This window comes from Bacteroides ihuae, assembly GCF_900104585.1.
GTDB classification, from domain to species: domain Bacteria; phylum Bacteroidota; class Bacteroidia; order Bacteroidales; family Bacteroidaceae; genus Bacteroides; species Bacteroides ihuae.
In genome coordinates this window covers 865,074-980,416 of sequence record NZ_FNVX01000004.1, presented here as the reverse complement: position 1 = coordinate 980,416, position 115,343 = coordinate 865,074, and the positions used below count along the sequence as shown (strand labels likewise).

Sequence of the window (115,343 nt, the reverse complement as noted above, 5' to 3'; positions counted from 1 at the left end):
ATAGGGCTACCTTTAATAACTTTTGCATGTTCCACAACGAGCCATTTTTCAAATCTAACCATTATGGGATAAGCAAGACGTTTTCTAAGCACAACTGCATCTTCAAATGACAACTCCTGTTCCTTTATTTGTCGTTCAACCTCATAGAGAAGTTGGATTTGCTCCAAGGCACTTTCTGCTCGCTCCTTATCATTTTTGAGAGCCTCTGAAAATTTTCTTCTTGCATGTGCCCAACATGATAGTAAAATAACTCCTTTCTTTTCGTCCAACAACTCATATCGCTCATAACCGTCGGTTTGTAAGGCGCCTTGATATCCATGGAAAAGCTTGAGTACGACCTCTCCACTTCTGGAACCTTTGTCCCAATAGAAATACTGACGGCCTGACATGGGGTCTCGCACAAGCCAGATGTATCCTTTCACTGTCTTGTGTTTATCATTGCGTACTATAGGGAGTGTGGTTTCGTCACATTGTAAATAATCCGTTCCTTTCATTAATTCCCATAATCGGAAGTGTAGTGGCATGAGAAGATCGCTTACATCCTGGAACCATCCGAGTATGGTTGGCAGCGGTATTTTCATGCCTAGCCGTTCAAACTGTTTCTGCTGTCTATAGAATGGGATGTGGTCAACGTATTTATCGATCATTAGATCTGCAAGTAAGGATGCGGAAGCGTAGCTCTTTGCGATTGGTTTAACAGGGCAATCGGCTGTGACTATTGTACGGTCTGATTTGCGGATGGCTTTATGCCTATAGGTACGAAGTACGTAAAACTTAGTAGGCTCCTTCATCAACACTTCCGTATATAGTGGGTTTTCTTCATCTAATAAATCCCATTCTTCCGGATTGTATCCTTCAGGATATACGTGTTCAAACTTACGTTCCAGCTCTTCTGGGAGAGATTTGCGTACAGGAGCACCTTTTTCTTTTTCCATGCGTTTAATTCGGTGCTCTTTTGCGACTTTAATCTCCTCTTCAGCTTTTATCGCCGCCTCTTTTTCGCCGGGCAATAAAGGAAGACCTTCAAAAAGTTCCAACTGGCGTGCATCCGGATCGGGGTTGATGTATCGTTCTGCTTTGCCACCGTATAATTGGCGTTTCAAGTAAGCCACTTGCTTTTCTAACTGAGCAATACGGGTATCTTTTTTCTCAAGTAGCTCTTCTGTCTTATTGATAATGATATCTTTTGCTTCTAACTGTTCCTTATGGTCTTGTTTTACACTTTCGGGATCAGTGTTTATAGCAACTCTTAACCGAGAGTTCTCTCTAAACAATCGGTCTCTGTCTGCCATTAATTGGCGAATCAGCTCATCTTTATCAATAGTTCTGTCGGGCATTTCCTGTTCTTTATTATGATATAAATATACAAAGAATGGGTGAGATAGCCAGATTTATATAAGACTTTTTTTTATTATTTTAAACGTTGCTTTTTGTAGAAGGAATCCATCTTTTACGATGCTTTACTTGTTGTGTATCTATACCTTGCACCATTAAAACTAAATCGCTCCATAGGGTCTCATGTGAGACGGTTTTACCTTCCTGAAAATCTATTTCAGGGAGACAGAATTGTCCTTGTGATAACCTCATATGATAAATGACCAATCCACCGTATTCCATGTGGAGTATTTTCATGGCAGTACAGGGTTTGTTTATAAAAATAAAAGCATCGCCATCCTGCACATCTTTACCCATTTGGTTAGTCACGATGCCACTTAATGTATAGAAACTCTTGCGCATATCTGTAGGATATGGATATAGGTAAAACTTATCTGAAGAAGTAAGGCTAAACATGAGGCTAGGAGTTTAAGTTGATAAGTTGTCGAAGGATCTCTAAATCACCATCAGACTCTAGCTGTAATACAACTCCGTTTGGGTAAACAATCTTTATTTCCGAAGATTTTGCTCTAATAACTTTTTCTTGCTTTGGTTGGATAGCGGTAGCAAGACAGCTTACAGCTTCAGAACTTATTGGAATAAAGCTTTGGGGCTGTTCGATATTAGCAACAGCATTACATTTAAGCTTCTTGGTCCAATAATAAAATCGATTTTCACTTATACCTTGTTCCTGGCAGAAATCACGCACACTGATGTTAGCTTTTAGATATTCGCTATAGAGAATTCTAAAATAGTCTAATGTCCAATATACCATAATCTTTTTAGCCATAAAGGTACGGTACAGTTGACTGTATTAATAAACGGAGTTTACCGAAGGCTTACGTTAATCTCATAGCGAGACATCATTTGGTCGAATAGATTCATTATTTCAATAGATCATATAATAGGTTTAGTTCCTTATTCTTCTTGTGGCTCAATTCTGCACATTGTTTGATTATCTTCAGGTTCATTTTCTCTATAAGTGAGAAATCGCACCTCAAATCCTCTTCCAAATAGATTTGCATAGTCCTTCTTGATTGCAAGCGGAGCCCTTTTGCAGATAAAATCATATCGCAGAGAGCCTTTTCAGGTGTTGCGATCATGTAGGCATAAGCATTGCGAACAACTTCACTACGAACTCCAATAGAAAAGTAAGATGTGTCGGTTTGTATATATTCAAAATGGCCTAAAGAAGTTGTGTAGGTCTTACTACGTTTCATTACAGCGGATTTAATGGTATAAGCTCTTTCGGGGATGATACCATAAAAAGACAAGGCACTCTCGTAAGAGATGTACGACGGATTGTAGAGATGATTGGCTATTAACTCTAAAGAAAGAGGCATCCCTGTTGCTTTGGGAGAGCAAACGTATAAACCCTTCTTTATGCGCATTATTATTCCCGTTGCTTCCAGATATTCAATTCTGTCTTTGGGAGATTTGTAATCTGACAAAGAGGCTGTTAATGTTCCGTAGTTCACTGGAATTATACCGAATTGCTTTGCTATATCCATAAGCGTATGCTTTGCTGTAAAGTACAAACATAGTAATTTTTACGCAGATATTCGGATTGAACCCGATTTTCTATGTAATAATTGCTAGACTAACTCGTGCTAAATTAAGAAACTTAGTATTTCTTGAAGTTATATTCCTTTCTCAGTTCTGCTTGTTCTTCAGGAGAAAGCGAAGTGAAATAAGCCTTCCACCCGGGACAGAAGTTGATGTGCCAACGCCAGAACCGTCCCGATAATGATTTGCGGTTCTTATCATACTTTGCTCGTAAGGAGCATTCGTTACAAGTTTTTTGTTCCATTGTTGTTATCTATTTATTTTCCAAATACCGTTCTTATCAGCACCAACTCGAGCCAAAACCCCACGCTCTTTAAGAGTGGTAATATCCCTACGGATTGTCCTTTCATTTACATTTAAAATATTTGCGAGTTGCAGAATGGTTATGCTTTCATCACCGGCTATTAGCTCAATAATTCGGTGTTCTCTATCAGTTAAGTTTACAGGGACATTTTGGCGGACATTTACAAGGACATCCTTATCTATATTGATGTTGTCATTTGCTATTGAGGTCTGATAATTATGAATCATCTGCTCCAGATTTCTAATGTGTTCATCAAACATAAAATTTCTAAATAACTCTAGATCATCACTTTCACGAGTCGCTACAAGAACCTCTATATATTCAGCTTTACGATCTTTATTTATGTTGGTTGGCACGATGCCAAACTCAAACTGCAACTGATTCATCAACAAACGAGACATTCTGCCATTGCCATCAGCCCAAGGGTGGATGGTTACCAATTGGTAATGAGCATCAAAACTCAATTTGTAACACTCTATAATATCAGTTTCTGATAATGTTTTTCGTCTGTTATTGATTCTCTCGCAAAGTTCAGCTAATTTAGTTGGCACTTTGGAATAATTCATATAAGAACACCCTCCAGTTCCTGCCGTAACATTCAGCAGTCGCAAGTCTCCATTTGCAGACGAAAACTCTCCTAAAGCAGTTTTATATGTAGTCCCTGTATTTTTTAGAACAATAGAGGATAAGCGTTTGAGCATCTCCACTGAAATATTACTATGACTCTTAGCGAACGTAATAGATTGCTCATAAGCAGCTTTTAAATCTAAGTTCATCAGTTGCTCCCCCATAGAACGACCTTTTGCACTAATACCCTCATCAAACAGAAGTTGGTTTTCAATCTCTGTTACCGTAGAACCTTCAATAGCTGTAGAATGGGTAATGAGTGAGTAGAGATAGAATTTGTCGTAATCTATCTGCTGGCCTATGCCCAACTCTTTGAATTGGGATAGAAGGGATACTATTTTCTGTTCTGTGGTCATAATTCCTTTTATTTATTCACCAAACGCTTCATGATATTTCACTATGCTTGTTCTGTTCTTACAATGCATCTGGATTTAAATTAACTATCAAATGAAATATCTAAAATCATATGATTTTGTACCCAAGTCCTCTATTTGTTTACCCATCACGGAAAGTTTTTTTGAAAAATCAATAGTAACAGGTAATGTTTTGTATAATTCAGCACCATTCCAATTCATCTTCGTGAATTTTAGAATATCAGAGGCGACATTCTCTATCGGATCTTTACCCATATACCTTGTTATTAACAATGGTACAGGAATACCTCTTTTCCCTTGATAATAAGTTCTGGAGAACTCCATTGATTCAACAACACCATGAGTCCACAACAAAAAACTATATTCATCAAGTTGAATAATTGTTCCCCTTTCAATTGGGTAACCGTCAAAACCATGTTTGCCAGTTGCTAACTGCTTTAACTTTAGGGCTCGCCAATCGCAGAATTGCTGTATCTGTAATAGTTCAATATTATCTACGCCTGCAAGGGCATTGTTGATTCCTTCCATCTCCTCTTTAGTAAAGCGTGTGGTTTTGTGAATGATAATTTTATTTAGCCCGATAGTTGGGTCTATTCTATTATAAGTGTTCCTAATATTGCTTACCAGCCTAAAGGCATCTTCTGTGCTCATAAAAGGATTCTTATTATAGTATACAGGTTTTTCAATAGGTTGCAATAGGAACTTTAAGCCATTTCCATTGCCATCAAAAATTTGGCTACTGCCCAATACTACTTTATTTTTTGCATTTTGCTTGATTGCATAGGCAAGGCCTACAAAGGCTGTTCCTTCTTCATTTGACTCAGTCCTCCACGGCATTCCATTTGCTTTAACATAAATGCCCAATGATAGCCACCATAGAACCTTGGCTTTATCTTTGTAATTTATTGATTTATCTTCAATAAATTGCACTTTTAAGTTTTTCTTCACACAATATATTTTCAATGAATCATGTAGGTCAAAGTATATATCTAACGTTTTATTCTCTCTGAATTTTTTCCATTTATCTGGAATGTATATTATTACACAATCAAGCTCGCTGAACCTCTCGGCTAATTTATCAATCTTCTTTTTTATTACCTCATAAAATTGAATTGCATTCAAATCAGCAGTCTCCCTATTGGAAATTAATATCACATCTTCACTCTGTGGGGAATTTGGTATAACAAGCTGTTTTTTATAGATATTATCAAAGCCTGGATAATCTTTTAAGTAATCTTTCTCCCATATTGGGATTGAAGGCAACAACAACTGATTTAAGTGAGTTTTGACACATTCGAAACCAAAGTCTGGTGATATAATTCCTAATTTTATTTTAGTCATATTATTACCAAGATCATTATAACTGTTTTCAAGTGTTCCCATCATTTTTAATCCATTTATAGGATGAACCGATTTTTTCGATGAATCTTGATGATGAAAATAGATAAATGGCTCAGCCACTTTACTGCACTTTTCAAAGCAATGAAAATTATCTTGAGTTATTGAGGCGATTGAATAATATGAAGAGAGTTTTATTTCGGAATTGCCTAACTTGAAAGCTATTGGATCTGTACTCTTTTTCAATATTCCGAACCACAACTTTAGTTTCTCTCCATAGATACTATTATATCTATTTGAGTATATTATATTCGAAATATACTGCGCTGTTTCTTTGGCGGGTTCTGTTCCATTGAGATTCTGAATGTGTACGCATGGACAAAGTAAGAAGAATAATTCTTTATTGATTATTTCCACCTTATATTCAAATGCCTCATAAATCACAATTCCTTGCGGTATCTGAAATTGTTTGTATTTATCTCTGATAGAATTAATTTCTGTACTAGATAACTGATGGTTATTATCATAGATTTTTCTGACATTTTGACTTTTCTTGTATAGGGATAATTTGTGTTGGTTTATTAATGATTTTTCAATGAGGTCATAGAGCAACCCCAAAAAGAATGACTCATTAATGTAATAAAATCTTTCTGGTACATCTTGAATTTCAATAGAAGTAGAGGATATTTTCCCAAAAACGTCTCTCACTACTCCTTCTTCGCCCAATAAATATGTATTGCCTTTAGATAAAGCTCCTACTACATTTCTATTTTCAATCAATTCTCTTAATTCTTTCCAATTTGACACACTAGTTTTTGCTACGAAAAAACTAGTGGGATAAGAAACTGCCTTTATAGCATTCAGTAATATGGGAGTTTTTGCAGATGATTGAATGAGTCGGAAAGGTGTTTTTTGCTCAAATTTGATTTTTGCCAAAGAGTCAATGGCATTATTCTCTATCCCAGAAATAGAATATAATTCATATAGGAAATAATCGAATGTATCAATGTATATAAACCCTGAACAGTTGTTCTTATTATTTGCATCATTAACTATTGATATTAACTCGGATGATGGTACTTCTCCTTTGCGCAAGCACCATATTAAGCCTTTTGGAAAAGAGTTCTCCTTGTTTACGGTATCTCGCAGAGATTTTAATACCGATATATCTGACCCAGAATAACCAATAACAATTAGTCCTTTTTGTTGGCAATTGCTGACGAAATGCTTATGTAAACTACTTTCCAGATCTTGCAATTCAGAATTCGTGTTTTGTAATTTGTCATATCTAAAATCACCATGAAGTTTTACTATTTTAGGGATATCATTTCTAAAATTAGATGCAGAATTTGCATCTTTAGTTGAAACTACAGAGCAACTTAACCCATCCATAGAACTGATGGCTTTCTCGATCAAATCATCAAAATTAGTTGTCCAAACCATATGGAATCTGCATCCTTTTATTAATGCTGATATGCAAGAATGACCTATTGATGGTTTTTTGTCTTTAATAATGCAGGTTAAAAAATCTTCTCTTATTTTGGGGTCGGGGTAACATAGTTCAAAATAGTGAGAATATAAATTTTCAATTTTCTTTTCCTCATTACTGTTATAGAAACTTTGAATTAATCGTTTATTGGCTTCTATTCTTAAATCTTTGATTTTTTTACCGTCTATCTTACCTTCTACATTCAATATTTCGCGTTTGAAATACCAAATTAATTCATTTCCTGAAGGAATACCTGCGGCGATTGATGCTCCTGATCCTAGGAACAGATCAAATGAATTTGGAGGAACAACTTTAAAACTTCTTAAAAAAACATTTTTGTCTATTATCTTCATAGTAGCATAATATATTTATTGATTCTGATTTGATACTGAAGCCGTAAAACAAGTGTTAATACTCACAGAATGAATATTTCTTCAGCTACCCAATACTTCTTGTTTTTAATAATTCATTAAAAGTTATATTAATTATGAGATATTTCATTTAAGTACGATTTTTAAATCAGTTTCTGCGGATTATCCCGTATTTATTTAATAATTGTTTATTTTATTCCTCCAACGAGTAAGTTTCATCATAAATATCACGCAAGTTCTTACCATCAAAAGTCCAGTATGCAGTTGGTTGCAGTGCGTGAGTGATACCGAGCAATTGCTTTGTGACAGCAGTTAAGGACATTTCTTCACCTTGATAAGTCACTCGTTTGTCTCCTGATATAGTAATTTCAGTCGTTGGGTCTTTTACAAAGGAGAGTTTAGAACCCATTTCGATACCCATCTCCTTGTAGTTGAGAGGTGGGCGACGAGTGGATTTTATTTTTTCACTTGCTACCTTATCATCTGTGGTCAAGTCATTTTCTATCTCATCAGTTACTTCATTGGTAACGTCTTTTCTGTCGAATAATTCGAGTATTGCCGTAGCTTGTTCGGGTTTAATGCTGAAAAATTCTCTGTTATTATTGATACGATTCGGTTCGAATGCTTTGTGCAGCGCTTTTTCAATTTTGGCACAGTCAGACGCTTTGACCTCACAAGCATATCTGCAATCAAAAGGCACAGGCACACCTGTACTATATAATTCTTTCATTCGAGCATCAATGCTTTCACGGGTTGTCATACCGATTTTAACTAATCCGGGCATTGCCGAGTTGGTGAGGATATATACTATTCCTTTATTGTTTTGAGCACTCATAATTATCCATTAATTAATTCTTCCGCAATTTTCTCCGCTTGTCATTATTTTAATTACTTAGCTAAATAATAGTCGTTAAATACCATCTGTTTTTTATTTTTTTTTAGAACAAGTTAGCGAATTTGGCATGATGTTTTTCCAATTCGTCTTCAAGGTCTTTTGATAATTTATCAATGGAATAGCCGTTTGTTTCGGAATAGCTTTTGGTGTAAATAGTGTACCATTCACCTTCAATATGGTCGGTTGGCTCTGAAATCCCTTTGCCAAAGAGAGTTTGAGCTGAATCCAATGGGATTCTCACATAAATATCACTTCGTGTTATTTTATACGAAAATAATACTGATGATCTGGAATTATAATCTCTAATCAAATAGATATCCCAGCCACGAAAATAACTATCTTCAATATTCAACCATTCGTCACCAGTAAATTTGCAGCAATTTGCTGAAATGAGTTTGGATACAATTTCGTTTCTGTAAGTTGAAAGGAGAATGTTACCGTTGGTCCACCTAGTCTTGTTGAAAAGATATATATGGGATACATCATCGGATGAATAGGTTTTAATTTTTTTTGTTTCTGAGTATTCAAGTAGATTTATTTTGCTATCAACCAACGGATAAATCCATAAAAGGTTATCTATGCGTTTATAATTTGCACAAATTTCGGAAAAGAGTTGTTCGTATTGAGTATAATCTCTACCAATGCAATCTAGAAGAAGGCGGAAATATGGCATCAGAGGACCGTTAATCAAAAAACGCCAATTGTCAAATTTTCCATTGGCAAAAACAAGCCCATCGTATGAACTAACAGCATTCATTATGACATCGTCTCTCTCTGTAATTTGTGCTAATGTAGCCTTGAGCCATCCGTAATTCTTGTCATCAAAATTGGCAGGGAACACATTCTCTGCTTTCTCAAGATGTGCGTTGAAATGAGATAGTTGAGTATCGATTCCTTCGTTAAAAAGAAAGCGGATATTTCCCTTAAAGAGATGGTGAGATTCAGCATAGAGAATACGTTCTTTCCATTTTTCTTTTTTGAAGAGTTGTGCCTTTAAACTTTCTTCTTTAAGCTGAGTACTGAATCGCTCATGTTTGACTTTCTCTTCAGCGAGATTTTGTAAGATATTATCGGAAAATTGTACGGCATAGTTGATAAATTTCATGGATGTTAGCATTACCGGTATACTTCTTAATGAAGGGTCTACAATGATGTTCCATACGAATCGCATCCATTCCTTGTATGCCTCGGCATTAAATTTATCCCATTGGAGAATGAATTGAGTTAGAGCATAGAAGGCAACTCGCTGACGTTGAGTGATATCGTTGCTGTAAAAGGTCCAAATAGAATCCTTCTCCCATATAGGGCGAAGTCCCTGCTCTATTATTGCTTTATTATTGCAGATGGTGTCTAGAATGTGCTCTATATCTTCGGCCTTTTCTTCGGTGAGGATTTTGGCATGATTATCAAATGCATTATATCTGATTGTGCTGTCATTACCCTCGCGGCCATAGAAATATTTGAAAAGATTATCATTAGCGATCTCATTGCCTTCGTACTGTTGACATACTAGATTGCAGAAATAGCGATTAAAGAAGCGAATAAAAAGCGGATCTACAGCCTTGCCTAGAGGATGAACTCTACTTTTCTGCTTGTCCTTTTCCTCAGGGTCGAACGTCTTACTTGTTTCCCAGAATAGATTGGTCCAGTCAATGTCCATCTTTATGGAATATCTCATATGATATAAAAGGCTATCTCTGTTTTTATAGGTTACTTTTTTTTCAGGGAAAGTAGCCTTAAGCCAACCCGTGAAATCGGACTTGAAGTTCTCGAAGTCAGTGAGTTGCTTGCCTCGAGCATTCATTTTAATGTAGAGGTCATCGGTAAGATTGAATTTTTCTAACGGAAGCACAGAGAATTGGAGTAAAGGGAGTTTTTTGTAATAGTTCTTCTGCCCATCTTTGTTTTTTTCATTATAGAGTTCCTCGATACGGTCAAGCATATTAAGCATACCTTTAATTGTCGGATCTTGCTTATAGGCCATGAAAAACCATGACTGATCGGAAATTAAAATTGAAGTCTTAGCGGCTTTGCTAATATCAATATTTTTTTCGCATAGCATATTACAAAAGCGGCGTGAAGATATTCGTGTGGAGTAAGTGAATTTATTTAATAGATTGACAATTTGTCCAAAATGTACCTCGCGCTTTGCCACGTACCAGTGGAGCAAGAAGAGTGTTGTGAGGCGTTGCTGTCCATCGAGCGGGATGAAGATGTTGGCTTTATTAGAATCGGATAATGTAGAACCATAAACGAAGTCCATATCCATTGTTTTTTCGTTTTCGCTATCCAATGTCTCGAATATGTCTTTGATGAATTTCTCTCCATTATTATTAAGCACAGAACTTTTCTTGTCTTCGTCCCAAGCTTTGCGTCCCTGAGCATAATCTCGCTGGATGATAGGTATTTCTATCTTGTCGATCATGCCTTCTTTTGCTTTGTAATCTTCGAGTAGCTCTATGAAGCTATATTTTTGAATATTCATAGTGTAGTTATTTTTCTGTAATAAAATGTTTGAGTATCTCAACCATATGATTATGATATTTATTGATATCCTGATCGCTCCATTTTGTGCGATTAGGGCTGTCTAGATCAAAATATTTCAAAAACACATGTTTTGTGCAGATTGGGATGAACTCTCCTCCCATATCTTTATTGATTATAATTCGTCGCTTGGTTGGAAAGACAGCATTTCCATAACTACGGTTTGTTGCTGAATTGAGCAATGTAAGATTGCCGATTGAATTTTTCATTTTCTCATCATTCTCTTGCTCGCCAGCTCTTGTCCTGATAATCTCTTTAAGTCGGGGAAAAATCAAATCATTGGGCACGTTTTCTGTGTATTTTTCGAGCTTCTCCTTTTCCTCACCAGACAGCTCATCGGCAAGGTCTTTAAGTGAATCTTTAATCCACTGACATCTGTGGTCTTTCTTGATTTCGTTCTCTGTGTATGAATCCACATGCTCAATGTCCCATGATTCTTTCTTGAAAAGATCAAAAGGGAAACGTAAATAGGAGTTTCTCTCCTCTATGGTTGAATCTTTTAAAATGGATTTTCTGACGATATACTCGATGTTAAAGAGTAACAAGAAGTTGCGGATTCTCTGCTTGTTTGCGTTGCAATAAGGTAGGTTTATTTTTCCATTAGAATAATCTACAGTATGCATAGCCTCTTTGATATGGATTTTTAATTTTTTCTCAAATTCAATCTTTGTATTATTGCGGTAGAGTGAATAGATCCCTGCTACAGTTAATTCTCCACAATAGATGAGGAAACCTACATAGTGATAGTATAGCGAGTCCATGTATAGCTCTTTAAGTGTTAGAAAGTAATCCTTAATTTCATTCCAGATTTTCTGAATGCGAAGAGGATTGTCTTTCTCTGAGAATTTGAAAGCAATGAAGCGGAATGTAGCATATAAATCTGTACCATATTTCCTGTTGAATTCTTCTTCTGTAGATTCTTTCTGCGCCACTTCGTACATAATATTGAAAAGATATTCAATTCTAACTGGAGTGTCGGCAATGTCTTTGTTGAGAAAATACCATAGTTTGTCGTCTTGGAGAGCATATTCCATTTGGTCCCATTCAGAAGCAATTTCTATTTGACGGAGCTCTGCCGAAAAAGTCTCAAAATTGCGTTTTCTCAGAAAAAAGGCTTTTATAAGTTCGGCATTTGTCAATGGAATCTTTCCTAGATTGATACGGTTGAATGTTTTGATCGGATCTGTGTCAAGAGTTGAGACTTCATACCAGATCACTTGTGTATTGTACTTGAAAATGGATTGGAAATTATTGTAGTCAAGTTCTTCTTGCAATTCAACCCATTTGCCAATTTCTTTGTAAGCTTCAGATATATAGTAGAAATCGATGTTTGCATCCTTTTGAGCGGAATTCACTTCACTATCCACCAATTCAAGTGACTTGATGAAGGCAGCACTTTCTTCACGAGTTTCGTAGTCCAGTTTAGGTTCTGGAGTCTTCTTCTTGCCTACCCACATCTCATTGAAGTAATGGATGATGAGAGTAATGGTTGTAAGGCGTTGTTGACCATCAATGACCTCGTACCATATGCTGTCTTCTTCATCATATTTAAATTCTCCGTTCTCCTTATAAGGAGTCACAACAACGGGTTGAAGGCAATATAAGTCTCCTTCTTGCTTACTTCTTGAAAATTCAAGGATATCATTCAGCAAGTCGTGAACTTGTTGCTTACCCCATCGATAGCCTCTTTGATAGCAAGGTATAAGGAAGTGCTTACCCAGCAAATCGAAGACGTTCATGAGTCTAGGATTCTTTTCTTCTTCTTCTGACATATTGTTTTGATGTTGGTACATCTATTTTAAGGTGTTGTACTTTTTATCGTTTAAAAGTTTCTTTCTTCTCTAGTTATGTATTTCAATATTATATCTACAGAAGCCTATATATTGGGATATGCTTTCACGGGTTGTCATACCGATTTTAACCAATCCGGGCATTGCCGAGTTGGTGAGGATATATACTATTCCTTTATTGTTTTGAGCACTCATAATTATCCATTAATTAATTCTTCTGCAATCTTTTCTGCTTGCTTCAATACAGTTTCGGTGGCTAATAGTTGCATGTCCGGTGGATAGCCAAAACGTCTCAAGAGTCTTTTCACGGCAACTTTCATTTTGGCACGTACATTCTCTTTGATGGTCCAATCTATGGTGGTATTGTTCCTGATTGTTTCGGCCAGAACAACTGCTAACTCTCGAAGTTTATCCTTTCCAAGTATTTCTAATGCACTATTGTTGTCTGCTACAGCTGTGTAGAAAGCATATTCATAATCCGAAAGTCCTAACTCTTTGGCTACCGTGTCTTGTGCAACAATATGCTTACTTAGTTTTATAAGCTCGTCAATAACCTCTGCTGCCGATAACACTTTATTGTGATACTTCGTTATAGAGCTATCAAGCATTTCCATAAGAGAACGACTCCCTACCAGATTGAATTTTGAACGTGCTTTTATTTCATCGTTCAATAATTTGCGAAGCACTTCTAATGCAATGTTTTTATGTTCCATGCCTTTCAGTTCCAATAAGAAGTCTTCCGAAAGAATGGAGATATCGGGCTTTTTGATGCCAGCCGCATCGAATATATCAACAACTTGTTCTGAAATTAATGCTTTATCTATTACTTGTCGAATAGTCGTTTCGATCTCTTCATCTGTACGTCCGGAACCTGTAGAATCAAATTTGCACAAACGAGCTTTTATAGCTTGAAAGAACGAAACCTCATCTTTCGCATCCATCGCTTCATCGCTGGGAATGGCAATGGCAAATGCTTTGCCCAATGCGTTCACTTCATTTACAAAGCGCTTCTTGCCATCTTCGAGTCCTAATATGAAATCTTCGGCACGAAGTATCCACGAAAGTTTACCTGATATATCTGCACTGAAATAGTTCTCATATTCAAGTCCGTGAAACATTTGAGAAACCACTTCAAGTTTCTCTCGCATAATCTCCACTGCCTGTTCTTGTTGCAATGTAGGATCTCCTTTTCCACCTGAGTCAGAATAGAAAGACAATGCTTTTTTAAGATCGGAAGCGATGCCAAGATAGTCGACTATCAGTCCACCGGGCTTGTCTTTATAGACACGATTGACACGGGCAATTGCCTGCATTAAGTTGTGTCCTTGCATTGGCTTGTCTATGTAGAGTGTGTGCAAACACGGAACATCAAAGCCGGTAAGCCACATATCACGCACAATAACCAACTTCAACTCATCGTCCGGATCTTTCATTCGTTCGGCCAATACCCTTCGTTGCTGTTTAGTGGTATGATGTTTCGATATGTCTGCTCCGTCAGACGATTCCGTTGTCATCACTACTTTAATTACTCCTTTTGCCAAGTCATCGGAATGCCATTCCGGGCGAATAGCAATAATAGCATCATATAACTCCGATGCTATACGACGGCTCATCGCTACAACCATTGCTTTGCCTTCAAAGACCATTTGACGCTGTTCGAAGTGAGTGACAATATCTTTTGCGATGTTTTTTATGCGGTTAGGACTTCCTATGAGTGCTTCGAGCTGCGTCCATTTAGCTTTTGCTTTCTGCACATCATCCATGTCCTCTGTAGCCAATTCTTTGTCTAGCTCCTCTACAAGACGACGACCATCTTTGCTCAGCTCAACCTTTGCCAATCGGCTTTCGTAGAATATGCGTACCGTTGCGCCATCCTCCACAGCTTGGGCTATATCGTATACATCTATATAGTCTCCAAATACGGCAGGCGTATTTACGTCTGTCGATTCTATGGGCGTACCTGTAAATCCCAGATAAGTAGCATTCGGCAAGGCATCTCGCAGATACTTTGCGAAACCATATTTTATTTTAGAGCCAATCACCTCGTCGGCCTCATTCTTAACCTCTACCGTTTTTGCTTTAAATCCATATTGTGTGCGATGCGCTTCATCGGCAATGACTATTACGTTGCTACGCTCTGTAAGGGTATCGTATACATTTACATTACCTTTATCTTTTCCAAGTTGGAATTTCTGTATAGTGGTGAAGATTACACCGCCCGAAGCTACCGTTAAGAGCTCCTTTAGTTTTTCTCCATCACTTGCTTGTACCGGTTCTTGGCGAAGCAACTGTTTAGATCCCGTAAACGTTTCAAACAACTGATCGTCCAAGTCATTGCGATCGGTAATTACCACAACGGTAGGATTGTTAAGCTGTTGTACTATCTTCCCGGTGTAGAACACCATTGATAACGATTTGCCGCTACCTTGCGTATGCCATACCACACCTGCTTTGTGGTCGCCGACGGGTTGGCCTTTTGTCGCTTTCAGTCCATAATGAGCCGGATCTTCCGCCATGCGACTCGGATATCCAACGTTTATACCTGTTGCCCTAATGGTAGATTCCACCGCTTTGTTCACAGCGTAGTATTGGTGATAAGCAGCAATTTTCTTTATAGTCTTTATGGTTATTATGCCTGTTTTAGCATCTTCCGTTTTCGATGTTTCAAACACGGTGAAAGAACGGACTAGATCAAGCAAAGTTGCTTTGTTTAGCATCCCTTTGATTAAAACCTCCAACTGACTAACGAGATTCGATGCTTCTGCCTTGCCGTCTTCGGTTTTCCATGCCATATAGCGGCTATACCCTGCCGATAACGAACCTGCTTTTGCTTCCAATCCGTCCGAAATCACTACTATCGAGTTGTGTGTAAACAACGACGGAATTACCTGCTTGTAGGTTTCTATCTGTCGATGTGCGCTTTGTAGCGTAGCGTTCTCATCCACTGCATTTTTTAGTTCAAAGATCACTAATGGCAAGCCATTCACAAATAGAATGATGTCGGGCCGCTTGTTGTGTCCATTCTCAATAATGGAATATTGATTGGCGACAACAAAATCGTTGTTGTCCGGATGATCGAAATCTACTAACCAAACCCTCTCCCCACGTTCTGCCCCGTCTTTGTAAATTGACACAGGCACACCTTCAGTGAGTAGTCGATGAAACTCCTCGTTGTTGGCCAGTTGGTCAGGTGAAGCTATGCGCTCAACGATCTTTATCGCCTCGTCCTGCGTCTCATGCGGAATAGACGAGTTGATACGCCTTACCGCCTTCTGCAAGCGTTCACGCAATATCACCTCCTCGAAACTTTTTCGCTCAGGCTTCTCGCTGTCGGGCGCAATATCAGGCGCATAGATATATTCGTAACCAAGCCGTTGGAATAGGCTGATTGCGAATTGTTCTATTTGGGATTCGGTTAGTTTGGTCATAAACTTTGAATTTCAGTTTCAATAATGCTTATTGGATTTTTTATTTTGTTGAAATTACTCAAAACAACAGATGGGGTATCAAAAGTTCTAGTAGTACCTATTAGTGTATAAGTATGGGCTGCTCTATTTCTTATTTGGGAATAATCTCTAAGTATAGTTTGAAAATTAGTAAGAGCTAAGACTGGCAATCTATCAAGAATATTCTCCCAATTCTTTATTCCTATAACGATAGAGAACAATTTAAAGGTCTGATTTTCATAATCAAATCCATGATTTTTATTAATAGATGTTCGGATTAATCTTTGATAATTGGTACCATTAATATGATTATCGATGTATTGATATAAAACATCATCAAAGCTTTCCTCAATCCAGCCACAAAATTCTATTACAGCAAGTTTAGAGAAAAGTATAGGCATCTGAGGGTCTGATATCTGTTCACTATATTCAAAATCCAATTTTCTTAATGTGCTTTCAATGTTTGTATAATCAATCACGGCCAAATAATTCTATGGATTTATTAATCCTATCCTTAACTTTGTCTTCTGCCCCTAATCCTTCTCTTAAAGCCTCTTCAGAAAATTCCGGTTGAGTCATAAGAGCGGAATAAATTTGAGATAATCCCTCAGATGTAATATTTGATAATTTATCTTTGTTTATTGCGATTCCGACTAGTACAGCTTCTGCTATATTCTTTGAATCAGGTTTATTGCTAAGTTTGTTAGCTATGTTCAGAGTATCATTGAATAATTCTTCAAAATTGACTATTTGTTCTTCAGGTAAGTCTTTGTTTTCCTCCATATAATCATTCAGAAAGGCTGCTAATTTGCCAGCGTATTCGGAATGTTTATTGTAGAATGCGAAAAATCTTAAAATTCTTTCTTCGTTATTAAAACGCGCTTTGTTGACTTTATCTTCCGTGACATTAGCAAAGGCGTACCAACTTGGTGTTCTGGCAAGTCTTTTGAGTAGTGAATTGAGATTACCTTGAAATATACAATTTCGTATTTCTTGATTGTATAATTTATTACCTCCAGAATTGAGTCTATAAAAGATTTGGAATAGGTATTTCATATGCTCTTTATTGTTATAATCACACCTTATGACAGTAATAGGGATCGTAACATTTTCTAGAACCTCAAAAAGGGAGTTATTTTCTTTCTTTATCTCAGATACTTTTTTGCCAGAAATTCGACTATCAACATCGTCTGTTTTAGATAGTTTCCAATCTTTGTCCGTATCTAAGAATTTGATAATCGAAGTTATGCGTTGTAACCCATCAATAACTAATCTTTTTTGTGTTTTTATATCCAAACTTATGCACATACTCGGAATAGGTAATTGTTTGATTAGACTATCAATAAATAGAGTTTGTGCACGGTTTTGCCAGACTTCACCTCTTTGGAAATCTGGGTTGATGTCTATTTGCTTCTTTTCATACATTCGATATATATCTGCACAAGAACGTTGTTCATTAAATGCGACAATGTCAGGAGGAGGAACTACCGAAGAAGTTGTATCTTGATCTTCTTCGGCAGCTCTTCCTTTTAATTCGGCAAATTCATCCGATGTTGAAATGCCATCTAGCTCAAATAATGTTTGATTTTTCATCTCTATTCTACTTGTATTTCGTTATTCATTAGTTTTGATAATAGTGTATCACGCAATTTTGTGAGTATACTGATTTGTTTATTGTTTAATATTTGTTGCTCAATCATTGGTTGCATTTGCTCAGTCATTATTTTCAATTTGTCATTAGGCGGAACTAAAACCATTGCAGTATCTAAATCGCCACGTTTTATGTGTCCCATTGTGGTTGCGTGGCTATTGGCAATTGACCTAAATTCCTTTAAGTGAAACTTGCACCACATGAAATAAAACCATTTAGGATACTGGTTAGAAGTAACTTTAAACAAATGCTGATTGAGTATACAATCTTCGCCATCCCATATTTTCACTATTAATGAAGCTGACCACGCAAAAATTATATCACCATTGTGAATAAGGTATTCAGAGCCAATTTCTGTTGTAGCCCAATCTGAATATTCAGTAATACCATTGCTTAATTCTTTAATTTTAAGTACAGGCAATTTTTTTATTCCATTTTTAGGGGGAAATTTTTGACAGGCTAAGCCGTTTAAGAAAGAAGCAATTTGGCTTAAAGATTTTTCTTCCCATTCCTCCTGCGCTTCATCAATAAAGTAGTGGCGAAAAAGTGTTTCTGCCATTGACTCGAGTGTGCGGTTTTGACGATTTAATAAATCAATCTTGTGGTCAATACTTGAGAAAATTCCGGCAATAGTTCTTTGTAATGTTGGAGATGGAATTCTCAAGTTTAGCTCAAGAATATCATTTTTTGATATATTTGCTTGATTTGCACTACCAGAAGATTGGTTTGCTAAATAATTCTGAACTTCTTTGTCTTTGAATAGATAATAAATGAAGTCTAAGCAGGTATCACCTTTAGCTATTATCTTGCCAACGCGCTGATTTAGTAAGGAGGGAACATCTAATTTGTATTTTGAAATACCACCAACAACCTGTGTTAAAGCTTGTGGATGGTTACCGGTCATTGCAATAAGTATATCATTTTTTTCCAATAAAAATTTTTCTAATGAATTATCGTACTTATGAAACACAACATCGTTTAAGTTTGCATCTCCACTAGCTACATTCTTTATTTTGATTATAGGTAGAGAATTTTCAACTTGTTCATTAAGAAATTTTGATGATTTGAAAGCGAATCCACTTATTAAATCAATATAATCTCCTATTCTTACATCTTTCCATTCGCTCATCCTTACCCCTCCTCATTTAAAGATTCTATCATATTCCTTTCTTTCTCAATCTGTCGCTTCAATTCTTCTTCGGTAGGTAGATAGAGCAAGTATTTCGATGCAAAAATATTCTTGTTGTCGTTTAATATCGAGTATTTCACAATTGCCTCATTGCGTTTGGAACATAAGATTAAGCCAATAGTGGGATTGTCATCTTCTGCTCTGAATTTCTCTTCATACATGCGCACATAACTATCCATTTGTCCAACATCTTGGTGCGTGAGTTCTCCTAATTTCAAGTCAATAAGCACAAAGCATTTTAGGATATAATTATAGAAGACTAGATCGATATAGAAATCGGAATCATCAAACTGCATTCGTCTTTGCCGGGCCACAAAGGAAAAACCTTTTCCCAACTCCAAAAGGAAAGATTGCATATTGTCTATTAATCCTTGCTCAATGTCTTTTTCAAAATAGGATGAAGCTTCTTTGATGCCCATGAAGTTCAATATATAAGGTTTCCGAATGAATTCTTCTGCGGCAGGTTGTCCTAAAAGTTCAATGGCTTCATTTTTTGCTTGTGTCATTGCGAAGTCTACAGCTTGGTAGGTCGTAGCGCGAGCTGTTTGTATGATGTCTTTTATGGATTGATACAAACTATCTTCTACCTGTCGTCCTTTCTCGTCAGGGTGAATATCTTGTATGGTTTTTAGCTTATCCATTATTTCTCTATTTTAATTTTCGCCAAATTCTCTTTTATCAGTTCATTCAGCCTCATCTCTTCCTTGAGTTGTTCCTCAAATTCCGCTTTCAGTTCGGTAAAACGTTCTTCAAAGTTGAAGTCGTCTTCATCATCGGGCAGACCGACGTAACGTCCCGGAGTCAGCACATAATCTAATTCGGCAACTCGCTCCATCGGTGCAGAGGCGCAGAAGCCGGGTACATCTTCGTACTTACCACCCACATTTCGCCAATTGTGGTAAGTATCAGAGATCTGCTGTATATCTTCTTCCGTCAGTTCTCGGGTGCGACGGTTGATGAGGTGTCCTAAATTACGAGCATCAATAAAAAGGATCTCTTTGCTGCGATTGCGGAAACTACCATTTGTACGGTTTCTACTAACGAACCACAATGCAGCAGGAATTTGGGTGTTCAAGAATAATTTAGCCGGTAGGTTGACAATGCAGTCGATCAAACCTGCTTCGACAAGAGCCTTCCTGATCTCGCCTTCACCGCTCGTCTTTGATGTAAGTGCACCTTTTGACAACACAAAGCCTGCTTGTCCGGACGGCGCAAGATGGTAGATGAAGTGCTGAATCCATGCAAAGTTGGCACTTCCCGTAGGAGGTACTCCATACTGCCAACGCCCGTCTTTACGGAGTTGATCGCCGCCCCAGTCGCTATCGTTGAAAGGTGGGTTGGCGATGATATAATCGACTTTCACGTCTTGGTGCGCATCATTGAGGAAGGAACCTTCATTGTTCCATTTAACCTGAGAGGCATCAATACCTCGAATGGCAAGGTTCATCTTACAAAGTCGCCATGTGGTCTGATTGCTTTCCTGACCGTAAATTGAAATATCGTTTATGCGGCCTTGATGCTCTTTTACAAACTTTTCGCTCTGCACAAACATACCGCCAGAACCGCAACAAGGGTCTAGAACGCGACCTTTGTATGGCTCAAGCATATTGACAAGTAGCTCGACAACACTTCTCGGAGTGTAGAACTGACCGCCCTTCTTTCCTTCGGTAAGTGCAAATTCGCCCAAAAAGTATTCGAAGACGTGTCCGAGTAAGTCGGCACTATTGGTTGATGCTTGCGATAAGGTGCTATTGCCTATAAGGTCAATAAGTTCGCCCAAACTTGTAGGATCCAGATTTTGACGAGCAAATACTTTTGGAAGTACACCTTTTAATATACTATTATCTTTCTCGATGGCATCCATTGCCTCATCGATGTATTTCCCAATCTGAGGATCTTTAGCTTTTGAAACTAAATAAGACCAACGTGCGTCCATAGGGACATAAAACACGTTTTCTGCTTTGTACTCCTCTCTGTCTTCGGGATCTGCGCCTTCGGCTGCTTCAGTTTGCAGTCGGGCATACAGTTCTTCGAACGAGACAGAAATATATTTCAAGAATATCAGCCCAAGTACAACGTGTTTGTATTCGGCCGCATCTATATTTTTGCGTAGTTTGTCTGCTGCTTTCCATAATCTTTTCTCCAATGGTTCTTCTGCCACCTCTTTCTTATTTGCCATATTTTATTTTTCTTCTCTATTATCTTTATCAATTATATTAGCTATAAAACTATACATGTTGTAAAGATATGAAATAATATGTTATAGAGTGGCGAAACAAAAAGATTAATTTTTCACATTTATTTGTTGTTGTTTTACTGGTTATCTGCCTCTTCTGCACAGACAATTCTAGATGAGCAAGCCTTTGATGCATGCCTTATTTGTTTTCTTCCTACGATCTATCCTCACTCTTCGTATAATCTAACTCCTTTTCATAGGAGCAATACGTCGTCACACAGTTGTGTGATCATTGTCACACAACTGCGGGACAATGGTCACACGTATGCAGGACGATGGTCACACAGCTGTGTGACCACTAAGCTTTCCTATTATGATTGCTTAGCTTACCTGCTTTAACTGCTTAATTAAGGGGAGTTGTGGCTTTATTCTATGGTTTCTCGAGGAGATTTGTGTTTAACGCTGTGTTGATGTTGTCGGAAAGTCTCTTTCGTGTTCCTCACAGAATAATTTTCTTTCTCCTGATATAGTTTTTTTGATACAAAAGTCTTATTTTTGTTTGCACATCAAAATAACAACAAATATGCTTAGCGCGAAGTCAGATAAATTTAGCTCCTCTGTGAAATTTGCGGATACCTTAAAACTGAATACGAAGGAAGGTTTAAAGGATATAGCGAGTCTGCTGAAGATTTCAATTCCTTCAAAGTTGAGAAAAGAGGAGTATGCGATGGCTCTTGCTGAGGCTTTTCTACTCTTCCCGAAAGAGTGGTTGACTCTGTTGACGCAATATGAGTTGCTTCTGCTCCGAAAGCTTGTGGATGCGGGTCCCGAGGCTTGTGCGGAAGAATCCGGCATCTTTGCAGGGAACTCGTTGGAACCTTTGTCTATTGCAGTAGTTGTTGATTATTCGGCAGAAGAAGGGAAAGTGAGTTATATGATTTGCGATGAACTGCGCGAGGCCATAGCACCTCATATTGATGAGGTATTGTCTTCTAAAGAACAAGCTGTTCGCTTCACGGTGGAGCAGTATGCTTATGGTATTATCAATCTTTATGGTTTTATCCCTTATCTGAAAATGGTGGAGTTGCTGAATGAGTATTTGCAGGACTCGGTGACGAATGCTGAAATCATTAGGAGCATAGAGAAGTCTTCACTCATAGAACATCTTACATTTGATCTGGTAGATGTCTACAATTCAACTGTTTATGTAGCATCTCCTCTTTTGCTGGACTCCGAAGCGTTGGAAGAAAAGTTGTGCGAACGTCCTGAAATAAAGGATATGAAACACTTTTCTAAAGAGGAAGTGTTTGAAGCCGGAAGGATGCCTGCGCCTCACCTTCCTTGTGCAAGTTCGGACGAGCTGAAAAAATATATGATTGCTCGCTTGGGATATACGGCAGCGGCGGCAGATAATGAACTTCAATTTTTATGGGCCAAACTGCAGGAGGAGGGCAACACAATGTCTTTAATCTCTTCCATCATTGCTGGCAAACTCTCTTCCATGAAGGAAGTGCAAGAAGCGATGGGACTTTTTATCAACTACTGCAACGAATGTCCCCGTTGGTTCTTTAGAGGATATTCTTCTACAGAAGTTTCTGATTTGTTTGGTAAAGGCAAGATGAAGAATACTCCTCCTCGTTTGATAGCGGGCCCTAACATGAAAGCTGCGGGTATGGACATTACTCCTGAGGTACAAGCTGGCTTTGATGATATGTATCAAGATGCTTTTTCCGGACAAAAGGTGGGGCGCAATGACCCTTGTCCTTGCGGCAGTGGTAAGAAATATAAAAAGTGTTGTGGAGCGAATTAGTTCTTGTCTACTTTCTTGCAGATATAGATATGTAGTTATCCTTTTTGCATTCTAAGTTTAAGCCAATTGTAGATATTTTCTGCTTTGACAGGTAAAACTTATCTGTTTCTCAATGCGAGTGGACACAGGTATGTACGAATAAGAGTCTTAATCTTGTTGATGTTCATTTTCGCTCTTCCATCAGAAACTATTTGATTTGCCAACTCACTCTTTCTACCGGCAATATACTTGTATTGCTTTCCATCAATGGTGGCAAACAATTGGAAGTCGTGGTGAGTGGTTTCAATTAGTTTGAAGTCGGACACATGCAAACCATCTTCAGTAGTATAAGGTTGCAGAGTTGTAGGTAGATGGTGCTGCATGTTTGTGGCATAATCCTCAGGGATAAGTTGCGAAAGATACTGCTCAATTCTATCAGCCCAATATGGACTCACTTGATATTTTAAAGCGTGGTCATAAAAATGACTGATGGCAAGTGCTACCTCTGAGATTATTTTCTGTTCGTTCTTGATGCTGTTTTCTTTGGCAAACTGAGTGAGATCACTGATAGTTATATTGTTACTCTTGCCCAGGATTGTTATAGAATGTCCGTTCTCATAAGATGCGCCATCCAGATTGGTGGTGAATGTCACATCGTAAGCAGGTGTAATGTGCCAGACGGCTTTCTCGTCCATCATGAATGAGAAGTTCTTGATATGGTCATCCACATTGGCACCCATCACATTGAATACCATGCGCCGATATTCCTCTACGATTTCTGTGGCTGCGATATTTAGCCGGCGACAGGTGGCAAAGAGTTCTTCATAACTGGTGGCATCGGGACACATGGCAGCCAAAGTTTGTGTATGTATCTTCTTTCCTTCTCTGCGGTCGTAACGCTCTGTAATGAAGTGGTGCTGACCTTCTACAGAAATAAGTTTAGATGGCATCATGTTGATTCCGGCTTCAAGTGCCATCTCATAATAAACCATCTCTATATTGGTGAACGGGAAATCATCGCTTTCGGCAAATTTCAATATATAATAGGTGTATTCCTTGGGCAGTGCTACCTGTCCGGAGCGTATATCTCCTGTTTCACGGTTGATCGCAATGATCGCTTTGGGATGTTGCCCACCGGCAGATGTACCCACTTCATACAAGCTTTGCAGACTCAGTTCTTCTTCAGGGAGTACGATAGCTTCTTCTCTTTCCTCAAATAGCCTTTTTGCAAGTTGATATAGGCTGTCAATCTGAATAGAAGAAGATGTCTCGAGACCTGTAGTAGCTGGAGTAAATTCAAGTGCCCCCATACCTCTTTTGCCGATGAACGACAATTTATCTACCGGAGATAATTGCCTCAAAGGAATGTGGTTTTGTGCAGCCCATTGCTCGAACACTTTGTTACCCCATCTGTCGGGCAGGGAGTCGGCAATAAATGGAGGAAGCCCTTGAAAGAGCTTTTCTTTATTGCCAATGATTGGGAGTCCTTTAGCTGCATTTCCCTTCATAGAAGCTGTTAAAGGTGCAATCTCTATCCCTTTTTTGATAAAGGATGGATTGTAGCTGAAAACGGCTCTACGACTTTTTTCATCCCAATAGAGTTGACCGACTTCTTCTGCATTCAGCACCACGCTGACTATGTTATTTTGCATGCCTTATTCTTTTAGGCTTATTCTTGATAACTTGTTGCATGGCGTATGGTGACATAGGAATTTCCGGCAAAAGTTCCTGTACTTGACCAAGGCAGTCTATCGAACGGAGCAATCCCAAAAAACTGCCCATGGTGATATTATACATCTTTCCGTTTTCGAACTGGCGTAATGTCACCACGCTCATTCCAGCCTTGTCTGCAGCTTCTTGTTGGGTCAGCTGGCAGGACAGGCGATATTCCTTAAACCGCTTGCCTAGTTGCATAACTATCTCCGCATTTGACAACGCCAATATATTATTCTGCTCATTCATATTACAAAGGTAAACAAATTTATGATTATTATACAATAATGGCTATAAAAATCAATATATTTATGGTTATATATTGATTGGTAGTTTGCATTGGATAAAAAATAGATTGCACTATGGAGAAGGTTGCGAGAGCAGTAAAAAAAGAGTTTCTTCCTTTTTTATTGGTTTGTTTAATTCAAAATAATTACTTTTGCCTGCAATTCAAATAATTAACGGATATGCTTAGTTTAAAATCGGATTTCTCCCACCCTTCAGTGAAATTTGTTGATGTCTTAAAACTGAAGTCGAAGGAAGATTTAAAGAATGTAGCGGATTTGTTGGGGGTTTTAATACCCTCAAAATTGAGGAAAGGTGAGTATGCGATGAATCTCGCAGAGGCAATGTTGTGCTGCCCGAAAGAATGGTTGACCCAGTTGACGAGGCCAGAGTTGATGCTGCTCCAAAGGCTGGTAGATGCGGGTTCCGGTTATGTAGAAGATTCTGTTGTCTTTACAAGAAGCACGCTCGGATCTTTTTCTCTTGTAATCATTGATCACTATTCGGCGCAGGAAGGCAAAGTGCGCTATATGCTCTATGATGAGTTGCGTAAAGCGATAGCACCTCATATTAATGATGTGTTGTCTTCTAAAGAACAGATCACTCGTTTCACAGTAGAGCAGTATGCTCATGGTATTGTAAACCTTTATGGTTTTAGCCCTTATCTAAAAGTCATGGACCTGCTGAATGGGTATTTGAAAACCTCGATAACTGAAGAGGAGATTAGTGAAAGTCTGGAGAAGTCTTTACTGATAAAACGCTTTATCTTTAATAAGATAGATCCCTTTCGATCAGAGGTTTGCATTGCATCTCCTTTCTTGTGGAACCTCAAAGATCTGGATGATAAGTTGCACAAACATCCTGAAATAAAGAATTTGAAGCGCTTTTCTAAAAAGGAAGTGTTTGAAGCCGGAAGGATTTGTTCGCCTTACCTTCCTTGTGCAGCTGCAGACGAACTGAAAGAATACATGATGGCGCATTTTGGATATTCGGAAGCAGATGTAGATGATGAAATTCAAACTTTGTGGCTCAATATACAGGAAGATGAGAATGTTCTTTCTATGGTCTCATCTATTGTTAGCAGCCAAGTTTCTTCTGCGCAGGAACAGCAACAAGGTATAAAGACTTTCATGAATTATTGCGACCAATGTCCCCGTTGGTTTTTGAAAGGGTACTCTTCTACAGCAGGCTTTGAGTTGTTTGAAAAAAGAGAACTGGCAAAAAAACCTCTTCGTTTGATGAGAAGCTTCAATATGGATGCTGCTAATAATAAACATTAGTCCTAAGTTGTAGACAGATCTTGATGACTTGTTTCACAAACTTGTTTCTAAATAAAAAGCGGGAAGAAAGGATCTTTGTCTTTCTTCCCGCTTTATAATTACATATTCTCAAGAGTCAGACAGGTCGCTTTTATTTCATTCTGATCCACATCTTTTCCTTTAGTCGTTTCCCGCCAGAAATCTGATTCTATTATAAAATGATCTCATAAATTCGTGATTGCTCCTCCCACGGATGATAACCATCCCCGATATATTGGAAACCATATTTCTCGTAATATCCAATGTGATCAGTACATAGATACATGTTTGCAAATCCAAATCTTTTAGCATCTTCTTTGGCTTTCTCGATAAGCATCTGTCCATAGCCGTTACCTCTTTGGCTTTCCTCAATGAATAGCGCGCAAAGCCACGGATAGAGATCCATTCTACTGATAAAATCATTGGTAATCAACCCTGCACATCCGATAAATTCTTCCTCTTTTTCCAATACATACCACTGAGGTAAAGGGTTTGCGGCATCTATACAGTGACTTACGCAGTCATTATATATAATAGGTGAGATCTCGTTCCAGCTTTTTTGCAGATATGCAATGATCCGTTCTGCATACTGAGGTTGTTCTCTTACTGATATTATGTTCATATTGTTGTCTTCTTCAGTATAATCTCATTTCATATTTCTCGTTTCAAATAAATCATATCCTTAAGCAACACACCATCTTCAATCATAAGATGATCGTAGTTGTCAGTAAAGAAGTTTTTAATCCGATGCGAGTATTCAAATTTACAACTTTTGTAGAAGTTAACTGTACTTGGCACATCGCCTGTTCCAACTATCATTCGGGTGTATTTCCCTGAGTAGTGCGTAACTAAGTAATTTATCAGTCTTTTACCGTATCCCTGTCGTTGTGATTCGGGAGTAACTGCAATATTTTTGAGTTCGCAAACACCGTCGCCTTCATCCGTGACAACACAGATTGCCTTAACGCCATTATCATCAAGCACGAATATATCTCCACGTTCTAAGTAGCGATCGATCATAGACTCCTGTTCGTCAGCAAGTAGCAGCAAGTCTATGTGTCGTTTTTTATTGTCTATTAATTGAGTGATGTTCATTTTTCAAGATACTATAATCCCTAATAATATATTCCATTTCAGATGCTTCCCAAACGCCTGCTTCTAATGGATAGAATAAGCTGTCATATAAACCAGTCGTTATTATTTGTACGCAAATATATGTTAATCGCTGTTTACATCAACTTACTTGCCTATACAAAAATGTTGGAAGATATTCTTCAATACCATATCATTTGTCACTTCTCCGGCTATGTCGTTGAGATGGAAAATACACTCACGAATGTCTTGCGATAGAAAGTCACTTGATATGCCGCTGTCTATTCCTTGTTGCACGCGATGGATGGCTTCGAGAGCACGGGTTAATGCTTCGTAGTGGCGCACATTAGTTACGATCACATCATTTTGAGTTACTGTGGGCAGTTGTGCTGCTTTTATCAGAAGTTCCTCCAACTCGTCGGTGTGAGAGTGCTGTTTGGCCGAAATAAAGATGTGATAAATATCTTTTGTAGTGAAGGCAGAGAGGTTGGATATCAAAGCATCTTGCTGAGTACTGTCTATCAGGTCGGCTTTGTTGAGAACAAGGATAAGGCGTTTGCCTTCGCAGCGGGGAAGTATCTTGCCCGACAATTCTTCTATCTGTTTTGCAGCGTTGGCGGAGTCGATCATCCAAAGAACGATTTCAGCTTGGTCTAGCTTCTGGAAAGTACGCTCTATGCCGAGTGATTCGATGGTGTCGGTGGTATCACGAATGCCGGCAGTATCAATGAAACGGAAGGTGATGCCGTCGATGTTGGTGGTATCTTCAATCACATCGCGGGTAGTGCCGTGAATATCGCTCACGATGGCTTTGTCTTCATTGAGCAACACGTTGAGCAAGGTGGACTTTCCGGCATTGGTTTCACCGATAATAGCCACGGGCACACCGTTCTTGATGGCGTTGCCTACGCTAAAGGAGTGAACCAGGCGGGCAATGACTTTCTCTATGTTATCGGCCAGTTGATGCAATTGGTCACGGTTGGCAAACTCCACATCTTCTTCACTGAAGTCGAGTTCGAGTTCTATCATGGAGGTAAAGTTAAGCAATCGGGTGCGCAGTTCTGCCAGTTCTTTGCTGAAACCGCCCCGCATCTGACTCATGGCCAGACGGTGAGTGGCAGCGGAGGAGGAGGCGATGAGGTCAGCCACTGCTTCGGCCTGACTGAGGTCCATCTTTCCGTTGAGGAAGGCCCGTTGGGTATATTCTCCCGGTTGGGCCATGCGACAGCCTTGCTTTATGAGGAGTTGCATCACTTGTTGGAGGATGTAGGTGGAGCCGTGACAGGCTATTTCGGTGGAGTCTTCGCCCGTATAGGAGTGAGGTGAGCGGAAGAGGCTGACCAATACTTCATCTATCACTTCGCTCTCATCGACTATCCGTCCGAAGGTGAGGGTATAGGGCTTTTGTTCTGAAAGTTTTTTATTGTCTTTTGCCGGAACAAAGATGCTTTCGGTGATGCTTATGGCGTCGGGACCTGATACACGGATGGTACCGATGGCGCCTCCTTGGGCAGTGGCTATGGCACAAATGGTGTCTTGATTCATTTTTTTTTTAGTTTGAGTAGGCAAATATAGCTTTTTTATTGTTATAATTGCAATGAATAGACTTTACTGATTGTTTTACTTGTTTTGGACCCTTTGTCCCTGAGACCTTAAATTTGTGGCTATGGATAAATATACTGATTTCTTATCATCAAAGATTGATGGTGATTTGGTTCGAATCAATTATCGTAAGATGCTCTCGATACTGGGAAAGCATGAGATTGCTATGTGGGTTCTTGATTTGTCGAACTGGAAGTTTGGCTTTTCTGACGATTTTTTCTTCAATGTTGGTTTATCTGATGCTGGCATAGAATATAAGTCTTATGTAGAATTTTTGAATATTATTTATCCGGATGATTTGTCTAATTACAAAAAAGGATTGGAGAAAATTCTATTGGGTGAGGAAGAAAAAATAAAAGTTCAATTTAGATTTATTGGAGTTCAAAATGAAATACTCTGGTTTGAAGATTCTCTTTTTAGAGCTAGTGAAGAGGGGGAATTGATTGACAGCATAATAGGGTATCGAAGAAACATTACTAAAAAAGTCGCTTCCGAAGGGTATTCGACAACTCTTGAGCTACGCAAGATTATAGACGTTTTACCTCATTTCTTGACAATATATGATATACAAGGAACCATTATAGATGTTCTCTATTCAAAGTATGTGGAGATGGCTTACAGCCGTGATGAGGTATTGAATACGAATATGAAAAGTTTCTTTGATAAAGAAGTTGGACTTAAATATCAAAGGGCTATAGAGAAATGCTTGATCGATGATGAATTGAAAGAAATAGATGTTTATCTTGATATAGGTGGATTTAGATATTATTTCAATGTGCGAATGATCCCATGTGGCACGGATAAAGTTTTGGCTTTGTTAGCTGATGTTACTAATAATGTTAGACAGACAGAGGCGCTGGTGGCGGCGAAGAAAAATGCGAATAAGACCGAAGAACTTAAAAAAGCTTTTTTGTCATCTATGAGCCATGAGATACGGACTCCCCTTAATTCTATTGTAGGCTTCTCCGATTTGCTTTCGATAAATGATCTTGATGAAAAGGAGAAAAAAACGTATGTAAGCATAATACAGGATAATACGAATCTATTACTGCAATTGGTGCATGACTTGCTAGATTTCTCTCAAATGGAAACCGGGAATCTAAAAATCGATATAGCTCCTACTGAAGTTAATCATTTAATAGAGGAACTAGATGGTGCTTTTCGCTATAAAATGAAAAAGGATGTTGAGCTGATAATTGTGGATCCAAAGGATAGAACATGGACGAAAACGGATGAAAAAAGAGTGTCTCAGATATTGCATAACTTTATGTCAAATGCTATTAAGAATACGGAAAAGGGACAAATTATATTAGCGTTAGAAAAGTTGGATGGTTGGCTTAAGTTTTCAGTTTCTGATACAGGATGTGGTATACCAGAGGATAAGATACAAGTTATATTTGAAAAGTTTGAAAAGTTGGATCCTTTTTCACAAGGCTTGGGCTTGGGATTATCTATCTCTAGAATCCTTGCTGGTCTGCTTGGAGGAAGAATAGAAGTTAGCTCGATAGTAAATAGAGGAAGTACTTTTTCTTTTTACTTACCTTATCTATCTGTTGATGAATCCGAAACACCTAGTGAGTATGTTAGTCAAAGTTCTGGTAGAAGGGAGGAAAAGGTTATTTTGGTAGTGAAGAAAGATAAGAATACATTTATACGCTTAAGCAAAATGCTTAATGATAAATATGTTGTTTTATTGGCAAGAAACGGAGAAGAAGCAATGGATGCTTTTGTCCGTTTCAAGCCTGATTTAGTTTTCACCGAATTGGATCTGCTCGGCACTATGACTGGATTGGAAATTATCAAAAAGATAAAGGCATTATCGATGGAAACACCGATTGTAGGAATTACGAACCAGATAATGTATAAAGATCACAGTGATGCTTTATTAGCTGGCTGTAGCGACGTCATTGTAAAGCCATATAGCCAAATAAGATTGACCGAAGTGGTCACTAGCTTATTATAGGTATGGGATCTTAGATTCTGTCGAGTACTGTTTTTACCAGTGTATCGATGGTATTCTTGTATCCCGTATTGGCTTCTTTGATGAGGCGGTTGGCTATTACCATGCAAACAGTCATCGCTTTGTGGCCCATCAATCTACTCAATCCGGCAAGAGCCGAACTTTCCATTTCAAAGTTGGTGATCTTATAACCGTCATACTGAAAGGTTTCTATCTTATCGTTCTGCTTGGGATCGGCAAGAGGTACACGTAGTTCGCGACCTTGGGGACCGAAGAATCCTCCGGCGGCAATGGTTACTCCACGTACCATTTCTTTTTGGGCAATGCGATCGATGAGCTCTGCGTTGGCGTCTATAACATAAGGTGCCGGTGCGCAAAGATTCCCTGTCCAGCCCATATGGTTTAAGAAAGCTTTCTCAAAGGCTAAGTCGCAAACGGAGTTTCTGCCGGCATAGAAATTGAGCAGGCCGTCGAAGCCAATGGATTTCTCGGAACAAATAAATGTTCCTACGGGCGTGTTGGGTTGCAAACCGCCACATGTACCGATGCGTACGAGTTCTAACTGACGGAAGTTTTCCTTTTCTTCACGTGTGTTGAAGTCAATGTTAGATAAAGCATCCAGCTCGTTCATCACGATGTCAATGTTGTCACAACCAATACCGGTGGAGACTACTGTAATCCGCTTACCTTGGTAAGTTCCTGTGATGGTTTTGAATTCACGACTCTCTATTTCGCATTCTTTCTGTTCAAAATGTGAGGCTACGAGTGCTACACGGCCGGGATCGCCTACCAATATTACTTTATCGGCTAGTTGTTCGGGTTTTACATGTAAATGGAAAACGGAACCGTCTTCGTTGATAATCAGTTCGGATGAAGCAAAATATTTTTTCATGCGGTTGTTCTTTTTTTATGGAATAAGAAAGGCGGAGTCTAACCCCCGCCTTTACTATTATAGTAATGGAGTTAGCTATTCTGTTAAGGATTTATCGGAACTTGCGCTAGTCGGTTTCGCTATGTTTTCACGCATAGAGGTGTCGGCCACAATGTTCTTCATCTTATAATAATCCATAATACCCAGATTGCCACTTCTGAATGCATCTGCCATTGCTTTTGGCACTTCTGCTTCGGCCTGAATTACTGTGGCACGAGCTTCTTGCGCTTTGGCTTTCATCTCTTGTTCATAGGCTACAGCCATTGCACGGCGCTCTTCAGCTTTAGCCTGAGCGATGTTTTTATCGGCATTCGCCTGATCCATTTGTAAGGCTGCACCAATGTTCTTGCCAATATCGATATCGGCAATATCAATGGAAAGAATTTCAAAGGCTGTTCCGGCATCCAATCCTTTACTAAGAACGAGCTTAGAAATTGAATCGGGGTTCTCTAATACTGATTTATGGCTAGCAGAAGAACCGATAGAGGATACAATACCTTCGCCTACACGAGCCAGAATTGTATCTTCACCTGCACCACCCACTAACTGGCGGATGTTGGCACGAACAGTAACACGGGCTTTAGCTATGAGCTGGATACCATCTTTGGCAACAGCAGTAACAGGAGGGGTATCGATCACCTTAGGGTTAACCGACATCTGAACGGCTTGAAACACATCACGGCCGGCAAGGTCGATAGCAGTAGCCATTTGAAAGGGTAACTCAATGTTAGCTTTAGAAGCAGAGACGAGCGCATGTACTACCTTTTCTACATGTCCTCCGGCCAAATAATGCGCTTCTAATTCATCGCGGGTTATATCTCTGATGCCGGCTTTGTGGGCTTCAATCAGTCCTGGTACGATGATATACGGTGGAACGTTACGAATACGCATCAAAAAGAGTTGTATCAGTGACATGTTTACTCCCGAAACCTTGGCTGATAGCCATAGGAAAAAAGGGACATAGTGAAAAAACAGGATGAGGAAGATAACTCCTCCCGCAACCAGTAAGAGAGTTAAATACATAGGCTCAATCATAATTAATCATTTAATTTAGTGAGTATTATTGTTTTTGTCTTTTAACCAAGATGACTCCGTCGCTTATGCGATCTACAACGATAGGGGTTTTATCATCCATAAAACCGTCGGAAGATTTCACCTCAATGATTTCTCCGCCAATGTTGGCATAGCCAATCAATGCTAGTCGGGTAGTGCATACACCTATATCTCCAACCTTTAAATTTTCGGCGGCATGCTTGTCTATTTTAGAAGTGATATTCTTTTTTAGGGCCAACTTGTCGAGCGTATTTGAACGCATGAACCAGACTAGAGATCCTACACATGCAATGGCTGATATCACTAAGGTTATGAACCCAGCTGTTTCTCCGAGATTAGTAAAGGCATAATAGTTGGCATAGATAATGCATCCCAAGGCTGAAATGCCCGCTATGCTGATGCCGGGGATTACAAACAGTTCTATTAGGAATAGAATGACCGCTGCTACGATAAGAGCTGCTATAACAAGTATATCCATAAAGTCTTATTTTTTTAGGTATAGTATTTCTGTGCTGCGAATGCTTATTGTCTGAGCATCTAATTCTTGAGACATTTCTTGTACACGTCTCTCCAAATCAAGAATACCTCCGGTCATTTTAGTACGCTCTGCTTTATTTGCCTTTTCGTACCACTGCCGTTGTGTGTCCAATTTATCTGACTGCTGGCGATAACCTTTAGATAATAGCTGATATTTCTTAAATAAGGTCTTTGCTTCAGGCGATTTGAACTGGTCGATGCTATGATAAGTAAGCTCATCATTAATGAAGAATTCAAAATCATAGTTACTTTTTTCAATCGGTTTTTTATTAATTACTGCTTGTAGTCTTTCTTTGGCTTCGGCAACCGCTTTTTTATCTATCCAAGTCTCTTTTAATGAATGTAGTTGTGCTAAATGTTTCAATGAATCGGACTCCATCGCCTCAAAGTTATAGATCTGTTTGGAGGTATTCGGTATGAAAACATAGACACAAACTTTTCCTTCCGGTTGATAACGGTCGGAGGCAAACCAACCAAGATTATTGTATTCGTCTATGGCATACATATAGTCGTTGTATGGGGAATTAAAAGGCATCCCTACATTCTCGATTGCCAAGTACGCATCTGTATTTGTATTGTAGCGGGTTACGAAGATGTCATAACCTCCAATGGAACCTTCGCCATCAGACGCAAAATAGATCGTTGCGCCATCAGTAAGCATAAATGGATAATTGGAATTGCCGTTGGCATTGAAACTTGAGGGTAGTTGGTTGCCTTCTCCCCATTTGTCGAGCATCTTATTTTTGCTGAGGATATTTAGGGTTTTATCTTTACCTTGTTCGCTATAATAGATTTTATTCCCAAGTTCAGTTTCGTATACAGTTCCTGGATTCTTGCCTTCTTGCTTGAAATAGTCATTGTAGGTAAATAGTTTCCCTGATTCTTCGCTCAACTTATATGCGCTCAAAAAATCATCTTTGTCCACCACAAAGCTATCAATGACGCATACCTTTTCTACTCCTTTGAACATGCGGGCATTAATCTTACTCTTTTCAAGTAATTTGTTGGCCTCTTCAGCTGGTTGTTTCTTCTTGTTCAGTAGGTCAACATATTCCTGATAGTTGCTTACAGCTTCTTCAAAGCGATATAAGTCATTGTATACTTGGCCTAAATATAGAGGAGCATTTTGGATTTTTCTTTTAGCGGCAAACTCCAGATACTTCAATGCCTTCTGTGGTTCGTTTGTTTTTAGGCAGCATACGCCGTACCAATAATTGTAATTTGCATTAGTTGCTTGTGACTTAACATACTTTTCAAAAACAGGCTTTGCTTTGGCATATTCACCTTTTGTAAACATACCTTTCGCTTCCTCTAAAGTTTGAGCCGAAACGAGAGGTAATGTGCAACAGTATAGAATGAATATAACAAGTCTTTTCTTCATGTTGGTTCTGGTTTATTTTTCAGATGTTCAAAAATACAAAAAGTTTGGTAATAATACTTGTTCACAGTAATTCTATTATGTTAATTCTTCTTTAAATCATTCTTTTGGTTTACTTTTGCAGCCGATTTTATAGTTATGGTACAATTTACAGAAGAAGAGAAGGTTATTCGCCGCATTGATAAGCGTTTTACTAAAGGTGTGGTGCAATACAATTTGATAGAGGACGGAGATCGAATTCTCGTCGGTTTATCCGGAGGAAAGGATTCGTTGGCTTTGATAGAGTTACTCGGGAGAAAAATGCGCATTTTCAAGCCGAAGTTTTCTGTCGTAGCCGTCCATGTGGTAATGAAAAATATTCCTTATCAGAGCGATTTGGAGTACTTGAAGGCGTATGCTGCTTCTTTTGATATTCCATTGTTTGTTTATGAGACATCATTTGATCCTACTACAGATACCCGAAAGTCTCCTTGCTTTCTTTGTTCATGGAATAGGCGGAAGAAACTTTTTGATGCTGCCAAAGAACATCAGTGTAATAAGATAGCTTTGGGGCATCATATGGATGATATTCTCGAGACATTGTTGATGAACATTACTTATCAAGGAGCTTTCAGTACGATGCCTCCTAAGTTGGTGATGCGCAAATTCGAGATGACCATTATTCGTCCGATGTGTTTGGTTCATGAAACCGATTTGATAGAATTGGCTCGTTTGAGAGAGTATCGTAAACAAGTGAAGAATTGTCCCTACGAAGTAGAATCGAGTAGGAGTGATATGAAGAATATTCTTCATCAATTGGAGGCAATGAATCCGGAAGCTCGCTACAGTCTTTGGGGGAGTATGACGAATGTACAAACAGAATTGCTTCCGGAATAATTTCTCGGTTGGATAGAGTGGTTTGGATGCATTATACGTATTAAATAGTCAAATTATTTGTTATGTCACAAGGCTTTTATTCGATACTGTTACTAATTGTATCAAACGTGTTTATGACATTTGCTTGGTACGGTCACATAAAATTGCAAGAGGCCAAGTTAATTGATAACTGGCCTCTTTTTGGAGTGATATTATTTTCATGGTTTATCGCACTCTTTGAGTATTGTGCTCAAGTGCCTGCCAATCGTTTGGGCTTTCAAGGTAACGGCGGACCGTTTTCCTTGATGCAACTGAAAGTGATTCAAGAAGTGATTACTCTACTTATTTTCACTGTTTTTTCTACAATCTTCTTTAAAGGAGAGGCTCTTCATTGGAACCATTTGGCTGCTTTTGTTTGCTTGGTGCTAGCTGTTTATTTTGTATTTATGAAGTAGAAATGTTATTTTACAACATACTTCTTCATATTTTTGGTGAAATAATTCTTTAGTTCGCCATTCTTGTCGCTGTAAATAAAACAGGCTTCTATTTCCGGATGTGCATTGGCGAAAGCTTCTGCTTTCTCTAGCCCCATAACCATAAAGGCCGTAGCCAATGCGTCTGCTGTCATACAATCTTGTGCAACCACTGTAGTTGACAATAGGCTGTGTTGTACAGGATAACCGGTTTTAGGGTCAATGGTATGGGCATATTTCTTTCCCTCTTTATAATAGAAGTTGCGATAATTACCGGAAGTAGCCATCCCTACATTGGTTAGTTGAAGAATGCTTTGGAGCTCTTGATTTTGGGAAAGGGAGTCGTCTACAGGCTTGTTGATGCCGATGCGCCAAGCCTCTTTCTGACTATTGTAGCCTTTAGCTACAATTTCTCCACCAATCTCCACCATGTAGTTTTTTATTCCATTCTGTTCTAGCAAATGAGCGATGATGTCACTAGCATATCCTTTAGCTATTGCGCTACAATCCAGCATCATGCGTGGATCTTGCTTTACTATTTTTCCATCTTTAAGAGCAATCTTACCGTAACCGATTATTTTGCGCAGACTATCAATTGTGAGGCTATCTACTTGTTGATTCTTCTTAAATCCAAAGCCCCAGGCATTTACTAAAGGAGCTACAGTGATGTCGAATGCTCCGTCAGTCTCTTTCGAGATTTCCATGGAACGTTTGAACACATTGATAAAGAAACTGTCCGGCACGACTTCTTTATTTTGATTAATGCGAGAGATAACTGAGGTGTCATTGAACATCGAAAGAGAGGCGTCGAAACGTTTGAAAGCCTTCTCTATATCAGGTTTTAAATCTCCGTCATATTGATAAGTAACATGATAAACAGTTCCGAAAATCAGCCCTTCAATATTATTGTACGGAGTTTGCTGTTCTCGACGGATAATATAAATTGTGCCCACAATCAACGGGATGAGCCACAGCAACTGTATTCTTGATTTCTTCTTTTCCATAAATAGTTCTTTAAAAAAGCGAATGAGAGGTGCGAAATGTTTTAATAAGGTAATTTGTAGATCAGAGAGTAAGTAAGTCCCATTTGAGAGTTGCCATAAGTACCAAATCCCGGAACGTACCAAGGGTCGGCGTATTCACTAGAGGAGGAAGATGTACGATATTTCATTCGGACTGACCATCCCATCATGAAGTTTTTATAAATTTGAGCGCGTACTCCGACGACTAGCTCAAACCATTGCATGCTACCTTTAAGGCCTTTATGGTTATATGCACTGCTCTCACCCCATACATCATCTACCAAACTCGGATTGGGTATTTCGCCATTCCATATCGGGTCAGTAAAAGAGGGTGTGCTTACATCATATTTAAAACTACTGAGGCCATAACGAAACCCTACATAAAAAAGATTTTCAGTTTTCTTCTTGTACATCATGTTGAAATTCATTCCCACACGAAAATAGGGAGCGGCAGTTTTATAGCGTATCCCTTCGTCATCGCTCCATGCATCGGTAGTACCATATCCAAGTTCTACTACGGGAAAGTATTTATTTTTTAGGTTCACCTCTACGCTCGCCTCAGAACTTAAGAAGTCACTGCCCAAGAGTTTGCCTCCCAATCCGTAGAGATCTCCACTGATATAGGTTCCATTATATAGTGGAAATTCTATTTTTGGCTCTTCTTTCTTTTTATCTTTCCCCGGACTTTTTCCTGTCGGTCTTGTGCTTTGCGCATATAGAGACGAACTTATCAAAAGAAAGAATACAAACTTAATGGAAAAGCTTAAAATTTTCAGTTTCAAGAGTGTTGGCATCTTTGTTTGATATATAAATTGAATCTAAATTATGTTGGGTATACTTTACCTTTGTCACGCTTTGTTGCATTTGGTAGCCGCAGTTCATTGATATGAACTTTGGAGTATTCGTATGCCGCACGATAATGGTGTCAGTTAAAGTCTTGCTATAGTGTAAGACGAATATGGTAGAATCGACTGTGTATCGCAGGGGTAATAAGATGTCGCGCACCTTTTTCTGATTATTGATAATGATAGAATCTGTACCAAATGCAGTGACAGTCAAAGAATCGAGTGTGTCCTTCTTTACGACGTTAGAGACTATCTTGTACATGTAGCAGTTTAATGTAGGCCGTCCGTCCAGAGCACAGTTGCTCTCTTCAGCGCAAGAAGATACGCTGGCTCCAATGATTGAGCCTACGATAGCTATGAAAAGTATAAATTTCACCAAATTCTTCATATTGTTTATTATATAATTTGAATAGGCCTTACTGGTTAAATGCTCTCTTCTATTTGATAATTATTGCGTTCGGGTGCATTCCTTGATATTAATTCTCCTAAAAACCCTGCTAGAAATAGTTGCGTACCTATGATCATGGCAGTAAGCGAAAGATAAAAGTAAGGAGACTCAGTCACTAAGTGATAAGGCATCCCGCTGTACATATTATAAAGTTTTGATACACCTACCACAACGACAGATATAAATCCCAAAACGAACATCAGAGAACCCAATAGCCCGAAAAAGTGCATTGGCTTTACACCAAAAGCAGAAAGAAACCAAAGAGAAATTAGATCTAAATAACCATTGATAAAGCGGTTTAGTCCAAATTTAGTTGTTCCGTATTTTCTAGCTTGATGTTGCACTACCTTTTCACCTATTTGCTTAAATCCGGCATTCTTAGCTAGATAAGGGATATAGCGATGCATTTCTCCGTACACTTCAATGTTCTTTACTACATCTTTGCGGTATGCCTTTAGTCCGCAATTAAAGTCGTGTAGGTTCTTAATGCCCGATACTTTGCGCGCTGTAGCATTAAAGACTTTCGTTGGTATGGTTTTAGATAGTGGATCATATCTTTTTTGTTTCCAGCCTGATACGAGGTCGTAGCCTTCATCGGTAATCATCCTGTATAGTCCGGGTATCTCGTCGGGGCTATCTTGAAGATCCGCATCCATCGTGATAATGACATTACCCTGTGCTTGCTTGAATCCGCAATACAGAGCGGGTGATTTACCATAATTACGGCGAAATTTTATTCCTTTTACGGCATCACCTGCTTCCATTTTTAACTTTTCAATAATTTCCCACGAATGATCGGTACTTCCATCATTGATAAAAATCACCTCGTAAGAGAAGCTATTTGCTTTCATCACCCTTTCAATCCAGGCATACAATTCTGGAAGCGATTCTTCTTCATTAAACAAGGGAATTACAACGGATATATCCATAGCTTAAATATAAATTTTGCTGAATGTTTATGCGATTTTCTTTTTTCTCTTTACAACCAATGCGGTGGGAATAGCTAGAATGCTCCCGTAAAACACATTCTGTGAGAGTAGTTGCAGAGTGATGTCAATGGGGGAAAGCGAACGAAGAACTTCCATGGTTTCTTTGAACTGATTTATATAGGAACTCATTCCAGGTATACCGGCTTGCAATGTACTATCTAATAGAGCAGTATAGGTATTAATAATGAATCCCTGATCTATAAATCGGAAATAAATGAAGTGAGCCATTGCTGTGAGCAATGCAGCAAACATATACATGAATACGGTAAATATCCATGCTTGTACAAAGCTGATTTCTCCGCCACATATTTTGTTACGATACATTCGAGCATAATAATATCCCATAAATGGTACTCCTAATGTTAAGCCTATAAATAGAAATAACAGGAATGGAATGGTTAACCCTAACGGGAACAGTATAAATTTAAGTATCCAATATGCTCCCATATAAGTGCCGAAGTGCATGGCATATTTTTGCAAGTAATTTCTATTTTCTGTCATTTTAATAAGTTATAGTGCACAAAGTTACTACTTTCTGTGGAAATGCTTCTCATTTTCAGCATAAGTTTCGGCTTAAAGCTATAAGGTTTTAAGTGTATTCTAAGCTCTTTCAAATTTATTTTTTTGTTTTTAGCAATTTATTTTTCCCTTTAACTACCTGAAACGTAAATGCTTATCTCTTTGTTCGCTAAAAAAGTTATAGAGGTCTATTGCAGGTTTGCCAAAAATGTCTACCTTTGCGCCCGGGTAAGTCCTATACGGCCAGCTCCCTTCAAATCCTCCAGGGCTTGATCGCAGCAAAGGTAGTCGGTTGTAGCGGCGCGATATAGTAAGCTTACCCACCCGCCTCTTTAGCTCAGTTGGCCAGAGCACGTGATTTGTAATCTCGGGGTCGTTGGTTCGAATCCGACAAGAGGCTCACAAAAAAGGATTATCCGTAAAGGGTAATCCTTTTTTGTGTTTAGATCCTTCCTCTTTCTCTACTCCTCTAGCTTCTTTTATTATATTCATACGATATGAAATTTTCAAATCATTTCCAAGGTTTAGGCGTCTCTGCATTCATTTTCATGGGCTGGTCACTTTTGTGATCAAGTTAAGAAAGCGAGAGCGATGAATATAGTTTTGATAATTTTATGTAGATTTGTGAATACTTTGTGCCTTAAACAAGAGAAATTATGGAAAAACAGTCATCAATGCCCTTTCGATTGCTATTCTTTTTGATTTTTTCGAGTATGACCATCCTGCATGCGTCCGCCGATTGGAATAATTTTATCATCAATTACAATAAAAATTTATATGGCAAAGGTTCTCAAACTTGGCGAATAGCTTCTTATAACAGTAGCTGGATCTATTTTGCAAACAAAAATGGAATGTTGCAGTTTGATGGAAATTCTTGGAATGTCTTTCCTTTAAACAATAATTCAGATGTTCGCTCTGTTCTTCCGTCAGTGAACCAAAAACGTATCTATGTTGGTGGGATTAATGAATTTGGTTATTTCAAACCCGGAATGGGAGGAGAACTTCTTTATACTTGTCTCTCAGATTCCATCTCAGATGCCCAACGCTTTATTGGGAATATATGGAGAATTCATGAAAATGATAATATTCTTTATTTCCAAGGAGATGGCAAGGTTTTGAAATATCTGAATGGAAAATATACTGCAATAGAGGCGCAGAGCAAGATAGAATGCTCAGATATGGTAAACGGAGTTTTATATATTGGCACGGATAAGGGAGTCTATGTACTGGTAGGAAATACTTTTTTCCCTTTACAGGGAGCGGAATCTCTCATTTCTAAACGGATAAGGGGTGTCATTCCGTATAAAAAAGGAGTGATTGTTGTGACTGCTTATGATGGATTATATTATTGTGACGGTAAGGCTACCACTCCTTTTGTGACCGGCGCTGAGTCGTTTTTGAGAGAGAATGAGACTTTTTGTGTTGCTACTTCAGGAAATCTGATTGCTTTGGGCACGGTGCATAAGGGCGTGATATTGATCGATAGTAAAACACTCACTCTAAAATACTTTAATGAAAATAACGGCTTGCAGAATAATACTGTTTTGTCGGTTGCATTTGATGCGCTGAATAATCTTTGGGCCGGTCTGGACAATGGCATTGACTATGTTTGCTTAAATTCCTCCTTAACTAACTTATATACGTATCCTTATTCGTTTGGAACAGGCTATGCAACGCTTCTGGCTGGAGATATGTTGTATCTGGGTACAAACAGGGGGCTTTATTACACAAAATATCCTGTTGAGCAGACGGATAAATTGCCTGATATTCGTGCTGTTGCTAATTCTAGCGGACAAGTTTGGGATCTTTGCAAGGTAGGCGATGATTTATTTTGCTTTCACGATAGAGGTCTTTTCTTGATACAAGGTACAACGATGAAGCGTGTTGGTAACATCTCCGGCACGTGGTCTTGTAAACCGGTAATGGGTACGACAAATAAGATACTCGTAGGCGTGTATGACGGGATGTATATACTCGAGAAAATAGGACAGGAGTGGAGGGTCGTGCGAAAGATTGATGGGCTATTTGATTCATGTCGATTCTTTGAACAAGAATCGCCTCGTATTCTCTGGGTATTTAACTCGGACAAAACTCTTCGGGTAGAGTTAAGTGCTGATTTATCTCGTGTTATCAATATTAAAAGTTATGGTGTTGATAAAGGATTTCCTTCAGACAGAGATGTCTATGTTAGTAAGATTAATGGGAATATCTATTTTGCTACTCCAAAAGGGATTTATCAATATAATGCCAAAACAGACCGGATGGAACACTGTCGGGAGATGGATAACCTTCTGAATGGTGCGAATCCTTATTCTCGATTGATAGAATACAATAGTCATCTGATTAGCCTGAGTCATAAAGAGATATGTATTGCTAATCTGCGCACATACAAAAAAGGATCAGGAACAAGTATTATACCTATTGAACTTCCAGCGGTAGAGTTGGTGCAGGGAGCTGAACGAATTATCCCGATTACAGATTCTTTGATGGTTATCCCTAATGATAATGGTTTTGCCTTGTGTAAGGTACCTTCTTCAATAACCAAAAGAGAAGTCAAGCAGTCCATGTATATAAGGAAGGTTTTTATCTCTTATCCAAAGGATTCATTAATCTATATGGGCAACTTTCTGGATGAAAAAGAAACTCCGCAAATACCTTTCTCACATAACTCAATTCGTATAGAATATGGTATATCTTCTTTTACGCAAGCAGAAGAAGTGAGTTATCAATATAGGCTAAACCAAAATGACTGGTCCGATTTCACCAACTCACATACCAAAGAGTATAGTAGTCTGGTTGAGGGTGACTACACGTTTGAAGTTAAGGCGATATTTCAGAACGGAACGACACTCACAGATAGCTTTTCATTTCAGATTTTACCTCCATGGTATCGTACAAGTGTGGCTTATGCTGCGTATTTCATCTTCTTCCTATTAGGGATCTGGTTCCTTTATAGATGGGATACCATAAGAATGGCTCGTAAGAAGCTTCAGGCTGTTGTAGAGAAGGAAAAGGAACTTCTAAATCTTGAAAGAGAGTATGAGGAGGAGAGTGCACGTAAAGAGAGGCAGATCATGGAATTGGAGAAAGACAAACTGGAACATGATCTTCAACACAAGAGTCAAGAGATGGCTAATTTAATGATTAATTTTGTTCGGAAGAATGAAATACTTACTGAGATAAAATCGGACCTATTTAAGGTTATACCTATATTAAAGGGCGATGGATCAAAGGAACCCAAGCAAATGTTACTACTAATAAACAATAAGATAGAATCGAATATTCAGTCGGATGATGTTCTAAAGCGCATAGAAGAACAGTTTGACTTGATCCACAATAATTTCATGAAACATCTGAATGAGAAACATCCCGATTTATCCGTCAATGAGCGAATGATGTGCGCTTATTTGAAAATGAATCTCTCATCCAAGGAAATAGCACCTCTGCTTAATATTTCTATTCGTGGAGTGGAAACAATCCGTTATCGTTTGCGAAAGAAATTTGATCTTGATCGAGAAGACAGTTTGATTGATTATCTGAATACAAAGTTTTAACTTCCTTTAAATACTACTTCTCTGCTGCTACCTGAGAATGCTTATTGCTCTATTTTTATGTTCTATAACACTTTTGACGAATAGGATAGACGTATGCCTAAATTACTTATTATCAATATGTTATGTTATTATGACGTATCAATAACGTATTAATAATTATTAATTGACGTATTCGTGAATGACTTTAAATAATCTCCTATATCCATTAATACAGTATGTTTGCATTGTTCAAACGAACATCACGTTAATCTTAATTTATGAAAACTTATGAAAAAGTTATTATCCTTCTTTTTTCTATTAGGGATTGCACTTACTGTATTTTCTCAAAACATACAGATAAAGGGTGTGATCGTGAGTGGGCAAGATAATGAACCTTTGCCCGGAGTGAATGTGGTGGTAAAGGGTACTACCAACGGTACTATTACTGACCTGGATGGTCAGTTCGCTCTAAATGTTCCTTCTGGTTGTACTTTGCTTGTTTCTTATGTAGGTTATAAGAGCCAAGAAATAGCGGTAAAGAATTCTATATCCTTTCGCATTTTGTTGCGTGAAGATACCGAAACTTTGAATGAAGTGGTGGTTGTGGGATATGGCGTTCAGAAAAAAAGTGTTGTAACAGCGGCTATCAGCCGTGTAACTGCAGAGGAATTAAATGCGGCAAAACCTTCTCGAGTTGAAGATGCTCTAAAAGGAAAAGTTTCTGGTGTCCAAATTACACAAAGTTCAGGCCAGCCGGGTTCTGATTCTAAGGTGCGTATTCGTGGTATTGGTACAGTTAATAACAGTGATCCACTTTATATTGTAGATGGAATGCCTGTGGATGGTGGCATTAATTATTTGAATCCTGTAGATATTCAATCGGTGGAAATACTCAAAGATGCTGCATCTGCAGCTATTTATGGTGCTCGTGCTGCCAATGGAGTAATACTCGTTACGACCAAAAGCGGAACAAAAGGTAAGACATCCGTTAGCTATGATGTCAGTTATGGATGGCAGAATCCTTGGAAAAAGAAGTCTGTATTGAATGCTACGGAATATATGGTGATTATGAATGAGGGGCAAATTAATGATGGGAATGCTCCCCGATACACGAATGAAGAAATAGCTGCTGCCGGCAAAGGTACTGATTGGCAGGATGAGACCTTTAATTATGATGCTCCTGTACAAAATCATCAGGTAAGTATAAATGGAGGTAATGATAAGATGCAATATTTCCTTTCATTAGGTTATTTTAATCAAGATGGTATTGTAGGAGGAAACTATGATAAATCGAATTATGAGCGCTGGAGTGTTCGTTCTAATTCGACTTATAATGTCTTTGAAGTGAATGATCGTCGTTTCTTAAATAAAGTGCGCGTAGGCGTAAATGTGGGCTATTCTCGAACTAATTCAACAGGTATAGAGACTAATTCTGAATATGGTTCTATATTGGGTAGTGCATTGACTTTTTCTCCTTTGGTTCCGGTTTATGCTGACGAAGCTACATCTGCTTCAATCTTGGCTCAATATCCGAATGCGGTAACAGATAAAGATGGCAGGGTGTTCTCTATTCCACCCACCGGCTTTCAAGAAATAGCAAATCCAGTAGCTATGCTCAATCAACCTACTTCTTCGAAGAATAATGCAGATAAGATAGTTGGCACATTTTGGGGTGAGATAGATCTTTTGCCTGGCTTGAAATTTAAGAGTAGCTATGGCTTCGATCTAGCTTTTTGGGGATTTGACAGTTATAATTTTCCTTATTTCTTGGCCACTCAGGGAAAGAGTCTGGATTATAGTACCGTTCAAAGTGAGATGAACAGAGGATATAAATGGCAGGTTGAAAATGTATTCTCTTACAATAAAACTTTTGCAGAGAAGCATAATATTTCTATTGTATTGGGGCAATCGGCTCAGAAATATACTGTTCGTAAATTAGGTGGAAGTGATCGTGATTTGTTAGAAACTGACCCGCTTAAAGCGAATATTGGTTCTGCAATAGCAGATGCAAAATTAGAGCGTGTATGGGGTGGAACAGACGGTTATGACTTTACTTCTCTGGCTTCTTATTTCGGACGTATTGATTATAATTATGCAGAACGTTATATGATACAGGCTACTATTCGTCGTGATGGCTCTTCAAGGTTTGGCCCAAGCAATAAGTGGGCTGTATTCCCTGCTGTTTCTGTTGGCTGGAATGTTCTTAATGAGCCCTACTTGCAGAATCATCCAGATTGGTTTGACTCCTTTAAAGTTCGCTTTAGCTGGGGTAAGAACGGAAACGAGAATATAGGGAATTTCCGCTATACTTCATTGATGGATGGTGGGCAGAATTATTATTTTGGCGGAGGATACCAAGTGAACAACTCCGATCCGTCTAAAGTAGGAGAAACAGGAGGTTTGATGCAATATGGAACTTCTCCTTCTGCATTGGCTAATCCGGATGTGAAATGGGAAGAGTCTGAGCAGATAGATTTAGGTTTTGATGCCCGTTTCTTTAATAATGCGTTGACTTTTGGTTTTGATTACTTCAAGAAAAAGACGAATGGTATGTTGATGGATCAACCGATTCCCGGATACGTTGGTCAGAGTGCACCGATAGGTAATGTTGGTGATATGGAAAACTGGGGATTGGAATTTGAACTTGGCTGGAAACAGAAGGTTGGTGACTTAAGTTATAATGTCTCGGCTAATGTCTCTTATTTAAAGAATAAGCTGGTTAAGTTAGGAAACGCATCGGGTGAAGCTATTTATGAAAGTGCCGGAGCCTCTGGATTAGGAAGCTATGTTAAGGGCAAAAATGGTGAAGTCTGGCCTTATTTCTATGGTTATAAAACAGCAGGTATATTCCAAAATCAGGCTGAAATTGATGCTTATGTAAATAGCAAGGGTGAGAAGATGCAATCGCAGGCACAGCCTGGTGATGTCAGATTTGTAGATTTAACAGGTGATGGCGTCGTTGATGACAATGATAAAACAAAGATTGGTAAAGGTATGCCCGACTGGACATTTGGTGTGACGTTTGGTGCTGAATGGAAGGGATTTGACTTGAACTTATTTTTCCAAGGCACAGCTGGTAATGATATCTTTGATTTCTCTCAAAGAGGAGATATTCCCGCAATGAATCGTCCTACATGGATTCTGGATCGTTGGCATGGTGAAGGGACTTCTAATAAGTTACCTCGTATGACCACTTCTAACCCAAATAGCAATTGGCGTTCTTCTGATCTATACATCAAGGATGGAGCTTATTTACGTCTGAAAACGACTCAGATAGGATATACGTTACCTGTTGCATGGACACTAAAAGCTTCTGTTCAGAAACTACGTTTGTTTGTCTCGGCAGAGAATCTGTTAACTATCACAGGATATAACGGCTTTGATCCGGAAGTAGCTTCCGGAGGATACACCACTATTGGCATAGATCGTGGAGTTTATCCTCAAGCTAGGACAATTTCTGTAGGAGCAAACATTACTTTTTAATCTTATAAAATCGAATATAGTTATGAAAAAATATAAATATCTAACGATAGTAGCCTTTCTAACAGGAGCTTTGTTGACAACTGCCTGTGGCGATGATTTTCTGACTTCTTCTTCAACCGAGAAGCAAGAGGCTGGTGGCCCTGCAACTGAAGGAGCCATACTATCCAATCTTGGCTCTGCCTATCAGATTTTATTATTTGATAGTTATGCTAACAATAATTATAACGCGGTACTTCTAATGTCTGACTTGCGTTCAGACGATATATATAAAGGTGGTGGTGACGCCGGTGACCAAGGTGGACTTTATAAATTATCTCAATTTACCTCTACGGCAGCCGAAAGTCTTGATGGTCTTTGGAGCATTTACTTCACTGGCTTGGCTCGCTGCAACAATGTTATTATTGCTTGTAATAATGCCGTAGATGTGAATGCCGGTAATCTGGAAAAATACAAAGCAGAAGCTCATTTTCTTCGGGCTTACTACATGCATTTGCTTTGGAAATTTTGGGGGAATGTTCCTTACTTTGAAGAACCATTGACTACTCCTCCTTACATGGCTAAACAGCTTACGGCTGATGAGATTTATACTAAAATAATGGCAGACATTGACTTCGCTTGTACGGAAGGCAAACTTTCGATGAAAACCTCTGGAAGTGATTTAGGGCGAGTTTCAAGAGCTGCAGCCCTTATGTTGAAAGCGCGTGTTGTTCTTTATCAGAAAGATGAATCACGATATGCGGAAGTAACAAATGATATGGCCACGATTATTAAAAGTCAGAAGTATAAATTAATGCCCGATTTTGCAGCGATGTGGCTAGATAAAAATGAGTTTTGCGATGAATCCATCTTTGAAAGTAATCAACTTCCAGAAGGAAAGACTTGGTCAAGCGGATGGCAAGGTTATGGAACGAATCTGCCCGCCTTTATATCTCCGAACAGCCTAAAAGCTGGTGACAAGACTGGTGATTTTAAAGGAGGGTGGGGTTTTGGCCCTGTTAGGCAAGCTGCTTATGATGCGTATGAAGAAGCTGATACCCGACGTTTAGGTTCTATAAATAAATGGGATGCTTCGAAGTATGTTCCCCGCTTTCAGGACACAGGTTTGTTTCAGGCTAAATACGCTGCTCGTGTGGGTTATAATCCTCAGGGAGATACCGATTTAAATTATTGTAATAATCTTCGCATTTTCCGTTATGCAGAGACATTGCTGAATTATGTGGAGTTGGTGAAGATGCATGGGCAGGCTGAAGCACAGGGTGTAGATGCGCAGGATTGTTTGGATCAAATTCGCAAACGTGCATTTGTTACGCCTGTTTTAATTCCGGCGACGGCAGATAATATTAAATTGGAACGTCGTCGCGAGTTTCTTGGCGAAGGCATGAGATTCTGGGATTTAGTTCGCTGGGGAGATGCTACTACTGTGCTGACGGAGAACGATGCAACACATAACTCTGTCCGTACTTTCGATGATTGGATGAAATATCTACCTATCCCTCAGGGGGAAATGGATAAAACGAAAGGTACGGATTTTGCTTTGGTGCAAAACGGTCAATGGAAATAATCTGTATTATTACAATAAATTAGAAAAGATATATAGATATGAAAAATACTATCAAAACAGCTTTTTGGGCCTTGATAACTCTTTGGGTTGTAGCGGCTTGTGACCCGCAGGAAAGCGATGATTATTCATTAGGTAAAATTGATGCGATTACTTCTGAGCAAGTCTCTTTTAGTCAAGAAGTTAGTACTTCAAGTGCGAATGTATTTACTTTTGTGAATACTTCTGATGTTAAAGTCCCTTGTTCCATATTATGGGACTTGGGTAATGGAAGTACCAGCAAAAACAAATCAGTTATTGGGTCTTATCCTTTTGCAGGTGACTATACTGTTACTTTGACCTTGTATACCGCTAGCGGCATTGCAGCCTCTAAAAGTCAAGTTATTCATATTGAGAATACTGACTATGGGTTGATCAATACTCCTGTTTATAGCAATCTAACAGGCGGTTTAGATAACGCTACAGGAAAAACATGGGTGTTTGATCAGTATAATAATTTTGCGAAAGAAGTAGCGGATGCTACTGGCTATAAGGTGACTGGCCATCTTGGATTAGGGCCTCAGGGATCATACGGACAAGAATCGTGGGGAGCTGCTCCTGACGAAAAAAAGGCTTGGATGATGTATGCTACGGAATTTACTTTCATTCAATCGGGCGCTAAACTCATTATTAAAAATGAAGGCGTAGGATATGGCCGGAAAGCTAGTTCGGCAAGTGTAGGTGGTTATCATGTAACCAGTGTAAGTGGCGCTGATGCAATCTTCGACTTTGCAGGCGGGAATTATACTTTTTCTATTGATGAAAGTGGAAAGTATCCTAAGTTAACTCTTTCAGGAAACTCCTTTATGGGATATTATTGCGGTAGTCAGGACTATGAAATCTTTTATCAAACAGACAAAGTAATGGCACTTCGAATTAATAATACGCTAGAAAGCCAGGACTGGGTATTAGTGTTTTGTCTGAAAGAATTAAATATAAGTACTCCTCCGGTAGTGAAAACTTTGAAGGCAGTACCTCTTACGGAAAACTTTGAGGAAGCAGTTCCTTCTGTAACTTTTGTAGGGCAGGACATGGGAAGTAAGTCTGGTATTTATGATAATCCGATGTTCAACGGTAATGCTTCTGATAAAGCTTATCGTTATCAAAAATCGACTAGCCCCAGTTCTAATTTATCTTTTGTTGCTTCGGACTATAAGTTCGACTTAACAAAACAGAATAAGATTACGATGAAAGTTATGATGCCTTCTTATAACGATTATACAACGGAGAATGGAAAAGAATCTTGGGCTACTTCAGGCAAATTGCTCCCTAAAGTGGCAGTGAAGTTATATGACTCTTCTTCTTCCGAACCTTGGAATAGTGCCACGGAAAAAGCGGTTGTATTGACTTCTGATCAACTAGATAAATGGGTTGAAGTAACATTCGACTTCAGTGATGTCGCAGCTCGACAAGATTATGATAAAATAGTTATCCAATTTGGTCAAGAGGGACATTACGGAACGGGCATCTTCTATTTTGATGATTTTAAGTTCTCTGAATAACTTGAGTAAATAATTAAGGAAGCAACTACTTTTTATGTAGCTGCTTCCTTCTATTCGAATAAAAAAAGATGAAAATAATGCATACTATTTTTATGCCTTTACTTTTATTGATGTTGGGATGCGGCACTGATAATAGTCCGGATACAATTCCTCCTGATCCTTTGCCTACCTTTGAAATAGAGGTTGTTCCTACCAACCTTCTTTTTTCTGCAGCTGGTGATACTAAAAATATCGTAGTAAAAGCGAATGCCAAATGGACCGTTTCTTCGGATCAATCATGGTGTTCGCTCTCTCCTGTTACCGGGTATGTTGGAGAAACTAGTCTAAAGGTGACAACTTTGCTTAATCAATCCGGCGCTGAACGAACGGCGGTATTGACCTTTGTATCGGGTACGAGTATGCAAAAATATACTGTGAAGCAAGAACTAGGCATGGAAGAAAGCCATGTTCCTGCCGGATATACATTAGTTTGGCAAGACGAATTTAATGATTCTCGTTTAAGTGGTGGTAAACCGGCATTGCCAAACACTTCTGATTGGTGGTATGAAACCGGTAATGGAGGTTGGGGCAATAACGAAATAGAAAACTATGTAGCAGGAGTACAGGGTACCGATACGTGTGCTATAGTAACCGACGGAACGCTGAAGATTATCGCCAAAAAGATTGGGGGAGAAGTCCTCTCTATCCGTATGAATACATCTAAAAGTTGGACTTATGGCTATTTTGAGGCTCGTCTAAAGTTGCCACAAGGGAAAGGTACATGGCCTGCTTTTTGGATGATGCCAAAGAATTTTGTAAGTTGGCCTGATGATGGGGAGATTGATATTATGGAAGAGGTGGGCTATCGTCCTAATTATGTGAGCTCATCGATCCATTGTAAGAGCTATTATCATGGTATAGGAACCCAAAAAACAGCCGAGAAATATGTTGCTACTGCCGAATCAGATTTCCATGTATATGCTGTTGAGTGGACGGAGGACTATATCTGGGGTTTTATCGATGGTGAGAGTTACTTTAAATTTCCTAATGATAAGGCAGGTAATAAGGATACTTGGCCTTTCAATACTCCATTCTATCTGAAGTTGAATTTGGCATGGGGTGGTAATTGGGGAGGCGCTCAAGGAGTGGACGAAAGTAAACTTCCTGCGACTTATGAGATTGATTATGTACGTGTCTTTCAAAAACAATAAATACAGATAAATGATGAAAGTATTAAAAACTCTAGTGACTTGCTTGTTACTGACATCTTTGGTGTCGTGTGCAAAGCAATCCGAATCTAAGGAAAAAGTAATTGAAGGCAGAGTTGAAAATCTGCTCTCTAAAATGACACTCGAAGAGAAAATTGGTCAAATGAATCAGATCAGTTCTTTGGGCAATATCGAGGAGATGAGTGTGCTAATAAAAAAAGGAGAGGTGGGTTCGATCTTAAATGAGATTGACCCTGTTCGTGTCAACGCTTTGCAGCGGGTGGCAATGGATGAATCTCGTTTAGGCATTCCGTTGCTTATTGCCCGAGATGTCATTCACGGTTTTAAAACTATTTTCCCTATCCCTTTGGGACAGGCGGCTTCTTTTGATCCTAAGGTTGCAGAAGAGGGAGCTCGAGTTGCGGCTATTGAGGCTTCTTCGGTAGGTATTCGCTGGACTTTTGCGCCAATGATAGACATTGCTCGCGACCCTCGTTGGGGACGTATTGCAGAGGGATGCGGAGAGGATACATACTTAACATCTGTGATGGGTGCGGCTATGGTGAAGGGTTTTCAGGGTGATTCATTGAATGATCCTACTTCTATTGCGGCTTGCCCTAAACATTTTGTGGGCTACGGAGCTGCTGAGGCAGGGCGCGACTATAACTCTACCTTTATTCCTGAACGGCGCTTGCGGAATGTTTATCTGCCTCCATTCGAAGCGGCTGCTAAGGCTGGGGCGGCCACCTATATGACCTCTTTCAATGATAACGACGGTGTTCCTTCATCCGGAAATGAATTTATATTGAAGCAGATATTACGTAAAGAATGGGGCTTTGATGGTTTTGTGGTTTCGGATTGGGCTTCGATAAAAGAGATGGTAACTCATGGTTTTGCTGTTGATGACAAAGAAGCTGCTATGAAAGCGGCGAATGCGGGAGTGGACATGGAGATGGTGAGCTATACTTATATGAATCATTTGAAGGCCTTGATAAAGGATGGAGAAGTCAAAGAAAAGGTTGTTGATGATGCTGTTCGTAACATCTTGCGGATAAAGTTCCGTTTAGGATTATTTGATAATCCTTATGTGGATGAGAAGCGTGCTTCGGTGATGTATGCCGGTGCTCACTTGGCTGCGGCTAAGCGTGCAGCAGTTGAGTCGGCTATCTTGTTAAAGAATAGCAAGAATGTATTGCCGCTGAATGAAGCGGTAAAGACTGTGGCGGTAGTTGGGCCGATGGCTGATGCTCCTTACGAACAAATGGGTACATGGGTGTTTGATGGTGATAAGACGCATACGCAAACTCCTCTGAAAGCCATAAAAGAAATGTATGGAGATCGGGTGCAGATTCTTTATGAACCGGGACTCGCTTTTAGTCGTGATAAAAATCTGGCGGATGTGTCCAAAGCGGCTGCGATTGCTGCTCGGGCTGATGTTATTTTGGCTTTCGTTGGTGAAGAATCGATCCTTTCCGGCGAAGCGCACTGTCTGGCTGATTTAAATCTGCAGGGAGCTCAATCTGAATTGATAGCTGCACTGGCTAAAACCGGTAAGCCTTTAGTGACTATTGTTATGGCAGGCAGACCGCTAACCATTGGTAAAGAAGCTGATTTATCCACGGCATTGCTCTATTCATTCCATCCCGGAACAATGGGTGGACCGGCATTGGCCGATTTGATCTTCGGTAAAGAGAATCCAAGTGGAAAGACACCTGTCACATTCCCTAAGATGGTTGGGCAAATACCCATGTATTATTCGCACAATAACAGTGGTCGCCCGGCTACTCGCAGCGAAACATTGCTGAACAATATTCCTGTGGAAGCCGGACAAACCTCTCTTGGTTGTACTTCTTTTTATATGGATGCGGGTTTCGACCCTCTTTATCCATTTGGTTTTGGGTTGTCATATACCACATTTGAGTATAGTAACGTGAAGTTGTCTTCCACAGAATTAAAGAAGGAAAATGTGCTGACTGTTACATTCGACTTGAAGAATACAGGTAAATATCAGGGCACCGAAGTGGCTCAACTTTATGTGCAGGATAAAGCCGGCTCAGTCACCCGTCCTGTGAAAGAGTTGAAACGCTTTACGCGTGTAGAACTTAAGCCGGGCGAAAAGCAGACCGTTTCTTTTGAACTTCCTGTGAGCGAACTGGCTTTCTGGAATATAGAGATGAAAAAGGTTGTTGAACCTGGTGATTTTGGCTTGTGGGTAGCAACCAACAGTCAAAGTGGAAAAGAACTTTCATTTAAGGTCGTGGAGTAATTGGTTGTTTTAAGGTTGAAAAGCAGGAGAGAAGCAAGTTCGTTACTTATTCTTTCCTGCTTTTTTATGACGATTTGTTTTGCTTTTATTTTCTGAAGTTCTCTGTTCTTCAATGATTGCCCTCTGCTTTGTTCTCCTCTATTCGTTTTAAAGAATAGCTGTTTTGATTTTTATATTATTGTTTATGATACTCGCTTGTTTTTGTGAAGATTAGTGAGTTGCTTTTTCATATCTTTGTAACACGGAGCATAGCACATATTATCAATAAACATAGATAGAATTATGATTAACAGAATTATTTTAAACGAGACCTCTTACTTTGGAGCCGGATGTCGTAGCGTAATTGCAGTAGAAGCTGCTCGCCGCGGTTTTAAGAAAGCCTTTTTTGTAACAGACAAAGATCTGATTAAATTTGGTGTTGCTGCTGAAATCATCAAAGTACTAGATGATGCAAAAATTCCTTATGAACTTTATAGCGATGTGAAAGCTAATCCTACTATTTCGAATGTGCAAAACGGTGTTGCGGCATTCAAAAAATCAGGAGCAGACTTTATCGTTGCACTGGGTGGCGGTTCGTCTATTGACACAGCTAAGGGAATTGGTATCGTGGTTAATAATCCTGATTTTGCAGATGTGAAGTCTTTGGAAGGTGTGGCTGATACAAAAAACAAAGCTGTTCCTACTTTTGCATTGCCTACTACTGCGGGTACTGCTGCTGAGGTAACAATCAACTACGTCATTATTGACGAAGATGCAAAGAAGAAAATGGTTTGTGTCGATCCGAATGATATTCCTGCTGTTGCCATTGTTGATCCCGAATTGATGTACTCTATGCCTAAAGGCTTGACTGCTGCTACGGGTATGGATGCTTTGACGCATGCTATTGAGAGTTTCATTACTCCGGGTGCATGGGTGATGAGCGATATGTTTGAACTGAAAGCGATCGAAATGATTGCTCAAAACCTCAAAGCTGCTGTGGATAATGGTAAAGACACGGTTGCACGTGAGGCCATGTCACAGGCTCAATACATTGCCGGCATGGGATTCTCAAATGTTGGTTTAGGCATTGTTCACTCTATGGCACATCCGCTGGGTGCATTTTATGATACCCCTCATGGTGTGGCTAATGCATTGCTATTGCCTTATGTAATGGAATACAATGCAGAATCTGCAGCTGCCCCAAAATACAAAGACATTGCCAAAGCAATGGGTGTGGATGTAGAAGGTATGAGCTGTGAAGAGGGGGTGAAGGCTGCTATCGAGGCTGTAAAAGCACTCTCTATCAGTATCAATATCCCACAGAAGTTGCATGAGATTGGTGTGAAGGAAGAAGATCTCTCTGCATTGGCTGTTGCAGCATTCAATGATGTTTGTACCGGTGGAAACCCTCGTACTACTTCGGTTGCTGATATTGAAGCGTTGTATCACAAAGCATTCTAAATGAAAGAGCATATAAAAAAAAAGCCGGGAGCGAATTGCTTCCGGCTTTTTTTTATAAGTCTTTTAGACTATTTCTTAAGACGTTTGTATCCGTATACGGCACGATCGCCCAATTCTTCTTCAATGCGTAGCAATTGGTTGTACTTAGCCATACGGTCAGAGCGGCTCAATGAACCAGTTTTGATCTGTCCGCTGTTGGTAGCTACAGCAATGTCAGCAATGGTTGCATCTTCTGTTTCGCCCGAACGGTGTGAAGTAACTGTGGTGTATCCGTGGCGGTGTGCCATTTCGATAGCGTTCAATGTTTCAGTTAGCGAACCGATCTGATTTACTTTAATCAGGATAGAGTTGGCGCAACCTTGTTTGATACCTTTTGATAAGAAGTCCACGTTGGTAACAAACAAGTCATCACCTACCAATTGGCAACGTCCACCAATGCGGTCTGTCAACTTCTTCCATCCGTCCCAGTCGTTTTCGTTCATACCGTCTTCGATAGAATCGATAGGGAATTCGTTAATCAAATGTTCCAGGAAGTCAACTTGCTCGTCGGCTGTTCTCTTCACTCCCTTAGTGCCTTCAAACTTGGTATAGTCATATACTCCGTCTCTGTAGAATTCAGAAGCGGCACAGTCCAAACCGATAGTGATATCTTTTTTTGGTTCGTATCCTGCTGCTTTGATAGCAGTCAAAATAGAATTAAGAGCATCTTCGGTACCTTCCAAAGTAGGAGCAAAACCACCTTCATCGCCTACAGCTGTGCTCAGGCCACGGTCTTTAAGTACTTTTTTGAGTGCATGGAATACTTCAGCACCCATACGTAGAGCTTTCTTGAATGATTTTGCGCCAACAGGGCGAATCATGAATTCTTGAAAAGCGATAGGAGCGTCGCTATGTGAACCACCGTTGATGATGTTCATCATCGGAACAGGCATCACGTATGTATTTACGCCACCAATATATCTATAAAGAGGCAGATCCAGGTAGCTCGCTGCAGCTTTAGCAACAGCAAGTGAAACTCCGAGAATAGCATTTGCACCCAGTTTTGATTTTGTAGGAGTACCGTCAAGGTCTATCATCAGGTGATCTATGCCTACTTGGTCGAGAGCTGATACGCCAATAAGATGAGGAGCAATCACTTTATTGATATTCTCTACTGCCTTTTGCACGCCCTTACCTCCGTAGCGTTTGTCACCATCGCGAAGTTCCAAAGCTTCATGTTCTCCGGTTGAGGCTCCTGATGGAACAGAAGCTCTGCCCATTATACCTGATTCCAATACTACGTCTACTTCTACTGTAGGGTTACCTCTCGAATCGAGGATTTCTCTTCCTGTAATCTTTTCTATTTTCATCGTTCTTCTTGTTTTTAAGTTCCCACAAAGATACTTTCTTTTAGGCCGTCGGCGAATCGCTATAAATAGGTATTCAGCGTTCGATGACTCCCTATAAATAAGTAACATTGTTTATTAGCTAAAACAAAACAACGGGTAAAAGGTTTAGGCAAAGGGTGAGGCAGTGAACTGATTAAATGTCTGGCAGATAAAATAATAGTAATATAATTTGGGTGGGTGCTCCTTCTTTTCTATTTTTACACCCGATTTTGGCAATGGACTCTGCCTTTAACCGCCTAAACAATATGTTAACAAGTTTAGCTTTTATCTTCCTACTTGGAATGTTTCTGGGATATTTCTTCATGAAATTAAAGCTTCCCGGATTATTGGGTATGCTGTTTACAGGTATCATACTGGGACCTTATGTGCTCAATGCATTGCAGCCCTCTTTGCTCTCTGTCTCTGTTGATCTTCGTCAATTGGCTTTAGTCATTATACTTACCCGTGCCGGACTGGCTCTCGACATAAAGGACCTGATGAAGGTGGGGCGTCCTGCCTTGCTGATGTGTTTTGTGCCAGCGTGTTTTGAGATAGTTGGAATAATGCTTATTGCACCCCCATTACTTCACATCTCTCTGCTCGATGCTGCCATAATGGGTAGTGTGGTAGCAGCAGTTTCTCCTGCTATCATCGTGCCAAAGATGCTCAACCTGATGGATCAGAGGTATGGTACGAATAAGAGTATTCCGCAGATGATTATGGCAGGTGGATCGGTAGATGATGTCTTTGTTATTGTGATGTTTACTGCATTTACCGGGCTGGCTTTGGGAGGAAAGATTTCTCCGATAAGTTTTTTGCAGATACCCGTTTCTATTGTAACCGGACTAATTGTTGGAATCTTCTTGGGCTGGTGTCTGACACTCTACTTCAAGCGTTATCACATGCGAGACTCGGTAAAAGTGCTTATCCTATTGAGCGTCTCTTTTCTGTTGGTAGCACTAGAACGGGTACTGAAAGGTGTTGTTCCTATATCCGGTTTGTTGGCTGTCATGGCTCTGGGAGCTACCATTCTGAAAACGTATGACGCGTTGGCTGTCCGACTGTCGGGCAAGTTTTCCAAGCTGTGGGTGGGCGCAGAAATATTACTTTTTGTGCTGGTAGGTGCTACAGTCAACATTGAATATGCGCTAGGTGCAGGATTGGCAGCTATTGCCGTGATCCTTCTTGCGTTATTGTTCAGAATGCTCGGCGTGTTTATTTGCATGATTAAAACCCCGTTGACCACCAAAGAACGGCTGTTTTGCATGATTGCTTATTTGCCTAAAGCTACAGTACAAGCAGCTATCGGTTCGTTACCCTTAGCGATGGGCTTACCCTGTGGCGAGATCGTACTAACTGTTGCCGTATTGGCCATCCTGATAACCGCTCCTCTGGGCGCTTTTGGTATTGACATGACTTATAAGAAGCTTCTTGTTCAAGAGAAGAGTGCTTCTTAAATAACTTTTGAATAATAATATTTACATATAAGCTTGATTTTATCGATGATATAACTTCACCGTGGTGAAGTAGTTAATTCACCGCGCTGATCTAGTTAATTCACCACGGTGAACTAGTTAATTCAGCAAACCCCTCTCAGAAGGCTTGTAGAGGCATGTACTAAATGCTTACATTGTACGCTGATTTTTGCTCATTACATTATTTTTCGGTCTGGATTTTCGCAATAATGGCTTCTGTTTCGGTCTGGATTTTCCTGGAAATAGTTTAGTCTCTCCTCGCATTCTGAAGCTCGTGGCTCTTCACTCTAATCAAAAAATACGTTAGAGTACTCTTCACGAAGGTACTATTCTCGCTTTTCGAACTTTTTGCCAATACATATTATATGTCTCCATACAAGGAGAAGATTTATTGCTAAAAGCGTAACACCTTATTGGACTAACAACTACGGCGATACGGAGTATTGTCATTAATTGTTCTCAGAATGATCTTTTTTTCTTCCCCACTTCGGACGTATATCTATCATAATTCCATAGTTCATTCTTGGCATAGGATGTGAGAGGACGGATTCATATTTCTCATTGAAAAGATTATTGATAAGTCCCTTCATCGAGAAATCGACCCAACGAGATGAAAATTGTTTCTGGATGGATAAGTCATTCATAAGATAGGGGAGCACCCGACCGATCTTGGTATCAGTTTCATTACTTGATGTGGTGTATCGTTCGCTATAGTAACACCATTTGTAAGTGAAGTTCCAGCTCTTCCATGACAAATTTCCTGTGAGGGCTGACGAATATTTGGGAATATAGACCAATTGTTTGCCAATGGAAGCATCGGCCCAGTTTACCGGATCTCCATGATTAATAGAAGGAGTCCATGCAAAATTACCATCTACTCTTAGATGGCATGTCGACGATAACTGTACGTTTAGGTTACCTTTTATTTCGATTCCATAGGCATGTACTTGCTTTACGTTTATAGGGCTCCAGAATCCTTTAAAACTGGGGAGCCATACTATCCAGTTCTTTATGTAAGAATCGAACCATGTGACGGAACTTTTTAAAGAATATTTATCTTGCTGGCCAATGGTGAACTCTACACCGCCATCATACGTAAAGCCGCGCTCGATTTTTAGAAAAGGATTGCCTCCCGGCTGGAAATAAAGATCGTTCAGGGTGGGGAAGCGATAATTACGGGAGATGGAAGCCTTTGCTATGACATTTCCTCTTTTGGAGAGTACGTAATCGAAGAATGCTGCTGGGATAATGGGTGTCCATTGGTTGCCATACATGTCTTCACGGATGGCGAGTGAAGTGCCGAAACGTTCGGTCGGTTGCCATTTGGCAGAGAGATACCCCGAGAACTCTATGCGAGCTTTGTCATATCCTACTGTGGCTTTGTCATTGTTCTGCGTGATGAAATTTATGTCCTGACTCTTTACAAAATGTTGATGTATGGTAGTGTTTGCCGTGAATAGCCATTTTTCTCCCAGATAGTAATCATTTTTAAGCTCGCCGTAGAGTGTGTTGGCGTAAGTGCGAGAGTGGACCATATTGACCATCGCTCCGTTGCCCAAGTCGCGCACATAATCATATCCCAGATAGGTATAAACATATCCGGCTTTCGCTCCCATTTTTAGGCTTTGTCGGCTTCTGTCCCATGCTAGTACCCCTCTGAAAGTATTCTCCTTCTTTTTATTACTGTATTCTACGTTATTTCTATAGTCTACATTGAGCATGGGTACTCCGCGGCTTGACTGCATATACCAAGCAGACAAACTGAACTTATCTCCTTTCTTTGTGTCATAATATGCTTCTTGAAGAACATGGAAATCATGAAATTCCCCGGATTTATTCTCTTCTGTCGGATAGTAACTACCCGTTCTATTGTGATTCTCGTCATATGTATATATTCTTTTGTTGTAATTTTTGGCTTTATACTTGTTTTCAGATGCTGAATAAAGGAGGCGTGTAGAGGTTTGCCAATGCTTGTTCCCATAAGTAAGTCGTAAAAATTCATCTGTCGTTTGGTAGGAACTTAAAGCCTGGATGTATTGCAGTCTGAGACCATTTTGCTTGTTCGATTTGGTGGACAGGGCGATTGCACCTCCCAATCCACCGCCCGTGATGTTTACAGAAGAAGTACCGTGCAACAAACTGGCATCGTCAATGAAATAAGAAGGGATAGTAGAGAAGTCTACCATTCCCAACATGGGTGAGTTGATTCTCATTCCGTTCCATGTAACTTGCGTGTGAGAAGGAGAAGTTCCTCTGAAAGAGGCTGTAGACAGAGTAGCACGTCCATATTGCTTAATGAAAATAGTCGAATTTTGGGAAAGAACGTCGGACATGGAATTGCATACTACCTCCTGCAACATAACTGAATCGAGCTTGGTTTCCTGTGTACCGATGTCTTTCATCGGACGACGACCGAGTATGGTCACTTCCGGAATCTTAAATGACCATTTACTTTGTCCCTGTACGCTACCGGTAGATAAGAATGCGAGAGAAAGAAGGACTATATTTATCTTTTTCATGTATATTGTATTGCTTTAGTTGTACTGTTATCTCCAGCAAAATGCACCGGGAATAATTCCTACTTTAAATTCATCGGTTTGCACGCCATCCGAAGAGTAGCGGAGAATAACTCCCGACTGTACATAATCGATAGCATCCGCTATATATATTTCTGAATTGATCGGATTGACGGTTAGCCCGTAGTAAATAGTGTTTTTGTTTGGAATGAATGATTTTACAGGAAAACGTTCGGCTGTTACCGGCAGTCGCCATATATCATTGTTGATGAAATAGAGTGTATCTCGCGTGCCGTTGAGTTGCACTTCCGAAGGATGCTCCCCTAGTTTAAATCTAAATTGCTTCTCTACCTTCTGTGTTGCGGCATCAATGCGATAAAGTGAAGGGGTTTCGTAGCCGTAGGGGCTTCCTTTATAACCTCCGTCGGTGACCGTCCAAATCTTATTGTTTTTATCTATGACGAGCGACGTTGGTTGGATACCCACTTCAATGGAATTGTATACCTGATCGGTCTCTGTATCTATCACTAATATTTTATTGTTGTAGCTCCAACAGTTAGTGAAAACATATTTGCCATATTGCACCATTTGCTCCGTCGATTCACTTCCTACTTTCATCGGCGTATCGATGTAACCTGTTATCTTATAGGTTTTAGGATTAACGATACAAATGCGTCTATCCCAAATTTGGGTAACATACGCCTTTTCATCGCTCAGGAAATGGATGTAGCGCGGTGATGTAAATCCGGTGATGCGTCCTACTTCCTTGAACGTATTTATGTTAATGGCAAAAATAACGCCTGAATTATTGACTACAATCCAGCCAATACCTTTATGAATGGTCATCGATTGTGCCACATCACCTAGCTTTTGTGCATTGGAGCGTGCGAATACTTCTCGCTCTATTTTTTTTGTTTCAGTGTCATAGTAAGATAGAGAGGCATTTCCGTAGGTAAAATTTCCTTCATTAGTAATGAAAAGACCTTTTCCGGTAATGGTGTCACTGATGATTGAATCTTCTTTTATTGAATCCCCACTTGTATTAAAGTCTTCTTCTGTGATAGGACCGTAGTTCATGCACCCGGAAACAAGAAATATCAGACTAAAGAAAAAGATTTTGTAGACATTAAACATAGGCATTTTTATTTAATGATGAAACGGACTCAGAATATCTACTCTCAAGAGCAGATATTCTGAGTAAATTATTTCAATTGAAGTTATGGTTGTTTATATTGTCCGTCTTTCATGTTCTGATAAGTCGGGTTATAAGCACATTTGGTAACGCTCCATTTGCCATCTTCCATAATATTGTTAGTAAATAGAGAGGAAAAATCTGTAAAATCATTAAGTATATTGAGGTGCTTAATGGTTACGCTGGCAGCTTTTGTCAGAAGAGGGAAAGAGAATGTGGTTAATGACTTATTTAAAAAACGTGTTATTGGGTTTAGTCCTCCCATGATTGTTAGATCTCCGTCTACAGTTTCTAGCTTGGGGCAGTTAAGCTCCGTTACAGTTGAGCTTTTACCTCCAACATCTATCGTCAGCCCCTTCTTTCCAACTTTTTTTAAAGCAGGTATTTTTAAAATTGTAGTATTCATATCTTGAATGTAGAATGCAGGCTCGCTGCTACTTACATGAGAGTCGTTTTTACTTATATCTTCTGCAGAGCTGCTGAGTCCAACTGTTTCCAGCTTATTCAAATTGAATTCTGTGAGATTATTCTTTAATAAGAATTGTCCTCCGACGGTTGTCAGATTGGGAGCAGAAATATTGGAGTTAGCTAGGTAGAAGTATCCACCTACCGATTCGAGATTTGGGAAGTTTATCAGTTGTATTAGGTTGGGTGTAACGCTGCCGTAGCTGATTCCTCCATTAATATATAGATTGCCTATTACTTTTTTGAGATTGAATGTTTTTGACTCAAATGCCATGGCTTTATTCGAATCTACAAATATGCGAAAGTCGTTAATTGTTTCAATGCCTTCAAGATCGGGAAGGGCATTTTTCAGATAGAATTGGTCTAAGTTGAGCTTGCAATCCATGGTTGCTTTTCCTTTAATTTTGCTAATTGGAGTGTAGGATATTCTTAGTTCACAATCATTGTTTCCTTGTTTTAAAAAAGAAGTTTTTGAAAAATCAAGTTCCGCCTTGGCATTATCTAAATGGAATAAATAGTACCCTCCTAGTTCTGTTATACTAGTAAGGGAGGGCAACTGCGTTACATTAATGAAGTTGGCGAGAGTTAAGGTACCTCCTACTTTTTGTAGTTTACTGAATCCCCCGAAAGAAGTAAGTGTTTCGTTCCTGTTTACTATGCTACCGATAGCTATTTCTGTAGTACTGGAACTAATGTTCAAATCACCTTCTACAGTTTGTATGGCAGGCAAATTGATCGTTTCAAAAGTGAGAGGGAGTGTTTTGAATAAAATGGCACCAGCCGATTCTAATTTCTCTAAATTGATACTCTTGAGGGAGGCGAGATAGTTTGCCGAGAGTGTATCTCCTACGGAAGTTAATTCAGGTAGAGCTAGTGATACCATTGTACCACTCAGTTCGGGCACTCCATCACCATCTTCGTCCGTAGCACTTTGGATATTGAAATTACCGTTTACCTTACTTAGCGCTTCCATTTGTATGGATTGAAGATTGGACGAATTTATTACCACATTGCCACCTACATTTGCTAATGCTTTTGTCATGATCCATTTTGTTTCGTTATTACAAATAATAACGTTGCCAGTGACAGTTGTTAGTGCTTCGAGAGATACCTGATAAAGAGGAGATGTTGAAAACAAGTTCTTGTTGCCTACATAAAGTCCTCCGATTGAAGTCAGATTGTCTAATCCGGTTAAATCATTGCCTTTATAGCTATTCTTGATAACGATATTTCCTTCCACTTGCTTCAGTTTAGAGAGTTCAGTGATCTTTTCAATATCCTCTCCATCATCAGTTCCAATGGTCAGATTTCCTTTAATGATAGTAACCCCACTTTCTGCAAAAGCTGTGATTTCACTGGCATTGCTTAGTGTCACATCTCCTTCTTGGCGAATATCATCCTTGATGACACGATAAGTATATTGCTTTTCATCACCATTATAAGAAGTTACACGAAAAATACGTTCATTATCCCAATCGGTAATACTTGTTGGCTCGGGTAATATTTTAGCAGACGGGGTGTATTTTAAATCAACAGTTGCTCCGCTAAGTGAAACAGTATAAGGAACAGTGATTGTGATTTCATTGTTGGCAATGATAGCTTCATACGTTTTACCTCCCACGGTTAGGGTAGCAGATGTTATAAAATTTTCATTGGCGTCAGCGGGTGCTTTGTCGTCATCAGAACAACCTTGTAAACAAAAAGAGTATGTTAATATAAAGAGTAAGAATAATAATTTCGTTTTCATTTTTGTTGTATTATTGTTGATTAGTTATTGATAAGTCATAAAAAGAAAATACTTCGGTAGAGAGTTCACCAATAGGACCGCTTTTAGTATTAGCTCCAACCTGAACCTTGATAAAGTCTATATATTTTAAGTCGATGGAACTACCGTCACGATAGATGGCATTGGATATTTTGAAACCATTCTGCTGTCCGCTTCCGTCCACTGTGTTTCCGGCAAGGCGATCTGTTCCGTAATTATCAGCATAGCCCCAGTCGTAAGATAGGTTTTTCCAAATATTACCAACCAGTTTGTTGTTAGCTTCCAAACAAGTTCCTCGAAGAGTATAACTATCTTCCTTGATCCATTGCGGATAATAATAGTCTTGTGCATGATATTCTTGCAGATAATCAATTTTGCCAGTTGTTCCTTTTGAATCTGTCCATTGCACACTCATTCCCTTACCAGAAGGCCGATAATAGGTCACACTGTAATCTTGTGTCGTCCTTTCTTTTCCTGTTTCGCTCCCTTTGAGCTCATACCATTCATCATCAGGCAAGCCGTTTTTATTTATATCCTGCATAACCCAGATTATACCAGGTTCAGAACTACCGTCGAAGGCATTTCCTTGTATTGAAAAATCATAGGTATTAGTAGCCTTTGGTACGCTATGATCAAATCCTACGATAAGATATCCTCCGAAACCACCCAAGGAAACATAATACTTGTTGCTTAACCTTTTGGTTGCATACGCAATAGCGCTTGCCTGAGTTGTTTCATTTCCTGTGAATCCCGCAGTCTGCAGTTCATTTATAAATTGACCGGGAGCCGGAGTGTATTCATATACCTTGCTTTGTACTCTAGAGCTAGATGTAGTGGTAGAACGGAAATTATCCATTTGTTCATTATCAAAACAGTGCACCACGACTTCAGTCGAGATCGAAGTCGCAGCACGTGTGATGTTTCTTGTTAGTGCTGACTTGGTTCTTAGACTTTCTGTCACATTGACTTTTACTGTATAATCTCCTGCTGTTGCTGGAGTGAACTTATACGTGGAATTTGTTTCGCTTTCTATAACCTTTCCGTCTACACTCCACGTGTATTGTGGATTGTCAAAATATTCAAGAGTAGGGCTTAGAAAAATAGGACGTCCCAGAAATGTGTTTCTATTTGTTGATGTTTGAAAATAGGAAGGTGTTTCAAAAGTAGCTTTATAAGGCATTGTTTCAACGACCTCTACGGTAAGTTCTTTAGTCGTTTCTCCATCCACATTACTAGCTTTGATTGTAATAGGATAACTTCCAAGTTGAGATTCATTGAATGTATAAGTGATGCCGGTACCAACTACCTCACCGTTGCGAATCCATTGGCATTCAAAATTGTCTTCATCCTGATTTTGAATATCAGGAGTAAAAACATAATCTGTGCCGGATAAAACCTTCAGACCTTGCGATGGCAAAGTCATAGATATAACAGGAGGGGCTAGATTACTCACATCCACACGTAATTCTTCTTCTGCTGTCCCAACCAATGTTTCTACACGGAAAGTGATGTATACTTCTCCTTCTGTAGTCCACATTGCACTGTAGGTCGGTTCTGTGCTGACTAATTTTCCGTCAATAATCCACGAATAAATGGCATTTTGTTTGTATTCTACACTTGGAACAATAGTTACCGTCTTACCTATCTTAGTTGCGTAGACTCCCGTTTCGCTATCTAATGTTATTACAGGCTTTTGAGCAATCTCTTTCTCAATAACATCATCTCTATTACACGATACAAAGATGAAAAGGATAAGGTACAATACCCCAATAAAGTTTTTGTTTATCATAAAATGAAGAAAGAGAAGGATATTGTGATTACAATATCCTTCTTTAGATTAATAGTTAATAAATGTGTATATTGTCAATGCATAGGTAGGCCGGAGTATTCAACCCATATGTTCCGCTGTCGGAACCTACAAAGTTAAACTGTACTTTGTTAACGCTTCCCAAAGCGGAAAGGTCCCATGCCGACCAATTGGTAGAAATGGAAGTAGGAGTAGAGGTATCGTCGCGGTAATCAGCCAGGTATTTTTCTACGGGTTGTCCATTGTTGGTTGCGTTGCCATTACCATCAAAACCATAAGCCAGTACTTTGAAATATCCTTTAGCCTGTTCTAAAGAAACGGCAGATCCAGATATACCGAACTGGTTTCCGTACTTCATTACTCCATATAGGTAGGAAGAGTTGCAGATATACATCTTTTTCACTGTATATTCAACTCCGGCAGCAAAATAAAAATCAGGGTTGGACATGTAAGAAGCGTTGTATGCGTCGCTGTATCCATACATTACACCAAAATTGTTGGAACCACCATAACCGGCACCTTGATTGCTACCATCTGATGATGAGGTGTTATAAACGCTGCATTGATTTAAATATGAGTACCACCAATCGCCTGTTTTACCCACAGGGTTTGACATGATATTCCAATTAGAAATGGCAATGCCACCATTATAATAATCTTTTGACCCATTAAGGAGATTAATTTTACAGGTAAAGCCGGATGTTGCTTCATTCCATGATATAAATTTTGTACCGGAGTAACTGGAATACAAGTTTTCTCCATAAGAAGTGGGGCCTGCCAGAATGGTGTTAGCCTCATTTTCAAAATCAATGATAATGGTATCTCCGCTTATAGCGGTGCGAGTGGTTGCACTTGGCCCGTTGAGGCCATTGTAGAATCCGTCATCTTCATTGCTACATGATGCAATTAGCGAAGTTAGTGCTACCGTAGTAGCCATTAAACGAAAATAGAAAAGCTTCTTCATAAGACATAAATTTTAATTAAACAATTAAAAGTATATGCGTTATGGAATAATGAAATAGAACAAATGGAAAAATAGGACTGCAAAAGTCGGATATGAGCTATGATTCTATTTGACTCTGCCCATAATCCCGTGGCGCAAATCGTATTATAATCGAGGCAGGTCTTCTGACTTGTTCCGGTTCAACGCCTTCCCATTTTATATAAAACAGTGGCAAAGAATGTTGACCCCTTTTTACTCTCTGTTTGTAAGAGAGTAGGAACTCACAGCAACGGGTATTGTCGCCGATTTTCACGGCATTCCCTATTAATCCTCTCCGGAAACTGATGTCCGGTTTGGAACCTTGATGCGACAAATATAGCCATTATTTCTAAAATAGGGCTTCTTAATTGTTAATGATTGCTGATTTTTTTCTCTATTTAGATAAAATACCTCATGAAATAAGCATTAACATCTTTTTAAATACCAATGAATCAGAGAAAATTGTATATCTTTGGCCAACTAATTTTTATGATTTAAGTAAAATTCATGTAACTTACTAAATAATGTATAACCTATAATAATTAGGCTATAATTGTAAATAAAATAGATATGAAGTTTAAAACTTTAGCATGGACTTTGCTCGTCCTATTTTCTACTTTCAGTTTGACGTCGTGCGACAAAGACACAGAAGAACCATTAGCTTTACACGATGTGGAGAATAATTCACTTGAACTGTATTATGGAGCAAAAGGTGGTGTTACCATTGTAGGAGGAGATGGTAATTATTCTTTTTCTACCGAGTCGCCTTTAGTAAAGGCGGAGATGACTCATAGTAACTATGTCTTATTTGAGGCATTAAATGTAGGTGATGCTACTGTTACGATTACCGATCAATCGGGGCACTCTTGTGTTCTGAAGATACATATCGGTTATTACTCTATGAACATTGTTGTGGCAAAATTGGATGCAACTGTCGTTGGTGATAATATGACAGTAGGCGAACAAAAAGAATTGAAAGAAAAAGCTCTTGCGACAATTCCCGTAAAAGTGGGTGGTGGTTACAAATTTGTATATACCGGCAAAGTAAACTCGAGTTCGAGCGCAGAAGATTTGAATCCGCCTAAAAATCTGGTTTATATTTATCCTGAGACGTATGGGAAGGAGCCGATAGAGGGCACTTTTGAGAAAAAAACGATTTATAAAGAGCGTGACGGGCAAAATTTCTCCTATGATACATATACTTTGCATTATAAAGGTTTGAATCGTGCGCTTCTTTTTCTGGAGTATAAGTCTACAGGGGCGGTTGCCCGATCAGTTGAATTTAGGACTTATCAATTAGCAGAAGATCTCACAGAACAGTATAAAACGGATTACCCGAACGTGGAAGAGGTATATACCTCACAGGTTATAGGTAGCATGTATCAGTAACAAATCATGCAATCGTTTTCATAGAAAAGTCTAGGCTTTTATTTGGGTGTTTTGTTTCATTATGTATATCGTTGCTATCTTTGTGTTATTATTACCAATTAAATTGTATTATGAAGAATATCAAGCGATTATCTGCAAAGATGGCCTGCCTGTTACTGTCCTTACTGCTAAGCATGGCGGCAACAGCCGAGAGCATTACTTCACCCAACGGACTTTTGAAACTGAACTTCTCGCTTTCGTCGAAGGGAGAGCCTAGCTATGAACTGTCTTATAAAAACAAGGTGGTGATTAAACCTTCTAAGCTGGGGCTGGAGCTGAAGAACGAGCAGGGGTTGATGAACGGTTTTGCGCTAACCGATGCGAAAACTTCGACTTTTGATGAGACGTGGACGCCTGTGTGGGGCGAAGTGAAGCAGATCCGTAATCATTATAAGGAGCTGGCTGTAACGCTGAATCAACAGGCGCAGAGCAGAGATATCGTGATTCGCTTTCGTCTTTTTGATGAGGGATTGGGCTTCCGTTATGAGTTTCCTGCACAGAAGAATCTGAATTATTTTGTGATAAAGGAAGAGCATACACAGTTTGCTATGAATGGTGATCATACTGCATTCTGGATTCCGGGTGATTATGATACACAAGAGTATGATTATACGGAGTCTAAGCTCACCGAAATTCGTGGATTGATGAAAGGTGCCATAACAGAGAATGCTTCTCAGTCTCAGTTTTCTCCTACAGGGGTGCAAACAGCTTTGATGATGAAGAGTGCCGATGGTCTCTATATTAATCTGCATGAGGCTGCGTTGGTGGATTATTCTTGCATGAATCTTAATTTGGATGATAAGAACCTGATCTTTGAATCATGGTTGACTCCTGATGCCAAAGGAGATAAAGGATATATGCAAACTCCTTGTCAGTCGCCTTGGCGCACAGTGTTGGTGAGTGATGATGCACGCGATATCTTAGCTTCCAAACTGACCTTGAACTTGAATGAGCCTTGCAAGTTGGAAGATACGTCGTGGATAAAACCGGTGAAATATATCGGTGTGTGGTGGGAGATGATTACGGGTAAAAGCTCATGGGCTTATACGGATGATCTGCTTTCTGTAAAACTTGGTGAAACGGATTATACGAAAACAAAACCGAACGGACGACATGGGGCGAATAACGCCAATGTGAAACGTTATATTGACTTTGCGGCTGAACATGGGTTCGATCAGGTATTAGTGGAAGGTTGGAATCAAGGCTGGGAAGATTGGTTCGGTCATTCCAAAGATTATGTATTCGACTTCGTTACGCCTTATCCAGACTTCAATGTGAAGATGCTGCAAGGTTATGCCAACAACAAAGGTGTGCGTTTGATGATGCATCATGAAACTTCTTCTTCTGTTCGCAATTATGAACGCCACATGGATAAAGCTTATCAGTTTATGGTGGATAATGGATATAATGCTGTGAAGAGCGGCTATGTGGGCGATATCCTTCCTCGTGGTGAGCATCATTATGGCCAATGGATGAACAATCATTATCTATATGCGATTAAGAAGGCTGCCGATTATAAGATTGTAGTAAATGCACACGAGGCTGTTCGCCCTACCGGACTTTGTCGTACCTACCCTAACATGATTGGCAACGAATCGGCTCGTGGTACTGAATACGAAGCTTTTGGGGGTAGCAAACCCTTCCATACAACTTTGCTTCCCTTTACCCGTCTGATTGGTGGCCCGATGGATTATACTCCGGGTATATTTGACACAAAGCTAACTTTTTTGGGTGATGGTAAGCATAGCTTTGTACACACTACTTTGGCTAAGCAATTGGCGCTGTACGTTACTATGTATAGTCCGTTGCAGATGGCTGCTGACTTACCCGAAAGTTACGAGCGCCACTTGGATGCTTTTCGTTTTATAAAAGATGTAGCAGTAGATTGGGATGATAGCAAATATCTGGAAGCCGAACCGGGTGATTATATCACTGTGGCTCGTAAGGCAAAAGGGAGTAGCAGTTGGTTTGTTGGTGGCATTACCGACGAGAATCCACGTACGGCTACTGTTAAGCTTGATTTCCTTGATGCGGATAAGCAGTATGTAGCTACACTTTATGCTGACGGTAAGGATGCCGACTATGATACGAATCCTACCTCCTATCAGATAAAGAAAGGTCTGGTAAATGCCAAAACGAAGATTTCGACGCAATTGGCTCGTAGTGGTGGCTTTGCTTTGAGTTTGATTGAAGCTACGGCAGCGGACAAGAAAGAGATGAAAAAATGGAAATAAACAGAGGCTGATTTTTTTGAGAGAGAATTGCCTGCCCCTTTCAGATATCTTCTGGGAGGGGCTGTTTTTATTAATAAAACTTACATAGCACTGTTTCTCTATAAAGAGCGATGAAATTCTTTTGAAGTTCATCGCTCTTTATTTATCTTTACCGACAATAATATACTCCAAAAATAAATCAAAAAGAAAAATAGTATGATGAATCTGACAGAACGTTTTTTAAAGTACGTGAGTTTTGATACACAAGCTAGTGAGCTTACTAAGCTTACTCCCAGTACACCCGGACAAATGGTTTTTGCTAATTATCTCAAGGCTGAATTAGAATCTTTGGGCCTTGAAGAGATAACGCTGGATGAACATGGCTACCTTTTTGCCACGCTTCCGGCAAATATAGATAAAGAAGTTCCTACGATTGGTTTCATATCACACATGGATACCAGCCCCGATATGAGTGGAAAGGATGTTTCTCCTCGCATTGTAGAGAATTACGATGGGACGGATATTGTGCTTTGTGCAGAAGATAAAGTGGTGCTTTCTCCGACTCAGTTTCCTGAATTATTAGAGCACAAAGGAGAAGATCTGATTGTGACAAACGGGAAAACGTTACTTGGTGCTGATGATAAAGCGGGTCTGGCTGAAATAGTTTCGGCAATGGCCTATCTGATGGAGCATCCGGAGATTAAGCATGGTAGAATCCGCATCGGTTTTAATCCTGATGAGGAGATTGGCGAAGGGGCACATAAATTTGATGTCGAAAAGTTTGGCTGCGAATGGGGTTATACCATGGATGGCGGAGATGTTGGTGAACTGGAATTTGAGAATTTCAATGCAGCGGCTGCCAAAGTGACATTCAAGGGACGCAACGTGCATCCGGGTTATGCCAAGAACAAGATGATTAATTCCATGCTCATCGCCGGGAAGTTTATCTCGATGCTCCCAAGTCAGGAAACACCTCAAGAGACTCAGGATTATGAAGGCTTTTATCACCTCGTGGGTATGCAGGGGGATGTGGAACAAAGTACATTGAGTTACATTGTTCGTGATCATAGTCGTGATAAGTTTGAGAACCGTAAGATTGAGATGGCTCGGTGGGTTGCTAAAATCAATGCTGAATTTGGGGAAGGTACAGCTACATTGGAGCTGCGTGACCAATATTATAATATGCGCGAGAAGATAGAACCGGTGATGCATATCATTGATGTGGCATTTGCTGCGATGGAAGCTGTAGGAGTGAAGCCGAACGTGAAACCTATTCGTGGTGGCACAGATGGTGCGCAACTTTCATTCAAAGGACTTCCTTGCCCCAATATTTTTGCCGGTGGACTGAATTTCCACGGACGTTACGAGTTTGTGCCTATTCAGAATATGGAGAAAGCAATGAAAGTGATTGTGAAAATAGCCGAGCTAGTTGCTAGTAAATAACCTAAAACTTAATAAGATGAAAGAAACTCCATTTACAGGGAAACATGTTGCTCTTGGTGCAAAGATGCATGAGTTTGCTGGCTATAATATGCCTATTGAATATTCCGGTATTATCGACGAACACCTTACTGTTTGTAATGGGGTGGGTGTCTTCGACGTATCTCACATGGGTGAATTCTGGGTTAAAGGGCCTAAAGCATTGACTTTTCTTCAAAAGATAACATCGAATAATGTTGCTGTACTCAGTCCGGGGAAGATACAGTACACTTGTTTTCCCAATGAAGAAGGCGGAATTGTAGATGATCTACTGGTGTATCACTACGAAGCCGAGAAGTATCTGTTGGTCGTGAATGCTGCTAATATAGATAAAGATTGGCAATGGTGTGTGTCGCATAATATGGAAGGTGCAGTGCTTGAGAATGCATCCGATAATATGGCTCAACTTGCTGTGCAGGGTCCCAAAGCAATACTGGCTTTGCAGAAGCTTACGAATATAAATTTGGCTGATATTCCTTATTACACATTTGCTGTGGGTGAAGTGGCTGGTGTGAAAGAGGTCATTATCTCGAATACAGGTTATACCGGAGCGGGAGGTTTTGAACTTTATTTCTATCCCGATGTAGCTGATAAGATTTGGAAGGCCGTGTTTGAGGCTGGTGCTGAGTTTGGAATAAAACCGGTGGGACTTGGTGCGCGTGATACGCTTCGATTGGAAATGGGTTTCTGCCTTTATGGGCACGATTTGGACGATACAACTTCGCCGATTGAAGCCGGACTGGGATGGATTACGAAATTTGTGGAGGGTAAAAACTTCACTAATCGCATTGCACTCGAAAAACAAAAAACTGAAGGAGTGACTCGTAAACTCGTTGGTTTTGAGATGATAGACAGGGGTATTCCTCGTCAGGATTATGAATTGTTTGCATTGTCAGGAGAAAAGATAGGAGTGGTTACATCCGGTACCATGTCGCCCATTCGCAAGATAGGCATCGGTATGGGCTATGTAAAGCCTGAATATTCGGCTCTTGGTGCAGAACTATTTATTGATGTACGTGGGCGTAAATTGAAGGCAATGGTTGTAAAGCCACCCTTTAGAAAGTAGAATATTCTTGGATAGAAATATGTTCCCGTCTTCTGCTTAATTGTGGCAAACGGGAACTTTTTTATTGTTAAGGATATAAAATTGTCTTTTTCTTCCTTTCTATTGCTGATTTAAGTGTAATTTTGTAGCAATAAAAGTATACTTAAATGTCACATCTACCAACCCTGATAGCCGACCTAGCCTTGATCCTTGCTTGTGCCGGCATAATGACTTTATTGTTTAAGAAGCTCAAACAACCTTTGGTGTTGGGATACGTGATGGCTGGTTTCCTAGCCAGTCCACATATTGCTTTCACTGCTTCAGTTATGGATACAGCAAACATACAGACGTGGGCTGATATAGGAGTAATCTTCTTGCTGTTTGCTCTGGGACTGGAATTCAGTTTTAAAAAGATAATGAGAGTGGGAGGGACTGCTATAATAGCTGCTTGTACGATTATCTTCTGCATGATTTTGCTTGGGATTGGTGTAGGAATGTTTTTTGGTTGGGGACGAATGGACTGCTTGTTTCTGGGTGGTATGATTGCCATGTCTTCTACTACTATTATCTATAAAGCTTTTGATGACATGGGATTAGGCAAGAAAAAATTTGCCGGATTGGTGCTTAGTATCTTGATTATTGAGGATGTACTGGCTATTGTATTGATGGTTATGCTTTCTACTTTGGCTGCCAAAAGTAACTTTGAGGGAACTGAAATGTTTGAGAGCGTAAGCAAACTTGTCTTTTTCTTGATCTTATGGTTTATTGTTGGAATTTACCTGATACCCTTATTCTTGAAGCGTGTGCGCAAGTTGATGAATGAAGAAACATTGCTTATCGTCTCTTTGGCTCTTTGTTTTGGTATGGTAGTGCTTGCTGCGAAAACAGGCTTTTCGGCCGCTTTTGGTGCATTCATAATGGGCTCTATACTGGCTGAAACGGTGGAGGCAGAATCTATTAGCCGTTTGGTAAAACCTGTAAAGGATTTATTTGGTGCAATCTTTTTCGTCTCCGTAGGGATGATGGTCGATCCGAGTATGATTGTAGAATACGCCATACCTATTTTGGTGATTACGCTGATAGTGGTTCTGGGACAGTCCTTTTTCGGGACTTTCGGAGTGCTGTTGGCCGGACAGCCGTTGAAGACAGCGATGCAATGTGGATTTAGTCTAACTCAGATTGGTGAATTTGCTTTTATCATTGCTTCACTGGGTGTCTCTTTACGTGTGACGAGTGATTTTCTCTATCCTATCGTGGTGGCTGTTTCGGTAATAACGACCTTTTTCACTCCCTATATGATTCGTTTTGCGGAACCGGCATCCAATTTTGTGGACAACAAGTTACCTGGCTCTTGGAAACGATTCTTGGCACGCTATTGTCGGGGAAGTGAGACTACAATGAATTATGAGAACTTGTGGAAAAAACTACTTCTTGCTTTATTGCGGATTACCGTTGCTTATTCCGTTTTGTGTGTAGCAGTTATAGCCTTGTCTTTGAAGTTTGTACTGCCTCTTTTTGAAGCTAATCTTCCTCATTTTTGGGCGGCAATGCTTGGATCTGTCTTTATTATATTGTGTCTCTCTCCTTTCTTGCGAGCTATTGTAGTGAAGAAAAACCATTCGAAAGAATTTGTCTCTTTATGGAATGATAGCCGAATAAATCGTGGTCCGCTGGTTTCTACGATCGTTTTTCGAAGTGTTGTGGCGGTGTCATTTGTGATGTTCATTATTGCTGATTTATTTGAAGCATCCATTGGAATTGCCTTTGGTGTAGCAATATTGGTTGTAATGTCGATGGTCTACTCTCGCCGATTGAAAAGACACTCTATACTTATTGAACGACGATTTTTTCAGAACCTGCGATATCGAGATGAACAGGCTGAATATTTGGGTGAGAAGAAGCCGGCTTACGCAGGAAGACTTTTAACTCGTGATTTGCACTTGACGGATTTTGAAATTCCCGGAGCATCTATCTGGGCAGGGCAAACGTTGCTTGAGCTCAATCTGGGTAGAAGATATGATGTGCATGTGGTTTCTATTCTTCGAGGAAAGCGCCGAATTAATATTCCCGGTCCGGATGTGAGGCTTTTCCCAATGGACAAAATTCAGGTGATAGGAACAGATGAACAGTTGAACCTCTTAGCGCAAGAGATGCAAAATGTTGCATTGCTCGAAGATGATGTAGTAGAGAAGAGTACTATGACGCTGAAGCAATTTGTTGTTGATGCTGATTCTGCTTTTGTGGGAGTGAAGCTTCGCAATTCGGGCATACGGGAAAAATATCGTTGTTTGATTGTAGGAATGGAAAGAGCCGGAGATACTTTAATGACTCCTGATGTGAATGTGCCTTTTGAGGAAGGGGATGTGGTATGGGTAGTAGGAGAGAATGACGATGTACATCAATTAGTTGGTCAAAAGAATGAGAAAAGAGGCAAGGAGCATGGATAAAATTACTACTTTTGCCTCAATTAAATTATAAAATAAGTATAATGAAAAGTGATCCTAAAGAGTGTTTGTACTGCCAAAACAATGAAACGCTACACAATTTAATGATTGAGATAGCGCAATTAAGCGTGTCTCGTGTTTTCTTATTTAAAGAACAAACTTATCGCGGGCGTTGCCTTGTGGCTTACAAAGACCATGTGAACGACCTTTTTGAACTCAGCGATGATGAGCGTAATACTTTTATGGCTGATGTAGCGCGCGTGACTCGTGCGATGGATAAAGCCTTTCATCCGGAGAAGATAAATTATGGAGCTTATTCTGATAAACTCTCTCATCTTCACTTTCATTTGGCTCCAAAATATGTGGATGGACCTGATTATGGCGCTACATTCCAGATGAATCCGGGTAAGGTGTATTTGACGGATGCGGAATATCAGCAATTGATTGATGCAGTAAAAGCTCAACTATAAGTAGTAGGTAAATCCTTCTTTATGTTATGAAACTGCTTTTGTACTAAAGGAAGAGCCTGTTTGTCAATAAAATGTGCGCATTTTATGTAGGGATCTTAGATGTATTCTTCATAAAATGTGCACGTTTTGTTTATTCCTTTTTATCTTCTTCAAAGTCGAAGTCAAAGTCGAAATCGTCCAGAGAGTCCGGCGTAACGAAATCGTCTAGCGTGCGACGATCTTTCTTGGTAGGACGGCCTGTTCCGCGAGCGCGGTCAATAAATCCGGCGATCTTGCTCATCTCTAGTAGTTCATATTGGTCTGGAGTGGTAACATTCTCCATAACCTCGGGTACTAACTTAGCCCCAACTCGTTTCTCTATAGCTTGCAGTACTTTGAATGAATAAGTGATGGGTGGTTTCTTTACTTGGATTACATCGTTCGGCTTGATCATACGTGCTGCCTTTACAAATGATCCATTGATGGTTACTCTCCCTTTTTTGCAGGCTTCAGCTGCAATAGTACGGGTTTTGAATATGCGTACTGCCCACATCCACTTATCTATTCTAGCTTCCGACATAACTACTTTTTATTAAATTGGTTCATGGTATTGTCTATCCCGGCAAGGCAAAAACTCTTAATGATCTCACCGGCTGTTTGCAAGCGTTCAGGCATTGTTTTTAAATCTTCTTCTTCGAACTTGCCAATTACATAATCTATTTGTCCACCTCTTGGGTAATCATTGCCTATGCCAAAGCGCAAACGGGCATAGTTAATTGTACCCAGAGTTGCAGCGATGTGCTTCAGCCCGTTGTGACCAGCATCACTTCCTTTGTTCTTTAGGCGCAATGTGCCGAACGGGAGTGCCAAGTCATCAACAATGATAAGCACATTCTCTAATGGAATATTTTCTTTTTGCATCCAGTACCGAACGGCATTTCCACTTAGATTCATATAAGTAGAGGGCTTGAGAAGTAGTATTTGCCGACCTTTTATAGATAAGGTAGTGGTAAAGCCATAACGTCCATCGGTGAACGATTTATTGGCATCTTTCGCTAGAGCATCCACAACCATGAAGCCGATATTGTGACGAGTTTCATGATATTCGGGACCAATGTTACCTAATCCTACAATTAAGTATTTCATATTCGATAGTATTATTTATTAAAAAACGCAGACTATCGCAGATTGACACAGTTTGGATTCTGTGGTCTCTGCATTAATCTGCGTTTGTTAGTTCCCTTGAGGGATAATATTTCTGATTACTTGCCGGCAGCAGCCAAACCTCTTGCGGCACGAGTCAACTTGACAGCGCAAACAACAGATTCTTTCGTATTCAAAAGTGTCAGGCCATCATAAGAAAGTTCTCCAACTTTTACTGTTTTACCTAATCCTAAATGAGCTACATTAACAACAAGTTTCTCTGGAATGACATTAAAGAATGCTTTCACTTTCAATTTACGCATCTGCAGAGTTAATTTACCACCAGCTTTCACACCTTCAGCAAGTCCTTCCAATTGAACAGGAACGTCTATTTCAATAGGTTTAGATTCGTCAATCTGGTAAAAGTCAACATGAAGAATTGTATCTTTCACAGGGTGAAATTGAATATCTTTTAGGATAGCATTTAATTTTTTGCCATCAATATCAAGATCTACAATATAGATATGGGGAGTGTAAACTAGGTTACGAAGTGAGTCTACAGTCACTGTAAAATGGATGTTTTCACCTCCTCCGTAAATAACGCAAGGAACTCCGTTGTTTTTACGAATAGCTTTGATAGCTCTGCTCTGATCTGAAGAGCGCTCTGCAATGGTTCTTGCAGTTCCTTTTACTTCAATTGATTTCATTTTTTAATTTTTTTGTGTTACTCTAAATTAAGTTCATTTATTTGCTTAACTCTCCATCACACGATGTGGTATATCACACGATGTTGCAAAAAGCGGTGCAAAAGTACGCTTTCTTTTCTAATTATCAAAGCTTTGCTTATTCAAAATCAATATCTATCTTGATTTCGCTGCCTAAACTTTCATTAACGAGAAGAGTGTCGTCAGCGTCTTCTTTTTGCTTGAATAATTTTTGCTTATTTTCTTCGGAGTTTTCGAATCCTGAATAGGGGCCTTGCCGTTTGTCTATAAATTCAATGGCTTGAGATAATCCTGTCATAAACTTTTCAAAATCTTCTTTATAAAGGAAAATTTTGTGCTTTTCAAAGCTTACCTGAGGGTCTTCTCCTTCATTCATCACAACTTTTTTGCTCTCTGTAATGGCAAGGAACATTTCATCTTTACGATTCTTCTTTACGTCTAGGTAATAAATACGCTTGCCTGCTTTTATGGATTTAGAGAAAACAATTTCTTTGTCGTTCAAATCCATCACACTTTTCTTCTTAAAATCTTCCATGTCGTTAGGTCATCATTTTAACTTGGGCTCAAATTTGATACTTTTTTTTAAACTGTCAAAAGAAAAAGGAAGGAGAATGAAATCTCACATAAAAAAAAGTGCTTTATTTGGGCAAACTCGCTAAAAATACCTACTTTTGCAATTCGTTACTAACAGTATTGATTAAAATTTATGATTAACAGAGCTCTTATTCGTCTTAAGATCATACAAATAGTGTATGCATACTATCAGAACGGCAGTAAAAATTTAGACTCAGCGGAGAAAGAATTATTCTTCAGCCTTGCAAAGGCTTATGATTTGTACAATTATCTGCTGATGTTAATGATCGCACTGACGAACTATGCGCAAAAGCGTATTGATGTGGCTAAAGCCAAATTAGCACCTACTTCCGATGAACTGCTCCCGAATATGAAATTCGTGGAGAATAAGTTTATTGCTCAACTGGAGGTTAATAAACAACTTACAGAATTTATTAACAATCAAAAGAAGACTTGGGCAAACGATCAGGAGTTGATAAAAGAGATCTATGATAAGATTGTAGCTTCGGACATATATAAAGAGTATATGGCTTCTGAAGATTCTTCTTACGAAGCTGATCGTGAATTGTGGAGAAAGCTTTATAAGTCTCTGATTTTTAATAATGACTCTTTGGATCAGACCTTGGAAGATCAAAGTCTTTATTGGAATGATGACAAGGAAATCGTTGATACCTTTGTGCTGAAAACAATCAAACGATTTGAGGAAAAAAATGGCTCTGCCCAGCCTCTCTTGCCAGAATTTAAAGATGACGAAGATCAGGAATTTGCTCGTCGATTATTTAGACGTGCTTTATTGAATTCTGATTATTATCGCCATCTTATTGGTGATAATACAAAAAACTGGGATCTGGATCGTGTGGCTTTTATGGATGTGATTATTATGCAATGTGCCTTGGCTGAGATTCTTAGTTTTCCAAATATTCCTATAAGTGTTTCACTCAATGAATATTTGGAAATAGCTAAATTATATAGTACGCCAAAAAGTGGTGGTTTCATAAATGGAACGCTTGATGGGATTGTTAATCAATTAAAAAAAGAAGGCAAATTGGCAAAGAACTAATACCTTTGTATCTAGTAGATTAAAAACTAAAAACCGATTTTTATGAGCTTATTAACCGTATTTTTGCAAGGTGCCTCAATTGGAGGCGGTGGTAGTATGATGTGGATTATGTTGATAGCAATGTTTGCTATTATGTATTTCTTCATGATTCGTCCTCAAAATAAGAAACAGAAAGAAATTGCTAATTTTCGCAAGTCTCTTGAAGTAAATCAGAAAGTCATCACTGCAGGTGGACTACATGGTAAGATTAAGGAAGTGAATGATGATTCTGTTATTCTTGAAATAGCTGACAATGTAAAGGTTAGAATAGATAAAAATTCTGTTTTTGCCGCTGCTGCTGATGCAGTTAGCAAATAAGTATATAATCAATAATGATAATGTTCAGTAAGAACATAAAATGTCTTTATCTGAAGTCTATAAAAAGAATTAAGGGCTTTCTGTTGGGTGAAAAATACAGAGAGTTCTTAATTTTTTTGTTTTTTTTCTTTATTGCTAGTGCTTTTTGGCTTTTGCAAACTCTAAACTACGATTATGAAACAGAGTTTTCTATCCCTCTAAAATTAAAAGATGTACCTGCTAATGTGATGCTTACAGCAGATTTGCCTTCTGAGTTAACAGTAAGAGTGAAAGATAAAGGTACTGTACTGCTGAACTATATGTTGGCTAAGACTTTTTTTCCTATAATGCTTAACTTCTCGGATTATAAGGGTGCTAATAATCATGTGAGAATCAATGCCTCAGAGTTTGAAAAACAGATACTTAGCCAGTTGAATGTTTCGACTCGTCTTCTTACTGTGAAGCCTGCTGTTTTAGAATACATTTATTCAACGGGTAAGTCTAAATTTGTTCCAGTTAGGTTATTGGGGAAAATTGGTCTGGATCGCCAATATTATATCTCTGATACCGTTTTTTCTCCTGATTCAGTACTTGTATATGCCCCAAATACTATATTGGATACAATAACAGCTGCTTATACACAACAATTGTTATTAGACCATATCTCTGATACATTAAAGCGTCAAGTTTCTCTAAATAGAGTGAGAGGCGCTAAGTTTGTTCCTAATTCTGTTGGACTGACTTTACCGGTAGATATTTATACGGAAAAGACTGTTGATGTACCTATTTATGGTATTAACTTTCCGGCTGACAAGGTGCTACGTACTTTCCCTTCTAAGGTTCAAATTACTTTTCAAGTGGGGCTGCGACATTTCCATAATATGACTGCTAATGATTTTGTGCTGAATGTTTCGTATGAAGAGTTGTTTCATCTGGGTTCAGAGAAGTATACTGTGAAGTTAAAGACAATTCCTCATGGTGCTAGTCGAGTACGTATTTCTCCTGCGCAAGTGGATTTTTTAATAGAACAACTCTCTCCCTCTAATGAGCATTAAATTAGGTGTTACTGGCGGAATAGGCAGTGGAAAGAGTGTTGTTTCTCACTTGCTTGCAATGATGGGGATTCCGATGTATATCGCTGACGTTGAATCTAAGCGGCTAACGTTAGAAGATCCGTTGATTCGTGATTCATTAATTTCATTACTGGGAAGTGATCTTTATCGGAATGGGGAGTTTAATAAAGCTTTGCTAGCTTCGTATATTTTTGACTATCCGGAAAATCTGAATGTGGTGAATGGTATTATTCATCCGAGGGTAAAAGATGATTTTACGCAGTGGACACATAAACATACTGCTTTTAAAGTATTAGGAATGGAGGCCGCAATTTTGATTGAAGCGGGCTTTTCTCAAGAAGTTGATAAAATTGTACTTGTCTATACTCCACTTAATACTCGATTGGAGAGGACAATGTTGCGTGATTCTACGTCTCGTGAACAGGTAATGAAGCGCATCCAGAGTCAAGTGAACGACGAGGAAAAGATGAAGATGGTCGATTTTATTATTTATAATGATGGTGAAACGCCTCTAATTCCACAAGTAATATCGCTTATTAATAGTTTAGGATGAGGGATGTTTCCTAATATTTGTTTAATTGGTTGATTTTTATCGTCTTTGGGTTGCTCATATCGGCCTCGAATATTACTTTTGCTCCGCAATAATTTAAATAAAGTAAAACATACTATGTTGAAAACTATCTTGTCTATCTCCGGAAAGCCGGGGTTGTATAAATTGATTTCTCAAGGAAAGAGCATGCTGATTGTGGAATCTGTATCTGCTGAGAAAAAGCGTATTCCGGCATACGGAAACGAAAAAATTGTTTCATTAGGAGATATAGCGATGTATACTGCAGAAACAGAGGTTCCATTGAAAGACGTTTTTACTTCCATTAAAAATAAAGAAAATGGCGGGTCTGCCTCTATTGATTTGAAGAAAGCAGACGCAAGCCAGTTACGTGCGTATTTGGCAGAAGTACTTCCTGATTTTGATCGCGATAGAGTTTATGTAACGGATATCAAGAAACTAATTTCGTGGTATAATATACTTGTTGCAAATGGAATTACGGAATTTGATGCCGCACAAGAAGTAACAGAGGTAACTGCTGAATAAATCTTTTGCATTTACAGAAAATGGCGCAGAAATAATTACTATTTCTGCGCCATTTTCTGTAAATCACCTAAATGTGAGATAGGTTGTTTATCAGATAGATAATTCTCTTAGCACATTAACCAACTCTTTCTTAATTGGCTTATCATTCTTTATGGCTTTTGTGAATGGGACGTATACAATTTCATCATTCTCAATACCAATCATGACATTGCGTTGGTCTTCCATAATAGCATCAATAGCGGCTGCACCAAGTCTGCTAGCCAGAATGCGATCGTGAGCAGACGGGCTCCCGCCACGTTGTAGGTGTCCAAGTATAGTAACACGAACATCATAACCCGGATATTCATTCTTGACACGTTCTGCATAATGCATAGCACCTCCTGTAAGTTCGCTTTCAGCTACTATGACGATGCTACTGTTTTTTGTTTTTCGGAATCCATTTTTTATGAATTCTTCCAATTGGTCTACTTCGGTGCTGAATTCAGGAATGATAGCAGCTTCTGCGCCAGAAGCGATTGCTCCGTTCAATGCTAAAAAACCGGCATCTCTTCCCATTACTTCGACGAAGAAAAGGCGGTCATGGGAGGTTGCTGTATCACGTATCTTATCTACAGCTTCTAATATTGTATTCAAGGCCGTGTCATATCCAATCGTTGTATCAGTTCCATAGAGGTCATTGTCTATAGTACCGGGCAAGCCAATGCACGGAACATTATGTTCTTGGGCAAAGATGCGAGCACCAGTTAGTGATCCATCCCCCCCTATTACAACTAATGCATCAATACCTTCTTTTTGCATAGTTTCGTATGCTGTTTGACGTCCTTCAGGAGTAGTAAACTCTTTACAGCGTGCGGTCTTTAAAATGGTACCACCTAGCTGTATAATATTACTTACGTTCTGACTTTTAAACTCGATGATTTCACCTGTGATAAGTCCTCTGTAACCTCTATAAATCCCTTTTACCCGCAATCCATTATATATTGCAGCGCGTGTAACTGCACGAATTGCTGCATTCATGCCTGGAGCATCTCCCCCAGAGGTTAAAATACCAACACATTTAACTGTTCCCATAACAACCTTTTTTTTGATAATTTGCAATGCAAAGTTAGCAAAAAGCTGGACTAATTATCTTTCTTTTATCTCAAAGTATGGTTTGCTTTAATAAATAACGTTAATATCCTTGGTCTGTAATTGGGATTTTATATATATGTAAATTTCTTCCATTAGCCATTTGGGAGTAGAGGTTGCTCCGCAGATGCCAATAGATTTTGCTTTTTTGCAGAGTGATAGATCTATTTCTTTAATGCTCTCTATAAGATATGAGTTTGGATTTAAATTCTTGCACTCATTGAAGAGCACTTTCCCGTTCGAACTTTTTTTTCCGCTTACGAGAAATATTAAGTCGTGAGAAGCAGCGAAATTACGAATATTAGGAATTCTGTTTGCTACTTGCCGACAAATTGTATCGTAATATTCAAAGGTTGCTTCAGGAGATATGTGTTCCTCGATATATTCTACAATTCTTTTGAATCCATCAAGCGATTTAGTTGTTTGAGAATATAATCGAATATCCTTGCTGAAGTCTAGTTTTTCTGCTTCTTCAAAATGTTCTATCACGATAGCTTCACCTGTAGTCTGCCCAACAAGGCCTAAAACTTCAGCATGCCCATTCTTTCCGTAGATAACAATTTGTTTCTCTTTAGTGCTTTTTTCTTCAGGCTTGTTTTCAATAGATTCTTGTTTAATTCGCTTTTGTAAACGTAGTACAACAGGACATGTTGCATCGATGATTTCTATATTGTTTTTTCGAGCAATTTCATATGTTTCTGGAGGTTCTCCGTGTGCACGCAAAAGGACTTTTACGTCGTGGAGTTTTTTGAATTCTTCGTGGTCTATAGTAACAAGACCTATTGTTTCTAGTCGCTCTACTTCTCGTCCATTATGTACTATGTCGCCAAGGCAATATAATGTTCTTCCATTGGATAACTCTTCTTCCGCTTTTTTTATGGCTTTGACGACCCCAAAGCAAAAGCCTGAGCCTTCGTCTATTTCTACTTTCGTCATACTTTTTTTTATTTTTTTATGGCTTGCCGCTTTTTATTCTTTTGTAACTTTATTAAATTGTTCAATAAGCCATACTTGCTGTTGCTGAATAGTCATTTTACTATTGTCTAGTAAAATTGCATCGTCTGCTTTGCGCAGAGGGCTTATTTCGCGGTTTTGGTCTATAAAATCTCTTTCTCTTACATTTTTTATGATTTCCTCAAAACTGGCATTCAGCCCTTTGTTTTTTAGCTCGTCATACCTGCGCTGAGCACGAATTTCGGCAGAAGCAGTTACGTAAATCTTAAGTTCGGCATCAGGAAAGACTGTAGTGCCAATGTCGCGTCCGTCCATTACAATCCCTTTTGCTTTCCCCATTGCTTGTTGTTGTTTAACCATTGCTTCGCGTACAAAATCGAGAGTACTAATTGGACTTACTTTTGAAGAAACATCCATTGAGCGAATTTTGTTTTCGACGTTTATTCCATTTAAACGAGTGTTTGGTTGCTGGGTAGTAGGGTCAATTAAAAAAGAAATATGGATATCTTTGATGCGTTGTTTGAGTTCTGTTATATTAATTTGTTCATTGTTGATGAGCTTATTTTCTATGCTGTAGAGTGTTACTGCACGATACATTGCACCGCTATCAATATATATATAGCCTATTTTTTTTGCTAAATCTTTGGCCATTGTACTTTTTCCACAAGAAGAAAATCCATCAATTGCAATTACTATTTTTTTCATTCTTTTATTTTTTATAGTTATACTTATGAATAAGTTCAAGATTGAAGAGGAGATTCATTATTCTTGCCAAAGATACAGCATTTCACAAATATCAGCATTATATTTACATTGATTAATAGTGAAAAGAAAGAGGTCTTTAATCTGGTGGCCAACTAATATTTCTACCTTTTGATGTGTCTGAAGAATTAAAAAAATAAAAATGAGTGGCTGATTTTGCAAAAAAAAAAAGGTAAAGAGCCTGTTTATTGGAAAATGTATTATATTTGCCAAATAAGGAGAACACGTTAAAAATATATATTGTAATTATGGAAATTAAAAAATCACCTAAAGCTGATTTGGAAAACAAGAAGTCGACTTGGCTACTTGTTGGATATGTGGTGGTATTAGCCTTTATGTTTGTTGCGTTTGAATGGACGAGACGTGACATTAAGATTGATACCAGCCAAGCACTTACTGATGTCGTTTTTGAAGAGGAAATTATTCCTATCACGCAGCAGGAAGAAAAGTTACCTCCTCCTCCTCCTGAAGCACCTCCTGTGGCTGAAATTTTAAACATTGTTGATGATAAAACGAACATTAAGGAAACGGCAATTGCTTCGACAGAAGATACGGGCGCTAAAGTGGAAGTTAAGTATGTGCCAGTAAAAGTGGTAGAAGAAGAACCTGAAGAACAAACTATTTTTCAGGTAGTAGAAGTTATGCCTGAATTCCCCGGTGGACAAGCTGCTCTGATGCAATTCTTGGCAAAGAATATTAAATATCCGACTATAGCCCAAGAAAATGGTACTCAAGGTCGTGTAATTGTTCAGTTTGTGGTGAATAAGGATGGCTCTGTTGTTGATCCAGTTGTTGTTCGTAGCGTTGACCCTTATTTAGATAAGGAAGCTCTTCGTGTGATTCGTACTATGCCTAAATGGAAACCAGGGCAACAAAGAGGTAAGGCTGTACGTGTAAAGTATACAGTGCCTGTGATGTTTAGATTGCAATAAAATCTTAATAATAGATTAAATAAAGAGGCTGCTATATATAGGCAGCCTCTTTATTTAAATAAATACCGTTCTTAACTTTATCTACTATAATGTTTACAGCTCCTCAATTACTTAATCTTATTAATACTTATCTGTCAGAATTGAAATATGATCGGGCACCGCATAATTTATATGAACCAATTAAATATGTATTAGCTGTAGGAGGGAAACGCATACGTCCGGTTCTTATGATGATGGCTTATAATTTATATAAAGATGATATTTCGGATATTCTTCCTTGTGCTACAGGAATTGAAATGTATCATAATTATACGCTCTTGCATGATGACCTGATGGATCGGGCTGATGTAAGGCGCGGCAAAAAGACCGTTCATCGGGTTTGGGATGATAATACAGCCATATTATCAGGCGATGCTATGTTGGTGTTGTCATACCAACATATTTGTAGTAGTCACTCTGCATACTTGAATGAAATCTTAGATTTATTCTCATCTACTGCACTGCAGATATGCGAAGGCCAACAATTAGACATGGATTTTGAGTTGCGTAATAATGTGACTGAAGATGATTATATTGAAATGATTAGCTTGAAGACTGCTGTGCTGCTTGCCGCTAGTTTAAAAATCGGTGCTATTCTTGGTGGTGCACCTAAAAAGGATTCGGATCTTTTATACAATGTGGGCCTCTATACGGGTCTGGCTTTTCAGTTGAAAGATGATCTTTTGGATGTATATGGAGATCCTATTGTTTTTGGAAAGAAACTAGGGGGAGATATTCTTTGTAATAAGAAAACTTATCTGCTTATAAAATCTCTACAGATGGTAAATGATAATCAGTCTTTAGAACTGAATAAATGGATAAATGCTACCGCATTCATCCCCGAAGAAAAAATTGTTGCTATTAAGAATATATATGACGAGTTAGGAGTTATGCGCTTTTGCGAAGAAAAAATGCATTTATATTATCAGAAGGCTTTGGATAACTTAGACAAGATTACTCTTACTGCTGACAGAAGAGAAGTCTTAGAAAAATTGATTCATGCTTTAATGCTCCGAGAAATTTAGGCCTACTTAAAAAAGATTAATGATATGCCCTATAGACGATTACCTAATACAGATCAAGCTCGAATTCGAGCTTTGAAATCGGCTGTTGATAAAGGAAATATGTGGAGTATGTCTAATTTGGTTATCTCTTTGAAAACGCTTTCTGAAGCGCATAGCTTTTTGGGGAAATTTCAAACAGCGCACTCTTACTATAGAGAATGTTATGTAAATCAGGCAAAAGGGAGTCGTAAACATTTGGTGAATGTGAAGATGGCGCGTTTGTATGTTTCCCATTTTATTCAAGTCCTCAATCTTTCAGTACTCCGTTCTGAGATAAAAACTGCGTATAAAGAAATGTATGGTTTGCCCGCAGATGCCTCTAATGTTCCTGATTTAATGAGTGAGCTTTCAATTGTTGAGTGGGGAAGTAAGATCATTAAGGGAGAGATGCAAAGGACTTCTCAAGGAGGCATCCCTATTTATAATCCTACTATTGCTAAAGTTAAAGTACATTATGATATTTTTCTTGAAGGGTATGAACGGCAGAAAAATCTGCAGGCCTTGACTTCTCGTAGTCTTGATAAACTCGCTTCTATGAGGCCGAAAGCTGATGAGATTATATTGGATATTTGGAATCAGGTAGAGGCAAGATATGAAGAATTGCAGCCTAACGAGGTACGATTGGATAAATGTCGTGAATATGGGATTGTTTATTATTATCGTATAGGAGAAAAAGCTATTGAAGATTTGCCCGATGAAGATGATTGATTCACATTCACATTTGTTTTTAGAAGAGTTTCTTGTTGATTTGCCGCAGGTAATTGAGAGAGCACGTATTGCTGGCATCTCCCATATTTTGATGCCCAATATTGATAGTACTACTATTGAAAGTATGCTGGCAACTTGTGATATGTATAAAGGGTATTGTTTTCCTATGATTGGATTACATCCTACTAGTGTTGGTGAAAGGTATGAACAGGAACTTAATGTTGTGATTGAGAATCTAAATATGCATTCTTCTTTTATTGCAATAGGCGAAATAGGAATTGATTTGTATTGGGACAAAACGTATTTAGAACAACAGTTAGTCGTATTCGAACGGCAAGTGCAACTTGCTTTAGAATATCATTTGCCTATTGTTATACATTGTCGAGAGGCCTTTGACTATATTTATAATGTTCTGAGCAAATATAAAAACTCTGCTTTGACGGGTGTCTTTCATAGTTTTATGGGGACGATTGAAGAGGCTGAACTAATTATGGAGCTAGGGAACTTTATGTTTGGTATTAATGGGGTGATAACTTTCAAAAAATCATTTTTGCCAGATACCCTAAAGACGATTCCTTTGGAGCGCATCATTCTGGAAACCGATTCACCTTATTTGGCTCCAGTACCGCATCGTGGAAAAAGAAATGAAAGTGCTTTTCTCAAAGATGTCCTAGCCAAGGTAGCGGAAGTCTATCAATTGTGTCCGGAAATCGTGGCTGCTCAAACGTCGGAAAACGTAATAAGAATGTTTGGAATACGCTAATAAATTAAGCCAGATTTTAAAGTTTATTAATTTTGGTATTTTATTTAAGATTAAAAAGAGATGATGCTATGAAAAAAGAAAAAAAAGAATACATTTGTAATTATAATGATCTGTAGATTCCTAGATTTATAGATTTGACTTAATTTTTTGAAGATATAATTACTAGGAGAGGTGCTCGAGTGGCTGAAGAGGCACGCCTGGAAAGCGTGTATGCGCCTAAAGTGCATCGCGGGTTCGAATCCCGCTCTCTCCGCAAGGTTTGTGATAGATAGTGATAGAAAGACAGAATATAAGTAAATATAATAATTAAATTAATTTTAAAAATTAGACACACAATGAAAAGATTATCTTTAATTCTTGCCGTGATTGGAGTCATTGCATTTGGCTCAATTCAATTTGCTCAAGCACAAGATGCTCCTGCAGCAGAACAAGCTACTCCTGCTGTTGATCAGCCAGCTGCTGCAGCTGATGCAACACCAACTACAGCTCCTGCAGAAGGTGGAATTCATAAAGAACTTAAGGTTAAATTTATCGAAGGTTCTGCATTCTTTATGAGTTTCGTTGCTATTGCTTTAGTTATTGGTTTGGCTTTCTGTATTGAAAGAATTATTTATTTAAGCTTAGCTGAAGTTAACTCGAAGAAGTTAATCTTAGCTGTTGAGGCTGCTTTGGAAAAAGGAGATGTTGAGGCTGCTAAAGATGTTTGTCGTAACACCAGAGGACCTATTGCATCTATTTTCTATCAAGGCTTGCTGAGAGTTGATCAAGGAATTGATGTTGTGGAGAAATCGGTTGTATCTTATGGTGGCGTTCAAGCTGGTTATCTGGAAAAAGGATGTTCTTGGATTACCTTATTTATTGCCATGGCTCCATCTTTAGGGTTCTTAGGTACAGTAATTGGTATGGTACAAGCGTTTGATAAAATCCAACAGGTGGGTGACATTTCTCCTACAGTTGTTGCTGGAGGTATGAAAGTGGCTTTGATCACTACCATTTTTGGTTTGATTGTTGCTTTGATTCTTCAACTTTTCTATAACTATATTCTTTCAAAAATTGAAGCTTTAACAAGTGATATGGAAGATTCTTCTATTACATTACTTGATATGGTTATTAAATACAATCTGAAATACAAAAAATAATTAATCCGAGATATGAAAATTAAGATTCAAAAAATTTCCAGCTCGGTACTTTACGTAATACTAGCTATTACGTTGGTAATAGTGGGCTTATTCTTCTTGGGTGGAGAAGATCTTAACCCTATTGTACCCGATATGTCACAGCCAGTATATACTGACTCTTTGATTTACTGGGTGTATGCTCTATTAAGTGCTACTATAGTTATAACACTTGTGGCAGCAATATATCAATTTGCAATGAACTTTATTCATTCTCCTAAGGATGCAATAAAATCTTTATTTGGTATCGTTATATTAATGGGCGTTTTGATCGTTTCGTGGAGTATTGGTGATGCTCAACCTTTATCTATGCCAGGATATAGCGGTGCAGATAATGTAGCATTTTGGTTAAAGATAACCGATATGTTCTTGTATACCATTTATATAATGATGGCTCTCCTAATACTATTAATATTTGGTTTTGGAGTTGCTAAGAAATTGAAATAATTAAGAGAAAGCATATAAAAATGGCAAAAGAAAAAAAAGGTGTACCTGAGATAAACTCAAGTTCTACGGCGGATATTGCTTTCTTGTTGCTTATCTTCTTCTTGATTACAACATCTATGGATACTGATAGAGGGTTGGCTAGGCGTTTGCCTCCTCCTCCTGAAAAAGATAAGAAACAAGATGATGTTATTGTGAAGGAACGTAATGTGCTCGTTGTCTATCTGAACTTCCAAGATCAGTTGATGTGCGGGAAAGACTATATTAATGTTAAGCAGTTGAGACAAAAGGCCAAAGATTTTATTGCTAATACTTATAATGATGAATCATTACCAGAAAAATATTCTAAAGATATACCTTTCTTTGGAAATGTGATGATTACAGAGAAGCATGTAATTTCTTTGCAAAATGACCGTAACTCTAGATATCAGGCTTATATTGACGTTCAGAATGAGTTAGTGGCTGCCTATAATGAATTGAGAAATGAAAAGGCTCAAGAAAAATGGCAGAAAAATTATGCTGATTTGAACGAAGAGCAACAAAAAGCGATTCGTGAGATCTATCCTCAGAAAATATCTGAGGCTGAACCTAAAAACTATGGAGGAGGAAAGAAGTAATGGGAAAGTTTAATAAAACAGGAAAGCGTGGCATGCCTGCGTTGAATACTTCTTCTTTACCTGACCTTATTTTTACTTTATTGTTTTTCTTCATGATTGTAACAACAATGCGTGAAGTAACACTTAAAGTCGAATTTAAAGTTCCGACAGGTACTGAGTTAGAAAAACTTGAAAAAAAGTCTCTTGTAACGTTTATCTATGTAGGTAAACCTACGGAAGAATTCAGGAAAAAACTTGGTTCTGAAAGTCGTATTCAGTTGAACGATAGTTATGCTGAAATCTCACAGATTCAGGATTATATAACGCAGGAGAGATCTAGTATGAAAGAGCAAGACCAACCTTTTATGACTGTGTCATTGAAGATTGATCAAGAAACGAAGATGGGTATTGTAACAGATATCAAACAAGCTCTTCGACAGGCTTATGCATTGAAAATTAACTATTCTGCGCAGCCGCGTCAGTAATTGGCTAATATTTTAAATAAAAAGAGAGGCTATTCGATCAGGATAGCCTCTCTTTTTATTTAATACCGTATACTTGATGATGGATGATTTTTCTAACTTCAATTGGATCAATTTCACCATCCAAATTCCCATATTCCATTAGGTACATAGGTATCGAAGAGTCTTCTATTCTATAAGCTGGTTGGTAATATTCTCTATCCCATATTGTGAATTTTATTTTCTCATAGAAATTTATTCTTCGCTTTGCTATTTCTGTAATAGGCTGTTCTACTTCCAGAACAATGGGGCAGTTTAGCTGCGTGCATAGATGGCTTAATACTTTTTTTCCATAACCTCCATTTCTTTGTTGTGGATCTATTGCAAAGTGTTCTATATAAGAGAAATTTCCGAAATTCCAGAATGTAATAAGCCCTATTGAGATACGTTCATTTATAATAATGTTGTTATGGAAGTTTGAGTAATTGTCTGTATATTTTCGTAATTCATCTAATTCTCGATACTCTTCACGAGGAAATGATTCGACAAGAAGATTTTCCATATAATTATACTTCTCAACGTCTGTAGTTTTTATGCGTGCTATTTCAATCATTTTTTTTATTCTTTTGCAAAATAATTTTATTCAGTGTAGAATTCTATGATCCTTTGTAAAGCTCGTTGGCAAACCGGACAAAAATTAGCATATTCATTTGTACGCATGCGGCAGTCATACGCAGGGCGATAAATCCCTTTCGCTGAATAGCCACCTCCTTCATAAACTCCAATAGGATATTTTACCTTTTCTGACACTGGGGTTGGTATTGAAGTCTTTTGCTTTAGCATGTCTTCCCATTTGGAAGAGAGATTTATTCGTGTACTTATATTGGGCTCCCAAGGTTCTACATTAAGTGGATAGGTATCGTTCATTACATCTTCATCGTAGAAATATTCGTCGGCTAATCCTCCAAAGCTATGCCCAAATTCATGGACTACTACAGGACGAAACATTTTATGATGAGCAGTCGTTAATGTAAAGGCGTTATAAATGCCTCCTCCACCATATTGATCCGTATTCGCTAATATTATAATATGTTCGTAAGGAATCCCAGCCAAAGCATCATGTATTGCTTTTAAGCGATTAGTAGTTAAGTATCTATCAGAATAGAATGTATCGAAGTGAGATTGGAATGCTGTGTTTCTCCATTGCTTCAATTTAGGGGCACTTACACCACTGTCCGCCGAAGGGCTAGCCACGGCTACAACATTAAATCGGCCTTTCATTGTTTTAAATGGTTCATGTGAGAAGAGGCTTTCGCATGCTGTTTCAGCATCTTGATAAAAGAGGTCCATTTCTGAAAGGCTGTATCCTTCGGCTAATATAGCTATATCTATGCACTCCTGCTCATCACCACTTTTAATGATGTACTTATGGGGAGTTATGTGAGATAGCCCTTTCTCTTTAATTAATATATCGCTAGGGTCTACAATGTGTGTCATTGAAGCTGTAATGTTGTGATGGGTGTCGAGCAATGTAATCTCTATCTCTACGCTGTGAAGAGGGTAGGGAAGTATGAATGTGTTTTCGAAGCCTTTGGGTGTTGTTTTAGCTTCTTCGGTCGATAGCCATTCTTGAAATAGTGAGGAAAAAGATGTTTTATAAATGCATTCTTTGCTCTTTAAATCTCTCATTGTGATTTGCCCATTTCCTTCTAGTGGGAGTTGTGCTAAATGCTGTTTTCTACCAGCCCACGAGGGTAGTTGCGATAATTCATCCAGCGAAATAGCTTGATTGCTAGCGCTACCGGTAAAGATGTAATCAACTCTTAGACTTTTATTGGTGAAATAATCTGCGAAATTTTGAGCATTTATGAAAGGTATAGAGAATAGTAATGCGATAATTGTTGCTATTAGTTTCATCTTTATAAGTGATTAATGTTCTTGCAAAGATAGAACATAATATTGATTCGTGAGAATGTATGTCGCTTGAGATTTTATGAGTTGTATTGAATTATTTCGTTTTAGCAAATAAAAGTAATAGATTGTATTATTTATTGCTAGAATTTTGATTAACTTTGCATATTCATTGCGAAAAAATGCAATGTATTTTTTATATTCACTTATATAACTTGATTTAAATGGGACATCATCAATTGGATTCTTTGGATGAACAGATTCTAAAATTGATTGCCGGGAATGCTCGTATTCCTTTTTTGGAGGTTGCTAGAGCTTGTAATGTATCTGGTGCAGCAATTCACCAGCGCATACAGAAACTTACTAATTTGGGTATACTGAAAGGCTCAGAATACGTTATCGATCCAGAGAAGATTGGTTACGAGACGTGTGCTTATATTGGACTTTATTTAAAAGATCCCGAATCTTTTGATTCTGTGACTAAAGCACTCGAAAATATTCCAGAGGTAGTTGAATGCCATTTTACTACTGGGCAATATGACATGTTTATCAAGATCTATGCGAAGAACAACCATCATTTATTGAGTATAATACATGATAAATTGCAACCATTAGGTTTGGCACGTACAGAAACACTTGTTTCTTTTCATGAGGCCATTAAGAGGCAGATGCCTATTATGGTTGATTTGGAAGAAGATTGATTTATCTTCTGATATAGTTTACGAAAGAATATGGGCAGAGATGTTTTTCATCCGCAGGATGATTTTCTCTGCTTTTTTCATGCCATATATCAAGGTCTATTGTAGGAAAAAAGGCATCCGCTTCATTCGCTTTATTATTTATTTCGGTGATGTAAAGTTCATCGGCTATAGGCAATGCCTGTCGATAGATGCTTTCTCCGCCTATGATGTAAATGGGTCTATCGTCGTGGCTATTTTTTATTGCTGCGTCAAGTGAAGGAAATACTTCTGCATCCGCATATTGTAGTTCCGAGTTAGTAGAGATGACAATATTTCTTCTATTTGGAAGAGCGCCATTCGGGAGCGACTCAAAAGTTTTTCGTCCCATAATGATCGTATTCCCAGTAGTCAATGCTTTGAAGCGTTTTAAGTCGTTGGGTAACCAGAATAACAGTTTGTTTTGAAATCCGATGGCCAGTTTGCTGTCTACAGCTACTATGATTGCTATTTTACTCATGAAATAAGATTTAAATAGATACTTTTCCGGCAATGTGTGGGTGCGGATTATAGTTGACCAACTCAAAATCCTCGTAATTAAAATCAAAGATGTTCTTTACTTCCGGATTAATTTTCATTTGTGGTAATGGCCGAGGCTCACGGGCTAATTGTAATTCTACTTGTTCCAGATGATTTAAGTAGATATGGGCATCCCCTAGCGTATGCACAAAATCACCTGCTTCTAGCCCGCTTACTTGCGCCATCATCTGGAGCAACAAAGCGTAAGAAGCAATATTGAATGGTACACCTAGAAAGATATCCGCACTACGTTGGTAAAGTTGCATGCTTAGTCGACCATTAGCCACATAAAATTGGAATAGTATGTGGCATGGAGGAAGATTCATATTGCTTAGATCAGCGACATTCCAAGCACTCACAATAATGCGGCGAGAGTCCGGGTTGTTTCTGAGTGTGTTTACTACTTCTGTTATCTGATCAATATTTCCTCCTTTGTAATCTGGCCAAGATCGCCATTGGTGACCATAAATATGTCCTAAGTCTCCATTCTCATCTGCCCATTCGTTCCATATGCGTACGCCATTCTCTTGTAGATATTGTATGTTCGTATCTCCTTTTAGAAACCATAAAAGTTCGTATATGATGGATTTCAGGTGAAGTTTTTTAGTTGTGAGGCAAGGGAATCCTTCACTAAGGTTGAAGCGCATTTGATGGCCGAAGACACTAATAGTGCCAGTCCCAGTGCGATCGTTTTTTTTTACTCCTTCTTTCAGTACTCTGTCGAGTAGCTCCAGATATTGTTTCATGTTTTATACTTCGTTAGGTTTTATTGCAAATGTACGTAGAAAGTTTTGTTTTTCTTCTAAAGCCTTTTATATAAATGGCGTGAATATGTTAGCAAACCAGCCAACTACTTTTTTCCACTTAGAGCGTTGCTTCCATCTTTGAGGCGTTAATAAGGTGCTGCTATTCTTGTCTGCTTCAAAAATATCGCTCAATTCTTTTGTAGTTCTTTTGTCAAATATGAATGCATTTGTTTCATAGTCATATCGTAAACTTCGGCTATTCAGATTGGCTGAACCTACGGTGCAAAACAGGCTGTCAATCATCATTGTTTTTGAGTGGTGAAACCCACCATTAAACAGATAGATTTTAGCCCCTCTTTCCATTAATTTGTGAACCAGATAAAAAGATGCTTCGGGAGTGAAAGGGATATCTGACTTTGATGAAATCATAATTTCAACCTTAACCCCACGATCAATAGCTTCTTTTAGAGCTTCTCTTATTGAATGAGTCGGAACGAAATAAGGATTTACAATCTGGATTGACTTTTGTGCGGCTCTGATAGATCTGGCGTACGTTCGACGAAGTTCTTCAGGAGTTTCGTTAGGAGCTCTGTCTACAATTGCGATTTTTTCATTAAAATCGTCGGTCTTTTCGTCTATATCAGGATAGTAGATTTTTCCATTAATATCCTGTTTCGTTACTTTATTCCAGGTTTTAAGGAAAATATCTTGTATATACTTCACGGCATTTCCTTCTATGCGAATGTGCATGTCTCTCCACGCACCTATTTTAGGTAGCCCTTTGATGTAATAATCGGCTATGTTCATACCTCCTAAGTAGCCTGTTTTGCCATCGATTATAGCGATCTTTCGATGATCACGATGAAATGCATGATTGATGTATGGGAATTTGAAAGGGTCGAATTTATATATTTCTATCCCATTTTGGCGGATGGAATCTAACTGTTTTTTCTTTAAAGGACGATCATTAGACCAATTCCCAAAAGCATCGAAGAGTATGCGTACCTCAACTCCTTCACTGGCTTTGATAGATAATAAATCAAAGAGAGCATTGGCTATCGAGTCATTCCGGAAATTGAAATATTCCAGATGTATATGATGTTTTGCTTTTCTTACTTCAGAAAAAAGGTCGATGAATTTTTCTTTTCCACTTTTCAGTAGTTTGCTATGGTTCTCTTTGGTTATGGGTATGTACAGATCTTTTAAGAAATTGATAACGACAGAGTCACTTCTTTGGGCACAAGTATTTAAAGAAACTGTTGCCAACAGAATCGTAAGAATGAATAACTTTAATTTTAGAGTAATCCTATGATTTATCAAAATAATAATGTCTCGTAGTTATAACTGCATGTTAAGCTAGCGAGCAAACCTTGCGAAGGCATAAGACCACAAGTACCACTGCTGCTATCACTAGTGATTTCAGATCAATATGCTCTACTCCGTTTTGCATAATTGATATAAAAATATCTCGTAATGCACCAGCTATTGCCTGTAAGCCATTTAGCGTTATAAATAAGACTAATGCAATGGTAGTACAGAATGATACCCAAAGATTAGACAAGTGTTTGCTATAGCTTGGTAGGCTGTGCATTACACGGCGGCTAAACCCATTATCTTCAATATCTTGTTTTTGTTCGTTGAAGAATTGCTTCAACAGTTTATCATTAGTTTCCATCATAACCGTTTTGTTTTAAGTATGTTGCTAATTTATCTTTGCCTCTGGACAAGTGAGATTTCACTGTTCCTGTTGGGCAACCAACAATTCCTGCAATCTTATCAATGCTTACATCTTCCATGTAAAAGAGAGTGATGCAGATTCGTTCTATTTCTTTCAGCATTTTAAGCGATTGGTAGATATCCATCTTTTCTCCTACATTTTCTTGCTCAGTGCTACACGCCGCATCAATTTCTCTAGTTTCCAAGTCGGTCGTATCCTTTCGACTGCGAATATAGTCATAAAAAATATTATATGCAACACGGTAGAGCCATGTAGAGAAACTTGAGAGATTCTTAAATGAAGCAATATTAGTATATGCCTTTACAAATGTATCTTGTGCCAAATCATCACTTAACTCACCGTCTCCGCAAGTTAGGTTCAGAAAGAATCGCCGGATAGGCGATTGATATTTCTTCACTAACTCGTCAAAGGCCCTGGTATTTTTAAATACCACGACCTGTGCTACTAACGATATGTCGTTAAGTTGACTCATTCTTCGGTTGAAGGCTTATCGCTTTTTTCCTCTTGATTGGCTTTTGCATCCGAAACTTGCTTGTTTCTGCTATTACTTGAATAAGGTCCTTTTTCAATTGAAGAAGACTTTTGAGTGTAGCAGATAACCAATTGTCCTAAACCAGTGAACATGATTAGTAGTCCGATGCATCCTAGTCCAAAGTTCCCTGTTAAAGCCCAAAGAAAGATAAAAAGTCCGATGCCCATGAAGGTGTTTTTAATACCTTTTGTTTGAATATCATTATCCATTCTTTGTTCACTAAACACACCTTCGGGTATTGGTTGCCCAGATGCAAGAGCTTGCTCAACAAGACGATATTTTGCTTTCTTATTTTTATACCGAAAAAAGAAGGTGATAAATATAATGAATATTGGTAGTCCACATCCCATGATAATGGCGATAATGGGAATTAGTAATGCTGCGCTCCCAAAATGTTGCCCGTTAAAGTTAAATGGGAAATCATCATCATCTGTTGTTGATACAGCAGTATTTGAAGCACTATCAGGAGTATCTTCCCATTCAGCAATGAATGTTGTGTCTGAATCTTCATCATTTGTTGCCGAGGCTGTTTTGGTCAATGTAATCTTGGCTTTTCCAATGCTGTCTTTTACAGCAGAAATGGTAATCTTCTTCTGAGCCAGTGTCAGCGTGGAGAATGCGGTAGCTACAATCAGAGCAATAATTATTCGTTTCATATACTTCTGTTTTATTATTATTTATTCTTTGTGTTTTAGACGTAGTTCGCTACTCAGAAAGTTGCAAAGAGACGAATTATTTTTGATATTTGCACTTTTTAATAGAATAAAATGAACTTACCCACTAAATTTGCTACTTATACACGAACCCTCTTGGGAGAAGAAGGTTATAATGCGTTGCTTGAAGCATTACAACAAGACTCTCCCGTCAGTGTCCGACTGAATACCTCAAAAAAGGAGTTTTCTTCAATAACGATTGATGGCATAGTTCCCATACCTTGGTGTGCTACAGGTTACTATCTTCCCGAACGGCTAACTTTTACTTTCGATCCTCTATTTCATGCCGGCTGTTATTATGTGCAAGAAGCTTCATCCATGTTTCTGGAGAAGGTGATGAAGCAGTATGTGCACAAACCTAGTGTGATGCTCGATTTATGTGCAGCTCCAGGTGGTAAATCTACCCATGCTTGTAGTTTGTTACCTTCAGGCAGTTTACTGGTTGCTAATGAGGTGATCCGTTCTCGTTCTCATATTTTGGCTGAGAACCTTACGAAGTGGGGGCAGCCCAATGTTATAGTGACAAATAACGATCCGACTGATTTTTCTAAGCTTGATTCTTTTTTTGATGTCATTTTGGCTGATGTTCCTTGTTCGGGTGAGGGAATGTTCCGTAAAGATGCTGCTGCTATTGAGGAATGGAGTTTGGATAATGTCGAAATCTGTTGGCAACGACAACGGCGCATTATTGCTGATATTTGGCCTAGTCTTAAGCCGGGAGGAATCCTTATTTATAGTACGTGTACCTATAATACAAAGGAAGACGAGGAGAACATTGCTTGGATTCAAGAGGAATTTGGTGGAATACCTTTGGAAGTAGATGTGCCCGGCGATTGGAGTATAAGTGGCAATCTGTCAGGTCGTGATTTCCCTGTTTATCGCTTCTTACCTCATAAAACGGTGGGGGAAGGTTTCTTTCTTGCTGTGCTAAGAAAGCCAAATGCGGAGGAGGAACCTGAACGTTTATTTGCTGCTTCACAACGAAAAATGGCCGATAAGAAAAGCAAAGGGGCGAAACTTCCTAATTCTAATAAAGAGCTGCTAAACATCGTAAAAGATTGGATTGTTGACTCAGATAGTTATCAATTGATAGCAAATGATCGTTTTGTTTCGGCTTTTCCTCGCTCTTATTTTGCTGAATTGAGCAAGTTGCAACAGTCGCTACATATTGTTCAGGCGGGTGTTATGTTGGCTGAAATGAAAGGGAAAGATATAATTCCCAACCATTCACTCGCTATGAGCAAAATAATGCGTCCGGGAACTTTTCATACTGAAGAAATTGGCTATGAACAGGCTATTGCCTATTTGCGCAAGGAAGCTATTTTGCTTAACGAAGCTGCACCTCGTGGTTATCTTTTGGTTACTTATAGAGGTGCTCCATTGGGCTTTGTGAAAAATATAGGCAATCGAGCCAATAACCTTTATCCTCAAGAATGGCGAATTCGTAGCGGGTATTTACCCCATGAAGTCCGAACTTTGTAATATATAGAAAAGCAGATATTCAATATTTATTTTGAATATCTGCTTTTTTTAGCTTAAAACAGCTGTCTTTATAGCATCAATTTTATTTCTTCTTTGCAGCTGCTTCTTTGCAGCAAGATTTCTTTGTGCTATCGGCTTTGCAGCAAGCTTTTTCTGTTCCTTTTTTTGAGGCGTCAGCAGTTTTGCAACATTCTTTTTTAGCATCTCCTGCTTTGCAGCAAGCCTTACCGTCTTTCTTGTCACATTTCTTATCGCATTGTTCCTTCTTTACTTCTTTTTTCGTCGTTGTATTTTGAGCATTGGCTGTTGTAAACAAACCCATTGCTGCAACAAATGCAGCGCAATAAAATAGTCTTTTCATATTATTCTTTTTTTAGAGTTGATAAAATCGTATATTCTTATGAGAATCACAAAGAAAGCATATTTTATCTTATTATAGCTCTTATCAAAGCATAAAAAATATTATAATTATTTCTTTTCTAATTCGTTTAGCGAATCCATTTTCTTTTTCTCTAAGAATTCATAAATGCCACATAGGTGCTCTGTGATCTTCTTATTACCAAATTCGTAGACTTTTGTCACTAAACCATCAAGAAAATCACGGTCATGCGATACAACAACTAATGTTCCGTCAAAGTCGGCCAATGCTTGTTTAAGAATATCTTTCGTTTTCAAGTCAAGGTGGTTAGTCGGTTCATCTAATATTAGTAGATTGATGGGCTCTAAAAGTAGCTTGATCATTGCTAGTCTTGTTCGTTCGCCTCCCGAAAGTACTTTTACCTTCTTGGTCGACTCTTCTCCACCAAACATGAAAGCGCCCAACAGATCGCGTATTTTATTTCGTATATCCCCTTTGGCTACATCATCAATTGTTTGAAATACAGTTAGATTTTCATCCAACATTGAAGCCTGATTTTGAGCGAAATAACCAATTTGCACGTTATGACCCAGCGTCAAAGTACCATCATGCTCTATTTCTTTCATGATACACTTTACAAGTGTCGATTTACCTTCTCCATTTTTGCCAACAAAAGCCACTTTATCTCCTCGCTCTACGGTTATATTAGCATTTCGGAAAACGGTATGCTCCCCATACGTTTTTCCTACATTGTCCATGATTACCGGATAATTACCTGAGCGTGGCGATGGAGGAAACTTTAGTCTCAATGCCGAAGAATCTTCTTCGTCCACTCCAAGGAGATCGAGCTTTTCGAGCATTTTCACCCTACTTTGAACTTGTGTTGTTTTAGAGTAAGTACCTTTAAATCGATCTATAAATTCAGTGGTGTCAGCAATAAACCTTTGTTGTTCATCATAAGCTTTCTGCTGTTGTTCTCTTCTTTCTTTGCGCAGCTCCAAATATTTGGAGTAGTTCACTTTATAATCATAAATGCGTCCCATCGTTACTTCGAGGGTTCGCGTGGTGATATTATCAATAAATTTGCGGTCGTGGCTGATAACGATAACAGCTTTGGCACTATTGATCAAGAAATCTTCTAACCATTGAATTGACTCAATGTCAAGGTGGTTGGTAGGTTCATCGAGCAATAACACATCAGGCTTTTGTAAAAGCAATTTGGCCAGTTCGATGCGCATTCTCCATCCACCACTGAAATCTTTTGTTTGACGATTGAAGTCTTCGCGTAGGAATCCTAAACCCAATAATGCTTTTTCTACATCTTCTTCGTAATTTGTAGCATCAATGGCATAGAATTTTTCACTTATGGTAGAAACCTCCTCGATGAGAGCCATATAGCTGTCCGTCTCATAGTCCGTACGAGTTTCCAACTCTTTATTGAGGCGCTCTATTTCGGCTTCCATCTCATGCTGCTGAGCAAAGGCTTGAGCGGTTTCTTCGAAAACAGTTCTTCCATCTTCCGTCATCAAATGCTGCGGTAGATAGGAAATGACGCACTCCTTTGGTGCAGAAATCTTTCCGCGTGAGGGTGGTCTGACACCCGCCAGAATCTTTAATAGTGTACTTTTACCCGCGCCATTTTTGCCCATTAGGGCGATGCGGTCTTTTTCGTTGATAACAAATGAAATATCACTAAATAAGGTGGATCCACCGAACTCTACGGCTAATCCGTCTATTGAAATCATGTTTAATCGTTTAAAATGAAGCGCAAAGATAGTACATTTAAATGCCCTTTGCCAAGTGCATTAGGATTAAAAATCAGTATCCATCTGAAATTTGCGACTTACTTTCATCAGGTTTATAGTGTAGGTTACTACGTTTTGTGCCTCTTGAACCATTGTCAAATAAACCATACTCACTTTAATACTACCACCTTTTTGGCTCTGAATACGCTTTAGTTCTTCTCGCTTCAGATGTGCTAATTGAGCGTTGAGTGTATTTCCAGTATTGATGTTGTCATCAAAATCTTCAAAATTGTTTGTATCTAATTTTTCCTTGCATGAACGAATCAATTCGGTAATGTCTTTGGATACGTCTGCAAATTCGGCTTGTTGCGTTTCATCAAGCGGGTTGAAGTTATTGTCGATGTGCTCTAGGCAAGGTTCGCAAAGACGACTGATGCTATAGACTAGTTCACTGGCAAAATCATTGCCTTGATAGTAATAGAGTCCTTTTTCAAGTACCGTATTGTTATCTAGGCGACACATGGCCAACGTTCCGCTACGTTTCATTTGCTTTAACAGCTGCTTTTCAAATTTGCTAGCTCCCATAGCTTTACGTAGCCCTCGCAAGTTTTCAGTAATAAATGAAGTGACGATGCGGTTAAAATTCTCTTCCGCATATTCTAATACTTTTGTAAGTTCCTCACGTGTTAGTATTCTCATTAGTCCCAGAGCCTGTGCACTATCTGTGCTGCGCATTAACTCCTTAAAAGTCTCATTTACTTTTCCCTTTTGATTTTTTTTCTTAAATAATAGTTGGCTTCTGAGTAAGATAAATGCAGCTAAAGCAATCATCAATACAATGGCCACGGTACCCCCAAAATAGATCACCATTGCTACAAAGAAACAAATAGTAAAAGCTGCACCTGCTGTCAGAAACCATCCTCCGATGACAGAGAGTACACCGGTTATGCGGAATACTGCTGAATCTCTTCCCCAAGCTCTGTCAGAGAGTGAACTACCCATTGCAACCATGAAAGTGACGTAGGTTGTAGAGAGTGGCAACTTCAATGAAGTTCCTAAGGCGATTAAAAGACCGGCCAATACTAGATTGACAGATGCACGCACTAAGTCGAAAGCTGCGCCATCAGCAATGATAGCTTCATCTTTACGAAAACGTGAATCGATCCATTGTTTTGTGTTTTCAGAAAGAACTTTTGAGAGAGTGTTGGACGTTCCAAGGCTGATACGTACAAGCGTGCGAGCTATGGGAGTGCTGCCAAAAGATTCTTCTCCTTCATCCTGGCGAGCTAAGTCAACAGATGTTTTCACTACCCCATGTGCCTTTTTAGAGGTAAATAAGGAATATACCATGATGGCTCCCGCACCAATAAGGAAATACCAAGGAGTTTGAGCCGGGCCCAAAAGTGAGGTCATAAGATAACTATCCGGAGTAGCTCCGGCTCCGTTTGCTGTATAGTCAATGAAAGATGAATAACCAGCTAAAGGAACGCCGATGAAGTTCACCAAATCATTGCCGGCAAATGCAAGTGCCAGAGAGAAAGTACCCAACAATACGATGATTTTGAATACATTAATTTTTAGCCAGTGCAGAATTTGCATTAGTACGGTGAAAAAGCCTAAACATCCTAAGACAATCTGAAGAGTATTTGTGTTTATCCATTCTATGTTTTCTTTAGTCATGAATGAACTGCTTTTCAATCCGTTGATGAGCATAAAGTATATGATTGCAGTCGCTGCTATGCCGCCAAACACTCCGATACTGTATTTCATATTCTTTCTGTAATTGAAAGAGAAGATAACACGGGCAATGTATTGCACTAGCATACCAAAAAAGAAGGCTATAGCTACTGATACGAAAATAGCCATGATGACGGATAGTGCTTTATCCGTGTTAATCAAATCGCCCAATTCGAATTCACTGCTTCCGTGAACTTTGATCAATGCTAGGGCAAACGTTCCTCCGAGGAGTTCAAAAACCATAGACACAGTTGTTGAAGTTGGCATTCCCATGGAGTTGAAAATGTCCAATAGCACCACATCTGTGAGCATCACAGCAAGAATAATACACATAACCTCATTGAAATAGAAATATTCCGGCTGATAAATGCCATGCCGGGCAATGTCCATCATTCCGTTAGAGAGGGATGCCCCGATGAAAATACCGATTGCCGAAACAATCATGATTGTTTTGAAAGATGCCGCTTTTGCACCTATAGCTGAATTGAGGAAGTTTACTGCATCATTACTGACACCGACCATTAAATCGAAGATTGCCAGCACGAATAAAAAGATAACAATACCAAGATAAAGAGTTTCCATAAAATATGTCTTCTGTTTCTAGTGCGCAAATATATTGCAAATATGCGTTATCTATGTTACATACGTGTTTCATTTTTCATTTTGAGATAATTATAGAAAGCATATTGTGCTCTTAAGGGGGGGAGAGAGTCTCCATGCTTGAACACATTGCGTAAATGTTCGTTAACAAAGCAAGCTTTTTGATTGTCTTTTAATTGCAATTCAAGCATGTCAATCATCTCCTGTCGAAGATCAAGGTCCAGAATAGGTACTACAGCTTCTATTCGTCGGTACAGATTGCGTCTCATCCAATCGGGTGAACCTAAAAAGACTTTGGGATCGCCATTATTACCAAAGTGCCATACACGGGCATGTTCCAAAAAACTATCTACAATTCGGGTGATGCGTATGTTCTTGCTATAGGGTTGCCCCGGTATCAGGCAACAGATTCCACGAATGATGAGGTCGATCTCCACTCCACTCATGGAAGCTTCATAAAGTCGGTTAATCATGTTAGGATCTTGAAGTGCATTCATTTTTAATATGATGCGTCCTTTCTTACCACTTTTCGCTAGTTGTATCTCATGATCGATAAGTTTATCCAGTTCAGGTATTAAGTTGAACTGAGAAACAAGTAAGTACTTAAAATCCCGAACCTCCTTCTTTTCAAGGGTAAGGAAAAGGTTGTGGAGATCATTCACGATTTCCTTGTTGCAAGTGAATAATCCTGTATCCGCATATACATTAGCCGTCTTCTCATTAAAATTTCCAGTACTTATATAAGCATAGCTACGAATCAGGTTACCTCTATCGTTCTGACGTAGTATAAGAGCGACTTTAGCATGCACTTTTAATCCGGGGATACTATAAATAATATTGATGCCTGCTGCTTTCATCATCTCGGCTGTAGCCAGATTGTTTTCTTCATCAAAACGAGCTTTGAGTTCAACAAATACAGTAACCTTCTTTCCGTTGATTGCGGCAGATATGAGTGTGTTTATCACAGCCGAGTTCTCTGCAACGCGATACTGGGTGATCATAATTTCTTTGGTTAGCGGATCGTGTACTGCTTCATAGAGAAAATGGGTGAAATGTCCGAAAGAGTGATAAGGATAGTGTATTAGCAAATCTTTTTTTGCGACGTATCGAAAGATTGAATCCTTGCTGTCAAGGCATGCAAGTTTCATTGGTTGGGGCTTTATCTTGCATTTAAGATCTTTATTGGGATTGGGCAATCGATGCAAGTCTTCTAGGTTTAAGTGTCTGTCGCCCGGGACCAGTTCATTCTTGTCGATGTGATAAGCTTCCATAAGAAAGTTCAGAAAATCATTAGGCATCTGGCGATCATAAACAAAACGGCATACGGCACCGATCTTACGCTTCTTCACCTTTTTCTTCACTTGTTCTACTATGTCTGAGTTATCCGTATCATCAATAAAAATATCAGCATCTCTTGATATTTTAACGCAGTAGCTGCAGTCTACTTCATACCCGGGAAATATAGTGCTGATATTGGCTTTGATAATATCTTCAATATACATTATATAATAATGGTCTTCGTGTTTAGGAAGCTCTATGAAGCGAGGCACTTTGCTATAGGGCATCTTCATCACGAAATATTGTACATGATTTGGATCGTCTTTACTCGTGCCGAGAAGAAATAGACGTACAGCCAGATAAAGTCTATTGTCTCTTAAAAAAGAAATTACTTTGTTTCTCCACAGAGGTACCGGTTGCAGGTAAGGAAAGATTTCTTCTTTAAAGAAATTACGCACAAAATCTCGATGAAAAGGTTCGATGTTATGGCTTTGATAGAAGATAATTTGGTTTTCGCGAAGAGCCGGAAGAATTTTATGCTCGTAGATACGAATACGCTCTTCTAGTTGTCGGTTGACCTCAGAACTGATTTCTCCTAAAAGCTTGATTGATGATTGGACGGATTCTTCATCGTTTTTTGCTACACCTGTAGCTATGGCCTTATGGTCAGCTACACGTATCTTATAAAATTCTTCAAGATTCGAAGAATAGATAGCGATGAAATTAATACGCTCATATAGCGGGAGGCGGTCATCATCGGCTTCCAGTAGCACGCGATAATTGAAGGATAGCCAACTGATATCACGTTTGAAGTAATTATAGATGTTTTCCATCGACTTAGTTTGCTCCAAATATACTACCTTTGCAAATATAAACAAAGGAATTATGACAAGAATTGGTCTATTATCAGACACACATGCTTATTGGGATGATAAATATCTTACTTACTTTGATACTTGTGATGAGATATGGCATGCCGGAGATATTGGCTCTTTGGAGGTTGCGCAGAAGTTGGCTGATTTTCGCCCTTTTCGTGCTGTATATGGTAATATAGATGGGCAGGATATACGACGAATATATCCGCAGATAAATCGCTTTACGGTAGATGGAGCTGAGATATTAATAAAACATATCGGAGGCTATCCTGGCAATTATGATTCTTCAGTTCGCGGTAGTTTGCTGGTTAAGCCTCCTAAACTTTTTATTAGTGGGCATTCGCATATATTAAAGGTGAAATACGATAAAACACTTGGAATGCTTCATATCAATCCCGGAGCCGCAGGCACATCTGGGTTTCATAAGGTGCGCACAATGGTGCGTTTTAGTATTGAGAATGGAGAGTTTAAGGATTTGGAAGTAATAGAATTGGCCGGATGAAAAAAGAGTATATTGTTTAATAATATTTTCTTTTATTTTGCTACATCAAATTTCTTTGCGTTCTTTGCAATAAATAAACTAACTTATATGAAGGGAATCATTCTGGCCGGAGGAAGTGCTACGCGTCTTTATCCTCTCTCGAAAGCGATCTCAAAACAAATTATGCCGGTTTATGATAAGCCGATGATTTATTATCCGCTTTCTACTCTGATGCTTGCGGGTATTCGTGAGGTGCTAATTATCTCTACTCCACGAGATTTACCCATGTTTCGTGATCTATTGGGCACGGGCGAAGAACTTGGTATGAGTTTTTACTATAAAGTACAAGATAACCCCAATGGCTTGGCACAAGCTTTCGTTCTTGGGGCTGAATTTCTTGCCGGAGAACCAGGCTGCTTGATTCTTGGTGATAATATGTTTTATGGACAAGGATTCTCGACGATGCTACGTCGGGCAGCAGATATGGGCAAGGGCGCATGTATCTTTGGATATTATGTGAAAGATCCCAGAGCTTACGGAGTGGTAGAGTTTGATGGTAGCGGAAGGGTTGTTTCTTTAGAAGAAAAACCGGTTCAACCCAAAAGTAACTATGCTGTACCGGGACTTTATTTTTATGATGCCAGTGTAACAGAAAAGGCAGCATCGCTTAAACCATCTCTTCGAGGCGAATATGAAATAACTGATCTTAATAAACTTTATTTGGAGGAAGGTACTTTGAAAGTAGAACTGTTTGGCCGTGGTTTCGCTTGGTTGGACACTGGTAATTGCGATAGTCTGCTTGAAGCATCCAATTTTGTGGCTACCATTCAAAACCGTCAGGGGTTCTATGTGAGCTGCATTGAGGAGATAGCGTGGCGCAATGGCTGGATTTCTTTAGATCAACTCATTCTTTTAGGTCAAAGATTAGAGAAAACTGAATATGGAAAGTACTTGATTGACTTGGCTGTTAACTTTTGACCAGCTTTTATTCGAAACAAAACAAATTCAACGAATATATGAAAACTTATCTCGTAACCGGAGCTGCCGGATTTATTGGAGCCAACTATTTGAAGTATATCCTGGCTAAGCATAACGATATCAAGGTTGTAGTTCTTGATACACTGACTTATGCCGGAAATCTGGGGACTATTGCTTCTGATATTGATAGTGAACGTTGCTTCTTCATAAAAGGGGATATTTGCGATTACTCGCTTGCAGATAGACTTTTTGGCGAATATAAGTTCGACTATGTGGTTAATTTTGCTGCTGAAAGCCATGTGGATAGAAGTATTGAGAACCCTCAACTGTTTTTGACTACCAATATTCTGGGAACACAGAATTTGCTTGATGCTGCTCGTCGTGCATGGGTCACGGGTAAGGACGAATATGGATACCCTACTTGGCGTAAAGGTGTGCGCTACCATCAAGTATCTACGGATGAAGTATATGGCTCTCTAGGAACTGAAGGCTTCTTCACGGAAGAAACGCCTCTTTGCCCTCACAGTCCGTATAGTGCATCCAAGACCAGCGCCGACCTTGTGGTAATGGCTTATCATGATACTTACAAGATGCCGATCTCTATCACACGCTGTTCCAATAACTATGGGCCTTACCATTTTCCGGAAAAGCTCATTCCTCTAATTATTAAGAACATCCTTGAAGGCAAGAAACTTCCTGTATATGGGGATGGCAGCAATGTACGCGATTGGCTTTATGTGGAAGATCACTGCAAAGCCATTGATTTGGTAGTGCGTCTGGGTAAAGAAGGTGAAGTGTATAATGTCGGTGGTCACAATGAGAAGACGAATCTTGAGATAGTGAAACTTACGATTAGTACCATTCATCGCTTGATGAGTGAGAATCCTAATTATCGCAGTCTTTTAAAAAAGAAAGAGAAAGATGCCAATGGTGAAATTTCAATCAATTGGATTGATGAAAGCTTGATTCTCTTTGTGAAAGATCGCCTCGGCCACGATCAGCGCTATGCCATTGATCCGACGAAAATTACAGATGCGTTAGGTTGGTATCCTGAAACCAAGTTTGAAGTAGGGATTGTGAAAACCATTGAATGGTATCTGGCCAATCAAACTTGGGTGGAAGAGGTTACCAGTGGTGATTATCAAAAATACTACGAAAAGATGTACGGCTCAAGATAGGAGCATACCCAACGATAATAATAAACCTAATAGCAGCATATTGCGAGACGTTTCTCCCAGTATGCTGTTTAGTTTTTTACCACTATGTATTTTTACCATTTTTTGCCATGTTCTGATGTGAGCAATGAGATATAGCTGAGGTAGGAGAGCGGCGTAGAGATGCGCGTTCACTAAAAACCAGAAACATCCCCATGCAGCAATAAGTCCTAACCAAAGATATAAATATCGTCCGAATGGCTCGCCGAAGCGTACAATGATGGTGCGCTTTCCGCTTTTCTTATCCGCTTCGCGATCGCGATAGTTATTTACGACTAACAATGTGTCTACGATGAGGCCGCAAACGATGGAGGCAACTGTTACATCAGTGTTCCAGGTTAGCGACTGCACATAGTATGTGCCACCTACCGGTACAAAGCCAAAAAAGATAAGAACCAATGCATCACCCCACCCATTATATGAAAGAGGATAGGGGCCGGTGGTGTATAAGAAAGCGAAAAGGATGCAGAGCAAACCAACAATGATCAATTGCCATCCGGTATAGAAAAGAAGCATGCTACCTGTGATGCAGGCAATGGCAACAATAATAAATATCCCATTTCGCATGGCCGACGGAGAGATCCATCCTTGGGATGTAGCTCTCTCAGGGCCCAAGCGATCTTCACGGTCAGTACCCTTCAGAAAGTCATATAAGTCATTGATAAAGTTGGCGGCAATCTGCATCTCAAAGGCAAACAGTAAGCAAATTAGCGCAGGTAGCCAGTTGAACTTCCCATCCATATATGCCATAGCGCTACCTATTAACACGGGCGTAAATGCACTGGCTAGCGTTTTTGGTCTTGCAGCCAAGAACCAGGCTTTCACTGAATTTATCTTTATCTTATTTTCCATCTATCTACTTATATTTTGGGTGTGGCAAAGATACAATCATTCAAGTAAAAATAAGGAGAGAGATAGTAGAAAAAGGATATTATCTTCTTCTTATAGTATAATTCTGAGGTTGAATGTGTAAGTAATTGGAAAAATGAATTATATTTGTGTATTCTAATACCAATACAATTATGAAAAAGACGACAATGAATTTATTCTTTCTTTTATTCCTTTCTTTCTTCTCTGTAACTGCCAATGCACAATCGGCCGACTCTTATGAACAGTTGATGGAAAAGATGCTGGCTGTTACGAACTCTACTGCCACATATCAAGCAGGTATTACTCAGATGATAACGATGTTTAAACAACAATCTCCTAATGTTCCCGAAGATTTCTGGGTATCGATGGAGGGGGAACTTACGAAGAATGTACCGAATGATATGACGGCTATGCTGACTCCCATTTACAAGAAATATCTTACGGCCGAAGATTTAACCCAATTGATTGCTTTTTATGATTCTCCTATAGGGAAAAAATTATCAATAGTGAACCCTCAGATTGTTACCGAATCCATGGCTGCCGGTCAGCAATGGGGTATGTCTTTAGTACCTAAAATTCAGGAACAGATGAAAGCTAAAGGATATTCAACACCACAGTGAATCGCATAATCTACTTCTACCTCTTGCTTTTATTTTTCCTCTCTTCTTGCTCTTCTACGCAGAGATTCTCTTCGCATGGGGCAGGAAGGGTGAAGAAGTACGACTTCTTTCATAAAGATATTCCGACAGCGTTTGATGGATTTCGCATTGCTTTTATCTCCGATTTACATTATAAGAGTACACTCCAAGAGGCGGGCTTGGATAAGCTTGTAAGGCAATTGCAAGATGTAAAGGCGGATGTGTTATTGATGGGAGGCGACTATCAGGAAGGATGCGATGTGGTACCTGAACTCTTTGATAAGTTGTCGGCAGTGAAGACAAAGTTTGGCACTATCGGTGTGATGGGGAATAATGACTATGAGCGTTGTCATGATGAAATAGTCAGGGAAATGCATCGACATGGAATGAAAGTCTTGGAGCATCAACTTGATACGCTTAATTTAGATAGCGGACGTATTATTCTGGCAGGTGTGCGTAATCCATTCGACTTGAAAAGAAATGGCGTGTCGCCCACACTTTCCCTTTCTGCAGGCGATTTTGTAATTCTGCTTACTCATACACCCGATTATGCAGAAGAGGTTCCTATTACTAACTCAGATTTGGTTTTGGCAGGGCATACGCATGGTGGACAAGTTACTCTTTTCGGTTTATATGCCCCTATTATTCCTTCTGCTTATGGTCAACACTTTCGAACAGGACTGAAATATACTTCTGCTCATATACCTGTAATTGTGACCAACGGTATTGGTACCTCTCGAAAACGGCTCCGACTTTTTGCGCCGAGTGAGATCGTTGTTATCGTACTTCATAAACAGTGATCGTTTCATTGTTCTTGCATTCATATTCTTTGATGCTTATGCAAACCTCTTTTTCGATAATAGTTTACATTAATTGCACCCAAAATAGAACTAGTTACTTCAGCGTGGTTAACTAGTTACTTCAGCGTGGTTAACTAGTTACTTAACCGCGGTGAACTAGTTAATTCACCACGGTGAAGTAACTAGTTCTACCAACCTCTCTCACAGGGCCTGTAGAGGGGTATTAGCGGTTTTCTTTAAAATTGACAAATGATGTCTTTTGAAAGAGTGTTTTTATTCATCTCAAGAGTCTTTGGTTTGACGAAAAAGACTTTGTGTTAGGTTTGCTGTTCAGAGAAGAATTGTTTCTTTGTCACATAGGTTACAATAATCTGATTATGAAATCCCGATATTTGTACTCAAATAATAGAAAGAAAGATGAAACGAACCATTATTAAGATTGATGAAGAGCTTTGCAATGGGTGCGGAGTTTGCGTGAAAGGTTGTCACGAAGGTGCTTTGCAGTTAATTAACGGTAAGGCAATGTTGGTTAGCGAACTGTATTGCGACGGATTGGGAGCGTGTATAGGCGATTGTCCCGAAGGAGCCATTACGTTAGAAGAAAGAGAATCGGAACCGTATGATGAATCGCGTGTGATGGAGCGGCTCATGCAAAAAGGAGAGAAGGTAATATTGGCACACCTGAAGCATCTTAATGAACATGATCAACATGATTTGCTCAGAGAAGCTGAAGATGTTTTGAGGAAACACCGCATGTCAATACCTGTTTATAAAAAGGTAGAGATGGCACCAATTTCTCTAAAGGCGGCTTCTAGTCACCATCATGGTTGTCCGGGTAGTAGAGAAATAGCGTATGCTTTGCCGACTGAGGAATCAGCTTCGTCTGCAATTCAGCGCAGTGAGTTGCAGCAATGGCCCGTGCAATTACACTTACTTTCGCCCACGGCTACTTTCCTAAAAGGTGCCGACTTGCTTGTTGCTGCTGATTGTTGCGCTTTCACGGTCGGTAATTTCCATCAGACCTACTTGAAAGGAAAGCGTTTAGCTATAGCCTGTCCAAAGTTGGATCAAGGGAAAGATGTTTATATTCGTAAACTTGCTGAGATGATAGATCATGCCGGTATTAATACACTGACAGTGATGATTATGGAGGTTCCTTGTTGTGGCGGCCTGCTCAATCTTTGTGAAGAGGCTAGGAAAGTGGCTTCTCGAAATATTCCGCTAAAGTTGATTCGCATTAGCTTAAGAGGAGAGCAGCTAGAGGAAAAATGGATGTGAGAAATCTTTTAGTCGATAACGATCTATTTATAAAGTCCTTCGCTTACTATCATCTTATAAACGGCAGGGGGGAGGAAGTATCTGATATCTTTTCCCGTTGATATTGCTTCTCTGATGAAGGTCGAACTTACATCGAGTAGGGGAGCAGAGACGAGACTTACACCCTCTGGCAATTGTTTTTCGTCAATCGAGAATCCGGGACGAGGATAAATAAGGATAGGGGTGCCGGTAATGATCTGTTCGGAATCTTTCCATAAAGAAAATAGGCTCCAATTGTCGGATCCGATAATCAGATGAAACTCTCTCTCGGGATAGCTCTCTTTGAGTTTCTCGAGGGTATGGACGGTGTAGCTGGGGCGAGGAAGTTGAAATTCGAAATCGGATGCATGAAATCGGGGATAACCCTCAATAGCCAGTTCGACCAACTCTAAGCGTTTATGATCTGCGAGCAGATTGCCTTCTTCTTTCAACGGGTTGTGCGGGCTAACCATGAACCATATCTCATCGAGTTCGGCAAACTCACAAAGATAATTGGCCAAAGCAAGGTGTCCGATGTGGATGGGGTTAAACGATCCGCTAAAAATACCCGTTTTTAGATTCATTTTTCCAGAAATGCTTTGATTACTTTTAAAGCTTCTTTTTTAGCTGTTTCCAGATCATCATTGATAATAATCTGGTCGAATTTAGTGGCATACGTAAGTTCAAATTCCGCTTTTGCTATACGGCTTTCTATTACCTCAGCAGAATCTGTGGCACGTCCCACCAGTCTGTGTCTTAGCTCTTCTATAGAAGGTGGTTGAATGAAAACCGAAAGTGCTCGGTCACCATAGAATTTCTTAATGTTGCATCCACCCATCACATCTACATCGAATATCACATTTTGTCCGGCTTCAAGTTGCTTCTCAACCTGAGCCTTCAGTGTGCCGTAATAGCGGTCTTTGTACACTTCCTCGTGTTCCAAAAACTCGTTATTGTCGATACGACGGCGAAATTCCTCGGGCGAAAGGAAGAAGTATTCTACTCCATCTTTTTCGTTGCCACGTGGAGGGCGACTGGTTGCAGAAATAGAAAAAAACAGATTAAGGTTTTGAGTTAGCAAATCATTGATGATAGTTGATTTACCTGAACCTGATGGAGCTGAAAATATAATAAGTTTTCCGTTCATGTTTCCTTCTGGAGATTGTTACATTACGTTGAGAATCTGCTCTTTGATTTGTTCCAGTTCGTCTTTCATTTGCACCACGATTTTTTGCATTTCGGCATGGTTAGATTTGCTGCCTAATGTGTTTATTTCGCGCCCCATTTCTTGAGCGATAAAACCAAGCTTTTTCCCTTGTCCGGTTCCGCTTTCGAGAGTGCTGATAAAGTACTTTAAGTGATTACCCAGTCGTTGCTTCTCTTCGTTGATGTCCAGTTTTTCGATGTAATAGATCAACTCCTGTTCAAGGCGATTCTTATCATAATCTACGCTGATCGTTTTTGTAAGGGCGTCAGTAATACGTTCTTTGATCTTCTCAACCCGCTCTTTTTCGTAAGGGGCAACAGATTCGAGTAAATTATGAATGTTTCCTACCTTCTCGCGGAATTTTTTCTCTAAAGCTGCTCCCTCTTGTTTGCGAAAATCAGTTAAGTGCTCAATGGCATCTTCAACTGCTTTGTGAGCCATAGCCCATTCGTCGTCGGTGAGCTCTTGAACCTCTGTTCTACTCATCACATCGGGCATGCGTAGAAGAGTCTGGAACCAATCGGTTGGCAAGGCAATGCCTAAATTATTAGATATTTCTGTTATTTGCTTGTAATAACTTTGCACTAATTCTTGGTTGATAGGTGTGGCAGCATCCGAAGCTTCTTTTTTCTCTACCCAAAGGCTGAAATCAACCTTACCACGTTCTAGTGTTTTGGTTACTTCGTTACGAATTTCCATCTCTTTTTCCCGATAGGCCGGAGCGATACGTGTTGACAGATCCATAGCCTTGCTATTAAGCGATTTAATCTCTACATTTATTTTCTTATCGGGAAGTTCGGCTGTAGCTTTTCCATATCCCGTCATTGATTGTATCATACTCACATTAGTTTTCTGCAAAAGTAGCTGTTTTTTCGTAATTATACGTATCTTTGCATCATTATAAACTGAAATTTTATGTCGTGTATCTTACATATTGAAACTTCTACAACTGTTTGTTCGGTTGCAGTAAGTGAAGATGGACAGAGTGTTTTTGTCAAAGAAGATTTTCAAGGCCCTTCTCATGCGGTCTCTTTGGGCGTTTTTGTAGATGAAGCTTTATCGTTTATTGATAGTCATGGCATTCCTCTTGATGCAGTAGCAGTGAGTTGCGGTCCCGGTTCATATACTGGTTTGCGCATTGGGGTGTCTATGGCAAAAGGAGTTTGTTATGGTCGCAATATTCCTCTCATTGGCATTCCTACGCCGGAAGTTTTAAGCGTTCCGGTATTGCTATATCATGAATTACCCGATGATGCTTTGCTTTGCCCGATGATTGATGCACGCAGAATGGAAGTGTATGCAGCTATTTATGATCGCTCACTGAATGTGAAGCGTGAAATTTCGGCTGACATCGTTGATGAGAATTCATATTTAGAATTTCTTTGTGAACATCCGGTGTATTTCTTTGGTGACGGTGCGGCTAAATGCAGAGATCGGATTATACATCCCAATGCTCATTTTATTGACGATATCTACCCGGTGGCCAAGATGATGTTTCCGCTTGCAGAAAAGGCTATAGCTAAGCAGGATTATAAGGATGTGGCTTATTTTGAACCATTTTATCTCAAAGAATTTGTAGCCTCTCAACCTAAGAAACTTTTGTAATTTATTAATTATATGTTATACAATACCCAACAGAAAAGAATGTTCTTGCCTGAATACGGACGTAGTATTCAAAATATGGTAGATCATGCGCTTACGATAGAAGACAAGGCTGAACGTCAGCGTTGTGCAAACACCATTATCAACATTATGGGTAGTATGTTCCCACACCTCAGAGATGTGCCCGATTTTAAGCACAAACTGTGGGATCATTTGGCTATTATGTCCGATTTTAAATTGGATATCGAATGTCCTTACGTGGTTATTCGTAAAGATAATCTTATCACTAAGCCCGATCTTGTGCCATATCCTAGCACAAAAATACGCTATCGTCACTACGGTCGTACGCTTGAAATCTTAATTAAGAAGGCTTGTGAATTTCCAGAAGGTGATGAGAAGAAAAATCTTGTGGCCCTCATAGCTAATCACATGAAGAAAGATTATATGGCTTGGAACAAGGATACGGTAGATGATCGGAAGATAGCAGACGATTTGGCTGAGCTTTCTGTAGGGAAGCTTCAACTAACTGATGATATACTTAAGTTGATGGAAAGCCGTTTGGCAACAAACCGTCGCCCCAGGCCAACTAACAACAATCCAAGAAGAAACTATAAATAATTGTCGCTCAGCTAGGCGCAATTTGTAATCCCTAATTTCAACGACTATGACTTCATTCGTAATCGAAGGAGGGCACAAACT

The 115,343-nt window shown here is 39.1% G+C and carries 102 protein-coding genes, 2 tRNA genes, 1 pseudogene and 1 riboswitch (2 of these 106 cut by a window edge); of the genes and pseudogenes, 45 read left to right on the top strand and 60 right to left on the bottom strand.

Annotation, left to right across the window (positions count from 1 at the left end; all coding sequences use genetic code 11):
• From tnpC to BQ5338_RS04800, 17 genes are all read right to left on the bottom strand, one after another.
• Positions 1-1,337 carry the 5' portion of an IS66 family transposase gene (gene tnpC / locus BQ5338_RS04875; RefSeq protein ID WP_071145658.1) on the bottom strand. It extends 331 nt beyond the left edge of the window, so 1,337 of the gene's 1,668 nt are visible here — the first part of the coding sequence; it begins with the start codon at positions 1,335-1,337; the stop codon falls past the left edge of the window.
• Positions 1,338-1,416: 79 nt separating this feature from the next.
• On the bottom strand, positions 1,417-1,791 hold the full coding sequence (tnpB, locus tag BQ5338_RS04870; protein WP_071145657.1) for an IS66 family insertion sequence element accessory protein TnpB: 375 nt from the start codon (positions 1,789-1,791) through the stop codon (positions 1,417-1,419).
• A 4-nt stretch (positions 1,792-1,795) separates the two neighbouring features.
• Positions 1,796-2,164, bottom strand: a complete 369-nt coding sequence (gene tnpA, locus BQ5338_RS04865; protein WP_071145656.1) for an IS66 family insertion sequence element accessory protein TnpA — start codon at positions 2,162-2,164, stop codon at positions 1,796-1,798.
• 94 nt (positions 2,165-2,258) lie between these two features.
• A complete protein-coding gene (locus BQ5338_RS04860; RefSeq protein WP_071145655.1) occupies positions 2,259-2,885 on the bottom strand; it encodes a type IV toxin-antitoxin system AbiEi family antitoxin domain-containing protein in 627 nt (208 codons plus the stop codon).
• A gap of 113 nt (positions 2,886-2,998) precedes the next feature.
• Positions 2,999-3,184: a hypothetical protein gene (locus BQ5338_RS04855; protein ID WP_071145654.1), complete on the bottom strand. Its 186-nt coding sequence runs from the start codon at positions 3,182-3,184 to the stop codon at positions 2,999-3,001.
• A 5-nt stretch (positions 3,185-3,189) separates the two neighbouring features.
• A complete protein-coding gene (locus BQ5338_RS04850) occupies positions 3,190-4,227 on the bottom strand; it encodes a Fic family protein (RefSeq protein ID WP_071145653.1) in 1,038 nt (345 codons plus the stop codon).
• A gap of 87 nt (positions 4,228-4,314) precedes the next feature.
• A complete protein-coding gene (locus tag BQ5338_RS04845; RefSeq protein WP_071145652.1) occupies positions 4,315-7,425 on the bottom strand; it encodes an SIR2 family protein in 3,111 nt (1,036 codons plus the stop codon).
• Positions 7,426-7,636: 211 nt separating this feature from the next.
• Positions 7,637-8,278 carry a GIY-YIG nuclease family protein gene (locus tag BQ5338_RS04840; protein ID WP_071145651.1) on the bottom strand — a complete coding sequence of 214 codons (642 nt, stop codon included), beginning with the start codon at positions 8,276-8,278 and terminating at the stop codon, positions 7,637-7,639.
• A 103-nt stretch (positions 8,279-8,381) separates the two neighbouring features.
• Complete coding sequence (locus BQ5338_RS04835) at positions 8,382-10,823, bottom strand: DUF262 domain-containing protein (protein WP_071145650.1); 2,442 nt, start codon at positions 10,821-10,823, stop codon at positions 8,382-8,384.
• Between the two features lie 7 nt (positions 10,824-10,830).
• Complete coding sequence (locus BQ5338_RS04830) at positions 10,831-12,654, bottom strand: DUF262 domain-containing protein (RefSeq protein WP_159431306.1); 1,824 nt, start codon at positions 12,652-12,654, stop codon at positions 10,831-10,833.
• A 69-nt stretch (positions 12,655-12,723) separates the two neighbouring features.
• Entirely contained in the window at positions 12,724-12,867 is a 144-nt protein-coding gene (locus BQ5338_RS17195; RefSeq protein ID WP_394331123.1) for a GIY-YIG nuclease family protein, read from the bottom strand.
• Between the two features lie 2 nt (positions 12,868-12,869).
• Entirely contained in the window at positions 12,870-16,100 is a 3,231-nt protein-coding gene (locus tag BQ5338_RS04825; RefSeq protein WP_071145649.1) for a type I restriction endonuclease subunit R, read from the bottom strand.
• The gene (locus BQ5338_RS04820; RefSeq protein ID WP_071145648.1) at positions 16,097-16,597 is read right to left on the bottom strand and encodes a hypothetical protein; all 501 of its coding nucleotides are present in this window, start codon (positions 16,595-16,597) and stop codon (positions 16,097-16,099) included. Before BQ5338_RS04820 ends, BQ5338_RS04825 begins: the two co-directional genes overlap by 4 nt.
• A complete protein-coding gene (locus tag BQ5338_RS04815; RefSeq protein ID WP_078063391.1) occupies positions 16,590-17,711 on the bottom strand; it encodes a DUF262 domain-containing protein in 1,122 nt (373 codons plus the stop codon). The genes BQ5338_RS04820 and BQ5338_RS04815 overlap by 8 nt, the downstream gene beginning before the upstream one ends.
• A 2-nt stretch (positions 17,712-17,713) precedes the next feature.
• On the bottom strand, positions 17,714-18,898 hold the full coding sequence (locus tag BQ5338_RS04810; protein ID WP_071145647.1) for a restriction endonuclease subunit S: 1,185 nt from the start codon (positions 18,896-18,898) through the stop codon (positions 17,714-17,716).
• 2 nt (positions 18,899-18,900) lie between these two features.
• Positions 18,901-19,599 carry a PDDEXK nuclease domain-containing protein gene (locus BQ5338_RS04805; protein ID WP_071145646.1) on the bottom strand — a complete coding sequence of 233 codons (699 nt, stop codon included), beginning with the start codon at positions 19,597-19,599 and terminating at the stop codon, positions 18,901-18,903.
• Positions 19,599-21,137, bottom strand: a complete 1,539-nt coding sequence (locus BQ5338_RS04800) for a class I SAM-dependent DNA methyltransferase (RefSeq protein ID WP_071145645.1) — start codon at positions 21,135-21,137, stop codon at positions 19,599-19,601. The genes BQ5338_RS04805 and BQ5338_RS04800 overlap by 1 nt, the downstream gene beginning before the upstream one ends.
• A 1,735-nt stretch (positions 21,138-22,872) precedes the next feature.
• Here BQ5338_RS04800 and BQ5338_RS17190 point away from each other — a divergent pair.
• Positions 22,873-22,944, top strand: a pseudogene (locus BQ5338_RS17190) (SEC-C metal-binding domain-containing protein); the annotation flags it as partial.
• 98 nt (positions 22,945-23,042) lie between these two features.
• Here BQ5338_RS17190 and BQ5338_RS04790 read toward each other — a convergent pair.
• Complete coding sequence (locus BQ5338_RS04790; protein WP_071145643.1) at positions 23,043-24,575, bottom strand: type II toxin-antitoxin system HipA family toxin; 1,533 nt, start codon at positions 24,573-24,575, stop codon at positions 23,043-23,045.
• The gene (locus tag BQ5338_RS04785) at positions 24,565-24,885 is read right to left on the bottom strand and encodes a helix-turn-helix domain-containing protein (protein WP_071145642.1); all 321 of its coding nucleotides are present in this window, start codon (positions 24,883-24,885) and stop codon (positions 24,565-24,567) included. Before BQ5338_RS04785 ends, BQ5338_RS04790 begins: the two co-directional genes overlap by 11 nt.
• A gap of 218 nt (positions 24,886-25,103) precedes the next feature.
• Between BQ5338_RS04785 and BQ5338_RS04780 the strand changes: the two genes are divergently transcribed.
• Positions 25,104-26,201 carry a hypothetical protein gene (locus tag BQ5338_RS04780; protein WP_071145641.1) on the top strand — a complete coding sequence of 366 codons (1,098 nt, stop codon included), beginning with the start codon at positions 25,104-25,106 and terminating at the stop codon, positions 26,199-26,201.
• A 190-nt stretch (positions 26,202-26,391) separates the two neighbouring features.
• Here BQ5338_RS04780 and BQ5338_RS04775 read toward each other — a convergent pair whose 3' ends face one another.
• From BQ5338_RS04775 to mnmE, 3 genes are all read right to left on the bottom strand, one after another.
• Entirely contained in the window at positions 26,392-26,841 is a 450-nt protein-coding gene (locus BQ5338_RS04775) for a GNAT family N-acetyltransferase (protein WP_071145640.1), read from the bottom strand.
• Between the two features lie 29 nt (positions 26,842-26,870).
• Positions 26,871-27,314 (bottom strand): GNAT family N-acetyltransferase, encoded by a 444-nt coding sequence (locus BQ5338_RS04770; protein ID WP_071145639.1) that lies wholly within the window; start codon positions 27,312-27,314, stop codon positions 26,871-26,873.
• A 144-nt stretch (positions 27,315-27,458) separates the two neighbouring features.
• The gene (mnmE, locus tag BQ5338_RS04765; RefSeq protein ID WP_071145638.1) at positions 27,459-28,856 is read right to left on the bottom strand and encodes a tRNA uridine-5-carboxymethylaminomethyl(34) synthesis GTPase MnmE; all 1,398 of its coding nucleotides are present in this window, start codon (positions 28,854-28,856) and stop codon (positions 27,459-27,461) included.
• 121 nt (positions 28,857-28,977) lie between these two features.
• Between mnmE and BQ5338_RS04760 the strand changes: the two genes are divergently transcribed.
• Entirely contained in the window at positions 28,978-30,876 is a 1,899-nt protein-coding gene (locus BQ5338_RS04760) for a PAS domain-containing hybrid sensor histidine kinase/response regulator (protein ID WP_071145637.1), read from the top strand.
• A 10-nt stretch (positions 30,877-30,886) separates the two neighbouring features.
• Here the strand turns inward: BQ5338_RS04760 and BQ5338_RS04755 are convergent, their stop codons facing one another.
• The 4 genes from BQ5338_RS04755 to BQ5338_RS04740 all read right to left on the bottom strand — a co-directional run bounded on the left by BQ5338_RS04755 (position 30,887) and on the right by BQ5338_RS04740 (position 34,775).
• Positions 30,887-31,765 carry a nucleoside phosphorylase gene (locus tag BQ5338_RS04755; protein ID WP_071145636.1) on the bottom strand — a complete coding sequence of 293 codons (879 nt, stop codon included), beginning with the start codon at positions 31,763-31,765 and terminating at the stop codon, positions 30,887-30,889.
• 75 nt (positions 31,766-31,840) lie between these two features.
• Positions 31,841-32,839, bottom strand: coding sequence for a flotillin-like protein FloA (gene floA, locus BQ5338_RS04750; protein WP_078063390.1), 999 nt, complete (start codon positions 32,837-32,839; stop codon positions 31,841-31,843).
• 25 nt (positions 32,840-32,864) lie between these two features.
• Complete coding sequence (locus tag BQ5338_RS04745) at positions 32,865-33,335, bottom strand: NfeD family protein (protein WP_071145634.1); 471 nt, start codon at positions 33,333-33,335, stop codon at positions 32,865-32,867.
• A gap of 6 nt (positions 33,336-33,341) precedes the next feature.
• Positions 33,342-34,775: a tetratricopeptide repeat protein gene (locus BQ5338_RS04740; protein WP_071145633.1), complete on the bottom strand. Its 1,434-nt coding sequence runs from the start codon at positions 34,773-34,775 to the stop codon at positions 33,342-33,344.
• A 135-nt stretch (positions 34,776-34,910) separates the two neighbouring features.
• Between BQ5338_RS04740 and BQ5338_RS04735 the strand changes: the two genes are divergently transcribed.
• Both BQ5338_RS04735 and BQ5338_RS04730 read left to right on the top strand, forming a co-directional pair.
• Complete coding sequence (locus tag BQ5338_RS04735; RefSeq protein ID WP_071145632.1) at positions 34,911-35,648, top strand: PP-loop family protein; 738 nt, start codon at positions 34,911-34,913, stop codon at positions 35,646-35,648.
• 62 nt (positions 35,649-35,710) lie between these two features.
• A complete protein-coding gene (locus tag BQ5338_RS04730; RefSeq protein ID WP_071145631.1) occupies positions 35,711-36,082 on the top strand; it encodes a DMT family protein in 372 nt (123 codons plus the stop codon).
• 5 nt (positions 36,083-36,087) lie between these two features.
• Here the strand turns inward: BQ5338_RS04730 and BQ5338_RS04725 are convergent, their stop codons facing one another.
• From BQ5338_RS04725 to BQ5338_RS04705, 5 genes are read right to left on the bottom strand one after another with little or no spacing between them, the layout of a single operon-like run.
• Complete coding sequence (locus BQ5338_RS04725) at positions 36,088-37,104, bottom strand: FAD:protein FMN transferase (RefSeq protein ID WP_071145630.1); 1,017 nt, start codon at positions 37,102-37,104, stop codon at positions 36,088-36,090.
• 41 nt (positions 37,105-37,145) lie between these two features.
• A complete protein-coding gene (locus BQ5338_RS04720; RefSeq protein ID WP_162841094.1) occupies positions 37,146-37,904 on the bottom strand; it encodes a DUF6048 family protein in 759 nt (252 codons plus the stop codon).
• A complete protein-coding gene (locus BQ5338_RS04715; RefSeq protein WP_071145628.1) occupies positions 37,873-38,355 on the bottom strand; it encodes a DUF6452 family protein in 483 nt (160 codons plus the stop codon). Before BQ5338_RS04715 ends, BQ5338_RS04720 begins: the two co-directional genes overlap by 32 nt.
• A 35-nt stretch (positions 38,356-38,390) precedes the next feature.
• Positions 38,391-39,344 (bottom strand): glycosyltransferase family 2 protein, encoded by a 954-nt coding sequence (locus BQ5338_RS04710; protein WP_071145627.1) that lies wholly within the window; start codon positions 39,342-39,344, stop codon positions 38,391-38,393.
• A gap of 27 nt (positions 39,345-39,371) precedes the next feature.
• Entirely contained in the window at positions 39,372-39,905 is a 534-nt protein-coding gene (locus BQ5338_RS04705) for a DUF4199 domain-containing protein (RefSeq protein WP_071145626.1), read from the bottom strand.
• Positions 39,906-40,249: 344 nt separating this feature from the next.
• Between BQ5338_RS04705 and BQ5338_RS04700 the strand changes: the two genes are divergently transcribed.
• The 8 genes from BQ5338_RS04700 to fucO all read left to right on the top strand — a co-directional run bounded on the left by BQ5338_RS04700 (position 40,250) and on the right by fucO (position 54,931).
• A tRNA-Thr gene (locus BQ5338_RS04700) sits at positions 40,250-40,323 on the top strand.
• 256 nt (positions 40,324-40,579) lie between these two features.
• Entirely contained in the window at positions 40,580-43,477 is a 2,898-nt protein-coding gene (locus BQ5338_RS04695; RefSeq protein WP_071145625.1) for a triple tyrosine motif-containing protein, read from the top strand.
• Between the two features lie 267 nt (positions 43,478-43,744).
• Complete coding sequence (locus BQ5338_RS04690; protein ID WP_071145624.1) at positions 43,745-46,939, top strand: SusC/RagA family TonB-linked outer membrane protein; 3,195 nt, start codon at positions 43,745-43,747, stop codon at positions 46,937-46,939.
• Between the two features lie 22 nt (positions 46,940-46,961).
• On the top strand, positions 46,962-48,500 hold the full coding sequence (locus BQ5338_RS04685) for a RagB/SusD family nutrient uptake outer membrane protein (RefSeq protein ID WP_071145623.1): 1,539 nt from the start codon (positions 46,962-46,964) through the stop codon (positions 48,498-48,500).
• Between the two features lie 38 nt (positions 48,501-48,538).
• On the top strand, positions 48,539-50,038 hold the full coding sequence (locus tag BQ5338_RS04680) for a PKD domain-containing protein (RefSeq protein ID WP_071145622.1): 1,500 nt from the start codon (positions 48,539-48,541) through the stop codon (positions 50,036-50,038).
• A gap of 68 nt (positions 50,039-50,106) precedes the next feature.
• Positions 50,107-51,228 (top strand): family 16 glycosylhydrolase, encoded by a 1,122-nt coding sequence (locus BQ5338_RS04675; RefSeq protein WP_071145621.1) that lies wholly within the window; start codon positions 50,107-50,109, stop codon positions 51,226-51,228.
• A 13-nt stretch (positions 51,229-51,241) separates the two neighbouring features.
• Complete coding sequence (bglX, locus tag BQ5338_RS04670) at positions 51,242-53,491, top strand: beta-glucosidase BglX (protein WP_071145620.1); 2,250 nt, start codon at positions 51,242-51,244, stop codon at positions 53,489-53,491.
• A gap of 285 nt (positions 53,492-53,776) precedes the next feature.
• The gene (fucO, locus tag BQ5338_RS04665; RefSeq protein ID WP_078063406.1) at positions 53,777-54,931 is read left to right on the top strand and encodes a lactaldehyde reductase; all 1,155 of its coding nucleotides are present in this window, start codon (positions 53,777-53,779) and stop codon (positions 54,929-54,931) included.
• A 68-nt stretch (positions 54,932-54,999) separates the two neighbouring features.
• On the opposite strand, the gene eno is transcribed toward fucO, so the two are convergent.
• A complete protein-coding gene (eno, locus tag BQ5338_RS04660; RefSeq protein ID WP_071145618.1) occupies positions 55,000-56,280 on the bottom strand; it encodes a phosphopyruvate hydratase in 1,281 nt (426 codons plus the stop codon).
• 284 nt (positions 56,281-56,564) lie between these two features.
• Here eno and BQ5338_RS04655 point away from each other — a divergent pair, with 284 nt between their 5' ends.
• Positions 56,565-57,755 carry a cation:proton antiporter gene (locus tag BQ5338_RS04655; RefSeq protein ID WP_071145881.1) on the top strand — a complete coding sequence of 397 codons (1,191 nt, stop codon included), beginning with the start codon at positions 56,565-56,567 and terminating at the stop codon, positions 57,753-57,755.
• Between the two features lie 467 nt (positions 57,756-58,222).
• On the opposite strand, the gene BQ5338_RS04650 is transcribed toward BQ5338_RS04655, so the two are convergent.
• The 5 genes from BQ5338_RS04650 to BQ5338_RS04630 all read right to left on the bottom strand — a co-directional run bounded on the left by BQ5338_RS04650 (position 58,223) and on the right by BQ5338_RS04630 (position 66,482).
• Complete coding sequence (locus BQ5338_RS04650) at positions 58,223-60,292, bottom strand: TonB-dependent receptor plug domain-containing protein (protein WP_071145617.1); 2,070 nt, start codon at positions 60,290-60,292, stop codon at positions 58,223-58,225.
• A gap of 27 nt (positions 60,293-60,319) precedes the next feature.
• Positions 60,320-61,423 carry a YncE family protein gene (locus BQ5338_RS04645; RefSeq protein WP_139265178.1) on the bottom strand — a complete coding sequence of 368 codons (1,104 nt, stop codon included), beginning with the start codon at positions 61,421-61,423 and terminating at the stop codon, positions 60,320-60,322.
• Between the two features lie 83 nt (positions 61,424-61,506).
• Entirely contained in the window at positions 61,507-63,693 is a 2,187-nt protein-coding gene (locus BQ5338_RS04640) for a receptor L domain-containing protein (RefSeq protein ID WP_071145616.1), read from the bottom strand.
• A 10-nt stretch (positions 63,694-63,703) separates the two neighbouring features.
• Positions 63,704-65,500, bottom strand: a complete 1,797-nt coding sequence (locus BQ5338_RS04635) for a PKD-like domain-containing protein (protein WP_071145615.1) — start codon at positions 65,498-65,500, stop codon at positions 63,704-63,706.
• A gap of 55 nt (positions 65,501-65,555) precedes the next feature.
• Positions 65,556-66,482 carry a DUF4465 domain-containing protein gene (locus BQ5338_RS04630; RefSeq protein WP_071145614.1) on the bottom strand — a complete coding sequence of 309 codons (927 nt, stop codon included), beginning with the start codon at positions 66,480-66,482 and terminating at the stop codon, positions 65,556-65,558.
• Between the two features lie 137 nt (positions 66,483-66,619).
• Positions 66,620-66,840, bottom strand: a riboswitch (cobalamin riboswitch).
• A gap of 230 nt (positions 66,841-67,070) precedes the next feature.
• Here BQ5338_RS04630 and BQ5338_RS04625 point away from each other — a divergent pair.
• From BQ5338_RS04625 to BQ5338_RS04600, 6 genes are all read left to right on the top strand, one after another.
• Entirely contained in the window at positions 67,071-67,889 is an 819-nt protein-coding gene (locus BQ5338_RS04625; protein ID WP_139265177.1) for a hypothetical protein, read from the top strand.
• 110 nt (positions 67,890-67,999) lie between these two features.
• Positions 68,000-70,162, top strand: a complete 2,163-nt coding sequence (locus BQ5338_RS04620) for a glycoside hydrolase family 97 protein (RefSeq protein ID WP_071145612.1) — start codon at positions 68,000-68,002, stop codon at positions 70,160-70,162.
• Positions 70,163-70,360: 198 nt separating this feature from the next.
• Positions 70,361-71,584: a peptidase T gene (pepT, locus tag BQ5338_RS04615; RefSeq protein WP_071145879.1), complete on the top strand. Its 1,224-nt coding sequence runs from the start codon at positions 70,361-70,363 to the stop codon at positions 71,582-71,584.
• Positions 71,585-71,600: 16 nt separating this feature from the next.
• Positions 71,601-72,686: a glycine cleavage system aminomethyltransferase GcvT gene (gene gcvT, locus BQ5338_RS04610; RefSeq protein ID WP_071145611.1), complete on the top strand. Its 1,086-nt coding sequence runs from the start codon at positions 71,601-71,603 to the stop codon at positions 72,684-72,686.
• A gap of 146 nt (positions 72,687-72,832) precedes the next feature.
• Positions 72,833-75,112: a monovalent cation:proton antiporter family protein gene (locus BQ5338_RS04605; protein ID WP_071145610.1), complete on the top strand. Its 2,280-nt coding sequence runs from the start codon at positions 72,833-72,835 to the stop codon at positions 75,110-75,112.
• 41 nt (positions 75,113-75,153) lie between these two features.
• On the top strand, positions 75,154-75,579 hold the full coding sequence (locus BQ5338_RS04600) for an HIT family protein (protein WP_071145609.1): 426 nt from the start codon (positions 75,154-75,156) through the stop codon (positions 75,577-75,579).
• Between the two features lie 130 nt (positions 75,580-75,709).
• On the opposite strand, the gene BQ5338_RS04595 is transcribed toward BQ5338_RS04600, so the two are convergent.
• The 4 genes from BQ5338_RS04595 to BQ5338_RS04580 all read right to left on the bottom strand — a co-directional run bounded on the left by BQ5338_RS04595 (position 75,710) and on the right by BQ5338_RS04580 (position 77,961).
• Entirely contained in the window at positions 75,710-76,138 is a 429-nt protein-coding gene (locus BQ5338_RS04595; protein ID WP_071145608.1) for an RNA-binding S4 domain-containing protein, read from the bottom strand.
• Positions 76,139-76,140: 2 nt separating this feature from the next.
• On the bottom strand, positions 76,141-76,704 hold the full coding sequence (gene pth / locus BQ5338_RS04590) for an aminoacyl-tRNA hydrolase (protein ID WP_071145607.1): 564 nt from the start codon (positions 76,702-76,704) through the stop codon (positions 76,141-76,143).
• Between the two features lie 116 nt (positions 76,705-76,820).
• On the bottom strand, positions 76,821-77,408 hold the full coding sequence (locus BQ5338_RS04585) for a 50S ribosomal protein L25/general stress protein Ctc (protein ID WP_071145606.1): 588 nt from the start codon (positions 77,406-77,408) through the stop codon (positions 76,821-76,823).
• 136 nt (positions 77,409-77,544) lie between these two features.
• A complete protein-coding gene (locus tag BQ5338_RS04580) occupies positions 77,545-77,961 on the bottom strand; it encodes a PUR family DNA/RNA-binding protein (RefSeq protein WP_071145605.1) in 417 nt (138 codons plus the stop codon).
• A 171-nt stretch (positions 77,962-78,132) separates the two neighbouring features.
• Between BQ5338_RS04580 and nusB the strand changes: the two genes are divergently transcribed.
• The 5 genes from nusB (at position 78,133) to BQ5338_RS04555 (ending at position 81,561) form a co-directional block, all read left to right on the top strand.
• A complete protein-coding gene (nusB, locus tag BQ5338_RS04575; protein ID WP_071145604.1) occupies positions 78,133-79,059 on the top strand; it encodes a transcription antitermination factor NusB in 927 nt (308 codons plus the stop codon).
• Between the two features lie 42 nt (positions 79,060-79,101).
• A complete protein-coding gene (gene yajC / locus BQ5338_RS04570; protein ID WP_071145603.1) occupies positions 79,102-79,416 on the top strand; it encodes a preprotein translocase subunit YajC in 315 nt (104 codons plus the stop codon).
• 14 nt (positions 79,417-79,430) lie between these two features.
• Positions 79,431-80,450, top strand: a complete 1,020-nt coding sequence (locus BQ5338_RS04565; RefSeq protein WP_394331122.1) for a CdaR family protein — start codon at positions 79,431-79,433, stop codon at positions 80,448-80,450.
• Positions 80,440-81,021, top strand: coding sequence for a dephospho-CoA kinase (gene coaE, locus BQ5338_RS04560; protein ID WP_071145601.1), 582 nt, complete (start codon positions 80,440-80,442; stop codon positions 81,019-81,021). The genes BQ5338_RS04565 and coaE overlap by 11 nt, the downstream gene beginning before the upstream one ends.
• A 114-nt stretch (positions 81,022-81,135) precedes the next feature.
• Entirely contained in the window at positions 81,136-81,561 is a 426-nt protein-coding gene (locus BQ5338_RS04555) for a DUF5606 family protein (protein ID WP_071145600.1), read from the top strand.
• Positions 81,562-81,651: 90 nt separating this feature from the next.
• Here the strand turns inward: BQ5338_RS04555 and pfkA are convergent, their stop codons facing one another.
• From pfkA to cmk, 3 genes are all read right to left on the bottom strand, one after another.
• Entirely contained in the window at positions 81,652-82,632 is a 981-nt protein-coding gene (gene pfkA, locus BQ5338_RS04550) for a 6-phosphofructokinase (RefSeq protein WP_071145599.1), read from the bottom strand.
• 87 nt (positions 82,633-82,719) lie between these two features.
• The gene (locus BQ5338_RS04545) at positions 82,720-83,625 is read right to left on the bottom strand and encodes a 4-hydroxy-3-methylbut-2-enyl diphosphate reductase (protein WP_071145598.1); all 906 of its coding nucleotides are present in this window, start codon (positions 83,623-83,625) and stop codon (positions 82,720-82,722) included.
• Positions 83,626-83,658: 33 nt separating this feature from the next.
• Positions 83,659-84,348 carry a (d)CMP kinase gene (gene cmk / locus BQ5338_RS04540; RefSeq protein ID WP_071145597.1) on the bottom strand — a complete coding sequence of 230 codons (690 nt, stop codon included), beginning with the start codon at positions 84,346-84,348 and terminating at the stop codon, positions 83,659-83,661.
• A gap of 305 nt (positions 84,349-84,653) precedes the next feature.
• Here cmk and BQ5338_RS04535 point away from each other — a divergent pair, with 305 nt between their 5' ends.
• The 9 genes from BQ5338_RS04535 to BQ5338_RS04495 all read left to right on the top strand — a co-directional run bounded on the left by BQ5338_RS04535 (position 84,654) and on the right by BQ5338_RS04495 (position 90,611).
• Positions 84,654-85,337, top strand: coding sequence for an energy transducer TonB (locus BQ5338_RS04535; RefSeq protein WP_071145878.1), 684 nt, complete (start codon positions 84,654-84,656; stop codon positions 85,335-85,337).
• Between the two features lie 89 nt (positions 85,338-85,426).
• Positions 85,427-86,401, top strand: coding sequence for a polyprenyl synthetase family protein (locus BQ5338_RS04530; RefSeq protein WP_071145596.1), 975 nt, complete (start codon positions 85,427-85,429; stop codon positions 86,399-86,401).
• A gap of 24 nt (positions 86,402-86,425) precedes the next feature.
• Positions 86,426-87,148, top strand: a complete 723-nt coding sequence (locus BQ5338_RS04525; RefSeq protein WP_071145595.1) for a hypothetical protein — start codon at positions 86,426-86,428, stop codon at positions 87,146-87,148.
• On the top strand, positions 87,135-87,911 hold the full coding sequence (locus BQ5338_RS04520; protein ID WP_071145594.1) for a TatD family hydrolase: 777 nt from the start codon (positions 87,135-87,137) through the stop codon (positions 87,909-87,911). The genes BQ5338_RS04525 and BQ5338_RS04520 overlap by 14 nt, the downstream gene beginning before the upstream one ends.
• Positions 87,912-88,076: 165 nt before the next feature.
• Positions 88,077-88,164 (top strand) — tRNA-Ser (locus BQ5338_RS04515).
• An 82-nt stretch (positions 88,165-88,246) separates the two neighbouring features.
• Complete coding sequence (locus BQ5338_RS04510) at positions 88,247-89,050, top strand: MotA/TolQ/ExbB proton channel family protein (protein ID WP_071145593.1); 804 nt, start codon at positions 88,247-88,249, stop codon at positions 89,048-89,050.
• 12 nt (positions 89,051-89,062) lie between these two features.
• Positions 89,063-89,533: a hypothetical protein gene (locus tag BQ5338_RS04505; RefSeq protein ID WP_071145592.1), complete on the top strand. Its 471-nt coding sequence runs from the start codon at positions 89,063-89,065 to the stop codon at positions 89,531-89,533.
• A gap of 20 nt (positions 89,534-89,553) precedes the next feature.
• Positions 89,554-90,147, top strand: a complete 594-nt coding sequence (locus BQ5338_RS04500; RefSeq protein WP_071145591.1) for an ExbD/TolR family protein — start codon at positions 89,554-89,556, stop codon at positions 90,145-90,147.
• Positions 90,147-90,611 (top strand): ExbD/TolR family protein, encoded by a 465-nt coding sequence (locus tag BQ5338_RS04495; RefSeq protein WP_071145590.1) that lies wholly within the window; start codon positions 90,147-90,149, stop codon positions 90,609-90,611. The genes BQ5338_RS04500 and BQ5338_RS04495 overlap by 1 nt, the downstream gene beginning before the upstream one ends.
• Before the next feature lie 55 nt (positions 90,612-90,666).
• On the opposite strand, the gene BQ5338_RS04490 is transcribed toward BQ5338_RS04495, so the two are convergent.
• Together BQ5338_RS04490 and BQ5338_RS04485 are read right to left on the bottom strand one after the other, a co-directional pair.
• Positions 90,667-91,200 (bottom strand): GNAT family N-acetyltransferase, encoded by a 534-nt coding sequence (locus BQ5338_RS04490; protein ID WP_071145589.1) that lies wholly within the window; start codon positions 91,198-91,200, stop codon positions 90,667-90,669.
• A gap of 26 nt (positions 91,201-91,226) precedes the next feature.
• A complete protein-coding gene (locus BQ5338_RS04485) occupies positions 91,227-92,504 on the bottom strand; it encodes an IgA Peptidase M64 (RefSeq protein WP_071145588.1) in 1,278 nt (425 codons plus the stop codon).
• A 218-nt stretch (positions 92,505-92,722) separates the two neighbouring features.
• Here BQ5338_RS04485 and BQ5338_RS04480 point away from each other — a divergent pair, with 218 nt between their 5' ends.
• Positions 92,723-93,199: an Lrp/AsnC family transcriptional regulator gene (locus BQ5338_RS04480; RefSeq protein WP_071145587.1), complete on the top strand. Its 477-nt coding sequence runs from the start codon at positions 92,723-92,725 to the stop codon at positions 93,197-93,199.
• A 1-nt stretch (position 93,200) separates the two neighbouring features.
• Here the strand turns inward: BQ5338_RS04480 and BQ5338_RS04475 are convergent, their stop codons facing one another.
• The 6 genes from BQ5338_RS04475 to BQ5338_RS04450 form a co-directional block, all read right to left on the bottom strand.
• Positions 93,201-93,695, bottom strand: coding sequence for a dihydrofolate reductase (locus tag BQ5338_RS04475; RefSeq protein WP_071145586.1), 495 nt, complete (start codon positions 93,693-93,695; stop codon positions 93,201-93,203).
• A gap of 10 nt (positions 93,696-93,705) precedes the next feature.
• Positions 93,706-94,500: a thymidylate synthase gene (locus tag BQ5338_RS04470; protein WP_071145585.1), complete on the bottom strand. Its 795-nt coding sequence runs from the start codon at positions 94,498-94,500 to the stop codon at positions 93,706-93,708.
• A 66-nt stretch (positions 94,501-94,566) separates the two neighbouring features.
• Entirely contained in the window at positions 94,567-95,772 is a 1,206-nt protein-coding gene (gene cls, locus BQ5338_RS04465) for a cardiolipin synthase (protein ID WP_235816382.1), read from the bottom strand.
• 79 nt (positions 95,773-95,851) lie between these two features.
• Positions 95,852-96,178 carry a DUF5056 domain-containing protein gene (locus tag BQ5338_RS04460; protein ID WP_071145584.1) on the bottom strand — a complete coding sequence of 109 codons (327 nt, stop codon included), beginning with the start codon at positions 96,176-96,178 and terminating at the stop codon, positions 95,852-95,854.
• Positions 96,165-96,710, bottom strand: a complete 546-nt coding sequence (locus BQ5338_RS04455; RefSeq protein WP_071145583.1) for an RNA polymerase sigma factor — start codon at positions 96,708-96,710, stop codon at positions 96,165-96,167. The genes BQ5338_RS04460 and BQ5338_RS04455 overlap by 14 nt, the downstream gene beginning before the upstream one ends.
• Positions 96,707-97,426 carry a DUF6249 domain-containing protein gene (locus BQ5338_RS04450; RefSeq protein ID WP_071145582.1) on the bottom strand — a complete coding sequence of 240 codons (720 nt, stop codon included), beginning with the start codon at positions 97,424-97,426 and terminating at the stop codon, positions 96,707-96,709. Before BQ5338_RS04450 ends, BQ5338_RS04455 begins: the two co-directional genes overlap by 4 nt.
• A gap of 111 nt (positions 97,427-97,537) precedes the next feature.
• Here BQ5338_RS04450 and BQ5338_RS04445 point away from each other — a divergent pair, with 111 nt between their 5' ends.
• Complete coding sequence (locus BQ5338_RS04445; RefSeq protein WP_071145581.1) at positions 97,538-98,965, top strand: methyltransferase RsmF C-terminal domain-like protein; 1,428 nt, start codon at positions 97,538-97,540, stop codon at positions 98,963-98,965.
• An 82-nt stretch (positions 98,966-99,047) separates the two neighbouring features.
• Here BQ5338_RS04445 and BQ5338_RS04440 read toward each other — a convergent pair whose 3' ends face one another.
• The 4 genes from BQ5338_RS04440 to BQ5338_RS04425 form a co-directional block, all read right to left on the bottom strand.
• Positions 99,048-99,326, bottom strand: a complete 279-nt coding sequence (locus tag BQ5338_RS04440; protein WP_071145580.1) for a hypothetical protein — start codon at positions 99,324-99,326, stop codon at positions 99,048-99,050.
• A gap of 107 nt (positions 99,327-99,433) precedes the next feature.
• Positions 99,434-101,068, bottom strand: a complete 1,635-nt coding sequence (locus BQ5338_RS04435; protein WP_071145579.1) for an ABC-F family ATP-binding cassette domain-containing protein — start codon at positions 101,066-101,068, stop codon at positions 99,434-99,436.
• Positions 101,069-101,134: 66 nt separating this feature from the next.
• A complete protein-coding gene (locus BQ5338_RS04430; protein WP_071145578.1) occupies positions 101,135-103,387 on the bottom strand; it encodes an inorganic phosphate transporter in 2,253 nt (750 codons plus the stop codon).
• Between the two features lie 56 nt (positions 103,388-103,443).
• Positions 103,444-105,516 carry an RNA degradosome polyphosphate kinase gene (locus BQ5338_RS04425; protein ID WP_071145577.1) on the bottom strand — a complete coding sequence of 691 codons (2,073 nt, stop codon included), beginning with the start codon at positions 105,514-105,516 and terminating at the stop codon, positions 103,444-103,446.
• A 52-nt stretch (positions 105,517-105,568) separates the two neighbouring features.
• On the opposite strand from BQ5338_RS04425, the gene BQ5338_RS04420 reads away from it, so the two are divergent.
• The 3 genes from BQ5338_RS04420 (at position 105,569) to rfbB (ending at position 108,195) form a co-directional block, all read left to right on the top strand.
• A complete protein-coding gene (locus BQ5338_RS04420; protein WP_071145576.1) occupies positions 105,569-106,060 on the top strand; it encodes a metallophosphoesterase family protein in 492 nt (163 codons plus the stop codon).
• 87 nt (positions 106,061-106,147) lie between these two features.
• Positions 106,148-107,017, top strand: coding sequence for a glucose-1-phosphate thymidylyltransferase RfbA (rfbA, locus tag BQ5338_RS04415; RefSeq protein ID WP_071145575.1), 870 nt, complete (start codon positions 106,148-106,150; stop codon positions 107,015-107,017).
• Positions 107,018-107,055: 38 nt separating this feature from the next.
• The gene (gene rfbB / locus BQ5338_RS04410) at positions 107,056-108,195 is read left to right on the top strand and encodes a dTDP-glucose 4,6-dehydratase (RefSeq protein ID WP_071145574.1); all 1,140 of its coding nucleotides are present in this window, start codon (positions 107,056-107,058) and stop codon (positions 108,193-108,195) included.
• Here rfbB and BQ5338_RS04405 read toward each other — a convergent pair.
• On the bottom strand, positions 108,187-109,083 hold the full coding sequence (locus BQ5338_RS04405; protein WP_071145573.1) for a 1,4-dihydroxy-2-naphthoate polyprenyltransferase: 897 nt from the start codon (positions 109,081-109,083) through the stop codon (positions 108,187-108,189). The two genes, rfbB and BQ5338_RS04405, sit on opposite strands and share 9 nt — an antisense overlap.
• Before the next feature lie 170 nt (positions 109,084-109,253).
• Between BQ5338_RS04405 and BQ5338_RS04400 the strand changes: the two genes are divergently transcribed.
• The 3 genes from BQ5338_RS04400 to BQ5338_RS04390 all read left to right on the top strand — a co-directional run bounded on the left by BQ5338_RS04400 (position 109,254) and on the right by BQ5338_RS04390 (position 111,817).
• The gene (locus BQ5338_RS04400) at positions 109,254-109,721 is read left to right on the top strand and encodes a DUF2059 domain-containing protein (protein WP_071145572.1); all 468 of its coding nucleotides are present in this window, start codon (positions 109,254-109,256) and stop codon (positions 109,719-109,721) included.
• Between the two features lie 23 nt (positions 109,722-109,744).
• Positions 109,745-110,539, top strand: coding sequence for a metallophosphoesterase (locus BQ5338_RS04395; RefSeq protein ID WP_394331128.1), 795 nt, complete (start codon positions 109,745-109,747; stop codon positions 110,537-110,539).
• Between the two features lie 417 nt (positions 110,540-110,956).
• Positions 110,957-111,817 carry an ATP-binding protein gene (locus BQ5338_RS04390; RefSeq protein WP_071145570.1) on the top strand — a complete coding sequence of 287 codons (861 nt, stop codon included), beginning with the start codon at positions 110,957-110,959 and terminating at the stop codon, positions 111,815-111,817.
• A 23-nt stretch (positions 111,818-111,840) separates the two neighbouring features.
• On the opposite strand, the gene nadD is transcribed toward BQ5338_RS04390, so the two are convergent.
• From nadD to BQ5338_RS04375, 3 genes are read right to left on the bottom strand one after another with little or no spacing between them, the layout of a single operon-like run.
• Positions 111,841-112,419: a nicotinate (nicotinamide) nucleotide adenylyltransferase gene (gene nadD, locus BQ5338_RS04385; RefSeq protein WP_071145569.1), complete on the bottom strand. Its 579-nt coding sequence runs from the start codon at positions 112,417-112,419 to the stop codon at positions 111,841-111,843.
• Entirely contained in the window at positions 112,416-112,982 is a 567-nt protein-coding gene (gene gmk / locus BQ5338_RS04380; RefSeq protein ID WP_071145568.1) for a guanylate kinase, read from the bottom strand. Before gmk ends, nadD begins: the two co-directional genes overlap by 4 nt.
• An 18-nt stretch (positions 112,983-113,000) precedes the next feature.
• Positions 113,001-113,879: a YicC/YloC family endoribonuclease gene (locus tag BQ5338_RS04375; protein WP_071145567.1), complete on the bottom strand. Its 879-nt coding sequence runs from the start codon at positions 113,877-113,879 to the stop codon at positions 113,001-113,003.
• A gap of 78 nt (positions 113,880-113,957) precedes the next feature.
• Between BQ5338_RS04375 and tsaB the strand changes: the two genes are divergently transcribed.
• The 3 genes in view from tsaB to murA are tightly spaced (at most 46 nt apart) and all read left to right on the top strand, a layout consistent with a single transcriptional unit that may run on beyond the window.
• Positions 113,958-114,647, top strand: coding sequence for a tRNA (adenosine(37)-N6)-threonylcarbamoyltransferase complex dimerization subunit type 1 TsaB (tsaB, locus tag BQ5338_RS04370; RefSeq protein WP_071145566.1), 690 nt, complete (start codon positions 113,958-113,960; stop codon positions 114,645-114,647).
• A gap of 12 nt (positions 114,648-114,659) precedes the next feature.
• Positions 114,660-115,262: a DUF4290 domain-containing protein gene (locus tag BQ5338_RS04365; protein ID WP_071145565.1), complete on the top strand. Its 603-nt coding sequence runs from the start codon at positions 114,660-114,662 to the stop codon at positions 115,260-115,262.
• 46 nt (positions 115,263-115,308) lie between these two features.
• Positions 115,309-115,343, top strand: partial view of a UDP-N-acetylglucosamine 1-carboxyvinyltransferase gene (murA, locus tag BQ5338_RS04360; RefSeq protein WP_071145564.1) — the 5' end (the start) only. Its footprint extends 1,270 nt past the window's final position; the window shows 35 of its 1,305 coding nt (coding positions 1-35); its start codon is at positions 115,309-115,311; the stop codon falls past the right edge of the window.

Bases quoted from the DNA above. Each gene is read 5' to 3' on its own strand.
- tnpB (WP_071145657.1), bottom strand. From the start codon at position 1,791: ATGTTTAGCCTTACTTCTTCAGATAAGTTTTACCTATATCCATATCCT.
- tnpA (WP_071145656.1), bottom strand. From the start codon at position 2,164: ATGGCTAAAAAGATTATGGTATATTGGACATTAGACTATTTTAGAATT.
- BQ5338_RS04860 (WP_071145655.1), bottom strand. From the start codon at position 2,885: ATGGATATAGCAAAGCAATTCGGTATAATTCCAGTGAACTACGGAACA.
- BQ5338_RS04855 (WP_071145654.1), bottom strand. From the start codon at position 3,184: ATGGAACAAAAAACTTGTAACGAATGCTCCTTACGAGCAAAGTATGAT.
- BQ5338_RS04850 (WP_071145653.1), bottom strand. From the start codon at position 4,227: ATGACCACAGAACAGAAAATAGTATCCCTTCTATCCCAATTCAAAGAG.
- BQ5338_RS04845 (WP_071145652.1), bottom strand. From the start codon at position 7,425: ATGAAGATAATAGACAAAAATGTTTTTTTAAGAAGTTTTAAAGTTGTT.
- BQ5338_RS04840 (WP_071145651.1), bottom strand. From the start codon at position 8,278: ATGAGTGCTCAAAACAATAAAGGAATAGTATATATCCTCACCAACTCG.
- BQ5338_RS04835 (WP_071145650.1), bottom strand. From the start codon at position 10,823: ATGAATATTCAAAAATATAGCTTCATAGAGCTACTCGAAGATTACAAA.
- BQ5338_RS04830 (WP_159431306.1), bottom strand. From the start codon at position 12,654: ATGTCAGAAGAAGAAGAAAAGAATCCTAGACTCATGAACGTCTTCGAT.
- BQ5338_RS17195 (WP_394331123.1), bottom strand. From the start codon at position 12,867: ATGAGTGCTCAAAACAATAAAGGAATAGTATATATCCTCACCAACTCG.
- BQ5338_RS04825 (WP_071145649.1), bottom strand. From the start codon at position 16,100: ATGACCAAACTAACCGAATCCCAAATAGAACAATTCGCAATCAGCCTA.
- BQ5338_RS04815 (WP_078063391.1), bottom strand. From the start codon at position 17,711: ATGAAAAATCAAACATTATTTGAGCTAGATGGCATTTCAACATCGGAT.
- BQ5338_RS04810 (WP_071145647.1), bottom strand. From the start codon at position 18,898: ATGAGCGAATGGAAAGATGTAAGAATAGGAGATTATATTGATTTAATA.
- BQ5338_RS04805 (WP_071145646.1), bottom strand. From the start codon at position 19,599: ATGGATAAGCTAAAAACCATACAAGATATTCACCCTGACGAGAAAGGA.
- BQ5338_RS04800 (WP_071145645.1), bottom strand. From the start codon at position 21,137: ATGGCAAATAAGAAAGAGGTGGCAGAAGAACCATTGGAGAAAAGATTA.
- BQ5338_RS04790 (WP_071145643.1), bottom strand. From the start codon at position 24,575: ATGCAAAATAACATAGTCAGCGTGGTGCTGAATGCAGAAGAAGTCGGT.
- BQ5338_RS04785 (WP_071145642.1), bottom strand. From the start codon at position 24,885: ATGAATGAGCAGAATAATATATTGGCGTTGTCAAATGCGGAGATAGTT.
- BQ5338_RS04780 (WP_071145641.1), top strand. From the start codon at position 25,104: ATGCTTAGTTTAAAATCGGATTTCTCCCACCCTTCAGTGAAATTTGTT.
- BQ5338_RS04775 (WP_071145640.1), bottom strand. From the start codon at position 26,841: ATGAACATAATATCAGTAAGAGAACAACCTCAGTATGCAGAACGGATC.
- BQ5338_RS04770 (WP_071145639.1), bottom strand. From the start codon at position 27,314: ATGAACATCACTCAATTAATAGACAATAAAAAACGACACATAGACTTG.
- mnmE (WP_071145638.1), bottom strand. From the start codon at position 28,856: ATGAATCAAGACACCATTTGTGCCATAGCCACTGCCCAAGGAGGCGCC.
- BQ5338_RS04760 (WP_071145637.1), top strand. From the start codon at position 28,978: ATGGATAAATATACTGATTTCTTATCATCAAAGATTGATGGTGATTTG.
- BQ5338_RS04755 (WP_071145636.1), bottom strand. From the start codon at position 31,765: ATGAAAAAATATTTTGCTTCATCCGAACTGATTATCAACGAAGACGGT.
- floA (WP_078063390.1), bottom strand. From the start codon at position 32,839: ATGATTGAGCCTATGTATTTAACTCTCTTACTGGTTGCGGGAGGAGTT.
- BQ5338_RS04745 (WP_071145634.1), bottom strand. From the start codon at position 33,335: ATGGATATACTTGTTATAGCAGCTCTTATCGTAGCAGCGGTCATTCTA.
- BQ5338_RS04740 (WP_071145633.1), bottom strand. From the start codon at position 34,775: ATGAAGAAAAGACTTGTTATATTCATTCTATACTGTTGCACATTACCT.
- BQ5338_RS04735 (WP_071145632.1), top strand. From the start codon at position 34,911: ATGGTACAATTTACAGAAGAAGAGAAGGTTATTCGCCGCATTGATAAG.
- BQ5338_RS04730 (WP_071145631.1), top strand. From the start codon at position 35,711: ATGTCACAAGGCTTTTATTCGATACTGTTACTAATTGTATCAAACGTG.
- BQ5338_RS04725 (WP_071145630.1), bottom strand. From the start codon at position 37,104: ATGGAAAAGAAGAAATCAAGAATACAGTTGCTGTGGCTCATCCCGTTG.
- BQ5338_RS04715 (WP_071145628.1), bottom strand. From the start codon at position 38,355: ATGAAGAATTTGGTGAAATTTATACTTTTCATAGCTATCGTAGGCTCA.
- BQ5338_RS04710 (WP_071145627.1), bottom strand. From the start codon at position 39,344: ATGGATATATCCGTTGTAATTCCCTTGTTTAATGAAGAAGAATCGCTT.
- BQ5338_RS04705 (WP_071145626.1), bottom strand. From the start codon at position 39,905: ATGACAGAAAATAGAAATTACTTGCAAAAATATGCCATGCACTTCGGC.
- BQ5338_RS04695 (WP_071145625.1), top strand. From the start codon at position 40,580: ATGGAAAAACAGTCATCAATGCCCTTTCGATTGCTATTCTTTTTGATT.
- BQ5338_RS04690 (WP_071145624.1), top strand. From the start codon at position 43,745: ATGAAAAAGTTATTATCCTTCTTTTTTCTATTAGGGATTGCACTTACT.
- BQ5338_RS04685 (WP_071145623.1), top strand. From the start codon at position 46,962: ATGAAAAAATATAAATATCTAACGATAGTAGCCTTTCTAACAGGAGCT.
- BQ5338_RS04680 (WP_071145622.1), top strand. From the start codon at position 48,539: ATGAAAAATACTATCAAAACAGCTTTTTGGGCCTTGATAACTCTTTGG.
- BQ5338_RS04675 (WP_071145621.1), top strand. From the start codon at position 50,107: ATGAAAATAATGCATACTATTTTTATGCCTTTACTTTTATTGATGTTG.
- bglX (WP_071145620.1), top strand. From the start codon at position 51,242: ATGAAAGTATTAAAAACTCTAGTGACTTGCTTGTTACTGACATCTTTG.
- eno (WP_071145618.1), bottom strand. From the start codon at position 56,280: ATGAAAATAGAAAAGATTACAGGAAGAGAAATCCTCGATTCGAGAGGT.
- BQ5338_RS04655 (WP_071145881.1), top strand. From the start codon at position 56,565: ATGTTAACAAGTTTAGCTTTTATCTTCCTACTTGGAATGTTTCTGGGA.
- BQ5338_RS04650 (WP_071145617.1), bottom strand. From the start codon at position 60,292: ATGAAAAAGATAAATATAGTCCTTCTTTCTCTCGCATTCTTATCTACC.
- BQ5338_RS04645 (WP_139265178.1), bottom strand. From the start codon at position 61,423: ATGTTTAATGTCTACAAAATCTTTTTCTTTAGTCTGATATTTCTTGTT.
- BQ5338_RS04640 (WP_071145616.1), bottom strand. From the start codon at position 63,693: ATGAAAACGAAATTATTATTCTTACTCTTTATATTAACATACTCTTTT.
- BQ5338_RS04635 (WP_071145615.1), bottom strand. From the start codon at position 65,500: ATGATAAACAAAAACTTTATTGGGGTATTGTACCTTATCCTTTTCATC.
- BQ5338_RS04630 (WP_071145614.1), bottom strand. From the start codon at position 66,482: ATGAAGAAGCTTTTCTATTTTCGTTTAATGGCTACTACGGTAGCACTA.
- BQ5338_RS04625 (WP_139265177.1), top strand. From the start codon at position 67,071: ATGAAGTTTAAAACTTTAGCATGGACTTTGCTCGTCCTATTTTCTACT.
- BQ5338_RS04620 (WP_071145612.1), top strand. From the start codon at position 68,000: ATGAAGAATATCAAGCGATTATCTGCAAAGATGGCCTGCCTGTTACTG.
- pepT (WP_071145879.1), top strand. From the start codon at position 70,361: ATGAATCTGACAGAACGTTTTTTAAAGTACGTGAGTTTTGATACACAA.
- gcvT (WP_071145611.1), top strand. From the start codon at position 71,601: ATGAAAGAAACTCCATTTACAGGGAAACATGTTGCTCTTGGTGCAAAG.
- BQ5338_RS04605 (WP_071145610.1), top strand. From the start codon at position 72,833: ATGTCACATCTACCAACCCTGATAGCCGACCTAGCCTTGATCCTTGCT.
- BQ5338_RS04600 (WP_071145609.1), top strand. From the start codon at position 75,154: ATGAAAAGTGATCCTAAAGAGTGTTTGTACTGCCAAAACAATGAAACG.
- BQ5338_RS04595 (WP_071145608.1), bottom strand. From the start codon at position 76,138: ATGTCGGAAGCTAGAATAGATAAGTGGATGTGGGCAGTACGCATATTC.
- pth (WP_071145607.1), bottom strand. From the start codon at position 76,704: ATGAAATACTTAATTGTAGGATTAGGTAACATTGGTCCCGAATATCAT.
- BQ5338_RS04585 (WP_071145606.1), bottom strand. From the start codon at position 77,408: ATGAAATCAATTGAAGTAAAAGGAACTGCAAGAACCATTGCAGAGCGC.
- BQ5338_RS04580 (WP_071145605.1), bottom strand. From the start codon at position 77,961: ATGGAAGATTTTAAGAAGAAAAGTGTGATGGATTTGAACGACAAAGAA.
- nusB (WP_071145604.1), top strand. From the start codon at position 78,133: ATGATTAACAGAGCTCTTATTCGTCTTAAGATCATACAAATAGTGTAT.
- yajC (WP_071145603.1), top strand. From the start codon at position 79,102: ATGAGCTTATTAACCGTATTTTTGCAAGGTGCCTCAATTGGAGGCGGT.
- BQ5338_RS04565 (WP_394331122.1), top strand. From the start codon at position 79,431: ATGATAATGTTCAGTAAGAACATAAAATGTCTTTATCTGAAGTCTATA.
- coaE (WP_071145601.1), top strand. From the start codon at position 80,440: ATGAGCATTAAATTAGGTGTTACTGGCGGAATAGGCAGTGGAAAGAGT.
- BQ5338_RS04555 (WP_071145600.1), top strand. From the start codon at position 81,136: ATGTTGAAAACTATCTTGTCTATCTCCGGAAAGCCGGGGTTGTATAAA.
- pfkA (WP_071145599.1), bottom strand. From the start codon at position 82,632: ATGGGAACAGTTAAATGTGTTGGTATTTTAACCTCTGGGGGAGATGCT.
- BQ5338_RS04545 (WP_071145598.1), bottom strand. From the start codon at position 83,625: ATGACGAAAGTAGAAATAGACGAAGGCTCAGGCTTTTGCTTTGGGGTC.
- cmk (WP_071145597.1), bottom strand. From the start codon at position 84,348: ATGAAAAAAATAGTAATTGCAATTGATGGATTTTCTTCTTGTGGAAAA.
- BQ5338_RS04535 (WP_071145878.1), top strand. From the start codon at position 84,654: ATGGAAATTAAAAAATCACCTAAAGCTGATTTGGAAAACAAGAAGTCG.
- BQ5338_RS04530 (WP_071145596.1), top strand. From the start codon at position 85,427: ATGTTTACAGCTCCTCAATTACTTAATCTTATTAATACTTATCTGTCA.
- BQ5338_RS04525 (WP_071145595.1), top strand. From the start codon at position 86,426: ATGCCCTATAGACGATTACCTAATACAGATCAAGCTCGAATTCGAGCT.
- BQ5338_RS04520 (WP_071145594.1), top strand. From the start codon at position 87,135: ATGAAGATGATTGATTCACATTCACATTTGTTTTTAGAAGAGTTTCTT.
- BQ5338_RS04510 (WP_071145593.1), top strand. From the start codon at position 88,247: ATGAAAAGATTATCTTTAATTCTTGCCGTGATTGGAGTCATTGCATTT.
- BQ5338_RS04505 (WP_071145592.1), top strand. From the start codon at position 89,063: ATGAAAATTAAGATTCAAAAAATTTCCAGCTCGGTACTTTACGTAATA.
- BQ5338_RS04500 (WP_071145591.1), top strand. From the start codon at position 89,554: ATGGCAAAAGAAAAAAAAGGTGTACCTGAGATAAACTCAAGTTCTACG.
- BQ5338_RS04495 (WP_071145590.1), top strand. From the start codon at position 90,147: ATGGGAAAGTTTAATAAAACAGGAAAGCGTGGCATGCCTGCGTTGAAT.
- BQ5338_RS04490 (WP_071145589.1), bottom strand. From the start codon at position 91,200: ATGATTGAAATAGCACGCATAAAAACTACAGACGTTGAGAAGTATAAT.
- BQ5338_RS04485 (WP_071145588.1), bottom strand. From the start codon at position 92,504: ATGAAACTAATAGCAACAATTATCGCATTACTATTCTCTATACCTTTC.
- BQ5338_RS04480 (WP_071145587.1), top strand. From the start codon at position 92,723: ATGGGACATCATCAATTGGATTCTTTGGATGAACAGATTCTAAAATTG.
- BQ5338_RS04475 (WP_071145586.1), bottom strand. From the start codon at position 93,695: ATGAGTAAAATAGCAATCATAGTAGCTGTAGACAGCAAACTGGCCATC.
- BQ5338_RS04470 (WP_071145585.1), bottom strand. From the start codon at position 94,500: ATGAAACAATATCTGGAGCTACTCGACAGAGTACTGAAAGAAGGAGTA.
- BQ5338_RS04460 (WP_071145584.1), bottom strand. From the start codon at position 96,178: ATGATGGAAACTAATGATAAACTGTTGAAGCAATTCTTCAACGAACAA.
- BQ5338_RS04455 (WP_071145583.1), bottom strand. From the start codon at position 96,710: ATGAGTCAACTTAACGACATATCGTTAGTAGCACAGGTCGTGGTATTT.
- BQ5338_RS04450 (WP_071145582.1), bottom strand. From the start codon at position 97,426: ATGAAACGAATAATTATTGCTCTGATTGTAGCTACCGCATTCTCCACG.
- BQ5338_RS04445 (WP_071145581.1), top strand. From the start codon at position 97,538: ATGAACTTACCCACTAAATTTGCTACTTATACACGAACCCTCTTGGGA.
- BQ5338_RS04440 (WP_071145580.1), bottom strand. From the start codon at position 99,326: ATGAAAAGACTATTTTATTGCGCTGCATTTGTTGCAGCAATGGGTTTG.
- BQ5338_RS04435 (WP_071145579.1), bottom strand. From the start codon at position 101,068: ATGATTTCAATAGACGGATTAGCCGTAGAGTTCGGTGGATCCACCTTA.
- BQ5338_RS04430 (WP_071145578.1), bottom strand. From the start codon at position 103,387: ATGGAAACTCTTTATCTTGGTATTGTTATCTTTTTATTCGTGCTGGCA.
- BQ5338_RS04425 (WP_071145577.1), bottom strand. From the start codon at position 105,516: ATGGAAAACATCTATAATTACTTCAAACGTGATATCAGTTGGCTATCC.
- BQ5338_RS04420 (WP_071145576.1), top strand. From the start codon at position 105,569: ATGACAAGAATTGGTCTATTATCAGACACACATGCTTATTGGGATGAT.
- rfbA (WP_071145575.1), top strand. From the start codon at position 106,148: ATGAAGGGAATCATTCTGGCCGGAGGAAGTGCTACGCGTCTTTATCCT.
- rfbB (WP_071145574.1), top strand. From the start codon at position 107,056: ATGAAAACTTATCTCGTAACCGGAGCTGCCGGATTTATTGGAGCCAAC.
- BQ5338_RS04405 (WP_071145573.1), bottom strand. From the start codon at position 109,083: ATGGAAAATAAGATAAAGATAAATTCAGTGAAAGCCTGGTTCTTGGCT.
- BQ5338_RS04400 (WP_071145572.1), top strand. From the start codon at position 109,254: ATGAAAAAGACGACAATGAATTTATTCTTTCTTTTATTCCTTTCTTTC.
- BQ5338_RS04390 (WP_071145570.1), top strand. From the start codon at position 110,957: ATGAAACGAACCATTATTAAGATTGATGAAGAGCTTTGCAATGGGTGC.
- nadD (WP_071145569.1), bottom strand. From the start codon at position 112,419: ATGAATCTAAAAACGGGTATTTTTAGCGGATCGTTTAACCCCATCCAC.
- gmk (WP_071145568.1), bottom strand. From the start codon at position 112,982: ATGAACGGAAAACTTATTATATTTTCAGCTCCATCAGGTTCAGGTAAA.
- BQ5338_RS04375 (WP_071145567.1), bottom strand. From the start codon at position 113,879: ATGATACAATCAATGACGGGATATGGAAAAGCTACAGCCGAACTTCCC.
- tsaB (WP_071145566.1), top strand. From the start codon at position 113,958: ATGTCGTGTATCTTACATATTGAAACTTCTACAACTGTTTGTTCGGTT.
- BQ5338_RS04365 (WP_071145565.1), top strand. From the start codon at position 114,660: ATGTTATACAATACCCAACAGAAAAGAATGTTCTTGCCTGAATACGGA.